The 113,212-nt window shown below is 73.6% G+C and carries 100 protein-coding genes and 3 pseudogenes (2 of these 103 cut by a window edge); 54 read left to right on the top strand and 49 right to left on the bottom strand.

Annotated elements, in window-relative coordinates; all coding sequences use genetic code 11:
- A protein-coding gene (locus B5Y66_RS21410) for an endo alpha-1,4 polygalactosaminidase (RefSeq protein WP_245807276.1) crosses the window boundary here: on the top strand, positions 1-446 show its 3' portion. It extends 424 nt beyond the left edge of the window; 446 of the gene's 870 nt are visible here — the last part of the coding sequence; its start codon lies beyond the left edge, outside the window; it ends in the stop codon at positions 444-446.
- 19 nt (positions 447-465) lie between these two features.
- Here B5Y66_RS21410 and B5Y66_RS23305 read toward each other — a convergent pair.
- Positions 466-756, bottom strand: a pseudogene (locus tag B5Y66_RS23305) (MarR family transcriptional regulator); the annotation flags it as partial.
- 43 nt (positions 757-799) lie between these two features.
- On the opposite strand from B5Y66_RS23305, the gene B5Y66_RS21400 reads away from it, so the two are divergent.
- A complete protein-coding gene (locus tag B5Y66_RS21400) occupies positions 800-3,157 on the top strand; it encodes a hypothetical protein (RefSeq protein WP_176168955.1) in 2,358 nt (785 codons plus the stop codon).
- 18 nt (positions 3,158-3,175) lie between these two features.
- On the opposite strand, the gene hrpA is transcribed toward B5Y66_RS21400, so the two are convergent.
- The 3 genes from hrpA to B5Y66_RS21385 all read right to left on the bottom strand — a co-directional run bounded on the left by hrpA (position 3,176) and on the right by B5Y66_RS21385 (position 8,805).
- Positions 3,176-7,675, bottom strand: coding sequence for an ATP-dependent RNA helicase HrpA (gene hrpA, locus B5Y66_RS21395; RefSeq protein ID WP_079576635.1), 4,500 nt, complete (start codon positions 7,673-7,675; stop codon positions 3,176-3,178).
- 14 nt (positions 7,676-7,689) lie between these two features.
- Positions 7,690-8,289 carry a VanZ family protein gene (locus tag B5Y66_RS21390; protein ID WP_079576634.1) on the bottom strand — a complete coding sequence of 200 codons (600 nt, stop codon included), beginning with the start codon at positions 8,287-8,289 and terminating at the stop codon, positions 7,690-7,692.
- A 69-nt stretch (positions 8,290-8,358) separates the two neighbouring features.
- Positions 8,359-8,805 (bottom strand): winged helix-turn-helix transcriptional regulator, encoded by a 447-nt coding sequence (locus B5Y66_RS21385; RefSeq protein WP_079576633.1) that lies wholly within the window; start codon positions 8,803-8,805, stop codon positions 8,359-8,361.
- A 139-nt stretch (positions 8,806-8,944) separates the two neighbouring features.
- Between B5Y66_RS21385 and B5Y66_RS21380 the strand changes: the two genes are divergently transcribed.
- A complete protein-coding gene (locus tag B5Y66_RS21380; RefSeq protein WP_079576632.1) occupies positions 8,945-9,862 on the top strand; it encodes an alcohol dehydrogenase catalytic domain-containing protein in 918 nt (305 codons plus the stop codon).
- Entirely contained in the window at positions 9,862-10,245 is a 384-nt protein-coding gene (locus B5Y66_RS21375) for a DUF4267 domain-containing protein (RefSeq protein WP_176168954.1), read from the top strand. The genes B5Y66_RS21380 and B5Y66_RS21375 overlap by 1 nt, the downstream gene beginning before the upstream one ends.
- Before the next feature lie 28 nt (positions 10,246-10,273).
- Here B5Y66_RS21375 and B5Y66_RS21370 read toward each other — a convergent pair whose 3' ends face one another.
- On the bottom strand, positions 10,274-11,209 hold the full coding sequence (locus B5Y66_RS21370; protein WP_079576630.1) for an aldo/keto reductase: 936 nt from the start codon (positions 11,207-11,209) through the stop codon (positions 10,274-10,276).
- A gap of 53 nt (positions 11,210-11,262) precedes the next feature.
- Positions 11,263-12,123: an aldo/keto reductase gene (locus B5Y66_RS21365; protein WP_079576629.1), complete on the bottom strand. Its 861-nt coding sequence runs from the start codon at positions 12,121-12,123 to the stop codon at positions 11,263-11,265.
- Between the two features lie 112 nt (positions 12,124-12,235).
- On the opposite strand from B5Y66_RS21365, the gene B5Y66_RS21360 reads away from it, so the two are divergent.
- From B5Y66_RS21360 to B5Y66_RS21350, 3 genes are read left to right on the top strand one after another with little or no spacing between them, the layout of a single operon-like run.
- Positions 12,236-13,117, top strand: coding sequence for a LysR family transcriptional regulator (locus B5Y66_RS21360; protein WP_217700867.1), 882 nt, complete (start codon positions 12,236-12,238; stop codon positions 13,115-13,117).
- Positions 13,118-13,157: 40 nt separating this feature from the next.
- Positions 13,158-13,667: a hypothetical protein gene (locus tag B5Y66_RS21355; RefSeq protein ID WP_079576627.1), complete on the top strand. Its 510-nt coding sequence runs from the start codon at positions 13,158-13,160 to the stop codon at positions 13,665-13,667.
- Positions 13,668-13,698: 31 nt separating this feature from the next.
- Positions 13,699-14,640: a D-2-hydroxyacid dehydrogenase family protein gene (locus B5Y66_RS21350; RefSeq protein WP_079576626.1), complete on the top strand. Its 942-nt coding sequence runs from the start codon at positions 13,699-13,701 to the stop codon at positions 14,638-14,640.
- 16 nt (positions 14,641-14,656) lie between these two features.
- Here B5Y66_RS21350 and B5Y66_RS21345 read toward each other — a convergent pair whose 3' ends face one another.
- Complete coding sequence (locus tag B5Y66_RS21345) at positions 14,657-15,076, bottom strand: hypothetical protein (RefSeq protein ID WP_079576625.1); 420 nt, start codon at positions 15,074-15,076, stop codon at positions 14,657-14,659.
- Positions 15,077-15,161: 85 nt separating this feature from the next.
- A complete protein-coding gene (locus B5Y66_RS21340) occupies positions 15,162-16,115 on the bottom strand; it encodes a helix-turn-helix transcriptional regulator (protein ID WP_079576624.1) in 954 nt (317 codons plus the stop codon).
- Positions 16,116-16,249: 134 nt separating this feature from the next.
- On the opposite strand from B5Y66_RS21340, the gene B5Y66_RS21335 reads away from it, so the two are divergent.
- Together B5Y66_RS21335 and B5Y66_RS21330 are read left to right on the top strand one after the other, a co-directional pair.
- Positions 16,250-17,386, top strand: a complete 1,137-nt coding sequence (locus B5Y66_RS21335) for an epoxide hydrolase family protein (RefSeq protein WP_079576623.1) — start codon at positions 16,250-16,252, stop codon at positions 17,384-17,386.
- A gap of 104 nt (positions 17,387-17,490) precedes the next feature.
- A complete protein-coding gene (locus B5Y66_RS21330) occupies positions 17,491-18,339 on the top strand; it encodes a siderophore-interacting protein (RefSeq protein ID WP_079576622.1) in 849 nt (282 codons plus the stop codon).
- 16 nt (positions 18,340-18,355) lie between these two features.
- Here the strand turns inward: B5Y66_RS21330 and B5Y66_RS21325 are convergent, their stop codons facing one another.
- Complete coding sequence (locus B5Y66_RS21325) at positions 18,356-18,784, bottom strand: MerR family transcriptional regulator (protein WP_245807275.1); 429 nt, start codon at positions 18,782-18,784, stop codon at positions 18,356-18,358.
- Between the two features lie 44 nt (positions 18,785-18,828).
- Here B5Y66_RS21325 and B5Y66_RS21320 point away from each other — a divergent pair, with 44 nt between their 5' ends.
- Positions 18,829-19,710, top strand: coding sequence for an aldo/keto reductase (locus tag B5Y66_RS21320; protein WP_079576621.1), 882 nt, complete (start codon positions 18,829-18,831; stop codon positions 19,708-19,710).
- 26 nt (positions 19,711-19,736) lie between these two features.
- On the opposite strand, the gene B5Y66_RS21315 is transcribed toward B5Y66_RS21320, so the two are convergent.
- A complete protein-coding gene (locus B5Y66_RS21315) occupies positions 19,737-20,213 on the bottom strand; it encodes a hypothetical protein (protein WP_079576620.1) in 477 nt (158 codons plus the stop codon).
- A 116-nt stretch (positions 20,214-20,329) separates the two neighbouring features.
- Here B5Y66_RS21315 and B5Y66_RS21310 point away from each other — a divergent pair, with 116 nt between their 5' ends.
- Positions 20,330-21,607 carry an amidohydrolase gene (locus tag B5Y66_RS21310; RefSeq protein ID WP_079576619.1) on the top strand — a complete coding sequence of 426 codons (1,278 nt, stop codon included), beginning with the start codon at positions 20,330-20,332 and terminating at the stop codon, positions 21,605-21,607.
- Between the two features lie 21 nt (positions 21,608-21,628).
- Here the strand turns inward: B5Y66_RS21310 and B5Y66_RS21305 are convergent, their stop codons facing one another.
- On the bottom strand, positions 21,629-22,387 hold the full coding sequence (locus B5Y66_RS21305) for an IclR family transcriptional regulator (protein ID WP_079576618.1): 759 nt from the start codon (positions 22,385-22,387) through the stop codon (positions 21,629-21,631).
- Between the two features lie 126 nt (positions 22,388-22,513).
- Here B5Y66_RS21305 and hutH point away from each other — a divergent pair, with 126 nt between their 5' ends.
- Genes hutH through hutI form a run of 3 tightly spaced genes read left to right on the top strand, consistent with a single transcriptional unit; the run spans position 22,514 to position 27,201 of the window.
- Entirely contained in the window at positions 22,514-24,160 is a 1,647-nt protein-coding gene (hutH, locus tag B5Y66_RS21300) for a histidine ammonia-lyase (protein WP_079576617.1), read from the top strand.
- A 22-nt stretch (positions 24,161-24,182) separates the two neighbouring features.
- On the top strand, positions 24,183-25,886 hold the full coding sequence (gene hutU / locus B5Y66_RS21295; RefSeq protein WP_079576616.1) for a urocanate hydratase: 1,704 nt from the start codon (positions 24,183-24,185) through the stop codon (positions 25,884-25,886).
- A gap of 1 nt (position 25,887) precedes the next feature.
- Positions 25,888-27,201, top strand: a complete 1,314-nt coding sequence (hutI, locus tag B5Y66_RS21290; protein ID WP_245807274.1) for an imidazolonepropionase — start codon at positions 25,888-25,890, stop codon at positions 27,199-27,201.
- Here hutI and B5Y66_RS23300 read toward each other — a convergent pair.
- Positions 27,202-27,297 (bottom strand): annotated as a pseudogene (locus B5Y66_RS23300) (DDE-type integrase/transposase/recombinase); the annotation flags it as partial. It lies immediately after the preceding gene.
- A 578-nt stretch (positions 27,298-27,875) separates the two neighbouring features.
- Here B5Y66_RS23300 and B5Y66_RS21285 point away from each other — a divergent pair.
- Positions 27,876-28,568 (top strand): hypothetical protein, encoded by a 693-nt coding sequence (locus tag B5Y66_RS21285; RefSeq protein ID WP_079576615.1) that lies wholly within the window; start codon positions 27,876-27,878, stop codon positions 28,566-28,568.
- Positions 28,569-28,803: 235 nt separating this feature from the next.
- The gene (locus B5Y66_RS22395) at positions 28,804-29,400 is read left to right on the top strand and encodes a hypothetical protein (protein ID WP_139821028.1); all 597 of its coding nucleotides are present in this window, start codon (positions 28,804-28,806) and stop codon (positions 29,398-29,400) included.
- 199 nt (positions 29,401-29,599) lie between these two features.
- Here the strand turns inward: B5Y66_RS22395 and B5Y66_RS21280 are convergent, their stop codons facing one another.
- Together B5Y66_RS21280 and B5Y66_RS21275 are read right to left on the bottom strand one after the other, a co-directional pair.
- A complete protein-coding gene (locus B5Y66_RS21280) occupies positions 29,600-29,785 on the bottom strand; it encodes a DUF6531 domain-containing protein (protein WP_079576614.1) in 186 nt (61 codons plus the stop codon).
- Positions 29,786-30,392: 607 nt separating this feature from the next.
- Positions 30,393-31,361 carry an arginase family protein gene (locus tag B5Y66_RS21275; protein ID WP_079576613.1) on the bottom strand — a complete coding sequence of 323 codons (969 nt, stop codon included), beginning with the start codon at positions 31,359-31,361 and terminating at the stop codon, positions 30,393-30,395.
- Between the two features lie 447 nt (positions 31,362-31,808).
- On the opposite strand from B5Y66_RS21275, the gene B5Y66_RS21270 reads away from it, so the two are divergent.
- Positions 31,809-33,272: a dicarboxylate/amino acid:cation symporter gene (locus B5Y66_RS21270; RefSeq protein WP_079576612.1), complete on the top strand. Its 1,464-nt coding sequence runs from the start codon at positions 31,809-31,811 to the stop codon at positions 33,270-33,272.
- A gap of 11 nt (positions 33,273-33,283) precedes the next feature.
- On the opposite strand, the gene B5Y66_RS21265 is transcribed toward B5Y66_RS21270, so the two are convergent.
- The 3 genes from B5Y66_RS21265 to B5Y66_RS21255 are packed head-to-tail and all read right to left on the bottom strand — an operon-like array spanning position 33,284 to position 34,757.
- Positions 33,284-33,757, bottom strand: a complete 474-nt coding sequence (locus B5Y66_RS21265) for an Lrp/AsnC family transcriptional regulator (protein WP_245807273.1) — start codon at positions 33,755-33,757, stop codon at positions 33,284-33,286.
- Positions 33,754-34,248: a hypothetical protein gene (locus B5Y66_RS21260; RefSeq protein ID WP_079576611.1), complete on the bottom strand. Its 495-nt coding sequence runs from the start codon at positions 34,246-34,248 to the stop codon at positions 33,754-33,756. The genes B5Y66_RS21265 and B5Y66_RS21260 overlap by 4 nt, the downstream gene beginning before the upstream one ends.
- The gene (locus B5Y66_RS21255) at positions 34,245-34,757 is read right to left on the bottom strand and encodes a hypothetical protein (RefSeq protein ID WP_079576610.1); all 513 of its coding nucleotides are present in this window, start codon (positions 34,755-34,757) and stop codon (positions 34,245-34,247) included. Before B5Y66_RS21255 ends, B5Y66_RS21260 begins: the two co-directional genes overlap by 4 nt.
- A gap of 123 nt (positions 34,758-34,880) precedes the next feature.
- On the opposite strand from B5Y66_RS21255, the gene dapA reads away from it, so the two are divergent.
- Positions 34,881-35,885, top strand: a complete 1,005-nt coding sequence (dapA, locus tag B5Y66_RS21250; protein ID WP_079576609.1) for a 4-hydroxy-tetrahydrodipicolinate synthase — start codon at positions 34,881-34,883, stop codon at positions 35,883-35,885.
- A 23-nt stretch (positions 35,886-35,908) separates the two neighbouring features.
- On the opposite strand, the gene B5Y66_RS21245 is transcribed toward dapA, so the two are convergent.
- The 6 genes from B5Y66_RS21245 to B5Y66_RS21220 are packed head-to-tail and all read right to left on the bottom strand — an operon-like array spanning position 35,909 to position 43,744.
- A complete protein-coding gene (locus tag B5Y66_RS21245) occupies positions 35,909-36,637 on the bottom strand; it encodes a response regulator (RefSeq protein ID WP_079576608.1) in 729 nt (242 codons plus the stop codon).
- Entirely contained in the window at positions 36,634-39,156 is a 2,523-nt protein-coding gene (locus B5Y66_RS21240; RefSeq protein WP_079576607.1) for an ATP-binding protein, read from the bottom strand. Before B5Y66_RS21240 ends, B5Y66_RS21245 begins: the two co-directional genes overlap by 4 nt.
- Positions 39,157-39,158: 2 nt before the next feature.
- On the bottom strand, positions 39,159-39,773 hold the full coding sequence (kdpC, locus tag B5Y66_RS21235) for a K(+)-transporting ATPase subunit C (protein ID WP_079576606.1): 615 nt from the start codon (positions 39,771-39,773) through the stop codon (positions 39,159-39,161).
- A gap of 49 nt (positions 39,774-39,822) precedes the next feature.
- Complete coding sequence (gene kdpB, locus B5Y66_RS21230; RefSeq protein ID WP_079576605.1) at positions 39,823-41,976, bottom strand: potassium-transporting ATPase subunit KdpB; 2,154 nt, start codon at positions 41,974-41,976, stop codon at positions 39,823-39,825.
- Between the two features lie 5 nt (positions 41,977-41,981).
- Positions 41,982-43,655 (bottom strand): potassium-transporting ATPase subunit KdpA, encoded by a 1,674-nt coding sequence (gene kdpA, locus B5Y66_RS21225; protein ID WP_079576604.1) that lies wholly within the window; start codon positions 43,653-43,655, stop codon positions 41,982-41,984.
- Positions 43,655-43,744 carry a potassium-transporting ATPase subunit F gene (locus B5Y66_RS21220; RefSeq protein ID WP_079576603.1) on the bottom strand — a complete coding sequence of 30 codons (90 nt, stop codon included), beginning with the start codon at positions 43,742-43,744 and terminating at the stop codon, positions 43,655-43,657. The genes kdpA and B5Y66_RS21220 overlap by 1 nt, the downstream gene beginning before the upstream one ends.
- Positions 43,745-44,033: 289 nt before the next feature.
- Between B5Y66_RS21220 and B5Y66_RS21215 the strand changes: the two genes are divergently transcribed.
- Together B5Y66_RS21215 and B5Y66_RS21210 are read left to right on the top strand one after the other, a co-directional pair.
- The gene (locus tag B5Y66_RS21215; RefSeq protein ID WP_079576602.1) at positions 44,034-44,789 is read left to right on the top strand and encodes a DUF4118 domain-containing protein; all 756 of its coding nucleotides are present in this window, start codon (positions 44,034-44,036) and stop codon (positions 44,787-44,789) included.
- A 56-nt stretch (positions 44,790-44,845) separates the two neighbouring features.
- Positions 44,846-45,589 carry a class I SAM-dependent methyltransferase gene (locus B5Y66_RS21210; RefSeq protein ID WP_079576601.1) on the top strand — a complete coding sequence of 248 codons (744 nt, stop codon included), beginning with the start codon at positions 44,846-44,848 and terminating at the stop codon, positions 45,587-45,589.
- 9 nt (positions 45,590-45,598) lie between these two features.
- On the opposite strand, the gene B5Y66_RS21205 is transcribed toward B5Y66_RS21210, so the two are convergent.
- Positions 45,599-46,795, bottom strand: coding sequence for an FAD-dependent monooxygenase (locus B5Y66_RS21205; RefSeq protein ID WP_079576600.1), 1,197 nt, complete (start codon positions 46,793-46,795; stop codon positions 45,599-45,601).
- 112 nt (positions 46,796-46,907) lie between these two features.
- On the opposite strand from B5Y66_RS21205, the gene B5Y66_RS21200 reads away from it, so the two are divergent.
- Entirely contained in the window at positions 46,908-47,630 is a 723-nt protein-coding gene (locus tag B5Y66_RS21200; protein ID WP_079576599.1) for a TetR/AcrR family transcriptional regulator, read from the top strand.
- A gap of 16 nt (positions 47,631-47,646) precedes the next feature.
- Here B5Y66_RS21200 and B5Y66_RS21195 read toward each other — a convergent pair whose 3' ends face one another.
- From B5Y66_RS21195 to B5Y66_RS21185, 3 genes are all read right to left on the bottom strand, one after another.
- On the bottom strand, positions 47,647-48,192 hold the full coding sequence (locus tag B5Y66_RS21195) for a DUF4822 domain-containing protein (protein WP_079576598.1): 546 nt from the start codon (positions 48,190-48,192) through the stop codon (positions 47,647-47,649).
- 124 nt (positions 48,193-48,316) lie between these two features.
- The gene (locus B5Y66_RS21190; protein WP_245807272.1) at positions 48,317-50,080 is read right to left on the bottom strand and encodes a 5-oxoprolinase subunit B/C family protein; all 1,764 of its coding nucleotides are present in this window, start codon (positions 50,078-50,080) and stop codon (positions 48,317-48,319) included.
- Positions 50,077-50,853 (bottom strand): LamB/YcsF family protein, encoded by a 777-nt coding sequence (locus B5Y66_RS21185; protein ID WP_079576597.1) that lies wholly within the window; start codon positions 50,851-50,853, stop codon positions 50,077-50,079. Before B5Y66_RS21185 ends, B5Y66_RS21190 begins: the two co-directional genes overlap by 4 nt.
- 236 nt (positions 50,854-51,089) lie before the next feature.
- On the opposite strand from B5Y66_RS21185, the gene B5Y66_RS21180 reads away from it, so the two are divergent.
- From B5Y66_RS21180 to B5Y66_RS21150, 7 genes and pseudogenes are all read left to right on the top strand, one after another.
- Positions 51,090-53,348 carry a PASTA domain-containing protein gene (locus B5Y66_RS21180; protein WP_139821025.1) on the top strand — a complete coding sequence of 753 codons (2,259 nt, stop codon included), beginning with the start codon at positions 51,090-51,092 and terminating at the stop codon, positions 53,346-53,348.
- A 7-nt stretch (positions 53,349-53,355) separates the two neighbouring features.
- Positions 53,356-53,850, top strand: a pseudogene (locus B5Y66_RS21175) (aminoacyl-tRNA deacylase); the annotation flags it as partial.
- A gap of 187 nt (positions 53,851-54,037) precedes the next feature.
- Positions 54,038-54,406 carry an STAS domain-containing protein gene (locus B5Y66_RS21170; protein WP_079576594.1) on the top strand — a complete coding sequence of 123 codons (369 nt, stop codon included), beginning with the start codon at positions 54,038-54,040 and terminating at the stop codon, positions 54,404-54,406.
- Positions 54,407-54,409: 3 nt separating this feature from the next.
- A complete protein-coding gene (locus B5Y66_RS21165; RefSeq protein ID WP_079576593.1) occupies positions 54,410-55,606 on the top strand; it encodes a winged helix DNA-binding domain-containing protein in 1,197 nt (398 codons plus the stop codon).
- A gap of 113 nt (positions 55,607-55,719) precedes the next feature.
- The gene (locus B5Y66_RS21160; RefSeq protein ID WP_079576592.1) at positions 55,720-57,003 is read left to right on the top strand and encodes an FAD-binding protein; all 1,284 of its coding nucleotides are present in this window, start codon (positions 55,720-55,722) and stop codon (positions 57,001-57,003) included.
- A gap of 105 nt (positions 57,004-57,108) precedes the next feature.
- The gene (locus tag B5Y66_RS21155; RefSeq protein WP_079576591.1) at positions 57,109-58,695 is read left to right on the top strand and encodes a sodium-dependent transporter; all 1,587 of its coding nucleotides are present in this window, start codon (positions 57,109-57,111) and stop codon (positions 58,693-58,695) included.
- The gene (locus B5Y66_RS21150) at positions 58,692-58,859 is read left to right on the top strand and encodes a methionine/alanine import family NSS transporter small subunit (protein WP_079576590.1); all 168 of its coding nucleotides are present in this window, start codon (positions 58,692-58,694) and stop codon (positions 58,857-58,859) included. Before B5Y66_RS21155 ends, B5Y66_RS21150 begins: the two co-directional genes overlap by 4 nt.
- A 10-nt stretch (positions 58,860-58,869) precedes the next feature.
- Here the strand turns inward: B5Y66_RS21150 and B5Y66_RS21145 are convergent, their stop codons facing one another.
- Together B5Y66_RS21145 and B5Y66_RS21140 are read right to left on the bottom strand one after the other, a co-directional pair.
- The gene (locus B5Y66_RS21145; RefSeq protein WP_079576589.1) at positions 58,870-59,292 is read right to left on the bottom strand and encodes a phage holin family protein; all 423 of its coding nucleotides are present in this window, start codon (positions 59,290-59,292) and stop codon (positions 58,870-58,872) included.
- Positions 59,293-59,348: 56 nt separating this feature from the next.
- On the bottom strand, positions 59,349-60,224 hold the full coding sequence (locus B5Y66_RS21140; RefSeq protein ID WP_079576588.1) for an EamA family transporter: 876 nt from the start codon (positions 60,222-60,224) through the stop codon (positions 59,349-59,351).
- Positions 60,225-60,415: 191 nt separating this feature from the next.
- On the opposite strand from B5Y66_RS21140, the gene B5Y66_RS21135 reads away from it, so the two are divergent.
- The 3 genes from B5Y66_RS21135 to B5Y66_RS21125 are packed head-to-tail and all read left to right on the top strand — an operon-like array spanning position 60,416 to position 63,155.
- The gene (locus B5Y66_RS21135; RefSeq protein ID WP_079576587.1) at positions 60,416-61,345 is read left to right on the top strand and encodes an ABC transporter substrate-binding protein; all 930 of its coding nucleotides are present in this window, start codon (positions 60,416-60,418) and stop codon (positions 61,343-61,345) included.
- Positions 61,346-61,350: 5 nt separating this feature from the next.
- On the top strand, positions 61,351-62,322 hold the full coding sequence (locus B5Y66_RS21130; RefSeq protein WP_079576586.1) for an amino acid ABC transporter permease: 972 nt from the start codon (positions 61,351-61,353) through the stop codon (positions 62,320-62,322).
- Complete coding sequence (locus tag B5Y66_RS21125; RefSeq protein WP_079576585.1) at positions 62,319-63,155, top strand: amino acid ABC transporter ATP-binding protein; 837 nt, start codon at positions 62,319-62,321, stop codon at positions 63,153-63,155. The genes B5Y66_RS21130 and B5Y66_RS21125 overlap by 4 nt, the downstream gene beginning before the upstream one ends.
- 15 nt (positions 63,156-63,170) lie before the next feature.
- On the opposite strand, the gene B5Y66_RS21120 is transcribed toward B5Y66_RS21125, so the two are convergent.
- Entirely contained in the window at positions 63,171-63,599 is a 429-nt protein-coding gene (locus B5Y66_RS21120; RefSeq protein WP_079576584.1) for a hypothetical protein, read from the bottom strand.
- Positions 63,600-63,626: 27 nt separating this feature from the next.
- On the bottom strand, positions 63,627-64,370 hold the full coding sequence (locus B5Y66_RS22630; protein WP_079576583.1) for a hypothetical protein: 744 nt from the start codon (positions 64,368-64,370) through the stop codon (positions 63,627-63,629).
- Between the two features lie 119 nt (positions 64,371-64,489).
- On the opposite strand from B5Y66_RS22630, the gene B5Y66_RS21110 reads away from it, so the two are divergent.
- Entirely contained in the window at positions 64,490-65,026 is a 537-nt protein-coding gene (locus tag B5Y66_RS21110) for an RNA polymerase sigma factor (RefSeq protein ID WP_079576582.1), read from the top strand.
- A complete protein-coding gene (locus B5Y66_RS21105; protein ID WP_079576581.1) occupies positions 65,023-65,808 on the top strand; it encodes a hypothetical protein in 786 nt (261 codons plus the stop codon). Before B5Y66_RS21110 ends, B5Y66_RS21105 begins: the two co-directional genes overlap by 4 nt.
- 4 nt (positions 65,809-65,812) lie before the next feature.
- Here the strand turns inward: B5Y66_RS21105 and B5Y66_RS21100 are convergent, their stop codons facing one another.
- The 3 genes from B5Y66_RS21100 to B5Y66_RS21090 all read right to left on the bottom strand — a co-directional run bounded on the left by B5Y66_RS21100 (position 65,813) and on the right by B5Y66_RS21090 (position 68,785).
- Positions 65,813-66,826, bottom strand: a complete 1,014-nt coding sequence (locus tag B5Y66_RS21100; RefSeq protein ID WP_079576580.1) for an excalibur calcium-binding domain-containing protein — start codon at positions 66,824-66,826, stop codon at positions 65,813-65,815.
- 115 nt (positions 66,827-66,941) lie between these two features.
- Positions 66,942-68,132: an MFS transporter gene (locus tag B5Y66_RS21095; protein WP_217700866.1), complete on the bottom strand. Its 1,191-nt coding sequence runs from the start codon at positions 68,130-68,132 to the stop codon at positions 66,942-66,944.
- Positions 68,129-68,785 carry a GntR family transcriptional regulator gene (locus tag B5Y66_RS21090; protein WP_176168953.1) on the bottom strand — a complete coding sequence of 219 codons (657 nt, stop codon included), beginning with the start codon at positions 68,783-68,785 and terminating at the stop codon, positions 68,129-68,131. Before B5Y66_RS21090 ends, B5Y66_RS21095 begins: the two co-directional genes overlap by 4 nt.
- 145 nt (positions 68,786-68,930) lie before the next feature.
- Between B5Y66_RS21090 and B5Y66_RS21085 the strand changes: the two genes are divergently transcribed.
- Positions 68,931-72,671 carry a TM0106 family RecB-like putative nuclease gene (locus B5Y66_RS21085; protein WP_079576577.1) on the top strand — a complete coding sequence of 1,247 codons (3,741 nt, stop codon included), beginning with the start codon at positions 68,931-68,933 and terminating at the stop codon, positions 72,669-72,671.
- A 28-nt stretch (positions 72,672-72,699) separates the two neighbouring features.
- Here the strand turns inward: B5Y66_RS21085 and B5Y66_RS21080 are convergent, their stop codons facing one another.
- Complete coding sequence (locus B5Y66_RS21080; RefSeq protein ID WP_079576576.1) at positions 72,700-73,911, bottom strand: ROK family transcriptional regulator; 1,212 nt, start codon at positions 73,909-73,911, stop codon at positions 72,700-72,702.
- Between the two features lie 162 nt (positions 73,912-74,073).
- Here B5Y66_RS21080 and B5Y66_RS21075 point away from each other — a divergent pair, with 162 nt between their 5' ends.
- The 5 genes from B5Y66_RS21075 to B5Y66_RS21055 are packed head-to-tail and all read left to right on the top strand — an operon-like array spanning position 74,074 to position 79,417.
- The gene (locus B5Y66_RS21075) at positions 74,074-75,072 is read left to right on the top strand and encodes a carbohydrate ABC transporter permease (RefSeq protein ID WP_079576575.1); all 999 of its coding nucleotides are present in this window, start codon (positions 74,074-74,076) and stop codon (positions 75,070-75,072) included.
- Positions 75,072-75,992 carry a carbohydrate ABC transporter permease gene (locus tag B5Y66_RS21070; RefSeq protein ID WP_079576574.1) on the top strand — a complete coding sequence of 307 codons (921 nt, stop codon included), beginning with the start codon at positions 75,072-75,074 and terminating at the stop codon, positions 75,990-75,992. Before B5Y66_RS21075 ends, B5Y66_RS21070 begins: the two co-directional genes overlap by 1 nt.
- Positions 75,989-77,362, top strand: a complete 1,374-nt coding sequence (locus tag B5Y66_RS21065) for an extracellular solute-binding protein (protein WP_079576573.1) — start codon at positions 75,989-75,991, stop codon at positions 77,360-77,362. The genes B5Y66_RS21070 and B5Y66_RS21065 overlap by 4 nt, the downstream gene beginning before the upstream one ends.
- A 37-nt stretch (positions 77,363-77,399) precedes the next feature.
- Positions 77,400-78,374, top strand: a complete 975-nt coding sequence (locus B5Y66_RS21060; RefSeq protein ID WP_079576572.1) for a Gfo/Idh/MocA family protein — start codon at positions 77,400-77,402, stop codon at positions 78,372-78,374.
- Between the two features lie 35 nt (positions 78,375-78,409).
- Entirely contained in the window at positions 78,410-79,417 is a 1,008-nt protein-coding gene (locus B5Y66_RS21055; RefSeq protein ID WP_079576571.1) for a Gfo/Idh/MocA family protein, read from the top strand.
- Positions 79,418-79,568: 151 nt separating this feature from the next.
- Here B5Y66_RS21055 and B5Y66_RS21050 read toward each other — a convergent pair whose 3' ends face one another.
- Both B5Y66_RS21050 and cspE read right to left on the bottom strand, forming a co-directional pair.
- A complete protein-coding gene (locus tag B5Y66_RS21050) occupies positions 79,569-80,357 on the bottom strand; it encodes a hypothetical protein (RefSeq protein WP_079576570.1) in 789 nt (262 codons plus the stop codon).
- Positions 80,358-80,477: 120 nt separating this feature from the next.
- On the bottom strand, positions 80,478-80,681 hold the full coding sequence (gene cspE / locus B5Y66_RS21045; RefSeq protein WP_079576569.1) for a transcription antiterminator/RNA stability regulator CspE: 204 nt from the start codon (positions 80,679-80,681) through the stop codon (positions 80,478-80,480).
- A gap of 281 nt (positions 80,682-80,962) precedes the next feature.
- Between cspE and B5Y66_RS21040 the strand changes: the two genes are divergently transcribed.
- From B5Y66_RS21040 to B5Y66_RS22380, 3 genes are all read left to right on the top strand, one after another.
- Positions 80,963-81,817 carry an aldo/keto reductase gene (locus B5Y66_RS21040; RefSeq protein WP_079576568.1) on the top strand — a complete coding sequence of 285 codons (855 nt, stop codon included), beginning with the start codon at positions 80,963-80,965 and terminating at the stop codon, positions 81,815-81,817.
- 161 nt (positions 81,818-81,978) lie between these two features.
- On the top strand, positions 81,979-83,268 hold the full coding sequence (locus B5Y66_RS21035) for an ABC transporter substrate-binding protein (RefSeq protein ID WP_079576567.1): 1,290 nt from the start codon (positions 81,979-81,981) through the stop codon (positions 83,266-83,268).
- 1,007 nt (positions 83,269-84,275) lie between these two features.
- Positions 84,276-84,473: a DUF559 domain-containing protein gene (locus B5Y66_RS22380; RefSeq protein WP_139821024.1), complete on the top strand. Its 198-nt coding sequence runs from the start codon at positions 84,276-84,278 to the stop codon at positions 84,471-84,473.
- Positions 84,474-84,625: 152 nt separating this feature from the next.
- Here B5Y66_RS22380 and B5Y66_RS21025 read toward each other — a convergent pair whose 3' ends face one another.
- The 4 genes from B5Y66_RS21025 to B5Y66_RS21010 are packed head-to-tail and all read right to left on the bottom strand — an operon-like array spanning position 84,626 to position 88,970.
- A complete protein-coding gene (locus B5Y66_RS21025) occupies positions 84,626-85,411 on the bottom strand; it encodes an ABC transporter ATP-binding protein (RefSeq protein WP_139821023.1) in 786 nt (261 codons plus the stop codon).
- On the bottom strand, positions 85,408-86,406 hold the full coding sequence (locus B5Y66_RS21020) for an ABC transporter ATP-binding protein (protein ID WP_079576565.1): 999 nt from the start codon (positions 86,404-86,406) through the stop codon (positions 85,408-85,410). The genes B5Y66_RS21025 and B5Y66_RS21020 overlap by 4 nt, the downstream gene beginning before the upstream one ends.
- A gap of 1 nt (position 86,407) precedes the next feature.
- The gene (locus tag B5Y66_RS21015) at positions 86,408-87,409 is read right to left on the bottom strand and encodes a branched-chain amino acid ABC transporter permease (protein ID WP_079576564.1); all 1,002 of its coding nucleotides are present in this window, start codon (positions 87,407-87,409) and stop codon (positions 86,408-86,410) included.
- A gap of 13 nt (positions 87,410-87,422) precedes the next feature.
- Positions 87,423-88,970, bottom strand: a complete 1,548-nt coding sequence (locus B5Y66_RS21010) for a branched-chain amino acid ABC transporter permease (RefSeq protein WP_079576563.1) — start codon at positions 88,968-88,970, stop codon at positions 87,423-87,425.
- A 223-nt stretch (positions 88,971-89,193) separates the two neighbouring features.
- Between B5Y66_RS21010 and B5Y66_RS21005 the strand changes: the two genes are divergently transcribed.
- From B5Y66_RS21005 to B5Y66_RS20980, 6 genes are all read left to right on the top strand, one after another.
- Positions 89,194-91,485 carry a S9 family peptidase gene (locus B5Y66_RS21005; RefSeq protein WP_245807271.1) on the top strand — a complete coding sequence of 764 codons (2,292 nt, stop codon included), beginning with the start codon at positions 89,194-89,196 and terminating at the stop codon, positions 91,483-91,485.
- Between the two features lie 150 nt (positions 91,486-91,635).
- Entirely contained in the window at positions 91,636-92,658 is a 1,023-nt protein-coding gene (locus B5Y66_RS21000) for a 3-oxoacyl-ACP synthase III (RefSeq protein WP_079576562.1), read from the top strand.
- A complete protein-coding gene (locus B5Y66_RS20995; protein ID WP_079576561.1) occupies positions 92,655-95,519 on the top strand; it encodes an alpha/beta fold hydrolase in 2,865 nt (954 codons plus the stop codon). Before B5Y66_RS21000 ends, B5Y66_RS20995 begins: the two co-directional genes overlap by 4 nt.
- Positions 95,516-96,532 (top strand): NAD-dependent epimerase/dehydratase family protein, encoded by a 1,017-nt coding sequence (locus tag B5Y66_RS20990; RefSeq protein ID WP_079576684.1) that lies wholly within the window; start codon positions 95,516-95,518, stop codon positions 96,530-96,532. The genes B5Y66_RS20995 and B5Y66_RS20990 overlap by 4 nt, the downstream gene beginning before the upstream one ends.
- Before the next feature lie 80 nt (positions 96,533-96,612).
- Positions 96,613-97,893 carry an inorganic phosphate transporter gene (locus B5Y66_RS20985; protein ID WP_079576560.1) on the top strand — a complete coding sequence of 427 codons (1,281 nt, stop codon included), beginning with the start codon at positions 96,613-96,615 and terminating at the stop codon, positions 97,891-97,893.
- Positions 97,890-98,186 (top strand): hypothetical protein, encoded by a 297-nt coding sequence (locus B5Y66_RS20980; protein WP_079576559.1) that lies wholly within the window; start codon positions 97,890-97,892, stop codon positions 98,184-98,186. The genes B5Y66_RS20985 and B5Y66_RS20980 overlap by 4 nt, the downstream gene beginning before the upstream one ends.
- Positions 98,187-98,282: 96 nt before the next feature.
- Here B5Y66_RS20980 and B5Y66_RS20975 read toward each other — a convergent pair whose 3' ends face one another.
- From B5Y66_RS20975 to B5Y66_RS20965, 3 genes are read right to left on the bottom strand one after another with little or no spacing between them, the layout of a single operon-like run.
- Positions 98,283-99,584, bottom strand: coding sequence for a glycoside hydrolase family 3 N-terminal domain-containing protein (locus B5Y66_RS20975; RefSeq protein WP_245807269.1), 1,302 nt, complete (start codon positions 99,582-99,584; stop codon positions 98,283-98,285).
- Positions 99,581-100,045, bottom strand: coding sequence for an SRPBCC family protein (locus B5Y66_RS20970; protein WP_079576558.1), 465 nt, complete (start codon positions 100,043-100,045; stop codon positions 99,581-99,583). The genes B5Y66_RS20975 and B5Y66_RS20970 overlap by 4 nt, the downstream gene beginning before the upstream one ends.
- A gap of 40 nt (positions 100,046-100,085) precedes the next feature.
- Entirely contained in the window at positions 100,086-100,991 is a 906-nt protein-coding gene (locus B5Y66_RS20965; RefSeq protein WP_079576557.1) for a winged helix-turn-helix transcriptional regulator, read from the bottom strand.
- Positions 100,992-101,128: 137 nt separating this feature from the next.
- Here B5Y66_RS20965 and B5Y66_RS20960 point away from each other — a divergent pair, with 137 nt between their 5' ends.
- Positions 101,129-102,397 carry an MFS transporter gene (locus tag B5Y66_RS20960; RefSeq protein ID WP_079576556.1) on the top strand — a complete coding sequence of 423 codons (1,269 nt, stop codon included), beginning with the start codon at positions 101,129-101,131 and terminating at the stop codon, positions 102,395-102,397.
- 12 nt (positions 102,398-102,409) lie between these two features.
- Here the strand turns inward: B5Y66_RS20960 and B5Y66_RS20955 are convergent, their stop codons facing one another.
- Both B5Y66_RS20955 and B5Y66_RS20950 read right to left on the bottom strand, forming a co-directional pair.
- The gene (locus B5Y66_RS20955; protein WP_079576555.1) at positions 102,410-103,555 is read right to left on the bottom strand and encodes a threonine aldolase family protein; all 1,146 of its coding nucleotides are present in this window, start codon (positions 103,553-103,555) and stop codon (positions 102,410-102,412) included.
- Between the two features lie 19 nt (positions 103,556-103,574).
- Complete coding sequence (locus B5Y66_RS20950; protein WP_245807268.1) at positions 103,575-104,648, bottom strand: LacI family DNA-binding transcriptional regulator; 1,074 nt, start codon at positions 104,646-104,648, stop codon at positions 103,575-103,577.
- A 124-nt stretch (positions 104,649-104,772) separates the two neighbouring features.
- On the opposite strand from B5Y66_RS20950, the gene B5Y66_RS20945 reads away from it, so the two are divergent.
- Both B5Y66_RS20945 and B5Y66_RS20940 read left to right on the top strand, forming a co-directional pair.
- Entirely contained in the window at positions 104,773-105,930 is a 1,158-nt protein-coding gene (locus B5Y66_RS20945; protein WP_079576553.1) for a Gfo/Idh/MocA family protein, read from the top strand.
- Positions 105,927-107,000, top strand: a complete 1,074-nt coding sequence (locus B5Y66_RS20940) for a Gfo/Idh/MocA family protein (RefSeq protein WP_079576552.1) — start codon at positions 105,927-105,929, stop codon at positions 106,998-107,000. Before B5Y66_RS20945 ends, B5Y66_RS20940 begins: the two co-directional genes overlap by 4 nt.
- A 102-nt stretch (positions 107,001-107,102) precedes the next feature.
- On the opposite strand, the gene B5Y66_RS20935 is transcribed toward B5Y66_RS20940, so the two are convergent.
- Positions 107,103-108,233 (bottom strand): ScyD/ScyE family protein, encoded by a 1,131-nt coding sequence (locus B5Y66_RS20935; RefSeq protein WP_079576551.1) that lies wholly within the window; start codon positions 108,231-108,233, stop codon positions 107,103-107,105.
- A gap of 314 nt (positions 108,234-108,547) precedes the next feature.
- Positions 108,548-109,840 carry an endonuclease/exonuclease/phosphatase family protein gene (locus B5Y66_RS20930; protein WP_079576550.1) on the bottom strand — a complete coding sequence of 431 codons (1,293 nt, stop codon included), beginning with the start codon at positions 109,838-109,840 and terminating at the stop codon, positions 108,548-108,550.
- Between the two features lie 111 nt (positions 109,841-109,951).
- On the opposite strand from B5Y66_RS20930, the gene B5Y66_RS20925 reads away from it, so the two are divergent.
- Positions 109,952-110,830: a VOC family protein gene (locus B5Y66_RS20925; protein WP_079576549.1), complete on the top strand. Its 879-nt coding sequence runs from the start codon at positions 109,952-109,954 to the stop codon at positions 110,828-110,830.
- 25 nt (positions 110,831-110,855) lie between these two features.
- Here the strand turns inward: B5Y66_RS20925 and B5Y66_RS20920 are convergent, their stop codons facing one another.
- Positions 110,856-111,635 (bottom strand): class I SAM-dependent methyltransferase, encoded by a 780-nt coding sequence (locus B5Y66_RS20920; protein WP_217700865.1) that lies wholly within the window; start codon positions 111,633-111,635, stop codon positions 110,856-110,858.
- 221 nt (positions 111,636-111,856) lie between these two features.
- Here B5Y66_RS20920 and B5Y66_RS20915 point away from each other — a divergent pair, with 221 nt between their 5' ends.
- Positions 111,857-112,378: a histidine kinase gene (locus B5Y66_RS20915; protein ID WP_079576548.1), complete on the top strand. Its 522-nt coding sequence runs from the start codon at positions 111,857-111,859 to the stop codon at positions 112,376-112,378.
- A 79-nt stretch (positions 112,379-112,457) separates the two neighbouring features.
- Positions 112,458-113,212: the 5' portion of a DUF4097 family beta strand repeat-containing protein gene (locus B5Y66_RS20910; protein ID WP_079576547.1), read on the top strand. Its footprint extends 85 nt past the window's final position; 755 of the gene's 840 nt are visible here — the first part of the coding sequence; its start codon is at positions 112,458-112,460; its stop codon lies off the right edge, out of view.

The raw sequence follows: 113,212 nt of genomic DNA, 5'->3' as shown, positions 1-113,212 counted from the left end.
TCGAGGTGCTAGGCCCGGTCGTGGAGGGGTGTGCGGACGCCGGCTTCGACGCCGTGGAGCTCGACAACCTCGACACGTGGACGCGGTTCGACGCGATCGACGAGGCGGGCGCGCACGCCCTCGCCCGCGCATACGTGGACCTGGCCCACGGGTCCGGGCTCGCCGTCGCGCAGAAGAACGCCGCCGAGATCACGCAGGTCGCGCACGACGACCTCGGCTTCGACCTCGCCGTCACCGAGGAGTGCGCCGCCTGGTCCGAGTGCGCCGCCTACACCGACGTGTACGGCGACCACGTGCTGCAGATCGAGTACCCGGACGCCCTCGACGAGGCGGGCCTGACCTTCGACGACGTGTGTGCCCTCGACGACCGCGCGCCCCTGACGATCCTGCGCGACCGGGACCTCGTCGCCGCCGGCGAGGACGGGTACGTCTACGAGGCGTGCTGACGTCGCGGCTGCGACGGTCGTGGGAGCTCGGCACGCGGACGATCAGGCCGCGCTTCTCGAGCCGGTCCAGCCGGCCCGTCATCGTCCCCGTCGTCATCAGCAGGGCGCGGGCGAGGCTGGTGGGGGAGAGGCGGAGCGGCTCGCTCGCTGCTGACCGAGAAGCAGGAGGCGCCGACCCGCGCCACCGCCTCGGGCGCAGCTCTCCAGGGTCTTCCAGAAGCCGTTGACCTGGCGCTATGCTCCCGCTCGGCGAGCGTGCGGCATCGCTCTCGGACGTCGCTGTCCGGGTTCCGTCGGAGGCTGGGAGCACGATGCAGCAACGCGGCGTGGCGCGCGGGCGCCTGACGAGAATGATGCGGACGCTGCGTCCGGTGTGGGTCGGCGCGGCCGCCCTGGCGGTCGGGACGGCCGGGCTCGGCCCCGCGGCAGCCACCACGGGTGAGGCGGACCTGCCCGCGCCGTCCGTGCTGTCGGTGAACGGCGAGGAGTGCGGCGCCGAGCCGCTGGTCACGACGCTCTCGAGCGAGTCGTATTACACGGTCCGGCTCGACTTCGCGTTCGACGACGCCGAGGTGACGACCGCACGCGTCGAGGTGGTCGAGCAGGACGGCGACGTCCGGATGAACGCCACGCAGGTCGAGGTGCGCGACGGGCGGGGCCGCGTCGGCCTCGCCCGCGGTCTCTACGGGATCGTGGAGGGTGAGCGGTACACGTACCGGGTGCGCGCCGTGACGTCGGAAGGACCGTCAGGCCAGCCCGTGGAGTGTGCCTTCTCCTTGCGCATCGGGCCTCGCTGGCCCGACGTCGTCCCGGTCCTGGGCCAGGAGGCGCTCTACCCGCTGTCCACGGGCGGCGGCGGTGTGGGGATCCCCGGTGCGTTCGTGGCCGTGCCTCGGGTGCCGGGAGACGCGGTCGCCTTCGAGTACGGCTTCACCGACGTGGACGGCACCCTGCCGACCGAGCTGACGCGGATCCAGGCGGGTGCCGACGGTGCGGCCGAGATCCCCGTCGTGCCGACGGCACCGGGAACGCACTTCCTCATGGTGGTGGGCGTCGATGCCGACGACGTGCGAGGGGCCTGGGAGACACGGAGGTTCCAGGTCACCGCGGGCAGCGCGGTCAGGCCAGCACCCGCGATGACCCTCACGGAGCCCGCGGACACCTTGCCGGCGGACGGTCGAGTCCCCGTCGACATCAGTCTCTCGGCCGACCTCGAACGTGGGGACGGGGAACCTTTCCCGATGGGCGAGGCGGTCGTCCGGTCGTCGGCCGGGGCCGAGCTCGCGCGCACCACGTTCGACGCGACATCGGAGCGCGTGCTGCTCGACGAGGCGGCCCTCGGGACGGGATTCCGCGAGCTGCAGGTGGAGTACCGGCAGTTCGCCGGGGCCACCCCGGTCGTCACGACCGCGCGCATCTGCGGCGGGTCGTGCTCGTTCAGTGGCGGCAAGGTCTCCGTCGCCTCCGAGTCCGGCAGCAAGGTCACCCTGGCCACCGACCTGACGGCCAAGGTGTCCGGGTTCTCGCCCGCGCCGGCGTCGTACACGTACCAGTGGCTGCGGGACGGCAAGGACCTCAAGGGAGCGACGAAGAAGGACTACCTGAGCGTCCCGACCGACCAGGGGCACAGACTCGCTGTGAAGGTCACTGCTCGCGGTGAGCGGATGACCGCGCGCTCCGTGACCTCGTCATCCGTTCTGGTGGGAGACCGGGACGAGATGCACGCCAACTACGGCGTGAAGTTCACCAAGTTCGGCTGGCAGAGCCGGTTCAGCTACCAGAACTTCTCCGACGGCCAGACCGCCGGGAACGCCGGCGGGGGGTACACGGTCGAGATGCTGTCGGCCTCGCCGGGCTCCCGTGCGTACTCGACGAGCACCGGACCCACCGAGAGCTCCGCGATGTGGTTCGAGATGCAGGGCTACGTCCAGGGCCGCGGCTGGTCGGGGCAGAAGTCCCAGAAGACGGACTGGGTGTACTACGTCGGCAGCATCGGCGAGAAGCGCAGGCTCGAGGCGATCCGGATCGACACGGCAGGGCCGGTCTCGCCGTATTACGACGTGTTCTACCGGGTGTACGTCCCCGGTCGCGGCTGGCTGGGCTGGGCGACGAACGGCGGCACGTCGGGCACGATCGGCTACGGCAGCCGCATCGAGGCGGTGCAGATCAAGGTGCTGCGGCACGGGAAGAAGCCCTCGGCGTCCGGGTCGGGCAACGCGCCGTCCTACTCGCGGTCGACGCAGAAGCAGGTGCGCGTCGAGCCGTTCACGCAGCCGTCGAAGACGTGGTGGTCAGCCGCGGGCGGCGGCACGACAGCCGGCTGGGCGAGGACGGTGGGCGCGCCGAGGCGGCTCAACGCCGTCCGCGTCGACGTCGACGGCCGCTACTCCGGCGGCGTGCAGGTCTCCGCGAAGGTCAAGGGCGACGGGTGGCGGGCGTACGTGGGCAACGACCGGACGGCAGGGGCGACCCGCCTCGACCGACCGACGTCGGCCTACCGCATGCGACTCACCGGGGGCATGGCGACGCACTACCGCGTCTACTACCGCACCTACGTCCAGGGCGTGGGCTGGCTCGGGTGGGCGCACGACGGCGCCGCGTCCGGCACGGCGTCGTACGCCAAGCGGCCGACGGCGGTCCAGGTGCTCCTGGTGCCGAAGGGCGAGGCCGCGCCGCGCAGCGGCTACGGGAGGTCCGCCTACCGGCGCTGACGCGGGGTCAGGGCAGGGTCACCAGCCGTTCGGGCTGAGCACCTTGCGGATCCGCTTCTCGCTGACGGCGCCGTCGGTGCCGAGCTGCTGCGCGAACAGCGACACGCGCAGCTCCTCGATCAGCCAGCGCACGTCGGCGAGCTCCGCCGCCCGGGCCGGGTCGGCGGGACCGGCGGCGTAGGCGGCGCGGGCCTTGTCGTAGGCCTCGGTGACGTCGTGCACGCGCCAGGCGAGCTCGGCGTCGCGGGCGGGGCTGGTCTGCGCCTTCTCCAGCCGGTACGACGCGGCGCGCAGGTAGCGCACCAGGTGCGGCACACGCCGCGGGGGCGTCTGGGCGGCGAAGCCGTCGTGGATCAGCCCGGCCACGTGGTCGCGGATGTCCTGCAGCGTGTTGAGCAGGGCGAGAGACGACGACGAGCGCACCTCGCCCTCGACGGTGCGCCAGGCGGCCAGGGCGGCGACGACGTGCCCGACGACCCGGTGCACCTCGTCCTCCAGGTGCCGGCGGACGAACTCGCGCGCCGCCGCGTACGCCTGCGCGTCACGGATCTGCACGACATCCGGGCCGCCCGTCGGGGTGCCCGGCGCCTTGTCGGCGTCGGGGCTGGTCAGCGCGATGACGGCGGCGAGCTGCAGGTCGGCGACCAGCGCCTCGGTGTTGCGGTACGGCGCGGCCGCGAGCGTCAGGGACTGCTTCGACGTCCACCGCGACGTGATGCGCCCCTGCTGCAGCGCGGTCTCCGACAGCAGCAGCCGCCGCACCCCGCGGGCGTGCGCGGCGTCCCGGCCGCTGGCGTCCGCGAGCACGCGCAGCGCCACCGTGGGCTTCCGCTTCGCGTCCTCCTCCTCGACCAGCGCCGGGTAGCCCTTGACGACCACACCGCCGCCCAGGTCGGTGGAGACCGCGTCCGGCAGCCGGCCGTCGGGCAGGCCCTCCGGCCACGTCGTGAGCGCGGTCTGTTCCGGCACGACGGAGCTCGCGCCGGGGGCGGGCGGGGCCGGCGCGGAGGGCGGCGTCGGCCGACCCGGCGCAGGCGCGGCCGGGGCGGGGGTTCCCGCCGAGCGTCGCGCCTCCTCGAGCGCGAGGCCGACGGCGCCCTTCACGGCCGCGCGGACGGCTGCCTCGGCCTGCGCCGCGAGGCGCCGCTGCAGGGACAGCAGGTCCTTGGACTCGTCGAGCGGTGCCGGGGTGGCCGCGCGCGGCTTGCGCTTGCGGCTCCGGTCGGAGCGCCGGGTGGTCTCGACAGGCTCGACCGTCGAGGTCCCCTCGACACGGAACGTCATGCGCAGGTGCGCGGGCAGCCGCTCGACGCGCTCGGCGTCCCACACGTCGTCGGGGATGACGACGTCGCGCAGGGCGCGCACCGCGCGCGTGAACGCGACGTGGAACGGCTCGGCCATGTCGCCGGCGCGGGTCATGTCCTCCCACGACGGCGTGTTCTCCCGCAGCCAGCCGGCGACGGCGCGGCCGACGTCCGGCGCGGGCACGAGCTGCACGCGCACGGCCTTGGGCAGCGACTTGATGGTCGCGACGCACAGCTCGTCGAGCAGGCCGGGCACCATCCAGTCGAAGCCCGCGGGGGCGACCCGGTTGAGGATCGACAGCGGGACGTGCACGGTGACGCCGTCGGCCGCGGCGCCCGGCTGGAACTGGTACGTCAGGGGCAGCGTGACCTCGCCCTGCGTCCAGGTCTCCGGGAACTCGGAGGTGTCGACGGCGCCGGTGTCGACGAGCTGGTCGAGCGTGAACGTCAGCAGGTCCGGGGCCTCGCGCTGCGCCGTCCTCCACCAGCGGTCGAAGTGGGCGGCGCTGACGACGTCGTCGGGCACGCGCTCGTCGTAGAAGGCGAAGAGGTCGTCCTCGGACGCGACGAGGCCGCGCTGCCGCGAGCGCGCCTCGAGCTCCTCGGCCTCGGCGAGCAGGCGCCGGTTCTCGGCGAAGAACGTGTGGTGGGTGGTCCACTGCCCCTCGACGAGCGCGTGCCGCACGAACATCTCGCGCGCCGCCTCGGGGTCCACCTTCGCGTAGAGCACGGGGCGGTCGGCCACGATCGGCACGCCGTACAGCAGCACCTTCTCCGTGGCCATCGCCGCGCCCTGCTTGGTGGACCAGTGCGGGTCGGAGTAGGTGTGCTTGGCCAGGGACCCGGCCAGCTCCTCTGCCCACTCGGGCTTGATCCGGGCGACGTCGCGCGCCCACAGGCGGGACGTCTCGACGAGCTCGCCGGCCATGATCCACTCCGGCGGCTTCTTGCTCAGCGGCGAGCCGGGGAAGATCGCGAACCGGGCGCCGCGCGCGCCCACGTACTCGTTGCGGGCGCGCTTGGCGGCCTGGCGCAGCGCGCGGGCGCGGGCCTCGCCGCGCAGGTGCGCCACCGACGACGCCTTGATCTCGCCCGTGTCCTGCATGCCGATCTGGCTCAGCAGCCCGGCCAGCAGCGACCGGTGGATGGTGTCGTCGTCCCACTGGTGGCGCAGGTCCACGGAGTTGTCAGAGCCAGGTGGCGCTATACCCTCACGTGGCTCTGACAACTCGGGGGTGCGGGGCTTGAACGACATGTCGATGCCGAGCGGCTTGGCCATCTCGCGCAGCTGCGCCACGACGTCCTGCCACTCGCGGATGCGCAGGAAGTTGAGGTACTCCGCCTTGCACAGGCGGCGGAACGCGGACGAGCCCATCTCGTGCTGCTGGCCGCGCACGTACTCCCACAGGTTCAGCGCCGTGAGGAAGTCCGACTTCTGGTCGGTGAACCGGGCGTGCAGCTGGTCCGCCTGCGCGCGGGTCTCGGCGGGGCGCTCGCGCGGGTCCTGGATGGACAGCAGCGCCGCGATGATCGCGACCTCGCGCGCGACGCCGCGCTTCGCGCCCTCGATGATCATGCGCGCCAGTCGCGGGTCCATCGGGAGCTGGGCGAGCGTGCGGCCGACGTCGGTGAGCCGCGTCGCGCCGTCCTTCGTCTCCAGCGCGCCCAGCTCGGACAGCAGCTGCACGCCGTCGCGCACGGCCCGCGTGTCCGGGGGCTCGACGAACGGGAAGCGGGACACGTCGTCGGGGGTCTTCACGACGCCGACGGAGATCATCTGCAGCAGCACGGACGCGAGCGACGTGCGCAGGATCTCCGGCTCGGTGAACTCCGGCCGCGCCTCGAAGTCGTCCTGCGAGTAGAGCCGGATCGCGACGCCGTCGGCCACGCGCCCCGACCGCCCGGAGCGCTGGTTGGCGCTCGCCTGGCTGATCGGCTCGATCGGCAGCCGCTGCACCTTGGTCGCCTTGGAGTAGCGCGAGATGCGGGCCGTGCCCGGGTCGACGACGTAGTGGATGCCCGGCACCGTCAGCGACGTCTCCGCGACATTGGTCGACAGCACGATCCGCCGACCCGGGTGGGACTGGAACACGCGGTGCTGCTCGGCCGCCGACAGCCGCGAGTACAGCGGCAGGATCTCGACGTGGTCGGGGCGCTTGGCGTCCCGCACGCGGTCCTTGAGGTGCCCCTCCAGCGCGTCGGCGGCGTCGTGGATCTCCCGCTCGCCGGACAGGAACACGAGGATGTCGCCGGAGCCCTCGCGCATCAGCTCGTCGCAGGCCTCGACGATGCCCGTGACCAGGTCCTTCTCCTCGCCCTTCTTCTTCGCGGGGGCGGCGGGGTCGGTGTCCGGGGACAGCGGGCGCCAGCGGATCTCGACCGGGTACGTGCGGCCGGTCACCTCGACGACGGGCGCGTGGTCGGGGAGCACGTCGACGACGGCCTCGGGCGCGCCGCCCACCTCGGCGAGGTGCGACGGCGAGAAGTGCGCGGCGAATCGCTCGGAGTCGATGGTCGCGGAGGTGATGATCACCTTGAGGTCCGGCCGGCGGGGCAGCAGCCGCGACAGGTAGCCGAGCAGGAAGTCGATGTTGAGCGACCGCTCGTGCGCCTCGTCGATGACGATCGTGTCGTAGGCGAGCAGGTCCGGGTCCCGCTGGATCTGGGCCAGCAGGATGCCGTCGGTCATGACCTTGACCAGCGTCTCCGACGACGACGTGTCGGTGAACCGCACCTGGTAGCCGACGACGCCGCCCAGCTCGGTGCCCAGCTCCTCCGCGACGCGCTCCGCGACGCTGCGGGCCGCGATGCGCCGGGGCTGCGTGTGCCCGATCTGGCCCTTCCGGCCGCGGCCGAGCTCGAGCAGGATCTTCGGCAGCTGGGTCGTCTTGCCCGAGCCCGTCTCGCCCGCGACGACGACGACCTGGTGGTCGCGGATCGCGGCGGCGATGTCCTCCCGGCGCGCCGAGACCGGCAGCTGCTCGGGGTAGACGATCGGCGGCACCTCGACGGCGGCGCGCAGCGCGGCGGCCTTCTCCAGCTGCTCGCGGCTGACCCGGCGGGGCCCGGAGCGCCGCACGGCGCCGCGCTTCCCGTCGCCGTTCGCGCGCCCCTGACCGGCGCCCTCACCTCGCCCGCGGCCCCGGCGGCGGGGACGACGCGCACCGCCGTCGTCCGACGACGACTGCGGTGCGGGGCTGGGCTCGGTGCTCACGACGTCCCATTCTCTCAACCTCGGCAAGGTGATTCGTGCCCGGCCGCCGCATCGTCCGGACAGCCGACCACGACGTCGCCCGGAGGGGGTCCGGTGAGGCGCACCGGCGAGGCGACGAAGAGCCCCGCCGCGAGCAGGGCGAGCGTCGTCCCGGCGGCGCACCACCGGGTCATGACCGCGGCCGTCCGGGCCCGGAACGTGCGGCGTGCGAGCGCGACGACGCCGAGCCCGGCCAGGCCGCCGGCGGTGTTGACGACGACGTCGGTGACGTCCGAGCTCCCGACCGCCAGCACGTACTGCGCGACCTCGAGGAGCGCGCTCGCGCCCGCGAGGGTGCCGGCGACCTTCCACCACGGCCACGCCGGGACGAGGAGCCCGAGGTAGACGCCGAAGGGCAGGAAGATCACGAGGTTCAGGACGAGCTCGACGGGCTCGCTCGCGCCGGAGCCCCCGGCGGCGACGAAGGGCACCAGCTTGATGACGCGGCTGCCGGGATCGCCGATCGCGGGCGTGCCGAGCTTCCACAGGACGAGCCAGGTGACCAGGGCGAGGTACGTCGTGAACAGCAGGGGCAGGCCGAGGCGCGGGCGCGGCGCAGGGGCGGGAGCGGTCATCGCCCCAGCCCACACGTCGTCATGTTGCGGGAGCGTATGCGGAACGCGCGACGGCGTTCGCCGGGACGACTACCCCACGTCCGACTGCTGCCGCCGGTCGTGGTCGTCGCGATGGGTGAGGACCTCGTCCATGTGCCCCTCCGCCCACGCCTTGATGTCCCGCATGACGCCCTGCAGGGAGACGCCGAGATCCGTCAGCTCGTACGTGACGGTCACGGGAACCGTCGCGGTGACGGACCGGGTCAGCATCCCGTCGCGCTCCAGCGAGCGCAGGGTCTGGGTGAGCATCTTCTGGCTCACGCCGGAGATCTGCCGGGCGAGCTCGGAGTAGCGCATCGGCCGCCGCCCCTGCGCGGGCCCCGAGCCGGGGCCGTCGCCGCCCAGCGCGGCGAGCACGAGCGCGACCCACTTGTCGGAGATCCGGGCGAGGAGCTGGCGGCTCGGGCACACGTCGAGGAACGCGTCGTACTCCCGCTTCGCGACGGCGCGCTGCTGCGTGGCGGTCATGGTCGGCATGGGCTCTCCCGTCGGCTGGTGACTTACGCACCTCAAGGTGCCTACTTCCCGATCGGAAGCGGCTTGTCCATGGTGGTGGTGAGTCGGCACCTGTGCAACACCCACGCACCACCCAGCACCGACGAAGGAGCACTGAGCCATGAACCAGCAGACATCGCGCCGCGCCGTGGTCCGCACGCCGCACGGACCGGAGTCGATCGAGATCCTCGACGTGCCCGTCCCGGAGCCCGGGCAGGGGCAGGTGCGGGTCAAGGTCGCCGCCGCGGCGATCAACCCCGTCGACCTCGACGTCACGGGCGGCGGTCTCCACCGCCTCGGCCTGGTGACCCAGCCCGAGCACACCGGGCTCGGCTCGGACTTCTCGGGAGTCGTGGAGGCGGCGGGCGACGACGTCGAGCTGACGGTCGGCACCCGGGTGGCCGGCTTCGTCGGCGGCTTCGACCGTGATCACGGTGCGCACGCCGACCACGTCGTGGTCGACGCCGCCGACGTCGCCGTGCTGCCCGACGGGATGTGCCCCAACGTCGCGGCGAGCCTGCCCCTGCCCCTCACGACCGCCGCCCAGCTGCTGGAGGTGCTCGGCGCCGTGCCGGCGGAGGGGCGCCGCCTCCTGGTGACGGGGGCGGCCGGCGGGGTGGGGGCAGCGGTCGCGGTCCTCGCCGCGGAGCGGGGCTGGGAGGTGACCGGTCTGGCGCGCCCCGGCGACGAGGCGTTCGTCCACGGGCTCGGCGTCGGCTTCACCGCCGCGCCCCGGGCCGGGTGGGACGTGGTCGCCGACGCCGCGGCGATGCAGGACGAGGCGGTGTCGCTCGTCCGTGCCGGCGGGAAGTTCGTCGGCGTGAAGCCAGGCCTCGAACCTGCCGCGGAGCGCGGCATCGCGGTCGACGTCGTCGTCAGTCGTCCGGACGGGCGGCTGCTCGCGAGGCTGCTCGACCGTGTGGTCGACGGGGCCGTCCCCGTCAGGATCCACGCGACCCTCCCGCTCGCGGAGGTCGTCAGCGCCTACCAGCTGCTGGCCAAGGGCGGCGTCCGCGGCCGGGTCCTGGTGCTCCCGTGATGACCACCGTCTCCACCGTCGCCACCGTGGTCGCCGGGCTGATCGCCGCGGCCGTCGTGGTCATGGGCGCGAGCTTCGTCCGGGCGCCGGGCATCGCCGCCGACTTCGGCATCCCCGGCACACCGGTCGAGGATCACGCCTTCCGGTCCTGGGCGCAGGTCAAGGGCAACCGCGACATCGGCGCCGGGCTCCTCCTGCTCGTGGTGCTGGTCGGCGGCTCGCCGCAGCTGCTCGGCGCGGCCATGGTCGCGGCCGCCATCATGCCGGTCTGCGACGCCGTGACCGTGGCCCGCGCCGGAGGCCCCCGGGCCGCCGTCTACGGGGTGCACGCCGCGACGGCGGCCGTCATGGTCCTGGTCGGTCTGGTGCTGCTCGTCTCCTGACCTGGCCGCACGGTGCTGCGCGGCCGGGTCAGGGCACGCGGTACCCCGCGGCGCGGAACAGCTCGTACCACTCGGCCCGCGTGAGCGGGAGGTCCGAGCCCTGCGCCGCGCCCGCGACGCGCTCCGGCGTCGTCGTGCCGAGCACCACCTGCATGCCCGCCGGGTGGCGCGTGATCCAGGCGACGGCGACCGCGATGGGCGGCACGTCGTACTTCGCCGCGAGGCGGTCGATCACCGCGTTGAGCGCGGGGTAGTCGTCCGAGCCGAGGAACACGCCGGTGAAGAACCCGGCCTGGAACGGCGACCAGGCCTGCACGGTGATGTCGTGCAGGCGGCAGTAGTCGAGGATCCCGCCGCCGTCGAGGGTGAGCGACTGGTCCTCGCCGGCCATGTTGGCCGCGACGCCCTGCGCCACGATCGGGGCGTGCGTGATCGACAGCTGCAGCTGGTTCGCCACGATCGGCTGGCGCACCGACCGCTTCAGCAGCTCGATCTGGCCGGGGGTGTGGTTGGAGACGCCGAAGGCGCGCACCTTGCCCGACGACTCGAGGTGGTCGAACGCGCGCGCCACCTCGTCCGGCTCGACGAGCGCGTCCGGGCGGTGCAGCAGGAGCACGTCGAGGTGGTCGGTGCCCAGCGCGGTGAGCGACCCCTCGACCGACTCGACCAGGTGCTCGTACGAGAAGTCGAAGTACGGGCCCTCGCGCACGATGCCGGCCTTGGACTGGATGGTGAGCTGCTCGCGCTCGGACGGCGTCAGCCGCATGGCCTCGGCGAAGCGGCGCTCGCAGCCGTGCAGGTCCTCGCCGTAGACGTCCGCGTGGTCGACGAAGTCGATGCCCGCGTCGCGGGCGGTGCGCACGAGCTCGCGGACGGCGTCGTCGTCCATCTGCTGGATGCGCATGAGGCCGAGCACGACGTTGGGGACCTGGCGGCCGGTGGGGCCCAGGGGGACTGTTCGCATGGATCCTCCTCGATCGGGGGAGAGATGGGGTCGGTGGTGGTGCGCGACCGGGCTCAGGAGCCGGACAGCTCGGCGAGCTCGTCGGCGGACAGGACGAGGTCGACGGCCCGCGCCGAGTCCTCGATGCTCGCCGGTCGCGACGCCCCCGGGATGGGGACGACGACGGGCGCGAGCGCGAGCTCCCACGCGAGCGTGACCTGCTGCGGGCTGACGCCGTGGCGCTCGGCGACGCGGCCGAACGCGGCGTGCGCGGTGCCGACCTCGCCGGCCCGGCGGATGCCGCCGAGCGGCGACCAGGGCAGGAACGCGACACCGAGGGACGCGCAGTGCTCGAGCTCGACGAGGCTGGAGCGGTACGCGGGCGAGAACTGGTTCTGCACGGACGCGAGCCGACCGTCGAGCACCTCGTTCGCCTCGTCGATCTGGGCGGTGCTCGCGTTCGAGATGCCGGCCTGGACGATGACGCCCTCGTCGAGCAGCTCGGCCAACGCGCCGACCGACTCGGCGTAGGGGACGGCGGGGTCCGGGCGGTGGAACTGGTACAGCCCGATCGCCTCGACGCCGAGGCGCCGGGCGGACTCCCGGGCGGCCTGCTTGAGGTGCTCGGGGCGCCCGTCCTGGGTCCACGACCCGTCGCCGGGGCGCAGGTGGCCGCCCTTGGTCGCGACCAGGACGGCGGACGCGTCGCCGCCCCAGGAGCGCAGCGCACGCGCGATGAGCTCCTCGTTGTGGCCGACCTCGCCGGCGTGCAGGTGGTAGGCGTCGGCGGTGTCGACGAGGGTGACCCCCGCGTCGAGCGCCGCGTGGACGGTGGCGATCGAGCGGGCCTCGTCCGGGCGGCCCTCGATGGACATCGGCATGCCGCCGAGCCCGATCGCGCTGACGGTCCGGGTTCCGATCGTGCGAGCTTTCACGGCTCTCCTTGTGTCGTCGGTGCCTCCGACGATAGGAAGACCTGGGTTGATGAGTCCAACAACTGGACGTCATAGGTTTCAGCAACGGGAGCGATCAATGGAGCTGCGGCAGATGGAATACCTCGTCGCGGTGGCGGAGGAGGGCCACTTCACGCGGGCGGCATCCCTCTGCGGCGTCACGCAGTCCGGCCTGTCCGCCGCGATCCGTAACCTCGAGCGCGAGCTCGGCGCCGACCTGTTCCTGCGCACTACGCGGCAGGTCGGGCTCACCGACGCCGGGCGGGCACTGCTGCCGTTCGCGCGGCGGATGCTCGCCCAGGCGGCAGCGGGCCGCGACGCCGTCGTGCGCGCGAGCCACCAGCTCTCCGGGCGCCTGCGGCTCGGGGCCGAGCAGTGCCTCGGCGTGGTCGACGTCGCGCCGCTGCTCGAGCGGTTCCGGCTGCGCTACCCGCTCGTGGACGTCCAGTTCACCCAGGCGGGCTCGCGCGAGCTCACCGCCCAGGTGCGTGCGGGCGGTCTCGACGTCGCGTTCGTCGCCGCCACCGAGCACCTCGGCGCGCTGCGCCGCCTCGAGCTCGGCCGCCGCCCGGTCGTCCTGCTCACGCACGCGACCGACCCGCTCGCCACGGCGCCAGCGGTCGCCTGGGAGGACCTCGTCGACCGGGACTTCGTCGACTTCCGCGAGCAGTGGGCCATCCGGCGGCTCGCCGACGACGCGTTCGCCGCCCGGCACCTCGAGCGCCGGGTGCGGATGAGCGTGGACGACGTCCACACGCTGCTCGACTTCGTGCAGCGCGGCCTCGGCATCGCGGTCGTGCCACAGCACGTCGCGGCCAAGCCGCAGGCCGCCGGGCTGGCCGTGCTGGAGCTCCCCGCGCAGGGCGCGCCGGAGTGGGTGGTCGCCGCGATCGCGTCGCCGACGGCCGAGCCCACCGCGGCCCGCCTGCTCGAGCTCGTGGGGGAGGCCAACCTGGCCGTGGCGCAGCCGGCCTGACCCGGTGCAACGGCGGGCCTGTTGGATCTACGCTGCGCCCATGGGGCCGATCGCACCGTCGACGAGTGCCCGGGCCGATTTCGCACTGGTCCCGGCGTTCATACCCGGGACGGGGGACACGAAGGGGAGCAACAGCGAGGCTCGTCATTTCCTCGACATTCAGGTCGATGGCCGCAGCCTGCGCGAGCTCGTTCCGGATGCGATCGAGACCGTGACCAGCTTGTGCGTGGAGTGGGACCCGGAGGAGGTGTCCCGGGCCGCTCGCGCGCTGACGGGCGCCGAGCACTCGGCCGAGCCCGGCCTCGAGTCGAGCGAGGTCCCCCTCCTGATCTGCCCGGCGTGCGGAGACCTCGACTGCGGCGCGGTGGTAGCGCGCGTGGAGGTGGATGCCGACACGGTGACGTGGCGCGGTCTCCGCTGGGTCGGGGCGGGCGCGCGGTCACCGGACGACGAGATCGACGACTTCGGGTCCCCCCTGACGTTCGAGCGCGGTGCCTACGAGCGGACACTCGGTGACGCCGTCCGCCGCGTCGCCGATCTCGCCCAGTAACCTGGCGTCCGCCGTTCCGAGGAGGATCACCGTGCGCGTCGCCGTCCTGGACGACTACCAGCGGGTCGCCCACCGCTTCGCCGACTGGGCAGGGCTGGGGGCCGAGGTCGACTTCCTCGACCACCCCCTGCACGACGACGACGCCGTGGTCGCGGCGCTGGCCGGGTACGACGTCGTGGTCGCGATGCGGGAGCGGACACCGTTCACCGACGCGCGGCTGGCGCGGCTGCCCGACCTGCGGCTGCTGGTGACGACCGGGCGGCAGAACGCGTCGATCGACCTGGACGCCGCCCGGGCGCACGGCGTCGTGGTGTGCGGCACGGACTCGCCGGCGAACGCGACCCCCGAGCTGACCTGGGCGCTGATTCTCGCGCTGCTCCGGCACGTGCCCGCCGAGGACCGGGCGATGCGCGACGGCGGCTGGCAGCACACGGTCGGCGGCGACCTGGAAGGCCGTCGGCTGGGCGTCGTCGGGCTCGGCCGCCTCGGCGCGAAGGTGGCACGGATCGGGCTCGCGTTCGGGATGGACGTCGTCGCGTGGAGCCAGCGCCTGGACCCGGCGCCGGCCGCCGAGGCCGGCGTGCGCGCCGTCGCGAAGGACGAGCTCTTCGCGACGTCCGACGTCGTGACCGTGCACTACAAGCTGAGCGACCGCAGCCGCGGCCTCGTCGCCGCCGAGGACCTGGCGCGGATGAAGCCCACGGCGCTGCTCGTCAACACGTCGCGCGGCCCCCTCGTCGACACGGAGGCCCTGCTCGCCGCGCTGCACGACGGCCGTATCGGCGGGGCCGGGCTCGACGTGTACGACGTCGAGCCGCTGCCCGCCGACCACCCGCTGCGCTCCGCGCCGCGCACCGTGCTCACCCCGCACCTCGGCTACGTCACCGAGGCGACGTACCGGACCTTCTACGGCCAGGCCGTCGAGGACGTCGCCGCGTGGGCGGCGGGGGCGCCGCTGCGTGTGCTGACGTAGCGGGCGCCGGCGTGCGTCAGACCGACATCCCGTACCCGTCGAACGACGAGGACGTCGAGAACGCCGCGAACAAGCCGCCGAACACCGCGAGCACGACGAACAGGACGTACAGCACCGAGATCGCCGTGAAAGCGATCGACAGCCACAGCCCCCACTTGCCGAGCACGTTCGGATAGCCCACCTTCTTCGACTCCGAGAGGGCCATCGCGGAGACGACGATCCCGGCAGGGGCGATGACGAACGCGAGGACGAAGCCGACGATGCCCATCGTCTTGCCGGGCGGCTCCGGCGCGTAGGCGGGGTAGGTGTAACCGGGCACCGGATACGGGGCCTGGGAGTAGCCCTGCGGCGGGTAGCCGGGCTGCGGGTAGCCCTGCGGGGTCTGCTGCGGGCTGGGCTGCTGGTACGGCTCGCCGGCCGGGTACTGGTCGCTCACGGGGATAGTGCACCACCGCTGGTTGAGCTTGTCGAAACCCTGTCACGGGTGTCGACGAGCTCAACCAGCGGGGGTCTCCACCTGCTCAGCCCGCAGGGGCTGCGCGGGCGTAGCGCGCCGCCAGCACGCGGAACTGCTCGACGAGCTCGGGCGGCTCGGTGACGTGGAAGTCGAGGCCGAGCAGGCCGATCCAGACCGCGACGACCTGGGCGCTGTCACCGCCGGTGACGAGCACGCAGCGCCCGTCGGGGAGCGGCTGCACCGTGCCGACCGCGGGGTTGATGCGGCCCAGCACCTCCTGCGCCGTCGCCTCGACCACGACGCGGGCGTGGAACGCCCACCCCGTCCGCGCGACCTCCTGCACGACGAACGTCGTGAGGTCGCCGGGGAAGTCGACCGGGGTGAAGCGCCGCCCGCCGGGCGTGCGCAGCCGCAGCCAGTCGACGCGGTAGGGCGCCCAGGTGCCGGAGGCCGGGTCGCGGGCGACGAGGAACCAACGCTGCTGCCACGCCACCAGGTGGTGCGGTTCGAGCTCGAGGGGCTGGCCCCGATAGAAGCAGCGCAGGCCCTGGTGGTCGCGGATCGCGGCGGCCAGCGCCGTGAGCTCCTCCGGGTCGACCTCGGGTTCCTCGGTGTACGGCCCGGTGTTGGCAGGCCCGGACGTCGAGGCCGTCCGCAGGGCCGAGACCTGGCGCCGCAGGCGGTCGGGCAGCACCTGCTCGAGCTTGGTGAGCGCCGACTGCCCCGCCTCCTCGAAGCCCGCGGTGCCGGTCGCGGCACGCAGGCCGACGGCGACGGCGACGGCCTCGGCGTCGTCGAGCAGCAGCGGGGGCAGCCGGGCGCCGGCGCCGAGCCGGTAGCGGCCGCCCGGACCGCGCACGGCGTCGACCGGGTAGCCGAGCTCGCGCAGCCGCGCGACGTCGTTGCGGACGGTGCGGTCGGTGACCCCGAGGCGCGCGGCGAGCTCGGCGCCGGGCCAGTCCGGGCGCGACTGGAGCAGCCCGAGCAGGGCGAGGAGTCGCGCGGACGTGGAGCCCATCGGGGCCTCCCGGAGGTCGTCGAGAACTGGTCCGAACCCGTCGAGAATAACGGAAAGAACCGTTCCGGAACCGCCCCTAGGGTGGGGTTCAGGAGCTGGGGAGAACGCCCGGCTCACGACCTCGGGAGCACGCCATGACCTCGACGAAGACCTCCGCCGTCCTCGAGCTCCGCCCCTTCTCCGTGCACGTGCCGCAGGCCGACCTGGACGACCTGCAGCAGCGCCTCGAGCGCACCCGCTTCGCGCCTGCCGCCCCCGGCGACTCGTGGGAGTACGGCACCCCCGAGTCGTACCTGCGCGACATGGTCGAGCGCTGGAAGGGCTTCGGCTGGCGCACGGTCGAGGGCCGGCTGAACGCCTACCCCGGCTACCTCGCCGAGATCGAGGGGCAGCCGATCCACTTCCTGCACGTGCGCTCGCCGCACGCCGACGCGACGCCGCTGCTGCTCGCGCACACCTATCCCGGGTCGATCCTCGACTTCCTCGACATGATCGACCCGCTGGTCGACCCCGTGGCCCACGGCGGCCGGGCGGAGGACGCCTTCGACGTCGTCGTCCCGTCCATGCCCGGGTTCGGCTTCTCGACGCCGGTCGTGGGCGGGGACTGGACCATGGCGCGCGTCGCGCGGGCCTACGACGCCCTCATGCGGGGGCTCGGCTACGAGACCTACGGCATCCACGGCAGCGACGGCGGGGCGATGGTCTCGCGCGAGCTCGCGATCCTCGACCCCGAGGGCTTCCTCGGGGCCCACGTGCTGCAGCTCTTCTCGTTCCCGTCCGGTGCCGAGGGGGAGATGGACGGGTTCAGCGAGAAGGAGTACGCGGCGCTCGGCCACCTGCAGTGGTTCCAGTCCGTCGGGGCGTACAACGTCATGAACGCGTCGCGTCCCCAGACGATGGCCGCGGGCCTCGCGGACTCGCCCGTCGCGACGTTGGCGTACCACGAGCTGTTCGAGAGCTTCGGCAACGGTACGGCGCTGGTCTCGCCCGAGCAGGTGCTGGCGCAGGCCACGCTCTACTGGCTGACCAACTCCTACGCCACGGCCGCCCGCTACCACTACGCGGAGCAGCGTTCCGGCGCCGAGCCGGTCGTCTGCACCGGACGGATCGGCGTGGCCGTCTTCAAGGACGACTTCCAGACGATCCGCGCCTTCGCCGAGCGGGACAACGCGCGCATCGAGCACTGGTCGGAGTTCCCGCGCGGCGGCCACTACGCCGCGCTGGAGGTGCCGGACGACGTCGTCGCCGACCTGCGGGTCTTCTTCGGCTGAGGGGTTCGGCTCGTCAGTTCGGCAGGGAGCGGATCTGTTCGGCAGGGAATGATGCCGAACAGATCCGCTCCTTGCCGAACTGATCGGCGTGGTGGAATCGACGGGTGTTCGACCGACCCCGCACCCGCCTCGACCTGGTCCCCCGACGCGCGCGTGTGCACGCCGTGCACGAGCTGGGCGACACGCTGCGCCGCACGACGTTCCGCGACGTCGACGGCGCGGACCCCGCCGCCCCCACGTCGCTCGCCGCGCTGCGGGCGCCCGGGCCGGAGGACCACGTCAAGGTCTTCCTGCCCGACCCGGGCACCGGCGAGCTGCACGCCCCGACCCTCGCCGCGGACGGCGGGCTGCAGCGCCCGACCGGCGTCGTGTCCATCTCGCGCGATTACACGGTCCGCGCCACGCGCGTGGTGGATGGCGCCGCCGAGGTCGACGTCGACTGGGTGCTGCACGGCGACGAGGGCCCGGCGTCCGCGTGGGCGGCGCGGGCGGTGGAGGGCGACGAGATCGTGCTGGCGGGGCCGCGCGGCAGCGTCGGCATCCCCGCGGGGATCGGCCGGCTCACGCTCGTCGGCGACGAGACCGGCCTGCCCGCCCTGGCACGCTGGGTCGAGGCCGTCGGCCGCGACCTGCCGGTGACGGCGATCGTCGAGATCGGCGACGACGTCGACGAGGCCCACGTCGAGGACGAGCTGGACGGCGCGACGGTCGAGATCCTCTACCGCACCGACGGCCCCGGCCAGCTCGCGGAGGCCGTGCGCTCCCTCGGCGGGCTCGAGCACGACGAGCTGTTCGTCGGGCTCGGGGAGGCCGGCGACCTCGTGCCGGTGCGCCGCTACCTGCGCCGCGAGCTCGGCCTGCCCGCCGAGCAGGTGGCGGTCTCCGGGTACTGGCGGCGTGGCGTGGTCAACCTCGACCACCACCTGCCGCTGGACCCGGGCGACCCGGACTGACAGGACTCCCGTCGCCTCAGGGGTGGGCGCGCCTCGACAACAGGAGCGCGGGGTCACGTCCGACCGGCACCTCCTGCGACGGCCTCGCGGGCGTCGTGTGCTCGGCCATGCGCGCGAGGCGGACCCGGTGCTCCGTCAGCTGGGCCAACCGGGCGTCGAGCCGTTCCAGCTCCTGCTGCAGCAGGGGGTCGAGGCATGGCTCGACGTCGCCGGGCCCGCCACAGGCGCAGCCGAGGACCTGTGCGATGACGGCGGTCGACAGCCCCGCGTCGAGGAGGCGGCGGATCCTCGTCACGCGTTCCACGTCGCTGGGCGCGTAGAGCCGCTGCGACGTGGCGGAACGGGTCGGGGACAGCAGCCCCTGCTCCTCGTAGTAGCGCAGCAGGCGTGCGCTGGCGCCCGTCGCGCGCGCGACGTCCCCGATCCGCAGTGTGTGCTCGGTCACGTCTGCTTGACCCTCCCATGCGTGTGAGCCCCGACGATCGAACCATGACCACGCAGAGCACCGTTCTCACCGACCGCACCACGTATCCCCTGGGCGGCGACCTTGCCGTGCGTCGCCTCGGCCTGGGGACCATGCGCCATGCCGACGGCCCGACCGTCCGGCGGGGCGTGACCGCCCCGGTCTGGGAGCCTCCCACGGACCGCGCCGAGCTGCTCGAGGTGATCCGTACCGCGGTCGGTTCCGGTGTGGACCTCGTCGACACGGCGGACGCGTACGCGCTCGGCGCAGGGGAGGAGCTCGTGGCCGAGGCGCTCTCCACCGTCGACCGGCCCGTGGTGGTTGCGACGAAGGTCGGGGTGCTGCGCCCGCGCCCCGACGCCTGGGTGCCCCTCGGCCATCCCGACTACCTGCGCCAGCAGGTCGAGCTCAGCCTTCGCCGGCTCCGCCGGGAGACGATCGACCTGCTCTACCTGCACCGGGTCGACGAGAACTTCCCGATCGCCGACCAGGTCGGCGCCCTCGCGGAGGCGGTCGCAGAGGGCAAGGTCCGGCACCTCGGGCTCTCCGACGTCTCGGTCGCGCAGCTCGACGCGGCGCGTGCGGTGGCGCCGATCGCCGCGGTGCAGAACCACTACAGCTACGCGACCCGTGGGCACGACGCGGTCGTCGACCGGACGCAGGAGCTCGGGATCGCCTTCGTGCCCTTCTTCCCGGTCTCGTTCGACCCGGCGGCCCGTCCGGAGCTCGGGGCCGTGGCGCACGCACGGGGCGTGACGCCGCAGCAGGTCGCGCTCGCCTGGCTGCTGCAGCGGTCGCCGAACGTCATCCCGATCCCGGGGACCACGTCGCTGCGGCACCTTGCGCAGAACATGGCGGCCGCGGACCTCGTCCTGACCGACGGCGAGATGGCGCAGCTCGCAGGGTAGGGACCGCTCTGCGGCGGCGACCCGGGTCAGGCGGCGGCGCTCTCCGTCTCCCCGCGCAGGGCGTCGATCTGCTCCTGCAGCGTGGACAGCAGGTCGGCGACCTTGTCGGCGCCGTTCTGCCGCGCCTCGTCGGTGACGTGCTTGACCTCGGCGGACGCCGCCTCGAGAGCCACCTGGGCGTCCTCGAGCGCGACGACCGCGCCGTCCTCGGACTGCTCGGCCCGGGCGAGCGCGTCGCGCGCCTCGTCGGTCGCTGCCTGTGCGGAGGCCATCGCGTTCGTGACGTCGGCGCGCAGGTCGGCGGGGATGCCGGTCACCTGCTGCTCGATGCGCTGCAGGTCGTCGTCGATGGCCTCGGCCTGGCTCTGCGCGTCGGCGATGAACTGTTCGACGTCGGCGGGGGCGGAACACGCGCCGAGCATCATGGCGAGGGCGAGAAGGCTCGCCGCGGCGAGACGGGTCGTCGTCTTGCCCTTCGAAGTGCTCGTCGTCGCTGACGTCATGGCCACGATTCTGCACTGCCGACCTGAACATTCCCTTATAGGCGCGTGGAGATCTTGCACACAGACCGCCTCCCGCTGCCCAGGACGCGCGCTTCGCGCGGCGGCAGGATGACGCCATGAGCGCGCTGACGACGAACGAGCTGACCGTCATCTACACCGACCTGCACGCCCACCCGGAGCTCGGGTTCGCCGAGCACCGCACGGCCGGGATCGTCGCCGAGCGGCTGCGCGGCTGGGGCTACGAGGTGCACGAGGGCATCGGCGGGACCGGCGTGGTCGGGGTGCTCGCGAACGGTGCGGGGCCGCGCGTCCTCCTGCGCGCCGACATGGACGGGCTGCCCGTCGCCGAGCGCACCGGGCTGCCGTACGCGTCCACCGACACCGCCACCACGCCGGAGGGGCGCGAGTCCGGCACCATGCACGCGTGCGGTCACGACGTGCACGTCACCTGCCTGCTCGGCGCGGCGGCCGCGCTCGCTGGGCGTCGCGACACCTGGTCGGGGACGCTCGCCGTCCTCTTCCAGCCCGCCGAGGAGGTCGGCGAGGGGGCGCGCCGGATGGTCGCCGACGGCCTGTACGACCGCATCGGCGTGGTGCCCGACGTCGTGCTGGGGCAGCACGTGATGCCGCTGCCGGTCGGCGTGGTCAGCCTGACGCCCGGGACGGCGATGGCCGCGGCGGACTCGCTGCGCATCACGCTGCACGGGACCGGCGGGCACGGGTCGAGCCCGGAGGCGACCGTCGACCCGGTCGTCATGGCCGCGGCCACGGTGCTGCGGCTGCAGGGCATCGTGTCGCGGGAGGTCGGCGCGACCGAGTCGGCCGTCGTCACCGTGGGCTCCGTCCAGGCCGGGACGCAGTCGAACGTCATCCCCGACCGGGCCGAGCTGCTGGTCAACGTGCGCACCTTCGACGCCGGCGTCCGCGAGCGCGTGCTCGCCGCCATCCACCGCATCGTCGACGCCGAGGCCGCGGCGTCCGGCGCGCCGCAGCCGCCGGAATACGCGTCGGTCGCCACGTTCAACCTCACCACCAACGACGGCGAGGCGTCCGCCCGCACCCGCGCGGCTCTCGAGCGGGTGCTGGAGACGGAGCGGCCGCGCGTCGAGGCCGCGGGCGGACGGCCGCAGGTCGTGAGCCTGCCGCCCCTGCCCGGCTCCGAGGACGTGGGCGACCTCGCGACGGCGGCCGGCGCACCGCTCGTCTACTGGTTCCTCGGCGGTTTCGACGCCGCGCTGTTCGAGGGCTTCGACCCCGCCGCCGCGACGGGGATGGGTGGGCTTCCGGACGGCGTCGCCCCCAACCACTCGCCGTTCTTCGCGCCCGTCCCCGAGCCGACCCTCGACCTCGGCGTCGCGACCCTCGTCGCCGCCGCCCAGGAGTGGCTGGACTGACCGGCGCCGTCGTCGCGGCGGTCAGCGGGCGCCCAGCCGACGGCTGATCTCGGCCGCCGCCCGGCCCGCCGCGACGGCGAGCTCGTCGCGGCGCGCGTCGTCGACGTCGTCGGACCAGAACGTCAGGGCGACGCCGGCCACGGGATGGCCCGTGTGGTCCAGCGCGGCGTGCGCGACGGACGCGAGGCCGGTCGTGACCTCGCCGTCCTCGGTCGCGTGGCCGCGGTGACGGGTGTCGCGCAGCACCTGGCGCAGGTCGCGCAGCGTGCGGGGCCCGATGCCGGTGCGGTCCGCGAGCGCCGCCGCCGAGGGGAACAGGGCCCGCACCTGCGCGGCCGGCAGCAGGGCGAGCACCGCGCGGCCGCTGGCCGTGAGGTGGCTGGGCAGGCGGACGTCGACGTCGGTCACGAGGCTGGGCCGGTGCGGCGCGCGCTGCTCCACCAGGTACAGCACCTCGCGGCCGTGCAGGACGGCGAGGTGCGCGCTCTCGCCCGTCGTCTCCACGAGGCGAGCGACGACCGGCCGGGCGAGCCGCGCGAGCGGCGCCTGCCGCGCGTACGCCGAGCCGAGCGACAGCGCCGCCGTCCCGAGCCCGTACCGGTGCTCCTCCGGCAGGCGGGTCACGAACCCCTCGTCGACCAGCACGGACAGCAGGTGGTAGACGGTGGACCGCGGCAGGCCCAGGTGCTGCGCGACCGCCGCCGCGGGGACGGGGCCCGCCTGCGCGGCCAGGAACGTCAGCACCCGGAGCGTGCTGCGCGCCGCGGGGACGTCCGCCATCGTGCGCCCTCCTCGAACTACCTCGGCGAGAACGGAACTACCTCGGCGGCCCCGGTGTCTGGGATCCCAGACTGAACCTCGCCGCACCCCGTGTCCAGGCCGCGCCGAAAGGTGTGTGCTGACGGGATGACCGTCACCACCACCTCTCGCGCCGTCGTCGAGATCAGCGGCGATCCCCTGACCGTCGACGCCGTCGTCGCGGTCGCCCGCCACGGCGCGCAGGTGCACCTCACCGACCGCGCGCTGGCGGGGATGGCCGCGAGCCGCGCCGTCGTCGAGGACCTCGCCGACGACGCCCGCCCGCACTACGGCGTCTCCACCGGCTTCGGCGCGCTGGCCCGCCGCCACATCCCCACCGAGAAGCGGGCGCGGCTGCAGCTCGGTCTGGTGCGCTCGCACGCCGCGGGCAGCGGCCCCGAGGTCGAGCGGGAGGTGGTGCGCGCCCTGCAGCTGCTGCGGCTCGCCACGCTCGCCACCGGCCGCACGGGCGCGCGGCCCGTGGTCGCCGAGACGTACGCGGCGATGCTCAACGCGCAGATCACGCCGGTCGTGCACGAGTACGGGTCGCTCGGCTGCTCCGGCGACCTCGCGCCGCTGGCGCACGTGGCGCTCGCCGCGCTCGGCGAGGGCCCGGTGCGGGTCCCGGCAGGCCCCGGCGCCGGCGAGCTCGTCGACGCCGCCGAGGCGCTCGCGGCCGCAGGGATCGCGCCGCTGGAGCTGCGGGAGAAGGAGGGGCTCGCCCTCATCAACGGCACCGACGGCATGCTCGGCATGCTGTGCCTCGCCCTCGACGACCTGCACCGCCTGCTCACGACGGCGGACGTCGCGGCGGCCTCCAGCGTCGAGGCCCTGCTCGGCTCGGACGCCCCGTTCGCGGCGGACCTGGTCGGCATGCGGCCGCACCCGGGGCAGGCGGCGTCGGCCGCGAACCTGCGGACGCTGCTCGCGGGGTCGCCGGTCGTGGCGAGCCACCGGACGTTCGACGCCGACGGGCGGCCCGAGTGCACCCGCGTCCAGGACGCGTACTCGCTGCGCTGCGCGCCGCAGGTGCACGGCGCCGCACGGGACACCGCCGAGCACGCGGCGACGGTCGCCGGGCGCGAGCTCGCGTCGGCGATCGACAACCCCGTCGTCACCGTCGACGGCCGGGTGGAGTCGAACGGCAACTTCCACGGCGCGCCCGTCGCGTACGTGCTGGACTTCCTCGCCGTCGCGGTGGCCGACGTCGCGTCGATGAGCGAGCGTCGCACCGACCGGTTCCTCGACGTCGCGCGCAACGAGGGGCTGCCCGCGTTCCTCGCCGACGACCCGGGCGTCGACTCCGGCCTGATGATCGCCCAGTACACCGCCGCCGGGATCGTCTCGGAGCTCAAGCGGCTGGCCGCCCCGGCGAGCGTCGACTCCATCCCGTCGTCCGCGATGCAGGAGGACCACGTCTCCATGGGCTGGGCCGCGGCGCGCAAGCTGCGCCGGTCGCTCGACGGGCTCGGCCGCGTGCTCGCCGTCGAGCTCATGACCGCCGCCCGAGCCCTCGACCTCCGCCTCGCCGACCTGTCAGAGGCAGGTGGGGGTATGGCACGACCTGGCTCTGACAACTCGCCGGCGGTGGCGGCCGCGGCCGGCACCGGCGCCGTGCACGCGCTGCTGCGCACCGCCGTCGCCGGCCCCGGGCCGGACCGGTTCCTCGCCCCCGAGATCGACGCCGTGACGCGGCTCGTCGCCGACGGCGAGGTCGTCGCCGCCGCGAGCGCTGCCGTCGGCCCGCTCCACTGACCCCTCGCTGAAGGAGACGCAGATGTCCCACGATCTCGGCACCCCCGTCCCCGTCCGCGCCCCGCGCGGCACGACGCTCACCGCCCGCAGCTGGCAGACCGAGGCGCCGCTGCGGATGCTGATGAACAACCTCGACCCGGAGGTGGCGGAGCGCCCCGACGACCTCGTCGTCTACGGCGGCACCGGCCGCGCCGCGCGCGACTGGCCGAGCTATCACGCCATCGTCCGCACCCTCACGACGCTCGCCGACGACGAGACGCTGCTGGTGCAGTCGGGCAAGCCGGTGGGCGTGCTACGCACGCACGAGTGGGCGCCGCGGGTGCTGATCGCCAACAGCAACCTCGTGGGGGACTGGGCGACGTGGCCCGAGTTCCGTCGCCTCGAGGCGCAGGGCCTCACGATGTACGGGCAGATGACGGCCGGCTCGTGGATCTACATCGGCGCGCAGGGGATCCTCCAGGGCACGTACGAGACGCTCGCCGCGGTGGCGGCCAAGCGGTTCGGGGGGACGCTGGCCGGGACCCTCACCCTGACCGGCGGGTGCGGCGGCATGGGAGGCGCGCAGCCGCTCGCGGTCACGCTCAACGGCGGCGTGTGCCTGGTGGTCGACGTCGACCGGTCGCGCCTGGAGCGGCGCGTGCGCGAGCGCTACCTCGACGAGGTCGCGGACTCCCTCGACGACGCCGTCCGGCGGGTCGAGTCAGCGCGCACCGAGAAGCGCGCGCTGTCCGTCGGCGTCGTCGGCAACAGCGCGTCGGTGGTGCCCGAGCTGCTGCGCCGCGGCGTCGCCGTCGACGTCGTCACCGACCAGACGTCGGCGCACGATCCGCTGTCGTACCTGCCCGTCGGAGTCTCCGTCGAGGAGTGGCACGACTACGCCGCCGCCAAGCCGGAGGAGTTCACCGACCGGGCGCGCGAGTCGATGGCCCGGCACGTGGAGGGCATGGTCGGCTTCCTCGACGCGGGCGCCGAGGTGTTCGACTACGGCAACTCGATCCGCGACGAGGCGCGCCGCGGCGGCTTCGACCGCGCCTTCGACTTCCCGGGCTTCGTCCCCGCGTACATCCGGCCGCTGTTCGCCCGCGGCAAGGGGCCGTTCCGCTGGGCCGCGCTGTCCGGCGACCCGCGCGACATCGCCGCCACCGACAAGGCGGTGCTCGACCTGTTCCCCGACGACGACCACCTGCACCGCTGGATCCGCGCCGCCCAGGAGCGCGTCGCGTTCCAGGGGCTGCCCGCCCGCATCTGCTGGCTCGGGCACGGCGAGCGGGACCGCGCCGGGCTGGCGTTCAACGACCTCGTCGCCTCCGGGGAGGTGAGCGCGCCCGTCGTCATCGGCCGCGACCACCTCGACGCCGGCTCCGTCGCCTCCCCGTACCGGGAGACGGAGGGCATGGCCGACGGCTCCGACGCCATCGCGGACTGGCCGCTGCTCAACGCGCTCACCGCCGCGTCGTCGGGCGCCACCTGGGTGTCGCTGCACCACGGCGGCGGCGTCGGGATGGGGCGGTCGATCCACGCCGGGCAGGTGTCCGTCGCGGACGGCACCGACCTGGCGGCGCAGAAGCTGGCGCGCGTGCTGTCCAACGACCCGGGTCTCGGCGTCCTGCGGCACGTCGACGCCGGGTACGACGACGCCGCGGCCGCCGCCGCGCGGGGCGGGCTGCGCGTGCCCATGCTGGAGGCGGACCGTCCCGACGTTCCCGGACCCGAGCGAGAGGCGTGACGTGCGCGAGGTGGAGCACCCCGGCGGGTCGCACCCGGCGACCCTGATCCTCGGGATCGGCGAGCTCACGACCAACGCGCCCGAGGCGCTCGGCGTCGACCCGGTGGACCCTTCGACAGGCTCAGGTGAGTCCGACCCGACCGGGCTGATCCGAGACGCCGCGCTGCTGCTCGACGGCGGCCGGGTGGTGTGGGCGGGCCCCGAGCGTGCCGCGGCCGCCGGCGTCGAGGAGACGCTGGGTCGCGCGCCGGACCGCGTCGTCGGGGTGGAGGGGCGCGCGGTCGTGCCCGGCTTCGTCGACTCGCACTCCCATCTCGTGTTCGCCGGCGACCGGTCGGCGGAGTTCGAGGCACGCATGGCCGGCCGCCCGTACGCGGCGGGCGGCATCCGCACCACCGTCGCGGCCACGCGCGCGACGTCCGACGACGAGCTCCGCGCGAACCTGCGCCGGCACGTGGACCAGGCGCTGGCGCAGGGCACCACGACGCTCGAGACCAAGAGCGGCTACGGGCTGTCGGTGGCCGATGAAGAGCGGTCCGTGCGACTCGCGGCGGAGGTCACCGACGAGGTGACGTTCCTCGGCGCGCACGTGGTGCCGCCGGAGTTCGCGGGCAGGGCCGGGGGTGCCGACGACTACGTCGACCTCGTCGTCGGCGACATGCTCGCCGCCTGCGCCCCGCACGCCCGCTGGGTGGACGTGTTCTGCGAGACCGACGCGTTCACGCCCGAGCAGTCGCGCCGGGTGCTGGCGGCGGGCGCCGCCGCCGGGCTGGGCGTGCGGGTGCACGCGAACCAACTCGGCCCGGGGGAGGGCGTGCGCCTCGCGGTCGACCTCGGCGCCGCCGCCGTCGACCACTGCACCCACCTGTCCGACGACGACGTCGCGGCGCTCGCGGGCTCCTGGGCGGGTTCGGACGGGGACGCGCAGGGGACGGTCGCCACGCTGCTGCCCGGCGTCGAGTTCTCCACGCGGCAGCCCTACCCCGACGCCCGCCGCCTGCTCGACGCGGGCGCCGTCGTCGCCCTCGCCAGCGACTGCAACCCGGGATCCAGCTACACGAGCTCCATGCCGCTCATGGTGGCGCTCGCCGTCCGCGAGATGGGGATGACCGTCGCCGAGGCCGTCTGGGCCGCGACGGCTGGCGGGGCACGCGCGCTGCGCCGCGACGACGTCGGCCACCTCGCCCCCGGCGCCCGCGCCGACGTCGTCGTGCTCGACGCGCCGTCCCGCACCCACCTCGCCTACCGCCCCGGCGTCCCCCTCGTGCACGCCGTGTGGCACGGCGGCCGGGAGGTCGTGCACCCCGCGAGGTAGTCGCGAGTAGGCGTCGATGATGAAGCACACGTAGGCCACGCCGGCCCAGGTCGGCACGTAGGTCAGGTCGGTGACCCACACCTGGTTCGGACCCGTGCAGCAGTCCCGGGTGGTGCGTTGGTGGGTTGAGACCGCCGTCATTTCTGACGCGGCTACCCGACCTCGAGCACGGGTCATCAGGCTGCGGGCCTTGTGTGGGAGTTCTACGACCTCAGCGGCGCTACACATCACACGGGGCCGTTCTGAAACAGCCCTAGATGAACTCTGTAGGCGAGCGCTGCAGCGACCCACTCTGGCCACCGGGACGGCGACCGAAGGACGTCGCAAATCACCCGCTCCTTGCGGGGCGTGTCGCTCACCGGGGCAGCGCTATCCGGCTACGCTGCCGCCCTCATTGAGTGAAAGCAGGAGGCGAGCGGCAGACCAGCCAAGTATCGGCCGGCAGAGCTTGGTGCCGGCCGGCTTCCCGGTCCGTGATTCGCGCACCGCGCGGGGACTAAGTGGCGGGGAAGTCGATGCATTCGGACCAAGCCTGCCTTTTTGTGCGCAGAAGCGACAACGGTTGAAATCCAAGACGTGCGCAAAGTTGACAACATGACAGCACGGTGCTTGTATCCCGCTGCGGCCGCCTCGTGGAAGGCAGTCGTTCGCATCCAAGGACGGACTCTGCGTACATGAAGATTCGAAGCATGGCAGCGATTGCTGCCATTGTGAGCGGTTCACTCCTCGCGGCCTCCTCGGCCAGTGCCGAGGTGCTTCCACCAGTCAACTCGGACACTCCCATCGAAGCCCCCGCCGACGACGGCACGAACGGGGCATTTGACGTGCCCGGGGAAGAGACCACCACGCTCCTCGAACCGTTTGCGGAGACGGTATGTGACCCGAGCAGCACTTGGTACAAGGTCACGTCGAGCACCAAGAGCGGCAAGGTGACTGCGTGGGGCCTGCATGTGAAGAACGACTCAACATCCGAGACGTTCACTTTCTCCTCCGACACCACGTCGACCTTCACGGCATCGACGACCCTGTCGGGTTCCGGGTCCGCGTCGGTGGGACTGGCGAAGATCGCCGACGTCACTCTCGGGACATCCGCGGAGGCTGGGCTGGAAGGTCAGGTGGCTACAAAGTCGTCCACCTCCCGCAAGGTCACTTTCAAGACCAAGGGCAAGTGGGTGATCTGGAGCGGGGTCTACACCGGCAGTGGCACGACGGGCTACTATAAGTGCGCCAGCAACGGCCAGTCGAGCAGCCGCATCGGTTATACCACGGGCAAGACGTTCAATAAGGCTAGGATTACAGGCCTGACGAACTGTGCCAACTCGGTCTCCAACCGCGTCGAGGTCGACGCAAAGCGGAAGTGCGGCTGACGATCTGACGGTGCGTGCGACCTACTTCGGGTCGCACGCACCCTCTCGACGAGAATGGAGCAAGGTGCACAGGATGCATCGGTGGGTAACGAGCATTTCACTCGTCATTTTATCGCTCACTATGAGCGCCTGCGAGGCGAGTGTGAACCCGACGTTTCCGGATGAGAGCAGTCCATCTAATGGTTCCTCAGGAAGCTCCGCATGCACTCAAACTCTGGACTATCCGGAACTGCCGGTGTGGGAGCTCAACGACCGACTTCCGGTCGACAACGTCGATGTTGCCTACGTACAGGAAGAACTTGCCGTCGAGCTAGACGATCAAGCGTCTTGCTTGAGCTCCCTTCCCGAGCCGGTTGCTGACGAGTGCACTCTGGTTGACTTACCGGTTGAGGAAGGCCGAGGAATCGTGCTGTGGCGGCCGGCCGAGCAGGTTTCGGACGCGATGTTCGCAGAGGGCGCGAAACGAAGCGTGTATGAGGACGTGACCGGGAGGACGAAGGACGGGGGTACGTTCCGTTATAGAATGAACGCTTGGTCATTTGGCGACGAAGAGGAAGCGAAACACTCCACGATCTTCGACGCGATCACGGCCTGCGGTGCGTCGACGGAGAGGGTTGGCGGGGCTGACTATTCAATCCTGGAGAAGGATGGGGAGATATACCTTCTGGCGTATCACAATGCCGGAAATGTCTACCTTGTCGAAACCAGGATCGGCCGCGACGACAACAACAAACCAGAGACTATCCGCGATACGCCCACTGGTGTTCTCCCATCGGAAGCGTTTGAAGTAATTGCTGATTGGTGGGCACATAACGCCACGCCAGCGCTTTAGCGGACGCACGGGCGCTTTCACCGGGGCTCCGAGGTGTCATGCGAGTGTCACTGATCGCAATCGCGGCACATGCGCGTTTCTGGCCGCATTGCATGATTGTGTTGCGACGCCTGGCGGTCACGATACCGCCAAGAAGCGGTCGCGCTTCTGGGGAATGCCCTCCGGGGCGGGGGGTTCTTCGCGCAAACCGGCACTCGGATCAAGCTCGCAAGGGATCGATCTCCAGCCCCACGTCCTGCCCGACGCTCATCGACCAGGCGGTCCCGAAGGCGTCCTCGCGAGACGACAGCCCGTTGTAGAAGCGGTCGAACGCCAATTCGATCCCGGGACCGTTCAGCGCCAGGTCCGCACCGCGCACCACGAGGTTGCCGTTGCCCAGGTCCATCGGACCCGGGGCGCAACAATCCGTGGTCCAATGCGGTGCCGCGGTTGCCGCCGTCCTGGTGTGCCTCGCTTCCCCGCAGCCCTGGCTTCTCGTGCCCGCCATGTTCGGTGCTGGGGTAGCCGTCGCTCCGAGCTCCGTCTTGAAGTCTGCGCTGCTCGACGTCGTCGGCGGTGAGGCGGCGGTCGCGCGTAGCTATTCGCTTCTCGTGGCCGCGGGGCTGGTCGCGGCCGCGACCGGCAACGCTCTCGCCGGGCTGCTCGTAGAGTCCACGGGCGCCAACGGGCTGTTGCCGTGCCCGGTACTAGCCCTCGTGCTCGCCGCTGTATGGACAGCATCTCGGCGGCGCGCACTCCACGCTCAACCGCCCGTGCCTCGCCGCTGAGGGAGCGTGACTCGTCCTGGGGTGGTTTCGAAACTCTCAGAACCCGATTCTGGCGTGCCTCGAAATCGGTCAGTTCTGAGACGCGGTGTCGGTTCGCCTAGTGCGAGGCGAGGCGAGGCGAGGCGAGGCGAGGCGAGGCGCGGCTCTGCGACGAACGACTCCCTTGCTTCCGGTGGGAGGGTTGGGTGGCGATCTCGCGGCCGCCTGGAAGCCGATAGCGGTTCGTTACCTCGGCCGGAGGGCGAGTGCGGAGAGCACCTCCAGGACGCAGAGGGCGGCGAGGCGGACGGTGCGGCCGTCGGGGGCGTCGGCGGTGGCGTCCACCTCCGCGATGTCGACGGAACGGACGCGCTCGTCGCGCGCCACCTCGCGCACCAGCGCGCGCAGCTCCCAGGCGGCGAGGCCGCCGGGCACGCTGGCTGGGCAGCCGGGGGCGACGGAGCGGTCGCAGACGTCGACGTCGACGTCCAGGTGCACCGGCCCGCCCGCGACGCCGGCGACCTCCAGCGCCTCACGGACGACGTCGCCCAGGGCGCCCGGGCCTCGTCGTCGGACCTCGTCGAGCGTCACGACCGTGATGCCGAGGTCGCGCGCGCGACGCGCGTAGGCGGCCGAGTTGGCGAAGTCCGCGATGCCGACCTGCACGATCCGCGCCGGGTCCAGGCCCGCCTCGATCAGCCGCCGCACGGGGGAGCCGTTGGAGACGCCGTCGCGCAGGTCGTAATGCGCGTCGAACGTGACCAGCCCGGCCGTCGGGAGGTCGTCGCCCCACGCGCCGAGGGCGACCGGCACGGTGAGCGCGTTGTCGCCGCCGAGCGCGACGACGGCGCGGGCGCCGTGCCCGCCGGCGCCGTGCCCGTCGCCAGCCAGCGCGGTGGCGACGGCGGCGCGGGCGCGGGCCTCGCCGTCGGGGCCGTCCGGATCGGCGACGTCGCCGTGGTCGACGACGGTCAGCTCGCCCAGGTCGACCGGCGTGCCGTCGGCTCCGCGGACCAGCGCGGGGCTGTAGCGGCGCAGCGTCTCGCGCACGGCCGCGGGGGTCGCGTGCGCGCCCGTCGTCGACAGCGACGTGCGCCAGGTGGGGACGCCGATCAGGGCCAGGTCGACGGGTACGTCGACAGGGGCGTCGGCGGGCGTGGGCCAGTCTCCGGCGCGGGGCCAGAGCGGGTCGTGGGGCAGGGGAGCGGAGGTCACCCGCCGACCGTACGACCACGATGAGGTGCCTCACACACCCTGGGCACCACCTGGGCATCGTGGTGACCCGCTGCTAGGGTGCTGGATTCGTGGGTTCGATACCCATGATCGATCACGTCGATCATTCGATCACCTGGTCCCCCGATCCCGAACCTGTATGGAGCACCCGTGGCTGTCAGCGCCGCCCCCGTGAGGCACCTCCTCACCGCGCGCCTCGACGTCGACTTCCGTCGCGTCGCCAGCGCGCTGTGTCGCTGACCCCTCGCTGACCGTCGTCGACGCCGACGACGCAGCACCAGGACGCCGCCACGGGCGGCCCGGCGCCCACGCGCCGGCGCCCGCTCCGCGCCGCGTCACCGCACCCCGTACACCCCCTGATCACCCGGACGGCGCGTCGCCGTCGTCCACACCCGGCGCCCTCGAGCGCCTGAGGCGAAAGGTTCCTCCGTGTCCTCCGCAACCAAGATCCCCGGCGCGCAGCCGCGCGCCCGCAAGGGTCTGCGCTTCCCGTCGTTCTCCGTCCAGATCCTGCTGGGCCTGGCCCTGGGCGTGCTGCTCGGCTGGCTCGCGCTCTCGCTCGGCCCGCAGGCCGACGGCGAGACGCCCAACGGCCTGACGACGACCCTCGACACCATCGGGTCGTCGTTCGTCACGCTGCTCAAGGCGATCGTGCCGCCGCTGATCTTCACGGCGATCGTCGCGTCGATCGCGAACCTGCGCTCCGTCACCAACGCCGCCCGGCTGGCCGGCCAGACGCTGCTCTGGTTCGCCATCACCGCCGCGATCTCGGTGGCGATCGGCATCGGCCTGGGCCTGGTGTTCCAGCCCGGCCACAACACGACGCTCACCACGGCGGAGGCTGCGGAGCCGTCCAGCACCGGCACCTGGCTGGACTTCCTCAACGGCCTCATCCCGACGAACGTCCTCGGCCTGGGCGCCTCGACGTCGGTCGAGGCCGGGGCCGACGGCGCGCTGAGCGCCGAGACCGGCATCAGCTTCAACGTGCTGCAGATCCTCGTCGTCGCGCTGGTGATCGGCATCGCCGCGCTGAAGTCGGGCGCCAAGGCCGACCCGTTCCTCGCGTTCAACAAGTCGGCGCTCGCCATCGTGCAGAAGGTGCTGTGGTGGATCATCCGCCTGGCCCCGCTGGGCACGATGGGCCTCATCGGCAACGCCGTCGCCACCTACGGCTGGGAGTCGCTGCGCTCGCTCGCCTCGTTCTCCGTGGCGATCTACGTGGGTCTCGCGCTCGTCCTGTTCGTCGTCTACCCGGTGCTGCTGAAGGCCAACGGCCTCGGCGTCGTCGCCTGGTTCAAGGGCGCATGGCCGGCGATCCAGCTCGCGTTCGTCTCCCGCTCGTCGGTCGGCACGATGCCCGTGACGCAGCGCGTCACCGAGCGCAACCTCGGCGTGCCGAGCGAGTACGCGTCGTTCGCCGTGCCGCTGGGATCGACGACGAAGATGGACGGTTGCGCCTCGATCTACCCGGCGATCTCCGCGATCTTCGTGGCGCAGATCTTCGGCATCGACCTGTCGCTGACGGACTACCTGCTCATCGCGTTCGTGTCCGTCGTGGGCTCCGCGGCGACCGCCGGCCTCACCGGCGCGATGGTCATGCTGACCCTCACGCTGTCCACCCTCGGCCTGCCGCTGGCGGGTGTGGGCCTGCTGCTCGCCGTCGACCCGATCCTCGACATGGGCCGCACGGCGGTGAACGTCGCCGGCCAGACCCTGGTCCCGACGATCGTCGCCAAGCGCGAGGGCATCCTCGACCTCGAGCAGTACCGCGCCGCCTCGTCGGAGCACCTGTTCGACGAGGACGAGGCGGCGGAGGACCGGGCCGCGCAGGGCGGCGCGACGCCCGACGAGGTCGCGCCGGCCGAGCGGGAGCCGGTGCCCGCCCACGCCTGACGGCGCCGGCGTCAGACCACCAGGCCGCGGTCGTCGACCGGGGTGGCCAGCACGAGCGCGGAGCTCAGGCGGGCCACCCCGGGCAGCGCTCGCAGGCACCCGTCGTGGAGCCGGTGGAAGGCTTCGAGGTCGGCCGCGACCACCCGCAGCAGGTAGTCCGGGTCGCCCAGCAGCCGCTGGGCGGCCCGGACCTCGCCGACCCGGTCCACCGCGGCCTCGAACCTCCCGACGGCGCCGGGGTCGGTGGCGGCCATCGTCACGAAGACGACCGCCTCGACCTCCAGGCCCAGGGCGCGGGGATCGAGCCGGGCACGGTAGCCGCGGATCGCCCCGGACCGCTCCAGCGCACGCAGTCGTCGGTGGCACGTCGAGACCGTGAGCTCGGTGCGCGTGGACAGCTCGTACACCGTCAGGCGCCCGTCCGCCTGGATCTCGGCCAGGATCCGCCGGTCGGCGGGGTCCACGCCCACGGCCGCGCGCGTCACCGCTGCACGTCCGACGGCTGGACGAGCCCCGTGCACGGGATCGCGAGGACGTCGCCCCGGCGCAGGTCGCGCGGCAACCAGGCGGCGGGCCCGCCACGGCCGGGCGCGGGGTGCACGGTGAACCGGCGCGGCGGCTCCTGCGACGCGCGACCCACGAGCCGCGCCCGCTCGACGAGGGCCGTGCACCGGTCGAGGTCGGCGTCGAGCCAGGCCTGCCGCGCCTCCTCCGCGAGGCGCGGGACGGAGTCCTCCACGCGCGCGAGGACGACGCACCGCACGGGCGCGTCGCCCCAGAAGCGGTCGACGCGGGTCACGTCCGCCCCGACCGGGACGTAGACGCGCGGGGTCGCGTAGTGCTCGGCGAGGCGCGCCAGGCTCGTGCGGTCGACGAGGACGTCGTCCGGGGTGAGCTCCGCGCCCTCCGGCCAGGCCTCGAGCTCGGCACGGCGCGCGGCCCGACGTGCGGACAGCGCGGTGTGCAGCAGGCTCATCGCGTGCCTCGCAGGGTGCAGGCCCCAGGGCCGAGGACGTCGCGCCGCGCGGTGGGGGCGGCGCACGGGACGGCGAGCAGGTCGCCGGCGCGGAGATCACCGGGCAGCACGACCGGCTCGTCGGCGTCGTCGCCGCACCAGACGGGGACGACGGCCGCCGTCGACGCCCGCCCGAGGAGCCGCAGCTCCGACCAGACCGGCCGCACCGCGGCCGCGGGCCGGGCGTCCAGGGTGACCCGCAACCCGCCGTCCGCGCACCGCGCCACCGCCGTCACCGTCGTCACGACGACCGCCGCGAGCCCGGGCGTCACCGTGCGACGGGTGCGCACCGTCCAGGCGGCGGCGCTGTGGACGCACGGGGTGCCGCACAGCCGTGCGAGCTGGTGCAGGGACACCCCGCCGACGAGCACGTCGGTGGTCGTGGCCGCGGTGCACGTGGGCCACAGGTGCCGGGCCAGCGGGTCGGGCAGGCTCCGGCGGAGCGTGGGGAGCAGCGTCGTGAGGGTCATGCCCTCCGGTCTACTGCCGCGCCGGGCGGCGGGGACCGGCCCTCACGGAACGCATGCGGGGACGGCCGGGATCCTCACGCCGGGCACGCGGCCGGCGCGCCGCGCGGAACCTACGGTGCTGACATGCCTCCTGAGACACCCGCGCGGGACCTCCTGCCGGTCCTCGCTCCGGCCCCGCTGGGCCGCCTGCTCGTCGCCGCCGTCACCCCGTTCCGCACGGACGGCACGGTCGACGTCGCGGGCTTCGAACGGCACCTCGACGGGCTCGCGCGCGACGGCGCCGACGGCGTCGTGGTCGGCGGCACGACGGGGGAGGGGACGACGCTCACGGACGACGAACGCATCGACCTCGTCGCCTGCGCGGTCGACGTCGTGGGCGGCCGCGCGGCCGTCGTCGCGGCCTCCGGCAGCGCGGACACCGCGCACTCCGTGGTGCTGTCGCAGGCCGCCGAGGAGGCGGGGGCGGACGCGCTCATGGTCGTCACGCCCTACTACTGCTGCCCCACGCAGGCGGGGCTGCTGGCGCACCTGTGGACCGTGGCGGACGCCACCGACCTGCCCGTGCTGCTGTACGACGTGCCGCGGCGCACCGGCTCGACGCTGGCCGAGGCGACGCTGGCGCGCGCCGCGCAGCACCCCAACGTCGTCGCGATCAAGGAGGCGGGCGGGGACCTCGACCGCCTCGGGCGGGTCGCCGGCGACACCGGCCTCGCCTGCTACGCCGGTGACGACCCGACGGCGCTGCCCGCCCTCGCCGCGGGCGCCGTCGGGCTGGTGGGCGTCGCCGCGAACGTGGCGGCGTCGTCCTACCGCCGGCTGCTCGACGCCGCGGCGGCGGGTGACCTGGCGGACGCCGTGGCGGCCCACCGCGACCTGCGGCCGCTGGCCCGCGCGCTGAGCGCCCACGTCCCGCAGGCCGTCGCGACGAAGGCCGTGCTGCACGCGCTGGGCCGGATCGACGGGCCACGGGTGCGCCTGCCCCTCGTGGGGCCCGAGCCGGAGGAGGCGGCGGCGATCGTCGCCGACCTCGCCGCCGTCCCGCCGGCGGTCGACCCGGCGCTCGCCCGGGTGGCGCTGGTCCCCGGCGCGCTGGCCGGGGGCGCGCTGCAGGCGCACCGCCCCACGTGACCGGCGCCGGGGAGGTGCCGGCGCTACGCCTCGTGCGCGGTCTCGCGTGCGGGCTCCACCGGCCCGCCGTCGGGGTCGAACCGGTAGCCCATCCCCGCCTCGGTGATGAGGTAGCGCGGCACGGCGGGGTCGGGCTCCAGCTTCCGGCGCAGCTGCGCGACGTACAGGCGCAGGTACCCGGTGTCGCTGACGTGCTCGGAGCCCCAGATCTCGGTGAGGAGCGTCTGGCGGGTCACGAGCTTGCCGGGGTTGCGGACCAGCCGCTCGAGCATCTGCCACTCCGTCGGCGTGAGGCGGACGTGCTCGGTCTCCCCGCCCCGCGTGCGGGTGACGCTGTGGGCGGAGAGGTCGACCGTGACGTCGCCGAGCTGCACCACGGGGTCGGAGTCCTCGTGCGCCACGCGGCGGGTGAGGGCGCGGATCCGGGCCAGCAGCTCCTCGATGGAGAAGGGCTTCGTGACGTAGTCGTCGGCGCCGGCGTCCAGGGCCTCGACCTTGTCCGCCGCGCCGCTGCGCCCCGACACGACGAGGATCGGGGCCTCCGACCAGCCGCGGATGGCGTGGATGACGTCGATGCCCTCCAGCTCGGGCATGCCCAGGTCGATCATGAAGACGTCGGGCCGGTGGTCGACGGCCCGCGTGATCGCCTGCGTCCCGGTGGTGGCGGTGACGATCTCGTACCCCTGCGCCGTCAAGGTGATCCGCAGGGCGCGCAGGATCTGGGGGTCGTCGTCGGCGATGAGGATCTTCATGGCGCGGTGGTCTCCGGTCGGTCGGGCTGGTCGGGTGCGGTCGACGGCGCGGCGGCGGGCAGCGCGACGACCATGGTGAGGCCGCCGCCCGGGGTGTCCTCGGGGACGAGCGTCCCACCCATCCCCTCGACGAACCCCTTCGACAGCGCCAGCCCGAGCCCGAGCCCGGTCGTGTTGTCGGTGTCGCCGAGGCGCTGGAACGGGACGAACACGTCCTCGCGCCGGTCGGTGGGGATGCCGGGACCGTGGTCGACCACACGGATCTCGACCGTGCCGGCGAACGTGCTGGTGGTGAGGCGGACCCGGCGCCCCGCGGGCGAGTGCCGGGTCGCGTTGGCGAGCAGGTTCACGACGACCCGCTGCAGCAGCACCGGGTCGGCCAGCACGAGCGGGACGGTGAGGTCGAGGTCGAGCTCCACCTGCCCGGGGCCGAGGTGCAGCTCGTCGAGCGCGGGCAGGATGACGTCGGCCGCGTCGACCGGGGACCGGGACACCCCGAGCACCCCGGCCTCAAGGCGGCTCACGTCCAGCAGGTCGGTGATGAGGGTGGACAGGGACGTGAGGCTCTCGTCCGCCGTCTCCAGGAGCTCGGCGCGGTCGGCCGCGGACAGGGTGCCGGGGTCGGTCCGCAGGCCGCTCACGGAGGCCGCGGCCGCGGACAGCGGGCGGCGCAGGTCGTGGCTGAGCGCCGACAGGAGGGCGCTGCGCACCCGGTCCGACTCCGCGAGCTGGTCGACCTCGCTGGCGACCTCCGCGAGGTCGTTGTGCTCCAGCGCCGCCTGGAGCTGAGCCGCGATGACGCGCAGGAGGCGGCGCTCGGAGGCCTCGAGGTCGGCGCCGTAGAGCTCCAGCGCGGCGCGGCCGTCGACGTCGATCGTCGTGCGGGCCGCGCCCTCGGGCACCTCGCCGTCGGAGGCCAGCACCGCCCCGTCGGAGACGAGGCGCGCCCCGGCGAGGCCGAACGCCTCGCGCGCCCGGTGCACCAGCGCCTGCACCGCGTCCTGGCCGCGCAGCACGCTGCCCGCGACCGTGGCGAGGACCTCGGACTCCGCCGCCGCCCGCCGCGCGGCGCGGGTGGTCCGGGCCGCCTGGTCGACCACGACGCTCACGAGGATCGCGATCACCACGTAGAGGACGAGGGCCACGATGTGGAGCGGCTCGCCCACGGTGATGGTGTGGTAGGGCGCGATGAAGAAGTAGTCGAGGGTGACCCCGGAGAGCACCGCGGCGTAGACGGCGGGCCACGCGCCGCCCACCAGCGCCACCACGACCACCAGCAGCTGGTAGGCGAGGACGTCGGAGATGATCGACTCCTCGGTGCGGAACGTCACGAGCACCCACGTCAGCAGCGGGCCGCCGACCAGCGCGAGGACGAACCCGATGACGCGGCGCTTCATCGTCAGGGCGCCGCCGAGGCGCGGCAGGCGGGAGCGGCCCCCCGCGGCGGCGTGGTTGACGATGTGGACGTCGATGTTGCCGGCCTCGCGGGTCACGGTCGCGCCGATCCCCGGGCCGCTCAGCGCGGCCGACAGGCGGCTGCGCCGCGAGACGCCGATGACCAGCTGGGTCGCGTTGACCCCCTTGGCGAACTCCACCAGCGCCGTCGGGATGTCGTCGCCCACCACCTGGTGGTAGGTGCCGCCGAGCTGCTCGACGAGCAGCCGTTGCTGCGCCAGGGCGCCCGGGGTGGCGCCGCGCAGGCCGTCCTGGCTCGTGACGTGCACGGCGAGAAGGTCGCCGCCGGCGGACCGCGCCGCGATCCGCGCCCCGCGCCGGAGCAGCGTCTCGCCCTCGGGGCCACCGGTGAGCGTGACGACGACCCGCTCGCGGGCCTCCCACGTCGAGTCGATCCCGTGCTCGGTGCGGTAGTGCTGCAGGGCGGCGTCCACCTCGTCGGCCAGCCACAGCAGGGCCAGCTCGCGCAGCGCCGTGAGGTTGCCGAGGCGGAAGTAGTTCGACAGGGCCGCGTCCACCCGCTCGGCCGGGTAGACGACGCCGGAGGAGAGCCGGTCGCGCAGCGCCTGCGGTGCGAGGTCCACGACCTCGATCTGGTCGGCGGCGCGCAGCACCGCGTCGGGGATGGTCTCCCGCTGAGTGACGCCCGTGATCTTCTCGACCACGTCGTTGAGCGACTCGATGTGCTGGATGTTCACGGTCGACAGGACGTCGATCCCGGCGTCGAGGAGCCGGTCGACGTCCTCCCAGCGCTTGTGGTGCGCCAGGCCCGGGGCGTTGGTGTGCGCCAGCTCGTCGACGAGCGCGACGTCCGGCCGGCGGGCCAGCACCGCGTCGAGGTCGAGGTCGTCGAGCTCCACGCCCCGGTGCGTCACCGCGACCCGTGGCACCACCTCCAGCCCGCGCGCCATGGCGGCGGTCGCGGCGCGGCCGTGCGTCTCCACGACCGCGACCACGACGTCCTTGCCGGCGTCGCGCAGGTGCTTGCCCTCCTCGAGCATCGCGTAGGTCTTGCCCACGCCGGGCGCCGCCCCGAGGAGGACACGCAGCCGACCACGACCCATGCTCACCTCCCGAGCTCGTCCAGGGCGACGTTGAGCTCCAGCACGTTGACGACCGGCTCGCCGAGGTACCCCAGGGTCCGACCCTCAGTGTGCCTCGCGACCTGGGCCTCGACCTCGTCCACGGGCAGGTGGCGGGCCGCCGCGACGCGGGCGACCTGCAGCTCGGCGTACGCCGGGCTCACGTGGGGGTCGAGCCCGGAGCCCGACGCGGTGACGGCGTCGGCGGGGACGTCCCCGGGCGCGACCCCCTCCCGCTCGGCGATCGCGGCCTTCCGCTCCGCGATCGAGGCGACGAGGTCGGGGTTCTCCGGGCCCAGGTTCGACCCGGACGACGCCGCGCCGTCCCACCCGTCCCCGGCGGCGGACGGGCGGGGCTGGAAGTACTGCGGCAGGGCGGCGCCGTCGGCGTCGGTGAAGCCCTGGCCGAGCAGCGCCGACCCGACCACCTGGCCCCCGCCGTCCCGCACGAGCGAGCCGTCGGCCTGCGCCGGCAGGACGAGCTGCCCGATGCCCGTGACCAGCAGCGTGTAGCCCACGCCCAGGACGAGGGTGAGTGCGACCATCGCCCGCACGGCGACCCAGAGGGTCCGTCCCGTGCTGCGTGTCGTGGCGTTCATGTGCGGTGTCTCCTTGTTGTCCGGTCGGTCGTTCCTGGTGGGGCCCCGGTCAGTACCCGGGGATGAGGCGCACGACCAGGTCGATGAGCCAGATGCCGACGAACGGCGCGACGATGCCGCCGAGCCCGTAGACGAGCAGGTTGCGCCCGAGGATCTTGGACGCGTCGAGGGGCCGGTACCGCACGCCGCGCAGGGCGAGCGGGATGAGCACGACGATGACGAGCGCGTTGAAGACGATCGCCGAGACCACCGCCGAGGACGGCGAGCTCAGGCCCATGATGTTGAGGGCCTCGAGCCCCGGGAACACGCCCATGAACATCGCGGGGATGATCGCGAAGTACTTGGCGATGTCGTTCGCGATCGAGAAGGTCGTGAGCGCGCCGCGGGTGATCAGCAGCTGCTTGCCGATGCGGACCACGTCGATGAGCTTGGTCGGGTCGGAGTCGAGGTCGACCATGTTGCCGGCCTCCTTCGCGGCCGACGTGCCCGAGTTCATCGCGACGCCCACGTCCGCCTGCGCCAGCGCGGGGGCGTCGTTGGTGCCGTCCCCCGTCATCGCGACGAGGTTGCCGCCCTCCTGCTCGCGCCGGATGAGCTCCAGCTTGTCCTCGGGGGTCGCCTCGGCGAGGAAGTCGTCCACGCCGGCCTCGGCGGCGATGGCCTTCGCCGTCAGCGGGTTGTCGCCGGTGATCATCACCGTGCGGATGCCCATGGCCCGCAGCTCGGCGAAGCGGTCGGCGATGCCCTCCTTGACGACGTCCTTGAGGTGCACGAGCCCGAGCACGCGACCCGGCTCGCCCGGGGTCCGGACGGCGACGACGAGCGGGGTGCCGCCCGACTGCGCGATCCGTTCGACCGCGGCGGCGACCTCCGCGGCCGCGGTGCCCACCGCGCGGGCGCCGCCCTCCTCCAGCCAGGCCATGACGGCCGACCCGGCGCCCTTGCGGATCTGGGTCCCGTCGGGCTCGTCCAGGCCGGACATCCGGGTCTGCGCCGTGAAGGGCACGATCTCGCCGGGGGCGCGGGTCCCCACGTCGACGCCCGCCTTGTGGGCGAGGGCGACGATCGACGCGCCCTCCGGCGTCGGGTCCGCCAGCGACGACAGGGCCGCCGCCCGCACGAGGTCGCGGGCGTCGACGCCGGTGATCGGCACGAACTCGCTCGCCTGCCGGTTGCCGTAGGTGATGGTGCCCGTCTTGTCGAGGAGCAGGGTCGTGACGTCGCCCGCGGCCTCGACGGCGCGGCCGGACATGGCCAGCACGTTGCGCTGCACCAGCCGGTCCATCCCGGCGATGCCGATGGCCGAGAGCAGCGCGCCGATCGTCGTGGGGATCAGGCACACGAGGAGGGCGATCAGCACCGCCACGCTCACCGGGCTCGCCGCGTAGGACGCGATGGGGTTGAGGGTGAGCGCGACGACGACGAACACGATCGACAGCGAGGCCAGCAGGATGTTGAGCGCGATCTCGTTCGGGGTCTTCTGCCGGCTGGCGCCCTCGACGAGGGCGATCATCCGGTCCACGAACGTCTCGCCGGGCCTCGAGGAGATGCGCACGACGATCCGGTCGGACAGCACCCGCGTGCCGCCGGTCACCGCGGACCGGTCGCCGCCGGACTCGCGGATCACCGGGGCGGACTCGCCCGTGATCGCCGACTCGTCGACCGAGGCGATGCCCCAGACGATCTCGCCGTCACCGGGCACCGGGTCGCCGGCCTCGACCACGACGACGTCGCCGAGCTGCAGGTCCGCGGACGAGACGTCGTCGGTGCGGGCGTCCTGCGCGCCCGGGTCGGCGGCGTCGTCGTAGGACGCGACCCGGTGCGCGACGGTCGCCGTCCGGGTCTGGCGGAGGGTGTCCGCCTGCGCCTTGCCGCGGCCCTCCGCGACCGACTCGGCGAGGTTCGCGAACACGACCGTGAGCCACAGGAACACGGCGATCACGGCGGTGAAGGAGGCCGGGACGGCGGTGCCGCCCGACTCGGTGGGGCCGCCCAGGAACGGCTCTGCGACGGCGAGCACGGTGGCCAGCGCGGCGCCCACCCAGACGATGAACATCACGGGGTTGTGCCACATCTGGCGCGGGTCGAGCTTGCGGAAGGCGCCCGGCAGGGCGGCGCGCACCTGGGACCAGGTGAAGATCCCTCCCGGCGTCCGGGCGGACGCCGACGAGGTGCGGGACGGGGTGTCGATCACGGTGGTCATGGGGGTTACACGAGCCCTTCCGCCAGGGGACCCAGCGCGAGAACGGGGAAGTACGTCAGTGCGGTGAGGACGAGGACGACGCCGACGAGCAGCCCGACGAACTGCGGGCGGTGGGTGGGGAGCGTCCCCGAGGTGGCGGGCACCTTGTCCTGGCGGGCCAGGGACCCGGCCAGCGCGAGGACCAGCACGATGGGGACGAAGCGCCCCAGCAGGATCGCGACGCCGAGCGCCGTGTTCATCCAGGGGGTGTTCGCCGTCAGGCCGGCGAAGGCCGAGCCGTTGTTGTTGGCCGCGGAGGTGAAGGCGTAGAGGACCTCGGACATGCCGTGCACGCCCGGGTTCCAGATCGACGTCGAGGTCACGCTCTCGCGGACCGCGGGGATCGCGAAGCTCAGCGCCGTCCCGGCGAGCACCAGGGTGGGCGTCACCAGGATGTAGAGGCTCGCCAGCTTGATCTCGCGGGGGCCGATCTTCTTGCCGAGGTACTCGGGCGTGCGGCCCACGAGCAGGCCCGCGATGAAGACGGCGATGACCGCCATCACGAGCATCCCGTAGAGCCCCGAGCCGACGCCGCCTGGCGCGACCTCCCCGAGCATCATGTTGAGCATCGGGACCATCCCGCCGAGCGCGGTGTACGAGTCGTGCATCGAGTTCACCGCACCGGTCGACGTCGTCGTGCTCGTCGTCGCGAAGAGCGTGGAGCCGACGATGCCGAAGCGCGCCTCCTTGCCCTCCATGGCGCCGCCCGCGAGCTGGGGAGCCGTGCCGTGCCCGGCGGACTCCAGCAGGGTGAGGGCGGTGTACGACGCCACGAAGAGGACGCCCATCGCGGCGAGGATCGCGTACCCCTGCCGGTGGTCGCCCACCATCCGCCCGAACGTGCGGGGGAGCGAGAACGGGATGACGAGCATCAGGAGGACCTCGAGGACGTTGGTCCAGGCCGTCGGGTTCTCGAAGGGGTGGGCGGAGTTCGCGTTGAAGAACCCGCCGCCGTTGGTGCCGAGGAGCTTGATGACCTCCTGCGAGGCGACCGGGCCGCCGGGGATGCTCTGCGCGCCGCCGGCCACCGTGGTCACGTCGGTGAAGCCGTCGAAGTTCTGCACGACCCCGCCGACGATCAGCACCAGGGCGCCCACGACCGAGATCGGCAGCAGGATGCGGAAGCAGCCGCGCACCAGGTCGACCCAGAAGTTCCCGATCGTGCTCGTCCGGCGGTGGGCGAAGCCCCGCACCAGCGCCACGGCCACAGCCATGCCGACCGCGGCGGAGACGAAGTTCTGCACCGCGAGCCCGGCGAGCTGCACCGTGTAGCCGAGGGTCAGCTCGGGCGAGTACGACTGCCAGTTGGTGTTGCCCACGAACGACGCCGCCGTGTTGAACGACAGGTCCGCCGAGGGGGCGGGCAGCCCGAGCGAGTAGGGCAGCCACTGCTGCGTGCGCTGCAGCGCGTAGACGAGCAGGAGCCCGACGGCCGAGAAGGTCAGCACGCCGCGCAGGTAGGCCTGCCACGTCTGCCCCGACCGCGGGTCGACGCCCAGGACCCGGTAGAGGCCCCGTTCGACGCGCCAGTCGCGGGGCGTCGTGTAGACGCCGGCCATGTAGTCGCCGAACGATCGGTAGACCGCGGCGAGGACGAGAGCGACGGTCGCGAGCGCGGCGACCGCCCACACCCAGCCCATCAGAACCGCTCCGGCTTCACGAGGGCCACCACGAGGTAGACCAGCGCGGCCACGCCGAGGGCCGCGGCGAGGAGCTCGAGGACGATCACAGCTTCTCCACCGCCTTCGCCACACCAGCGACCAGCGCGAACAGGGCGATCACGCCCAGCACGTAGACGACGTCAAGCACCAGCACGTCCCCACTTCGAGTTCGACGGCCGCCGGACGGCGGGCCGGGCACCCTTCTCAGGCGCCGACGTCGATGCAACACCCGGCGGGAGGCCGCGAAGCCCGTTCTTACGGGATCCATACGGCGCCCGGGCGCACCCTGACGGAAGCCATACGGGTGCGCCCCTCGGCCTGTTGACACCGGGTCGACGCCGGGCGGTTCATGGAGGTGTGAGAACGACGACGCGGGGGTCGGTCCTGGTGCCGTGGGCGGCGCTGCTGGTGCCGCTGGCGGCGTGCGCGGTGCTCGCCGCGTTCCGCGACAGCGTCGCCAACACGAACGCGGCCCTGGGGCTCGTCCTCGTCGTCGTCGCGTTCGCGGCGACCGGCCGCCGCCTGGCCGGCGTCCTCGCCGCGCTGTCGTGCGGTGTCTGGTTCGACTTCTTCCTCACCGAGCCCTATCAGCGCCTGACCATCGACGACCCGGCCGACGTGGAGACGGCGGTGCTCCTGCTCGTCGTCGGGGTCGCGGTCACCGAGATCGCGCTGTGGGGCCGCCGCCAGCAGGCGCGGGCGAGCGAGCGCGCGGGATATCTCGGCGGCATCGTCACCGCGGCCCGCACCGTGGCCGACGGGGTGTCGACGGACGGCCTCGTCGGCGCGGTCGAGCGGCAGATCGTCGAGGTGCTGGGGATCGACGCCTGCCGCTTCGACCCGGGCACGGCCCCGAGCCCTCCGGCCCGGCCGCGCCTGCACGGCGACGGCACCGTGACCCGTGACGGGCGCCCGGTGGACGTGGAGCGCGACGGGCTGCCCGTGGACGACGTGACCGAGCTGCTGGTCGAGCACGGCGGGGTGGTGCACGGCCGGTACCTGCTCACCTCCTCGACGCGGGTCTGCCGGCCGGACCTGGACCGCCGGCTGGTCGCCGCCACCCTCGCCGGGCAGGTGGGCGCAGCCTTGACCGGTCCGCGGCCGACCACCTGAGGCGCCCGGCCCGGAATTCCGTGGGGTGGTCGCCGCCGCCGTGCCAGGGTGACCGCATGGACGCTGTCGACGACGACACCAGGGCCGCGTGGGCCATCGCCTCGCGCAAGTACACCGACGAGTACGACGCGCTCCTGGAGGAGGCCCGCACGGTCGAGCTGCTGCCCGTGGAGGTCGAGGCGCTGAGGCCGGTCGTCCAGGGCGCGGACGTCGTGCACCCGATGAGCGGCCACGGCCTGGACGACCTCGCCCTGGCGCGGCTGGGCGCGCGCTCCGTGCACGGCCTGGACTACAGCGAGGCGCCCGTGGCGAGTGCGCAGCGCCGGGCCGACGAGCTCGGCCTGCCCTGCCGGTACACGCGCGCGACGATGCCCGACAGCGGGCTCGACGACGCGTGCGCCGACCTCGTCTACACCGGCAAGGGCGCGCTCATCTGGGTGCCCGACCTCGACGCGTTCCTCGCCGAGGTGCGCCGGCTGCTGCGGCCGGGCGGGCGGTTCTACGTCTACGAGGCGCACCCGCTGGTGCCGCTGTGGGCGTGGGACGCCGACGAGATCCGCGTGCGCCCGGACCGCGGGTACTTCGAGCGGTCGCACGTCAACGACACGTTCCCGGGAAATGGTGCGGTGGAGCGGCAGCACACGCTCGCCGAGCTCGTCATGGCGTGCCTGGCCTCGGGGTTCGAGCTGGAGCACCTCGAGGAGCACCCCGACCAGTTCTGGCTCCCCGCCGGCATCGACGCCGCCGCCTGGGACGGGCGGGTGCCGAACGCGTTCAGCCTGCTCGCCCGCCTGCCCTGAGGGCGCCCGTCACCGCAGGTCGTAGGCCGGGATCGCGTCGTCGGTCGCGAAGGTGTCCGTCATCCACAGCATCGAGCGGTACGCCCACCGGTTCGCGAAGCTCCAGTCCCGCACCCGGATCCGCGCCGCCGACGGCGGGGCCAGGAACGGGCCGGCGTTGCCCGACCGGGCGACCTTGGTGAGCTTGCGCATCCGCCGGTCGTATGTCGCGAACGCGGCCTCGTGGTCGCCGCGCGCGGCGACCAGCTCGCCGGCGAGGGCGTAGGCGGCGACCAGCGCGAGCCCGGTACCGAAGCCGCCGAGGGTGTTGGCGTGGCCGGCGTCGCCCACCAGGGCGAACCGCCCGCGCGTGAACGACGTCATCCGGGTGCGGGCCAGGACGTCGAGGGAGAAGTCGTCGGCCCGGCGGACGGCGTCGAGAGCGGCGGGCACCCGCCAGCCGGCGCCGGCGAACGCGGCCTCGAGGAGCGCGCGCTGCGACGCGACGTCGTGCCGGTCGTAGCCCGGGCCCTGAGCCCGCGTCCCCGGCGTGCGGAAGACGAACAGGCTCGGCGCCTTCTGCCCGCCGAGCAGCGCGAGCCGGCCGGGCTCGGTGTACCCGTAGGCGACGCCGCGGCCGTCGGGGCGCCGGGTCTCGAGGTCGTCGAGCGGGGCGCTGGCGCCGGCCACGGCGTAGCAGTACCCGAGGTCCCGCACGAACCGGTCCTCCGGGCCGAACGCGAGCCGTCGCACGGCGGAGTGCACGCCGTCGGCACCGATGACGAGGTCGAACCGCTCGGTGGGCCGGTGCGCGAAGGCGACGTGCACGCCGTCGGTCGTCTCGGTGAGGCCCACGATCTCGTCGCCGAACAGGTACTGCGCGTCGGCGGCGCTGTGCTCGTGCAGGATCGCGGCGAGGTCGCCCCGCAGGATCTCGACGTCCCCGCCGATGAACTCGCCGGGGATCACCGCGCGGACGTGGTCCTCGGCGTCGACGAGGCGCCAGTCCGTCCGGGGCGTCTGCCGGGCGAGGACGTCGTCGAGCACGCCCATGCGCGTCAGCACGTCGTGGTGGGTGCGCCCCTTGAAGTCGACGGCCTGGCCGCCGGGACGGGGCGCGGGCGCCTTCTCGACGACGGTGACGTCGAACCCGTTGCGGCCGAGCCAGCGGGCGAGGGCGGGCCCGGCGATGCTCGCGCCGGAGACGAGGATCTTCGTGGTGGTCATGGTGTGCTCCCGTTGTCTAATTGCGTCCTGGAGACACAGTAAACAACCGCATACGATGGACGCAATACCAATCCGGCACGAGGGCCCGGCACCGACCGGGGCAGGGGGAGCGATGGGCGCGGAGCGGCGGGACACGGGCGCGAAGGGCGGCGACGACGTCGTCGCGCTGCTGTGGCGGGGAGCGACGCCGGTGCGCCGTGGTCCCCGGCCGCGCTTCAGCATCGACGGCATCGTGACCGCGGCGACCACGATCGCCGACGCCCGCGGGCTCGACGCGGTGACGATGCAGAGCGTCGCCGAGAGTCTCGGCACCACCAAGATGGCGCTCTACCGCTACGTGCCCGGCCGGGTCGAGCTGGACGCGCTGATGCTCGACACGGCGCTGGGGACACCGCCGCCCGCGGCGGCGGGGTCCCCCTGGCATGTCGCGCTCACGGACTGGGCACGCAGCGTCCACGCGCGGGCCCTCGCGCGCCCCTGGTCCGTGGAGCTCGCGCAGCGCCCGCACGTGCCCGGCCCGGTGGAGCTCGCCTGGTTCGAGTCGGGCCTCGCGGCGCTCGCCGGCCTCCCCCTCACCGGTGCGGAGAAGCTCGACACGCTCGCACTCCTCGTCGGGCACGTGATGTCCCTCGTGCGCCAGCAGCCCGCCGGGGCGTCCCCGGAGGCGGACCTCGCCGCGCGGCTCGCGCCGGTCCTCGCCGAGCGCGCGGGCGAGTACCCGCACTCCCTGGCGGCCTTCACCGGGGCGTCGTCCGGTGCCCGGGACGACGCCCTGCGGTTCGGCGTCGCACGGGTGGTCGCCGGCGTCGCCGCGCTCGCCGACGAGCGCGGCTGACCGGCGCGGGGTCGGCTCAGGAGGCCGCCGGCTCCTCGTGGTCCGTGGGGGTGTGGACGATGTCGACGTACGCCTCGGTGTCCTCCGGGTCGGGGAACACCCGGTAGGTGAACTCCTCGTCGGTCAGCGTGACGATGTCGGAGTCGCGCTCGAACAGCACCTCGCCGGCGTCGTCCTTCGCGACGATGTGGCGGGTGGTGCCGTCCTCGGTGACCGTCCAGTCGCCCTGCATCTTGGGGCCGTCGTCCAGGTCGTACATCGTGAACGTGCCGTCGGCGGCGAAGTAGGCCCAGCCGACGAAGTCGCGGACGTCCTCGTCGTCGAGCGCGACCTCCTCGCCCGACGCGTCGGTGGCGCCGGTGGTCTCCCATGCGGTCGACGCGAGCACGTCGGACGGCGTCCGCGTCGCGGCCTCCTCCGCCCCCGCAGCCTCCTGGGACGCCGTGCTGCCGGGCCCTGCCGCGGCGTCGGCCTCGCCCGTGCCGCACGCGGTGAGCGTCCCGAGCGCGATCAGCGCCGAGACGGCGATCGTGACGGGCCTCGTCGACGTCGTGAGCTTCATGCCGGTGTCCTTCCCTCGTGGCCGCTGGCGGCCGCGGTGTCCGCGTTCCTGCGGCATCGGTTCGTCCGGACCATCGTCTTTCCGGGCACCGGCCGCGGACATCGCCTGGCGGGCTCGACGGAGGTCAGCCGAACGGATGATGCGGCCGGCCGGGCGGTGCCGGCGCGAACCGCAGCAGCGCGCCCGGCGGCAGCTGGCCCAGCAGCCACGTGTGCGACGAGGGCACCGCGCCGACCACCGGGTAGCCGCCCGTGAGCGGGTGGTCGACGCCGAACAGCACCGGGAGACCGTCCGGGGGCACCTGCAGGGCGCCGGTCACGCAGCCCTCGCTGGGCAGCTCGCGCCCGCGGGCCGCGTCCGTGCGGTCCAGCGGTCGGGGGCCGGCCAGCCGCAGCCCCACGCGGTCGGAACGGTCGGTCACCCGCCATTCCTGGCCCGCGAGCAGGGCGACGGCGTCGGGCGTGAACCAGTCGTCGTGCGGGCCGAGCACGACGGGGAGCGTCGTGACCTTGCCGGGCGCGGGCAGGGCCGCCGGGTCCGGCGCGCCGACGTCGTCCGTCGCCACCGCCTGGGTGCCGTGCGCGGGCGTCCGACCCCGTCGGGCGTCGAGGACAGGTCCGCGCGTCCTGTCACGGCCCAGGACGACGCCCGGGGAGAGGGCGGCGGGGCCCAGGTGGGCGAGGGCGTCGGTCGCGCGCGAGCCGAGCGCCGGCGGCACGTCCAGGCCGCCGCGGACGGCGACGTAGGTGCGCCACCCGCGGGCGGGGGCGCCGAGCTCGAGCTCGTCGCCGTCGCGCAGCCGGAACGGGCGGGCGCGGGGCGCGTGCCGGGCGTCGTCCGGGTCGCCGCCCGTGCGGACGACGGCGGGCCCGTCCGCGCCGGCCAGCGCGACGACGACGTCGCCGCGGGCGCGCAGCCGCAGGCCGCCGCCCGCGGCCTCGATCGCGGCGGTGCCCGCGGGGTTGCCCACGCCCCGGTTCGCGGCGCGCAGGCTGCGCGGGTCCGCGGCACCGGAGGCGGCCACCCCGAGGTGCGCGAGGCCCGGCCGGCCGAGGTCCTGCACCAGTGCCTGGAGCCCGGGTGTCACGACCTCCAGACCGGTGGCGGACGTCGTCGGCGCGGCAGCTCCGGCTCGCGTCGGCAGTTCGGACTGCCGTTCCGAGCCTGAGCTGCCGCGGTGAGAAGCCCCGGTACCCCGGGCAGACTCGCGCACGGCCGTGAACCGCACCCGGTTGCCGGGGGCCCAGGGCGTGGGCGGCTCGCGGTCGGGGTCCCACGTGACGACGTCCGTACGCCCGACCAGCTGCCACCCTCCCGGGCTGGCCCGCGGGTAGACGCCGGAGTACGGGCCGGCCAGCGCCACGGAGCCCGCGGGCACCCGGGTGCGCGGCGACTCCCGACGCGGCACCACCAGCCCGTCGTCGTCGCCCGTGAGGTACGCGAACCCCGGAGCGAAGCCGACGAACCCCACCACCCACGACGCCGCGGTGTGCCGCCGCACCACCTCCTGCGGGCTCCAGCCGAGCAGGCGGGCGACGTCGGCCAGGTCCTCGCCGTCGTACACGGTGGGGATCTCGACGAGCCTGTCGAGGTCGCTGGTCGACCCTGCGTCGTCCTGAGCCTGACGAAGGGTCGAGAGCCGGGGCTCGACAGGCTCGGCAGGCAAGACCCGCGAGCGCAGGACGACGGCCAGCCGCTCCGGCGCGACGCGCCACGGGTCGAACGGGACCAGCAGCGTCCGCGCCCCGGGCACCGGCTGCCCGACGCCGGGCACGGGGTCGGCGCGCAGCGACGCGTGCAGCGCGAGCGCCGCGGCGAGGTCGTCCAGCTCGACCAGCAGGGCGTCGTCGCGGGCGGGCAGCACGCGCACGGACATGCGCGCCGTCACGCGCTCGCGGACGCCGGCGCGAACGGGGCCAGCGCGACGCCCGCGGCGAGGAAGGCCTCGCGGACGCGGCGGGCCATCGCGACGGCGCCGGGGGAGTCGCCGTGCACGCACACGGAGTCGGCCCGCACGGCCACCACGGTGCCGTCGACGGCCTCCACCACACCCTCGGTGACGAGCCGCAGCATGCGGTGGGCGACGACGTCGGGGTCGTGCAGGACGGCGCCCGGCTCGCCGCGGGGCACCAGGGTGCCGGCGGGCGTGTACGCGCGGTCGGCGAACGCCTCCGCGGCCGTGCGGAGGCCGGCGGCCTCGCCGGCGGCGAGGGACAGGGTGCCGGGCAGGCCGAGCAGCACGAGGGACGGGTCGACGGCCGCGACGGCGGTGGCGACGGCGGTGGCCACGCGCTCGTCCACGGCGGCCGCGTTGTACAGCGCGCCGTGCGGCTTCACGTAGGTGACGCGGGTGCCCGCGGCCGCGGTGAGTGCCTGGAGCGCGCCGATCTGGTAGATCACGTCGGCGACCAGCTCGGGGGTCGGGACGACGATGTCGCGCCGTCCGAACCCGGCCAGGTCCCGGTACCCGACGTGCGCCCCGACGGCCACCCCGCGGGCGGCCGCCGTCCGTACCGTGCGGTGGATCGACACCGGGTCGCCGGCATGGAAGCCGCACGCCACGTTGGCCGACGACACGACGCCGAGCATCGCCTCGTCGTCGCCCAGGGTCCAGCGGCCGAAGCCCTCGCCGAGGTCGCTGTTGAGGTCGACGGTGGTCATGCCGTCCAGTCTGCCCGGGTATGGCGGCCGACGGGCGCGACGTAGCGGTCCGCCGGCCGGGCGACGCCGGGATGTGGAGGGGATGAGCGCCGAGTGAACTCTCGTCGCAGGGGTGGCACGAGCGCCGCGCGTGCCGCACAGTGAAGGAACGGTCCTGTCGCCCGTGTCACACGACGACCCCGGGGTGTGGCAGGATCCGAGCGCCTGAGCAGTGCCGATGGGGGAGGTTCGTCGTCGTGAGGTCTCCGAAGGACACCGGCCGAGGCGGGCGTGCCGGCAGGGTGCTCGCGACGGCGACGGCGTCCTGCGTCCTCGCGGCGGGCTTCCTCGCGGCCCCGGTCGCCGGGCTCCCGTGGAACACCGCCGGCCTGCAGACCCTCGCCGCCGACCAGCACACCCCCGACCTGGGCGCCGGGAGCCGCGTGGGCGAGGGCGTCTCCGTCGGCGTGGTCGGCACGTCGACGTCGACCGGCCCGACGACGGTCCGGGAGGTGCTGGGCGTCCTCGAGCGCGCGGAGCTCGTCGCCCAGGACGCCGGCCGGAAGGTGACGCCGGAGGCGGAGCAGGCCGCCGCCGAGCTGGGCATGCTGCTCAGCACCTACCTGGCGCAGCAGGCCGCGACGGCGTCCGACCGCCCCTTCGCGGCGGTGGACTTCGACGTCCCCGCGCCCGTCGCGCCGGCGCCGGACGAGGCGATCCCCGACCAGACCACCCCCGACGACGTGCCGGCGGTGGTGCCCGTCTCGCGGGACGTCGCCATCGGCCCCGCGGACGACCCCGCGACCGAGCGGCCGGACGACGTGCGCCTGCCCGACGCTGCGGAACCCGACGCCGCGCAGCCCGAGGCCGCACAGCCCGAGGCGGAGGGCGGGCACGAAGGCGACCCGGTGACGTTCGACGACGTCGTCGTCGCCGCGACCCGGCTGGCCACGCTGCTCGACCCGGCGACCACCACGCTCGAGGCGGGCATCTTGCCCGCGGGGGCGGACGGGACGGTCGCCGCCCGCGCCACGCTGACGGCGGGCCTGCTCGAGGTGGTGGACCGGTACGGCAGGAGCACGGCAGGCTTCGCCAACGGGCGTATCCCGACGTCGGCGCTGTGCCCGCTCGACTTCGCGCCCGGCCACATGCTGCGCTGCGACGCGGCCCAACAGCTCTCGGCCCTCAGCAAGGAGTATGAGAAGGCGTTCGGGGTGCCGATCCCGATGACCGACTCGTACCGCACGCTGGAGTCGCAGATCCGGCTCAAGGCCACGAAGGGCTGGCTCGCGGCGACGCCGGGCACGTCGAACCACGGCTGGGGCCTCGCCGTCGACCTGGGTCTGCCGATCTCCACCGGCACGTCCGCCGAGTACACGTGGATGCGGGTGCACGCACCGGACTACGGGTGGGACAACCCCTCGTGGGCGTGGCTGACGGGCTCCAAGCCGGAGCCGTGGCACTTCGAGTTCTTCGCCGCCGGGCCTATCCCCGACCGGGCGTGGTCGGCGGACGACGTCGCGTCGGACGGCGGCAGCTCGACCGTCGGCTCCGAGCGTTCCGACAAGGAAGACAAGGGCGACAAGGCGAAGGGCGGCGCCGACGAGGGGCCGGCGAAGAAGGCCGGCGCGACGTCGGGCACCGACCAGAGCCCGGGGACGAAGGGCTCGGGCAAGGACACCGGCGACGAGCCCGGGAGGACCGCGCAGGCCAAGGTCACCGTGCCGGACGTCGCCGGCCAGTCCGTCGCCGCGGCGACGAAGAAGCTCGAGGGGCTCGGGCTCGAGGTGTCGACGCAGAAGCAGGCGGACGCGAAGGCGGCCGCGGGCACGGTGCTGTCGACCGAGGGCGCAGGCACGAAGGTGAAGAAGGGGTCGACCGTCACGCTCGTCGTCTCGAGCGGCCCGGCGGAGCAGGCCAAGGTCACCGTGCCGGACGTCGCCGGCCAGTCCGTCGCCGCGGCGACGAAGAAGCTCGAGGGGCTCGGGCTCGAGGTGTCGACGCAGAAGCAGGCGGACGCGAAGGCGGCCGCGGGCACGGTGCTGTCGACCGAGGGCGCAGGCACGAAGGTGAAGAAGGGGTCGACCGTCACGCTCGTCGTCTCGAGCGGCCCGGAGCAGGTGACGGTCCCGGACGTCACCGGGTGGACCGTCGGCGACGCCAGGGCGGAGCTCGAGGCCCGCGGGTTCGCGGTGGTCATGGACCCGGCGGACGGCGTCCAGGACGGTGACCTCGTCGTGAGGACGGAGGGCGCGGGCACGGCGGTGCCGAAGGGCTCGACCGTCGTCCTCTCCTGGGGTGCGGCGGAACCGGTCCCGGACGTCGCGGGCTGGACCGTGGCCGACGCCACGGCGGAGCTCGAGGCGCACGGGTTCGAGGTGAGCACCGATCCCGCCGAGGGCGTCGAGGACGAGGACGTGGTCGTCGAGACCACGGAGACGGGCACGGTGCTGAAGGGCTCGACGATCACCCTCGTCGTGTCCCGCGAGAGCGCGTCGAAGGATCCGGACGCGTGAGCGCGCAGTGACCGCCCCGGCACCCACCGAGGAGACCCCGGGCGAGCGGCGGACGCGCGAGGCGCTGGAGGCCTCGGGCCTCGCGTTCGAGATCGTCCGGCACGGCCCGGTGCGCTCGCTCGCGGAGGCGGCCCGCGCCCGCGGGGTCTTGCCGGCGCAGGTGGTCAAGACGATCGTGGTGCGCCGCGGGGAGGGTGACTTCCTGTTCGTCCTCGTGCCGGGGGACCGGACGATCGCGTGGCCGCGGCTGCGCGCGCTGCTCGGCGTGTCGCGGCTGTCGATGCCCGACAAGGAGGTGGCGCGCGACGTCACCGGGTACGAGCGCGGCACGATCACGCCGTTCGGCTCGCTCACGGCCTGGCCGGTGGTGGCCGACTCGCGGATCCCGGACGCGGGCCGGGTGTCCGTCGGGGGCGGCGGGCACGGCGTCTCCGCGACGGTCGACGGCGCGGACCTCGCGCGCGTCCTCGACGCCCGGGTCGCGGACATCACCGACCTGGACGACCCTGGACCGGCGGGCACTGCCCGCGCGACGCCGGCCGGTCCGACGTCGACCCGCGAGAATGGACGGACGCTGGACGAATCCGCCTGACGGGGGAACACTCGACGCGGGCCGTTCGCTGTACGGAGAGGACGCAGACGGCGTCCCCAGGCCGCACGGCCCCACGCACGGGAGCATCACGACCACCATGGACCACGACAGCAGCAGCGACCCCGGGCCCAACTCGGGTATCGCGTCCCGTACCACCGAAGAGGCGACCGTCCTCACCCTGTGGGGCGAGGTCGACGCGGCGCTGCGCGAGGCAGCGAGCGACGCCATGGCCGCGCTCGCGGGGCGGGGCACGGCGCACCCCATCGTCCTGGACACCCGGGACGTCACGTTCATCGACTCCTCCGGGGTCGCGTTCATCCTGCAGGTGTACATGCTGGGTCAGGAGACCGGCACGTCCGTGAGCCTGTACCAGCCGTCCGAGGCGGTCGCGGAGGTGCTGGAGATGGTCGGCATGGGCGGCCGCATCCCCCTGGCGGAGGCCGAGCCCGCCGGCCGGGCCGGCTGACGGTTGGCCGACCAGGCGGCGCTCGACCCCACCGTCGCGCGGGCCGCGCGCCTCACGGCCACGGGCCTGCGCGGGCCGCGCCTGCCCGACGCGCCCGCGGTCGTCGACGCGCTCCTCGCGGTGCAGGGGCAGGAGCTGCAGCCGGCGCTGTGGGGGCTGTCGCGGCGCGTCGCGCCGTCGTCCCGCCCGGGCCGCGCCGCGGTGAACGCGGCCCTCGCCGACGGTCGGCTGCTGCGCACCCACGTGCTGCGCCCCACCTGGCACCTGGTGCGGCCGCGGGACGCGCGCTGGCTGCTCGAGCTCACCGCGCCCCGCATCACGAGGCTGATGGCGTCGACGGAGAAGTCGTGGGACCTCGGCGACCTCGGCCCGGGGACCGACGCCGTCGCCGCCGCCGTCGCGGACGGGCCGCGCACGCGCGCGCAGATCAGGGACGAGCTGGTCGCCCGCGGCGTGCTCGACCCCGCCGCGCCGGGCCTCGCGTTCACCCAGATGCTCATGCACGCCGAGCTGCAGCGGCTCGTGATCAGCGGGGCCCCGCCGGACGGCAAGGAGCTCCAGCACCAGTCGTACGCGGCGTTCGACGACCGCGTCCCCGCCGGCTACGGCCCGCTCGGCGAGCGGTTCGACGCCGCGGGCGCCGTCCTGGAGCTGTGGCGCCGCTACCTGCCGGGGCGGGCGTTCGCGACCGTGAACGACCTGCGTCAGTGGAGCGGCCTCACCGCCCGCGACCTCAGGCCGGCCCTCGACGCCCTGATCGACGCGGGCGAGGTCGTCCAGGTGCCCGGTGCGGGCGGTCTCGACGGGCTGACGCCGGTCGCGACGGCCGCCACGGCCGCACGCTGGCTCGACGACGGCGCCGCCGGGCCCGAGGACCTGACGTCCGAGGACCCGGCGCGCGACGACGTGCCGCGCGCCGGGTCCGAGGTCGACCTGCTGCAGGCGTACGACGAGCTGCTGATGTCGTACCGCGAGACCCGCCACGTGGTGCTGGACCCGACCCTTCCGCCGCCGGACCGCGCCGGGGCGTACGTGCACACGGTGGCGGTGGACGGCGTCGTCGCCGCGCGCTGGCGCTGGCCGGCGCCGTCGCCCCGGGGCGCCGTCGTGGACGTGCAGTGGCTGCGCGACCCGTCGCCGGCCGAGCAGGGCGCGCTGGACGTCGCAGTGGCCGACCTCGACGCGTACCTCGCCGGCTGAGCGCGTCGAACCTCCTCGCTGGTCGAGCTTGTCGAAACCGGGCCCGTGGTCTCGGCAGGCTCGACCGACGGACCTGGCGACCAGCGACCCCCGAGTGATGGCAGGGTGGTCCCGTGCATCGCAACTGGGCCGGGAACCTCACGTACTCCGCACGCTCCATCGTGCGCCCCGCGTCGCTGGAGGAGCTCGCCGACGTCCTCACGGGCGGCGGCCAGGTGCGCGCGCTCGGGTCGCGCCACTCGTTCAACGACGTCGCGGACACCGACGGCGTGCACGTCCAGGTGGACGGGCTCGACGACGGCCGCCCCGCGGTGGAGCCGCTGACCCCGGACGACGGCGGCGCGGAGGGCGAGGTCGTGTCGGTCAACGCGGGGCTGCGCTACGGCGAGGTGTCCCGCGCGCTGCACGCGACCGGCCGGGCGCTCGGCAACCTGGCCTCCCTGCCGCACATCTCCGTGGCCGGTGCGGTGGCCACCGCCACCCACGGCTCCGGTGACACGAACCAGAGCCTCGCGAGCGCGGTCGAGGGCCTGGAGATCATGACGCCGGGCGGCGAGCTGCGCCGCATCACGCGCGCGAGCGACCCCGACGTCTTCCCCGGCACGGTCGTGTCGCTCGGGGCGCTGGGCGTCGTGACGCGCGTCGAGCTGCGCACCGTGCCCGCGTACGTGGTGCGGCAGGACGTCGCCGCCGACGTCCCGTGGGACACGTTCCTCGCGAGCTTCGACGCGATCACCTCCGCGGCGTACTCGGTGAGCGCCTTCACGAGCTGGGACGAGCCGGCGGTGCGGCACGTGTGGTTCAAGTCCCTGGCCCGCGCCGACCGCCCGGAGGTGCGCGGCCTCGCGCCCGAGTTCCTGCGCTGGTCGGACGTGCCGGTGCACCCGCTGCCGGGCGTCGACCCGTCGGCGACGACCGAGCAGCTGGGCGTGGACGGGCCGTGGCACGAGCGGCTGAGCCACTTCCGCCTGGAGTTCACGCCGTCGGCCGGCGACGAGGTGCAGTCGGAGTACCTGCTGCCGCGCCGCAACGCCGTCGCCGCGATCGAGGCGATGCGCGCGCTCGGTCCCCAGGTCGCGCCGCTGCTGCAGACCAGCGAGATCCGCACCGTCGCCGCGGACGACCTGTGGCTCAGCCCCTTCGACGAGCCGTCGGTGGGGTTCCACTTCACGTGGCTGCCGCGCGAGGAGGACGTGCGGGCCGTGCTGCCCGCCGTCGAGCAGGCGCTGGTCCCGCTCGGAGCGCGCCCGCACTGGGGCAAGGTCAGCACGCTCGACGCGACGACGACGGCGGCGCTGTTCCCCCGGTTCGACGACTTCCGGCGCCTCGCCGCCCGCTTCGACCCGGAGGGCCGTCTGCACGGCGGGCTCGTGGGTCGCCTCCTCGCCGCCGGGTGAGCCGGTCGAGACCGGGTCTCGACGGGCTCGCCCTCGGCGCGTGAGGCACCATCGTTCGTGAGACACGTTTGACGCGACGCCCCTCACCGTGGAGGTTCGACGCCTGTGAGCACCACGACCACTGACACGAGCCCGCCCCGGGAGCAGTTCACCGGGCAGGTCGGCTTCATCCTGTCCGCGATCGGCTCCGCCGTGGGGCTGGGCAACATCTGGCGGTTCCCCGGGGTCGCGTACGAGAACGGCGGCGGCGCCTTCCTGGTGCCCTACGTGATCGCGCTGCTGACCGCGGGCATCCCGATCCTCTTCCTCGACTACGCCCTGGGCCACCGCTTCCGCGGGGGCCCGCCCACCGTGTTCCGCCGCGTCAAGAAGTGGCTGGAGACCCTGGGCTGGTTCCAGGTGATGATCTGCTTCGTCATCGCGATCTACTACGCGGCGATCATCGGCTGGGCGCTGAGCTTCTTCGTCTACTCCTTCACGCTGAAGTGGGGCGACGACACGGCCGGCTTCTTCACCGGCGACTACCTGCAGCTGTCCGACGTCGCGAACGGCGGGTCGTGGTTCACGCTCGACTTCGTGCCGGCGGTGCTGATCCCGCTGCTGCTGGTGTGGGTCGCGACCATCGCCGTCCTGGTGGGCGGCGTCGCCAAGGGCATCGAGAAGGCGAACGTCATCTTCCTGCCGCTGCTGGTCATCGCGTTCTCCGTCCTGGTGGTGCGCGCGATCTTCCTGGACGGCGCCACCGACGGGCTCAACGCCCTGTTCACGCCCGACTGGTCGGCGCTGGGCGACATGAACGTGTGGATCGCCGCCTACGGCCAGATCTTCTTCTCGCTCTCGGTCGCGTTCGGCATCATGATCACGTACTCGTCGTACCGGAAGCGCCGCGCGAACCTCACGTCGCCGGGTCTCGTGGTGGCGTTCTCCAACTCGGGCTTCGAGATGCTGGCCGGCATCGGCGTGTTCGCCGCCCTCGGCTTCCTCGCGCACGAGCAGGGCGTCGCCGTCGCGGACCTCGAGGGCATCACGGGGCCGATCCTGTCCTTCGTGACGTTCCCCGCCGTGGTCTCGCAGATGCCGGCCGGCCCGCTGTTCGGCGCCCTGTTCTTCGGGTCGCTCGCGATGGCCGGGTTCACGTCGCTCATCTCGATCCTGCAGGTCGTGTCGGCGGGCTTCCAGGAGAAGTTCGGCCTCACGCGCCGGAAGGCGGTGCTGTGGATCGGGGCCGTCGCGGCCGTGCTGTCCGTGGTCGGCTTCTCGACGACGACGGGACTCATCGCCCTGGACACGATCGACAACTGGTCCAACAACGTCGGCATCGTGGCGTCCGCCGTGCTCATGTGCGTGTTCCTCGTCTGGCTGCTGCGCACCAGCCCCGAGCTGCGCTACCACCTCAACGCCGTCTCGACGGTGCAGGTGGGCCGCTGGTGGTACGTGTGCGTCGGCGTGGTCGTGCCGGCGGTGCTCGCGTACATGCTCGTCTCGCGCATCGTCGACCTGGTGCAGAACGGGTACGAGGGCTACGACGAGACGTACCTGCTGTACGCCGGCTGGGGCACGCTGGTGGTGCTCGTCGTCGGGGCCGTCCTGCTGACGCTGCCGCGCTGGCGCCGCAGCCCGGACGACTTCGTCGCCTGGCCGTACTTCCCGCCGGTCACGGCATCGACGACGACGAAGGGAGCGGCCCGATGAACGGCTCCGCGATCCTGCTCATGGTGCTTTCTCTGACCGTCGTGTGGGGCGGGCTCCTGGTGAGCATCCTCGCCCTGCGCGCCCGCCCGGAGCGCGCCGACTTCCCCGAGGGCGGCCTCGGCGACCACCGCGAGGACGACGCCATCACCGAGCGCGACACCTGACACCCACGCGCTACTCGTCCCGGTTCTCGCGGACCTTCTCCACGCCCTCCTTGAGCAGCCAGAGCGGCAGGAGGAACGCGGCGATCATGCCCAGCAGCCACACGACGACCGGTCCGATGATCCAGCCGGCCGCACCGCCGACGTCGAGTCCGTCCGTGAGGAGCACGGCGACGAGCAGCGCGACGAACGTGGACACCAGACCCACGGCACCGGTGAGCATCGGCGCGTTGTTGCGCGCGATCTTGGCGAGGAACGGCGAGATGATCGCCTGTGCCAGCGCGAAGACCACGATGGCGAGGATGAAGCCCAGCGGCTCCGACCAGTTGATGGAGAACGTCTCCAGGTCGAAGGCCGCGAAGATCCACGCCGTGAGCAGCACGCCCACCGCCGCCGCGAGCAGGAAGACCGCCATCCGGAGCAGGAACCTGATCATGCTGGGAGCGTAGGGCCGTGCCGTGCGCCCGGCATGTCGTGGCGGCTCGTCGCCCGTCAGGCGGGGACCGACAGGAGGCCGATCCCCGCCATCACGACGAGCGACCCGAGGATCTTCACGGCCGGCCGCGGCTCCTGGAACAGCCACCATGCCAGCACCGTGCCGATGACGATGCTCGATTCCCGGGCCGGCGCGACGAGCGCCACCGGGGCGGTCTGCATCGCGACCAGCACGAGGATGTAGCCCAGCGGCGACAGCACGGCGACGAGCGCGATCTCCCGCGCGTGCCGGCGGGCCATGGCGCCGGCCTCCGCCCGTCGCCCGCGGTCCCGCAGGACCGGCGTCAGCGTGACCGACTGCCACACCGCGTTGAACGCGAAGTACGCCACGGGGTGCAGGCCCAGCGAGGTGACGGCGAAGGCGTCCCACAGGGTGTAGGCGGCGATCGTCGCGCCGGTGGCGGCGCCCCAGCGGACGCCGGCGAGCCCGCGGGACGGGTCGACGTCCGAGGCGCCGGAGCTCGCGACCACGGCCACGCCGGCGACGACGACGAGCCCGCCGACCACGTGGACGGCGTCCGCGTGCTCGCCGAGCACGAGCAGCGCCACCGCCATGGTCAGCAGCGGGCCGGTGCCCCGGGCCGTGGGGTAGACGATCCCCAGGTCGGCGCGGGCGTAGCCGGTGTTGAGCGCGATGCCGTAGAGGTTGTGCAGCACCCCCGAGACGGCCGCGGCGCCGATCAGGGGACCCAGGTCGGGCCAGCCGTCGCGCGCGAGGACCACGAGGCCGACGGGGAGCCACAGCACCGCCGAGGCCGTGCTGTAGAGCCACACGAACACCCGGGAGCTGCCGACCACCCGTTTGGCGGCGACGTTCCACACCGCGTGCAGCACGGCCGCCGCGAGCACGAGGGCGAGCGCGGTGGAGGACACCGGCCGACCGTACCGGGTGCCCGGGGCGGCGGTCGGAGGCCCCGCGTGGCGAACGGGCACCCGTGGGGGTACGCCGAAGGGAGGCGGCCGCGGCGGCTCCCGACCCGGCTCGGCCACCAGCCGGTTTGGAGGATAATTCCTTGGGCTGCATACTCATGCATCGACCCCTCGCACGATCTTCGGAGCCCACCATGCGCACCCGTCACGCCCTCGCGGCGACCGTCGTCACCTCGGCCGTCGCCGCCCTCGCCCTCACCGGCTGCACCACGGCCTCCCAGGACGCCGGTTCGACGCCGGGCGCGTCCGGCGGGAGCACCGCGGCCGCCGTCGACCTCGACGCCATCCAGAAGGACGACGCCGTCGCCGCGCTCGTCCCCGCGGCGGTCGCCGAGGACGGCAAGCTCAGCATCGGCTCGAACCTCGAGTACGCGCCGGTGGAGTTCGTCGACGCCGACGGGACGACGCCGGTCGGCCTCGACATCGACATCGCCACGGCCCTGGCCAAGACGATGGGCCTGGAGCTCGAGGTGAACAACGCGGGCTTCGACTCGATCATCCCGGCCATCGGCAGCAAGTACGAGGCCGGCTTCTCCGCGTTCTCCGTCACGCCCGAGCGGCTGAAGGAGGTCAACATGGTCGGCTACTTCACCGCGGGCTCCCAGTTCGCGGTCGCGAAGGGCAACCCCGAGGACGTCTCGCCCGACGACCTGTGCGGCGTCACCGTCGGCGTGCAGACGGGCACCATCCAGCAGGACGAGCTCGCCGCCGCCAGCAAGGAGTGCACGGACGGGGGCAAGGACGCCGTCGACGTGCTGCCCTACGACTCGCAGTCCGACGTCACCACCAACCTCGCCGGCGGCAAGCTGCAGGCCATGTACGCCGACTCGCCGATCATCGCCTACGCCGTCGAGCAGACCGGCGGCTCGGTGGAGGCCCTCGGCGAGATCACCGACGCCGCGCCGTACGGCGCCGTCGTCGCGAAGGACGACACCGAGCTCGCGAAGGCGGTCCAGGCCGGGCTGCAGAAGCTCATGGACGACGGCGTGCTCGCCCAGGTCGCCGACGCCTGGGGCTCCGGAGCGGCCGTGCTCGACACGGCCGAGCTGAACCCGGCAGGCTGACCCGCATGGAAGACCGCCCGTCCGGCCAGCTGCCGGAGCCCCTGCACGCCCGGCCGGTACCCCGGCCGGGCAGGTGGGTGTCGGCCGTCGTCGTCCTCGTCCTCGTGGCGATGGCCGTCAACGCGCTCGTCACCAACCCCAACTTCCGCTGGGACACCGTCTGGCTGTACCTGCGCGACGTCGTCGTCGTGCGGGGCGTGGGCTGGACGCTCGTGCTCACGTTCGGCTCGATGGCGCTCGCCATCGTGCTGGCCGTGATGCTGGCGGTGATGCGGCGAAGCGACAACCCGGTGATGCGCGGGGTGTCGTGGTTCTGGATCTGGTTCTTCCGCGGCACCCCGATCTACACGCAGCTCGTGTTCTGGGGCCTGCTGTCGGTGCTGTACCCGCGCCTGTCCCTCGGCATCCCGTTCGGGCCGGAGTTCTGGACCTTCACCACGCAGGACGTCATCACCGCGTTCTGGGCGGCGCTGCTCGGCCTCGCGCTCAACGAGTCCGCCTACCTCGCCGAGATCGTCCGCGCCGGCCTGTCGTCCGTCGACCCGGGTCAGGCCGAGGCGGCCAAGGCGCTGGGCATGAAGGACGGCAAGATCCTGCGCCGCATCGTGCTGCCGCAGGCGATGCGCGTCATCGTGCCCCCCACGGGCAACGAGACCATCTCCATGCTCAAGACGACCTCGCTGGTGCTCGCCGTGCCGTTCACGCTCGAGCTCACCTACGCCACCAACGCGATTGGCAACCGCATCTTCCAGCCCATCCCGCTGCTTATCGTGGCGGCGCTCTGGTACCTGCTCATCACGTCGGTCCTCATGATCGGCCAGCACTACCTGGAGCGGTACTACGGTCGCGGGTTCGACGGCGGCCGCACCGGCGGCGGCCGAGGGCCGCGCGGCGGACGGCGCAAGCCGCGCAAGCAGGACCTCATCGGCGCGTCCGGCACCACCAAGGACGACCCCTTCCTGGAGGTGACCCCATGAGCGGTTCTTCGCCGGTCGAGCCGGTCGAGACCACGCCCGCCGCCCTTCGACAGGCTCAGGAACCGATGGTCCAGGCCCGTGACGTGCACAAGGTGTTCGGCCGCGGCCACGACGCCGTGCACGTGCTCAAGGGCGTCGACCTCGACGTCGCCCGCGGCTCGGTCACCGTCGTGCTGGGGCCGTCGGGCTCCGGCAAGTCCACGCTGCTGCGCTGCGTCAACGAGCTCGAGGAGATCACCGCCGGGTCCATCCACGTGGACGGTGACCTCATGGGCTACCGCCGCGACGACAAGGGCGTGCTGCACCGCCTGCACCCCAAGGTGATCGCGAAGCAGCGCTCGCGCATCGGGATGGTCTTCCAGCGCTTCCACCTGTTCCCGCACAAGACGGCGCTGGAGAACGTCATGGAGGCGCCCGTGCAGGTGCGCGGGCTCACCAAGGGCGAGGCGCGGCGGCGCGCCCTCGAGCTGCTGGACCGGGTGGGGCTCGCCGAGCGGGCCGAGTTCTACCCGGCGCAGCTCTCCGGCGGCCAGCAGCAGCGCGTCGCCATCGCGCGGGCGCTCGCCATGGACCCGGAGCTCATGCTGTTCGACGAGCCCACCTCCGCGCTCGACCCCGAGCTCGTGGGCGAGGTGCTCGCCGTCATGCAGGACCTGGCCCGGTCGGGCATGACGATGATCGTCGTGACGCACGAGATCGGCTTCGCCCGCGAGGTCGCCGACCACGTCGTCTTCATGGACGACGGCACGATCGTCGAGGAGGGGCGCCCCGCCGACGTGCTGGACAACCCGTCCGAGCCGCGGCTGCAGGACTTCCTCGCCCACGTGCTCTGACGGGCCCCCGCGCCGTCAGGCGGCCCGCGCCCCGGTGGGCGGCCCCGGCACGGCCGGGTGCGGCGCGCGGGCCACGGCGACGAGCCAGACGGCGAGGGCGGCCGCCGCGGCGAGCGCCCACCCGCCGACGACCTGGCGGGAGAGGACGCGGCACGCCTGTCGGGCGGCGAGCGCGACCGCCTCGTCCGTCATGTCGAGGCTGTCGTCGAGGAGACCCGCCGCCGCCGACCCCGACATGCACGTGGTCCCGTCGACCACGACGGGGGACAGCACCGACCACCAGCCGACGCCGAGGACGGCGAACGCCAGCACCGTGACGGCGACCAGACCGCCACCGACGTGCCGCCGTCGGCGGACGGCGACGACGATCGTGGTGACGGGCACTGCGACGAGCGCCACCGTCCACACGACGAAGACCGCCACGCCGGCCTGGTCGCTCGTCATCGGGCGCCTCTCGTCGTCGGGCGGGCGTCAGAGCGTCGCGCAGGCGCCGCCCCAGTCGGTGTGGCCGAAGGTGACCTTCTTCCAGATGTGCGCGGAGTAGCCGCCGGCCGTCGTGCGCGTCTTGGAGATCGTGCGGGTGTCCCCGCTCCTCCAGGTGCCGTCGGCGCCGGTGAGCCACGTGGTGCCGGTGGGGCAGCCGTCGGCGCCCGACGAGATCCGGTAGATCCGCAGGAAGCCGGTCACGGAGCCCGACCCGCGGTACTGCCACGACGCGTAGATGCGCCCGCTGCCCTTGGTGAGGCACATGGTGCCCGGCCCGGACGTCGCCTCGCACTGGTTGCCCGAGGGGAGGCTGAGCGTCGAGGTGCCCGACGTCGCCGCCCGCGCGGCCTGGGCCGGGGCGTCGCCGCACTCCTCCAGCAGGTCCACGCGGTGCGTGGCCAGGTCCGCCGGCGCACCCATCGCGCGGTTGTAGTCGGCGTCGACCTCCGCGGAGATCGTGACGTCCTTCAGGATGCAGCCGCGGGCCTTCGCGTCGGCGGCCCAGTCGGTGGCCTCGGCGTCGGCGCGCTCCTGCGCGGCCCACGCCTCCCACTCGCTCGCGGGGCTGCCGGGGGCGGGCACCCCGGGCAGGTTCTCGGTCGCGGGGGCGATCGACGTGTCGTCGGCCGCCTGCGAGCTGGTCGCCGCGCCGAGGACGAGGCCCAGCGCGAGCAGGATGGCGCCCAGACCTGCGGCGGCGTTCCCGTGGACGGTCCTGCCTCGGCTCATGTCACTCCTCATGGGGGCTCCGGCGTGCTGCTGGGGCGTCGTCGTCGACTCCTCGCGGTGACTACGGTGTAGCACCCGGGGGGTTGGCGGCAACTCCTGTGTGAGGACAGAAGGGTTTCATGGTGGAGGATGTTCGCGCCCGCGAGCTGCTGACGCAGATGTGGGTGGAGCAGCACGAGGCGGTCACGAGGTTCGTGGCCCGCCGGGTCGCGCCCGCCCTCGTGGACGACGTCGTCTCCGAGACGTTCCTCGTGGCCTGGCGCCGGCTCGACGCGGTCCCGGAGGACGCCAAGCCGTGGTTGCTGGGCGTCGCCCGGAACGTGCTGGCCACCCACCTGCGCACGCACGGGCGGTGGCGGGCGCTCGGTGTCCGGCTCGAGCGGGAGCCGTTGCCGGGCACGGAGGGCCCCGACGACGTCGCCGCCGACCGGGCCGACCTGCGCCGCGCCTGGGAGATGCTCTCCGACGCCGACCGCGAGGTCATCGCGCTCGTCGCCTGGGACGGCCTCACGACGGTGGAGGGCGCGCGCGTCCTCGGCGTGCGGCCGTCCACCTTCTCCGTCCGCCTGACCCGGGCCCGCAAGCGGCTGCTGGCCTACTCCGGTCTGCCGTCCGAGACGGCCTCCGTGCTCCGCAAGCTCCAGGAGGCGCGATGAAGTCCCCCATGATGCTCGGGATCGCCGCGCTCGACCCGGCACGCGACCTGAAGGCGCCCGGCCGCCCCGACGACGACGCGCTGGCCGCCATCCTGGGCTCGTCGCGTGCAGCCATCCCGATCCGTCGTTCCCCGCGCCGCGCGGTCCTGGCGGGCGCCGCGGCGGCGGCCGTCGTGGCCGTGGCGACGGTCGCGACCGTGACCTCGCTCGGCACGCCGACGGCGTTCGCGGGGTGGAGCGCAGTTCCTACGGTCCTCTCCGACGAGGAGATGACGGCGCGCGCCGCGTCGTGCGAGACGTCCGCGCACACGATCACCGACGGTGCCGACGGCCCGCAGGTCGAGGACGTGCCGATCGGCCCCGTCCTCGCCGAGGAGCGGGGCGAGTACACCTACGTGCTGCTCACCGGCGACGGCGCGGTGGGGGAGTGCCTGGTCGTCGCGCAGGCGTCCGGCGCGACGGAGGTCGTCACGGGCGACACGGTGCTGGGCGCGCCGCCCGCCGCGCCCGGCCCGCGCGACGTGACGACGCTCCAGGCGGGGACGGCCTCGTGGTCGCAGGGCGCCACGGGCGACGGCGCGCTCACCTCCGCGTTCGGGCGCGCCGGGGCCGAGGTCGCCGCCGTCGAGCTGACACTCACCTCCGGCGAGCGTGTCGAGGCCACCGTGCACGACGGCTGGTGGGCGGTCTGGGCGCCGGGGGAGGCGTCGCTGCGCACCACTGCGGAGCTCCGCTTCACCGACGGCGCGACCGCGGACGCGGAGGTCGCGGTCGACCGGTGAGCCGTTACTCGCCGGCCTCGCAGGCGATGCCGTTGCCGTTGGCGTCGAGCGCGCCCCGGTAGGCGGGCTGCCCGTTCTGGATGGGCGCGGCGCCGGCGGCGCGGGCGGCGTTGCAGTCCAGGAAGAACCAGGCCGGGTCCTGCTGCTGTTGCTGCTGCTGTTCCTCCTGCTGCTGCTGCTGTTGCGTCTGCTGGTCCTGGAACGCCTTCTGCTGGCTCGCGAGCTCGGCCTCCTTGGCCTCCGCCGCCTTCTCGCGCTCCTTGAGCGCCTGCTCGCGCTTCTGGACGTCGGCCTTCTGCGCGGCGAGGTCCTCCTGCGCCTGCTGGGCCTCGACCTTCAGCTGCTGGGCCGTGGCCTCCTTGCGGCCGGCGTCCACGAGGTCCTGCGCCGCGTCGGAGCTGCGCATCATCGAGATGGTGACGCCCAGGATGCAGCCGAGCGCGAGGCAGGCGGCGGCGACTCCGGCGATGAGCGGGCCGCCCCGCCCGCCGCGTCCGCGCGCGCCGGAGCGGGTCCGGGTGCCGGTGGTCTCGGCGGCCGCGTCGGCGGCGAGGCGCTCCGCGCGGCGGCCGCTGCTGGTGCGGATGCGGTCGCCGACGGTGCGCAGCGCCGCCGAGACGGTCGACACCGCGCCGCGGTCGTCGGCCTGGGCAAGGTGGCCGCCCGCGGGTCCGGGGGCCGGGATCGCGGCCGGCGGCGGGGGCGGGGGCGTGGTGACGGTCGCGACGGGCGCGCCGAACGTGGCCGTCGGCGCGGACGGGGGCAGCGGCGGCATGGCCGTGACGGTGGTCGCGGCCGCCGGGGCGGGGGCCACGGCCGCCGCCCGGACGGGCGCCATCACCGTCGTCGCCTCGACCGGCGACTCCGGCCGGGCCCGTCGCGGGGCGGTCGTGTCGTCGACCCAGTAGTCCCAGCCCTGCGGCGCCGGCGGCCACGCAGGGTCGGGTACCCACCCCGCGTCGGGCCGGAAGCCCGGGGGTACCTGCCACCCCGGGGGCGGGTTGAAACGCACAGCCATGACACTCCTCCGTCGTCGAGCGGCACCCACTATGGCGGAAACCGGTCGATCCGGTCCATGTCCGTCCTGCCCCCGGACGGGGCCGGACGCCGTGACGTGCTCCCCGGGGCGGGGGTCAGGAGCCCGGCAGGTGCTTGCGGTAGTGCGCGACGACGATGCCCGTGGACACCGCGCCGAGCCCCACGAGGACGGCGAAGAGCTGCGACGTCGTGAACGGCGGGGTGATGGCCGCCATGATCGCGGGCGTGAGGAACCCGGCGTAGGCGACGGCGTAGAAGACGCCCGTGAGGCCGGCGAGATGGCGCGGGCCGGCGATGCGCTGCACCTCGAGCAGCCCCGACGACAGGCCGATCCCCATGCCCGCGCCGCCCACGACGGCGGCGCCCACGCCCCACCAGAGGGAGCCCGTCGCGACGACCAGCCCGACGCAGGCCACCGCGAGGGTCAGCGCCCCGGCGGCGACGGCCAGCCCGCGTGCGGAGTCGACGGCGTCGAGCCGCTTGGCGGCGGGCTGCACCACGGCGGCCACCCCGAGCGCGACCACGGTGAGCAGCGTCGCGTACGCCACGCCGAGGCCCTGCGTCTGCTCGCGCAGCAGCACGGGGGCGTAACCGTAGGTGAGCGCCGCGACCACGAAGATCCACGGCGCGACGACTGCGACGACACGCGTGAACCGGCGGTGGCCCGCGGGCGGCACCTGCAGCCCGCGCCACCAGGGCCCGGTCGCGCCGCCGAGCGCGCGCGTCTCCGGCGTCCGCAGCACGACCAGGAGGAACGGCGCCGTCACGACCAGGTGCACGGCGAACGGCAGCACCTCCGGCCACGGCCCCCACTGTGCGAGCGCGCCCGCGACGAGGGCGCCGAGACCGGACCCGAGGGTGAACGCCAGGGACGCGCGCCGCGCCCCGGACCCGGCGTCCGCCTCCCGGTCGTAGGGGATCTGCGAGAGCTCCTTGATCCAGCTCGTCCCGACCGACGTCGCCGTCCCCACGGTGATCCCCGCGAGCAGCCGTCCCACGTAGATGGGCACGGGGCCGAGGACGCCGAGCGCCAGCACCGCGCTGGCGGCCATGCCGCACACCGTCCCGACGAGCATCACGGGACGGCGCCCGTACCGGTCGGACAGCGTCCCGGCGACGAGCAGCGCGGGCGCGAGGCCGAGCACGTAGACGCCGAGGAACGCGTTGACCGTCGCGTCGCCGTAGCCCTGCACCTGCTCGTACATGAGCAGCACCGGGGTGAACTGGTTGCCGGCCCACGACGAGACGAACAGCGCCGCGAATGCGCCGAGCCAGGGGCGCCTCACAGGATGCCCCGGTGGCGCCGGACGTGCTCGTGCACGAGGTCGCACAGGGCGTCCGCGTCGCCGTCCTCGACGGCGGCGAGCATCGCCTCGTGGTCGGCCAGGGACGAGGCGACCTGCTCGGCCCCGACGTGCAGCAGCTGGGCGCGCAGCCGGTGCTGCTTGTCGCGCAGCAGGTCGTAGAGCTGGACGGCGGTCTGGTTGCGCGCCGCCGCCACGAGCAGGGCGTGGAACTCGCCGTCCGCCCGGACGAAGGCGTCGACGTCGCCGGCCGCGGCCGCCGCCCGCTGCGCCTCGACGTTGGCGTGCAGCGGGCCGAGGACGGCGGTCGCCGGGGCGCCGTGCGCCAGCGCCCGCCGGGCGGTGGACAGCTCGATGGCCTCGCGCATCTCGAGCACGTCGCGCGCCTCGTCGGGTGCCATGGGCAGGACGGCGGCGCCGCGGCGGGGCGCGACGGCGAGCAGCCGCTCGGCGTCGAGGCGCAGGAACGCCTCGTGCACGGGGGTGCGGCTGATGCCGAGCTCCGCCGCGACGTCGCCCTCCGACAGGAGCCGGCCGCCGGGGACCTCGCCCGAGAGGATCTTCGCCTTGGTGTGCTGGTACGCGCGCTCGGCGGCGCTGAGGGGCGGCGCGGAGGAGGCGGAGGGCTCTGTCACCCGAGGCAACCTACGCTTGCATCCAACTTGCATGCAAGACGACGGAAGACGGGCCCGCTGGTGGAGCCTGTCGAAACCCAGGGCCGTGCTTTCGACAGGCTCGACCACCGGAGAGCGTGTCGGTCGCCGCTGGTAGACCGGGGGCATGTTCCTCCTCGACGCACCCGGCACCGCCTCCCAGCCCATGGGCGAGCCCGCGGTGGTGCACTCCGTGAGCGACCTGGTCGTCGCCGCCGAGTGCGAGTTCCGGCTCCTGCGCAGGCTCGACGAGCTGCTCGGCCGCGTGCCGCGCCGGGAGCGCGCGGCCGACGCCATGCTCGAGCGCACCGCCGCGCTGGGCGACGCGCACGAGCGCCGGGTGCTGGACGAGTACGTGGCCCGCTTCGGACGGTCCACCGGCGGGCCGGGCGGCGTGGTCGAGGTCGAGCCCGCGGCGCGGCCCGCCCGGGAGGCGCTGGAGGCGGCGCACGGCGCGACCCTGGCGGCGATCGAGGCGGGCGCCGACGTCGTGGCGCAGGCCTCCTTCTTCGACGGCGAGCTCCACGGGCGCGCCGACTTCCTCGTGCGCGACCCGCTCGGGGACCCCGACGTCGGCCCCGGCCGCCCCGGCGGGCACGCGGGCCCCGCGCTGCCGCGGTACGCGGTGCTCGACACCAAGCTCGCCCGCCGGGCCAAGGTCACGGCGCTGCTCCAGCTCGCGGCGTACGCGGACCAGCTCGCCGCCGCGCACGTCGACCCGACGGACGCCGTGCACCTGGTGCTCGGCACGCGTGTCACCAGCTCCCACAGGCTCGCGGAGCTGCTGCCCGTGCTCCAGCAGCGCCGCGCCCGGCTCCGGGAGGTCGTCGCCGCCCACCGGGCCGACGACGGCTCGCTCGCGTGGGGCGACGAGCGGTTCACCGCCTGCGGTCGGTGCGAGTCGTGCGCCGAGCAGGCGGCGGCCCACCGCGACGTGCTGCTGGTGGGCGGGGTGTACGAGGCCCAGCGCGCGCGCCTGGTCGCGGGCGGCATCACGACGATCGACGCGCTCGCGGCCGCCGAGGAGCCGCCGCAGGGGATGCCCGCCCGGAGCTTCGAGCGGGTGCGCGAGCAGGCGCGGCTGCAGCTCGGCACCAGCGCCGGCGACGGCGAGGTCGCCTACGACGACCACGGCGAGCCCGCCGTCATCCGCTGGTCGCTGCCCGACACGTCGGCCGTGCACCGGCTGCCGCCGCCCAGCCCCGGCGACGTCTTCTTCGACTTCGAGGGCGACCCGCTGTGGTCCGACCCGCAGGGGGAGCAGTGGGGCCAGCAGACCGGGCTGGACTACCTCTTCGGCTTGGTCGAGCGGCCCGACGCCGCGGGGGAGGCGCCGCCGTTCCGGGCTTTCTGGGCCCACGACCTGGCGCAGGAGCGGCAGGCGCTGATCGACTTCGTGGACTACCTCGCCGAGCGCCGACGGCGGTACCCGGACCTGCACGTCTACCACTACGCGTCGTACGAGCGGGTGCACCTGCTGTCCATCGCCGCCCGCCACGGGGTCTACGAGGAGGAGGTGGACCAGCTGTTGCGCGACGGCGTGCTGGTGGACCTCTACGCCGTCGTGCGGTCGTCGCTGCGGATCTCGGACCGCTCGAAGTCGATCAAGAAGCTCGAGCCGCTCTACATGGGCGACGAGCTGCGCTCGGGTGTCACCACCGCGGCGGCGTCCATCGTCGCGTACGCCGAGTACACGGCCCTGCGCGACGGCGGGCGCACCGACGAGGCGGACGCACTGCTGCGCGACATCGCGGACTACAACCGGTACGACTGCCTCTCCACCCTGCGACTGCTCGACTGGCTCCGCGGCGCGGCCGACGTCGTCGATGCCCGCGCGTCGACGGTCGAGCCGGTCGAGGCCCGGTTCCGACAAGCTCGACCGTCGGGTCCGTCGGTCGAGCCTGTCGAGACCACCCCCGCCGAGGAGACGCCCCGGCAGGCGGCGGCCCGCGAGGCCCGTGAGCGGCGGCTGGCGCTGGAGGCCGAGGTCCGCGAGCGGGTCGGCGAGGACCGCGGCTCCCGCGACGACGAGGCCCAGGCGCTCGCGATGATCGGCGCATCTCTCGGGTACTGGCGCCGCGAGAGCAAGCCGTTCTGGCACGAGCACTACTCGCGGCTCGAGCTGCCGACGGACGAGTGGCAGGGCCGCCGCAACACGTTCCACGTGGAACGTGCGTCGGTGCTCCAGGACTGGGCCGTGGAGGACGGGCGTCGCGCACCGGCACGCGTGCTGGAGCTGGTCGGGCGGCTGTCCGAGGGCTCCGAGCTCGCCGTCGGGGCCGTGCCGTTCGTCCTCTACGACGACCCTGCGCCCGACGCGGTGACCGTGCCCGCGAATGCGGTGCGCGGCTTCCACGGCGGCGCGACGATCGTCGACGCGGTGCGCCGGGAGACGGAGACGGGCGAGCGGGACGTGCTGCTGCTGCGTGAGCAGGTGCGTGTCGGCGCGGAGACCTTCGCCGACCTGCCGATGGCTCTCACCCCGTCCAGCGGGCCGCGCGCGGACCCGCAGGAGCAGGCGCTCGAGGAGGTGGCGCGGCAGGCGCTGGCGGCCTGGGACGCCGACCGCGCGCTGCCGGACGGCCCCGCCGCCGACCTGCTGCGCCGACGGCCCCCGCGCCTGGCCGACGGGGGCCCGCTGCCCGACGTCGTCGGCGACGACTTCACCGCCGCGGTCCTGGCGGCGACGCGCGACCTCGACCGCTCGTACCTCGCGGTGCAGGGGCCGCCCGGCACCGGCAAGACCCACGTCGGCTCGCACGTCATCGCCGAGCTGGTGGCCGAGGGGTGGCGCGTCGGCGTCGTCGCGCAGTCGCACGCCGCGGTCGAGAACATGCTGCGCGCCGTCGTCGAGAAGGCGGGGGTCCCCGCCGACCGGGTCGCCAGGAAGAAGCAGGCCGACGCCCCGTCGCCCACCGCCCTGTGCGCGGAGCTGTCGGGAGACGACCTGGCCGAGTTCTCGCGCCGCGGCCCCGGCGTCGTCGGCGGCACGGCCTGGGACTTCGCCCACCCGGGACGGTGGCCCGAGGAGGACCTCGACCTGCTGGTGGTGGACGAGGCGGGGCAGTTCTCGCTCGCCGCCACCGTCGCGGTGGCGCGGTCGGCGCGGCGCCTGCTGCTGCTCGGCGACCCGCAGCAGCTGCCGCAGGTCAGCCGGGGCCGGCATCCCGAGCCGGTGGACCGGTCGGCGCTCGGCTGGCTCGCGGACGGCCGCGACGTGCTGCCGCCGGGGCTGGGCTACTTCCTGGCGCGGTCGTGGCGCATGCATCCCGCCCTGTGCGAGGCGGTGTCGCAGCTCGCGTACGAGGGGCGGCTGCAGGCCCACGACACCGCCGCCGGGCGGCGGCTCGAAGGCGTGGCTCCCGGGGTGCACCACGTGCCCGTGCGCCACCAGGGGCGCGGGGTCGCCTCGCCCGAGGAGGCGCAGGAGGTGGTGCGGCAGGCGTCCGACGTCGTCGGCCGGGCGTGGACGCCGGGGGCCGGGCACACCCCGCGGCCGCTCGAGCCGGGCGACGTCGTCGTGCTCGCCGCCTACAACGCCCAGGTGTGGGCCGTGCGCCGCGCGCTCGATGCCGCCGGCCTGGGCGGCGTGCGCGTGGGCACCGTCGACCGGTTCCAGGGCACCGAAGCGCCCGTCGCGATCGTCACCCTGGCTGCGTCGTCGCCGCACGACGTGCCGCGCGGCACCGGCTTCCTGCTCTCCCGGCACCGGATCAACGTGGCGGTCTCACGTGGGCAGTGGTGCGCGATCGTCGTACGGTCGCCGGAGCTGACCGACTATCTGCCGCACACGCCCGAAGGGCTGGGTCGGCTCGGGGCGTTCCTCGGGCTGTGCGAGCGGGCGGCCGGCGGTACCGACCTGGCGTGAGGCGGGCGCCGGCCGAGGCCGCGCGTCGTCAGGTGGTGGCGGGGGAGAGCTTCCGCTCGAGGAAGAGCGTGGCGGCGCCGATGGCCCCGACGTCGTCCCCGAAGGTCGACGAGGCCACGGAGACCTCGTGCGAGCCGCCCCGTGAGCGCCGTGCACCCCGCGCCACCTGGGGTGTGGCGTGCTCGGCCAGATACCCCCAGTAGGGGCCGCCGATGACGACGCGGTGCGGATCGTGGATGCTGATCAGCGTGCGCGCGGCCTCACCCAGTGCCGTCCCATACTCCTCGATCAGGCGCCGGGCGACGTCGTCGCCGCCGCGCGCCCGCTGCTGCACCAGGTCGAGTGCCGTCGTCGTGCGGGCGTGCGACTCCACCGGCACACCGGCCCGCCGCACCTTCTCCAGGAAGCGGTCCATGTCCGTGTAGAGCATGAGGCACGACATGCGGCCGCAGGCGCACCTGGTGTCGTCCATGCCCGTCGGGAGATGGCCGATCTCTCCCGCCTGGACGGTGCTGCCGCGGTGGATGGTGCCGTCGCCCGCCACGGCCGATCCCACGCCGGCGCCGACGTACAGGTAGAGGACCGTCTCCTGCGCGGCGAACCGGCCCGGCCAGCACTCGGCCGTGAGCGCGGCGTTGGTGTCCTTGTCGAGGACGGCGGGCAGCCCCGTCCGTTCCCGGATCAGATCGAGCAGCGGCACGCCACGCCACCCGGGCAGCCACGGGGGATCGAGCATCCTTCCGTGCGCGGCGTCGATGCCCCCGGGCACCGCGACGCCGATCCCCTGGATCCCGCTGTGCACCTGCTCGTCCTGCCCGTCCGGCACGGCGGCACCGAGCTCGTGGAGCATCTCGTCCAGGGCCGCACCGATGCGCTCCACGTCGGCGGCCGGGTCTTGGCAGGGCGGCGCGAGGAACCGCTTCAGGATCGGGCGGGCGAGCATGTCGACCACGGTGACCGTGATGTGCGCGGGGTCCAGATGGGCCCCGGCGGCGAGCATCGCGCGGGGTTCGACCCGCATCGACAGCGCGGGCTTGCCGGGTCGGTTCGTGTGCACCGGTGCCGCACGAACCAGCCCGCGCTCGATCAGCCGCCGTGTGATCTGCGAGACCGCCTGGCGCGAGAGGCCGCAGCGTTCCATCAGGCTCGACTGGTCGACCCCCTCCGGAGACACCCGGATCGCCCGCAGCACGACGAGCTCGTTCCGAGCCCCCACCTGCGGCATCGTCGTCGCACGCATCGCTCTCCTTCCGCCGGCCCCATCATGCCTCTTTGAATATATCCATTGGTGTGAGTAATGTTCGCCGCGTCGGACACAGTGGTCCACGTCACCCTCTCGGTGCTGCGGTCCGCGTCCATGACACGACGGACGACGTTCCGTCGCCGTACCGAAGGGAGAGCGATGACTGCGACCGGACTGACGGCCAGGGCCCCCTCTGGGGCAGCACCACCAGACGAGGTGGAGAAGGACGCGACCGCCAGTCCACCGCAGCGCCGCCGTCATCGGCTCTCGCGGTCGGACCGGCGCGACCTGGCCCTCGGGCTGAAGTACATCTCGCCCTGGCTCATCGGGATCCTGGTCTTCGTCGTCTACCCGGTCGGCTACTCGATCTACCTCAGCTTCACCCGCTACTCCGGCATGGGTGCCCCGACCTGGGTGGGGGTGGGGAACTACGTCACCGCGTTCGCCGACCCGCTGGTCGGCAAGGCGGCGGGGAACACGCTGTTCTTCGCCCTCATCGCCGTGCCGCTCGGGCTCGTCGTCGCGCTCACGCTCGCGCTCGCGATGAACCAGAACGTCCGCGAGGTCGCGTGGTACCGCACGATCTTCTACGCCCCGTCGTTGATCCCCGCGTTCGCGATGTCGTTCATCTTCATCGTGTTCCTGAACCCGCAGTTCGGGGCGTTCAACCAGGTGCTGAACCTCTTCGGCGAGTCCAACGTGAACCTGTTGGGCGACCCGACCGGGGTCAAGATCGCCATCATCCTGATGGCCCAGCTCGGCGCGGGGAACGCGGCCCTGATCTTCCTCGCCGGGCTGCGCAACGTCCCCAGGACCGTCTACGAGGCGGCGCGCGTGGACGGCGCCGGCCCGATGCGCCAGTTCCTGTCGATCACGCTGCCGCTGCTCACCCCGGTGCTCCTGTTCAACCTGATCACCGGCGTCTCCGGCGCCCTCCAGGTCTTCACCGAGGCGTACATCGTCACCAACGGCACCGGCGACCCCGACGCGGGCGCGCTGTTCTACATGATGTACCTCTACAAGAACGCCTTCGGATTCGCGGAGCTCGGATATGCCTCCGCCCTGGCGGTGCTGCTGTTCCTGGCCGGCCTCGCCATGGCCCTGCTGATCTTCTGGTGCTCGCGCCGGTTCGTGAACTACGACGTGGAGGCCTCCTGATGAGCACGACGGTCCGTACGGAATCTCCCAGGAGGCAGGCCCCTTCCCGTTCCGCGGACGCCGATCAGCTGAACCGGCGGGCCGACGGGACGCGCCGCCCGTGGTACTCCACGCTGATCGCGCGCACGGTGATGGTGGTGCTGTCGGTCCTCTTCCTGCTGCCGCTGTACTGGATGATCATCTCGTCGCTGAAGTCGGACGAGGAGCTCGCGAAGTTCCCGCCGACGTTCATCCCCGAGTCCTGGCAGTTCAGCAACTTCGTCGACGCCGTGACGGCGATGCCGTTCCTGCACTTCTTCATGAACTCCGCGATCATCACGATCTCGGTCGTGCTCTTCTCGGTGATCTCGAACTTCATCGTCGCGTACGGCTTCGCCTGCCTGAAGTGGCCGGGTCGGGACCTCATGTTCTACCTGGTGATCGCGACGCTCTTCCTGCCGTTCCCGGTGACGCTCATCCCCATGTTCGACATGTGGGCCCGTCTCGGGCTCGTCAACACCATGTTCCCGCTGATCATCCCGGCGATGTTCGGCTCGGCGTTCTACGTGTTCCTGCTGCGGCAGTTCCTCCTGCAGATCCCCAAGGACATGCTCGACGCGGCCCGGATCGACGGCGCCCGGGAGTGGACCATCCTGTGGCGCCTGGTGTTCCCCACGGCCAAGCCCGCGCTGACGACCGTCGCCATCTTCGCGGCCGTCGCGTCGTGGAACGACTTCATGGGCCCGCTGATCTATCTGCAGGACGAGAGCGTGCAGACCCTCGCGATCGGCCTGCAGTCGTTCCGCTCCGTGCACGCGCAGGACGTCTCGTTCAACCAGCTGATGGCGGCGTCGTTCCTGGTCATCCTCCCCTTGCTGGTCCTCTTCTTCGTGTTCCAGCGCTACTTCATCCGGGGCATCACCATCGGAGGCTTCAAGTGATCACACGCCGCACCTTCTTGAGCGCCGCCGCGGCGTCCGCCGCCGCCCTCTCCCTCGGGGCGTGCGCGCCCCGCGCGTCCTCGAGCGACGCCGTCATCCGCTACTGGGGGATGGGCGCCGCTGACGCGGACAAGGACCTCAAGGTCATCGGGGCCTTCAACGCCACGAAGGCCGGCTCCGGCATCACGCTCGACGTCAACCAGGTGCCCAGCAACGGCGTCGCGGACATGAGCCAGATCATCACCGCCGTCCGTGGCGGCACCGCCCCGGACGTCTGGCAGATGGACCGGTTCAACGCCGTCCAGAACGCCTCCATCGGGCTGCTCGAGCCGATCGGCGGCCTCATCGAGAAGTACGAGGACAGCTCCGTCGACGAGTTCACCCGGCAGTGGGTGCAGTTCGCCGTCGACGAGCTCACGTACGACGGGCAGCTGTACGGGCTGCCGATCAACACGGACGCCCGCGGGATCATGTACAACGAGAACCTCCTGCGCCAGGCGGGCATCGACCTCGACATGTTCGACCCGGAGCAGCACGTGCTCACCTGGGACGAGATCCGCGAGGTCAGCCGCAAGCTCACCACGACCGACTCCCGCGGCAACTTCGAGACCCTGGGGTTCGTCCCCTGGGACGGCGAGGGCTGGCCGTACACCTGGGCCTTCGGGCTCGGCGCGCAGCTCTACTCGAACGAGACCGCGGCGGTCACGCTGGACTCCCCGCAGTGGCGGTCCGTGTTCGAGCTGTACGCGGACTGGGCCGAGGAGTTCCCCTACGCCAAGGCCGACGCCTTCTTCGCGACGTACCAGCCGCCGAACTCCCCGCCCAGCCAGACCGCCGTCTTCAGCGAGCGGCTGGCGATGGCCACCACCGGCCCGTTCTCCATCCGCAGCAACGAGAAGTACGCCCCGAAGCTGCCGCTGAAGTTCACCTGGCTGCCGGTCGGCGCGGAGGGCGACGACACCTACTCGTGGTCCGGCGGCGCCTCCCTGGTGGTGCCGAAGGGCGCCAAGATGACGCGCAACCTCTGGGAGTTCATGAAGTTCTACACGGGGTACGAGGGCCAGAGCATCCTGCAGCCGCTGCTCGGCGACCTGCCGACCAACCTGAAGACCATCCAGGCCGGTCACTACAACCCCAAGGCCGAGCTGTTCCGGCAGATGCTGCCGACCTCGACGTCGCGGCCGCCGCTGCCCGTGGGCTCCGTGGCCTGGGACACGCTCCAGCGCTCCCGGAGCTCGGTGATCATCGGCTCGGCGACGCCGGAGCAGGTCATCGCCAACAACCAGCTGAGCGTCGCCCCCAAGATGGCGCTCTTCGAGGGGTACCAGATGCCCGCGACGTACGGGCAGAACAGCGTGATCCCGAGCTGATCCGCACCCGACACACCCACTGAAGGAGCAGAACCTGATGACCACACCCCTGCGGATCGCCGTGCTCAGCGCATGGCACGTGCACGCCGAGGAGTACGGGCGTGCCGCCGTCGACCACCCCGACACCGAGCTCGTCGCGGTCTGGGACGACGACGCCGAGCGGGGCCGCGAGCTCGCCGCGCGGCTCGGCGTCGAGGCGACCACCGACCTCGACGCGCTGCTGGCGCGCGAGGACCTCGACGGCGTGACCGTCACCGCCGCCACCAGCGACCACCTCGAGGTGATCGGCAAGGCCGTCGCCGCCGGCAAGCACGTCTTCACCGAGAAGCTGCTCGCCCCGACCGTCGCGGAGTGCGACAAGCTCATCGACGCCGCCCGGGACGCGGGCGTGCGGCTGACCGTCTCCCTGCCGCGGCTCACGCACGGCTACACGCTGGCCCTGCGCGAGATCCTCGACGCCGGGACCCTCGGCCGGCTCACCTACTCGCGCGTCCGGCTGGCCCACGACGGCTCCACCCGCGACTGGCTGCCCGCACGGTTCTACGACGCCTCCGAGGCGCTCGGCGGCGCCTTCTCCGACCTCGGGGCGCACCCCGTCTACCTCACCCAGCTGATCCTGGGCGACGAGTTCACGTCCGTGCGCCCGACGTACACCGACCAGACCGGTCGCGGCGTCGAGGACAACGCCTCGGTCACCGTCGCCACGCCCGACGGCGCGATCGGCGTCGTCGAGACCGGCTTCGTCACGCCGGCGAGCCCGTTCTCGATCGAGGTCCACGGCACCGAGGGCTCCGTGCTGTACGGCTTCGAGACCGACGACGCGGGCGGCGCCGTGATGCGCCTGACCACCGGCGCAGGCTCGTCCCGCGTGGACCTGCCCGCCGACCAGCCGATCCTCTTCGCCCAGTGGGCGGACTCGATCCGGGCGGGCGTCGCCCTCGAGGACACCCTCCCGCGGGCCAGGTCGCTGACCGCTCTCGTCGACGCCGCGAACGCGGCCGCGCAGCGCTGACCCGGCCCACTCCCCACCACAGAACGGAGCCCACCATGACCGTGACACCTCCCGTCCGCATCGGCCTGATCGGCGCCGGCGGCATCGCGGGCGCGCACCTCGCCGGCTACGCCACGATCCCCGACCGCGTGCAGGTCACCGCGATCGCCGACGCGGTGCCCGAGACCCTCGCCCGGCGCGCCGAGGAGACCGGTGCCCGCGCCTACGCCGACTTCACCGACCTGGTGAACGACCCGGAGGTCGACGCCGTCGACATCTGCCTGCCGCACCACCTGCACAAGACGGCGATCGTCGCCGCCGCGAAGGCGGGCAAGCACATCCTCTGCGAGAAGCCCCTGTGCCTGACCGCCGACGAGGCGGCCGAGGTGCGCGCCGCCGTCGAGGCCGCCGGCGTCACCCTGATGTGCGCGCACAACCAGCTGTTCATGCCCGCCGTGGCCCGGGCCAAGGAGATCCTCGACTCCGGCGTGCTCGGCGACGTGTACGAGGTGCGCACCACGGACTCGTTCCACAACGACTTCGACCCCGAGAACATGGGCTGGCGCGCCCACGCCGCGACCAGCGGCGGCGGCGAGTTCATCGACACCGGCTACCACCCGACCTACCTGCTGATGCACCTCGCGGGCGCGCGCCCCGTCAAGGCGTTCGCGATGATGTCGACCCACCGCCTGACGTTCATGGAGGGCGAGGACTCCGCCCAGGTGCTCGTGCGCTTCGACAACGGCAGCGTCGGTCAGCTGGTCACGTCGTGGGCCTACGACGCCGCGCCCGGCACCGACCGGTTCAGCGTCGTCGGCGAGAAGGGGTCGCTCAGCTCGGACGGCACGACGCTGCGGGTCAAGCTGCGGGGCCAGGACGAGCAGGTCTTCGAGCACGAGGCCGTCAACACCTTCGCGGCCGAGATCGCGGACTTCGTCGACTGCCTCGAGACCGGCCGCCGGCCGTTGAACACCGAGGCCGAGGGGATCTCCGTGCTCGGCATCATCCTCGCCGCGTACGAGAGCGCGCGCACCGGTGAGGCGGTCGACGTTCTCGGCGTCTGACGACGCCGCTGCCCGTGCCCGGCGCGGGGCACGAGAGACCTCCGGGTCGGGCGGGTGCGTCGAGCACCCGCCCGACCCGGAGGTCTCTCGCTAGGTCACCGACCGATGGCGCTGTGTCGCCAGCCGCGGTCGGCGGACGGCGCCAGGATCCTTAGAACCCGCCGAAGTCGCCGCCGCCGAAGTCGCCACCGAAGTCACCGAAACCGCCCGCGTCGCCCCCGGTGTCGCTGCCGTACCCCGGGTCGGCGCCCGCCGCCTCGGTGTACCCGGCGTCCCCGCCGGCGTCGGCGCCCGGCTCTCCGCCGGCGTCCCCGCCGTCGGCCCCGGCCTCGGAGCCGGCGTCGGAACCGCCGTCGCCGGCGAAGTCCTGCGACGGGTCGCCGAACGCGGGGCCGAAGATGGCGTTCGCGACGGCGGAGCCGATGACGACGCCCGCCACGGTGCCGAGCATGCTCCCCCCGACCATCGACCCGAAGCCCGGGCCCCGTGCCCCGGAGCCGTACCCGCCCTGGCCGCGGAACGACTGCTCCAGGGTGCCGGGGTTGCGCATCTCGGCGCGGGTGGCCATGCGGGCGAGGGACTGCGGGTCGTCGGAGGTCGCGCGCTCGGACGCGGGCAGCCCGGAGCCGAGGTCGTCGAGCACGCGGCGCCGCTGCTCAGGCGTCAGCCGGGCGAAGGCCTCGGCGTGCGCCTGCTCGACGGCGTCCGGCGGGGCGGTGCGCAGCAGGTAGCGGTATCGCTCGACCGCGACGTCGTCGGGGTCGCGGTGCGCCGCCGGGACGCCCGCGCGGCCAGCGGGCTGCTGGTCGGGGTGCGGCGCGTAGCCGTGCTTGCCGGGCGCCTCACCGGCGCGCGTGCGCCCGCCGTCGGGCCGCCCGGGCACACCGTGGTAGGAGCGCTCGTCGGGTGTTCTGCCGAGGAGTCGGTCGAGGAATCCCATGACGGTCCAACGATCGCCGGGGAGCCCGCGTTCCCGAGAAAGGCGACGGCCCGCACCCCGACGAACGGGGTGCGGGCCGTGCTGCTCACGCGACCGGCGTCAGCCGGCCGTGCGGTGAGATCAGAGCGGGCGGACGTTCTCCGCCTGCGGGCCCTTCGGGCCCTGCGTCACGTCGAACTCGACGCGCTGCTCCTCGTCCAGGGACCGGTAGCCCTGGGACTGGATGGCGGAGAAGTGGACGAACACGTCGGCCGAGCCGTCCTCGGGGGCGATGAAGCCGTAGCCCTTCTCGCTGTTGAACCACTTCACGGTTCCGGTGGCCATGCTTGCTCCTTCAAGAGGTGTCGACGACCTCGACCGTCGAGATCGCGCATCACGGTGAATCGTCGTCAACTCTTGAAACCAAGGTCCGCCGGGTGACCGCGCCGTTCCTTCCGGCGCGACCGCCGTGGCGCAGACGGAGGACCGTCCGGTACGAGCGAGGCACTGCAACGGGCACAACGGTACGCGAGCGCGACCACGCGCACCAGTGTTCATGCCCGCCCTGTCCACAGGCTGGTCAGGGCGGTGGGCGTGCCGGTGGGCAGGACCGATAGAAAGGAACCATGACCACCACTCCCGTCCCTTCCTTGTCCCTGCCCGGCGGCGTCGAGATCCCCCAGGTCGGGCTCGGCGTCTTCCAGGTGCCCGACGACGGCACGCAGGCCAACGTCGAGCAGGCGCTCGAGCTCGGCTACCGGCACGTCGACACGGCCGCGGCCTACTACAACGAGGCGGGCGTCGGCGCCGCGCTGCGCGCGTCCGGCCTGCCCCGCGAGGACGTCTTCGTGACCACCAAGCTGCGCAACGGCGACCAGGGGTTCGAGCAGGCGCTGCGCGCCTTCGACGACTCACGCCGCGCGCTCGGCGTCGACCAGGTGGACCTGTACCTGATCCACTGGCCGGTGCCGGGCAAGGACCTGTACGTCGAGACGTGGCGCGCGTTCGAGAAGCTGCTCGCCGAGGGGGCCGTGCGGGCCATCGGCGTGTCGAACTTCCTGGTGGAGCACCTCGACCGGCTCGTCGCGGAGACCGACGTCGTGCCCGCCGTGAACCAGATGGAGGTGCACCCCACCTTCCAGCAGGTGGAGGTGCAGCAGCGCTGCCGCGAGCTCGGCATCGCCGTCGAGGCCTACTCGCCGCTCGGCCGCGGGGGCGACCTCGACGCGCCGGCCGTGGTCGCGGCGGCGGTCGACCTGGGCGTCACCCCGGCACAGGTCGTGCTGCGCTGGGCCCTGCAGCAGGGTCGCGTCGTCATCCCCAAGTCGCTGTCCGCCGAGCGGCAGGCCAGCAACCTGGACGTCTTCTCCTTCGCGCTGTCGCCCCAGCAGGTGGCGTCGATCGACGCCCTCGAAGCAGGGGTCGAGGGGCGCACGGGGGCCGATCCGGCCACCGCTTCCTTCACGCAGTTCCGGGACTGACGGGGGCCGCCGGAGGCCCGAGTGTGACGCAGGTAACAGGTTCGTCACGATCTGCCGGGAGTGACCCGCGCGACACGTCGGCGACATACAGTCTCGCTACGTTCAGCGGCACTGAATGCGGTGTTGAGCCGCGAATGTCCTACCTCCAAAAGGGGAACAGCATGATCCGACGCACCACGGCCGCCAAGGGCTTGGCCCTTGCGGCAGTTCTCAGCCTGGGCCTCACGGCGTGCGCCTCGTCCGACGACGGAAGCGGCGACAGCACCGAGGGCGGTGGCGGCTCGTCCGAGCCGCTGAAGATCGGCACGATCCTGCCGGTCACCGGCACGCTCGCCTTCCTCGGCCCGCCCGAGATCGCCGGCGTCGGCCTGGCGATCGACGACATCAACGCCGCCGGCGGAGTCCTCGGCAACGACGTGACCGTCGAGTGGGGCGACTCCGGCGACAGCACCGACCTCTCGGTGGCGAGCAGCACGGCGACGGACCTCATCGGCAAGGGCGTTTCCGTGGCGATCGGCGCGGCGTCGTCGGCCGTGTCCCTCGGTGTCGTCGACCAGTTCGCCGAGGCCAGCGTCATGCAGATCTCGCCCGCGAACACGGCGGCGGACCTGTCGGGGTACGGAGAGTTCTTCGCCCGCACCGCACCGCCGGACACCGTCCAGGGGCCGGCGCACGCCGACCTCATCATGGGCGACGGGCACTGCAAGGTGGGCTTCCTCGTGCAGAACGAGGCCTACGGCAACGGCCTGCGCGACTACATCCAGGAGGCCCTCGAGGCCGGCGGCTGCGAGGCGGTCTACGGCGGCAACGGCGAGGGTCACGAGTTCGCACCGGGCGAGACCAACTTCGGCGCCCAGGTGACCGACCTGCTCGCGCAGAAGCCCGACGCGATCTCGATCGTCGCGTTCGAGGAGACCACCGCGATCGTCAACGAGCTCGTGTCGCAGGGCTGGGACTTCAACGGCACCACGTACTTCGTCGACGGGAACCTCTCCAACTACGGCGAGGACTTCGACCCGGGCACCCTCGAGGGGGTGCAGGGCACGCTGCCCGGCGCGCAGGCGGACGAGGCCTTCCGTGACCAGCTCACGACCTGGTACTCCGAGAACGAGAGCGGCGAGCTCGAGGACTTCTCCTACTCCGCCGAGTCGTACGACGCCACGGTCCTCGCCGCGCTGGCCGCGGTGAAGGGCGAGGCGACGGACGGCGCGACCATCTCGCAGAACATCCGCGCCGTCTCCGGCGCAGAGGGTGGCACCGAGGTGAAGACCTTCGAGGAGGGCGTCAAGGCGCTCGAGGCGGGCGACGAGATCCACTACGTCGGCAAGTCCGGCATCGGGCCGCTCAACGAGTCGAACGACCCGACGTCCGCCTTCATCGGCATCTACAAGTACGGCGCCGACAACACCTACACCTTCGAGCGTCAGATCGAGGGCAAGATCGAGGAGTGACCCTCCCGGTCGGTCGCGACCCGTCGTGACCAGCCCGCCCGAAGCGGACGGCGGCCCGTGTGCTCACCCGAGCACACGGGCCGCCGTCGTCGTGCCGAGGTGGTCCGGACCGCGCCGAGGTAGTTCGCAGCGCCGCGAGGTAGTTCAAAGCGCCGCGAGGTAGTTCAGGTGCCGGCGAAGTAGTCCGGACCTCGCCGAGGTAGTTCGAGGACGGCGCCGCGAATTCCTGAGCCTCGGAGCCTGCCCCCAGTCGGGCTCCTCCACAGATGCCGGATCCGCAGGGTGTATCGGCACGATCAGCGCGAGACGGTCGTCCCATGAGAGAAGCTGCACATCTCCCCGCGATCCGGCGCATCGCCAGGATCCTCGACACGATGAACACGCCCGGCTCGCCGTTGCGTGGGATGCGGTCGGCCGACGCCGCGCACCCGCCTCTCGTGCCGGACGCGCTCGAGCTCGCCCTCGGCGGCGGCGACGTCGCCATCCGGCCCCTCTCACGAGGACGCGATCCTCGGGTTGGTGCGCGAGGTGGCCGAAGGCACAGGGGCGCCGCTGTGGTTCAGTCACGAGACCGCCGCGGTGCTGCATGGTGCATGGACGTACCGAACCCCGCAGCTCGTGCACGTGATGCGCGAGTGGAACCCCCACGTGGACGAGGAGAACGAGCCGCTGGTGCGACGTCATCACACGCCGATGCCGCAGCAGGATCGGGCGGACGTCCGCGGTGTACCCGTGACGTCCCTCGCGCGAACTCTCGTCGATGCATCCGCACGCTTCCGCGTGACGGCGCGCTCGTCGCGTGCGACTCGCTGTTCCGGCTCGGCGCGGACCCGGAGGAGGTCTCGCGTCTGGTGTCCGCGTCTCGCGGCAAGAGGGGTGTCGTGCAGGCGCGGGAGATCCTTGACCTGTCCGACCCGCGCTCGGCCTCGCCGGGGGAGACAGTGACCAGGCTCGCAGCCGCGGACGTGGGCCTCCCACGGGCAGAGTGCCAGCTCGAGGTGGCGACCGTGCGCGGCACCTACTACGTCGACCTCGGCTGGGAAGGCGTCCGACTCGCGGTGGAGTTCGACGGCGCGGTCAAGTACGACGATGATCCCGAGGCGGTGCGTCAGACCGAGTCCGCTCGACAGGAGGCGCTCGAGGCTGCCGGATGGACCGTCGTCGCGCGTACCTTGCCGCGCGACGTCGTGCTCTGCTCGGCCTGACGGCGTGAGCCGCGACCGACTCACCCCACGACGACGGCGACCGCTCTGGTGAGCGGCCGCCGTCGTTCTGCGCCCCTGCCCTCTCCCGCCGAACTACCTCGCCGGGAGTTCAACTACCTCGCGGGGGCTCGGACTACCTCGGCGGAAAGGTGCTACTTCGTGTCCTCCGCGAGGGAGCCGAGGTACAGCGAGATGACCTTCGGGTCGGACTGCAGCTCGCGTCCGGTGCCGGTGTACGCGTCCTTGCCCTGGTCGAGCACGTAGCCGCGGTCGCAGATCTGCAGGCAGCGGCGGGCGTTCTGCTCCACCATGACGACGGACACGCCGGCCTTGTTGATCATGCGGGTCCGCAGGAACGTCTCGTCCTGCCGGACGGGGGACAGGCCGGCGGACGGCTCGTCCAGGAGCAGCACGGACGGGTTCATCATGAGCGCGCGGGCCATGGCGACCATCTGCCGCTCGCCGCCGGACATGGCGCCCGCCCGCTGGTTGCGTCGCTCGTGCAGCACGGGGAACAGGTCGCCGATGAAGGACCAGCGCTCGTCGAACACCTTGGGCCGCAGGTACACGCCCATGCGCATGTTCTCCTCGACCGACAGCGACGGGAAGACGTTGTTGGTCTGCGGCACGAAGCCGACGCCCCGCGCCACGAGGGAGTTGGCCTTCATGCCGGTGATGTCTTCGCCGCCGAGGGTGACCGTGCCGGAATGGATCTTCACCAGACCGAACAGGGCCTTGAGCAGCGTGGACTTGCCGGCGCCGTTGGGGCCGATGATGCCGACCAGCTCCCCCTTGCCCACCTCGATGGAGCAGCCGTCGAGGATGTGCACGCCGGGGATGTACCCGGCGACGATATGGTCGGCCCGCAGCAGGACCTCCTTGCCCTCGGGGACGCCGCCGGGGTGTGTCGGGGTCGTCAGGGTCGAGGTGTCGCTCATCGCTTCTCCTCCTCGGCCTCGAGGCGGGCCAGGATCTCGGGATCGAGCAGGGAGTCGTCGCCCAGGTCGGTGTCGTGGTGGGCGCCGAGGTAGGCGTCGACCACGGCCTGGTCCTGCATGACCGAGGCCGGCGGCCCTTCGGCCACGATCCGGCCCTCCGCCATCACCACCACCCAGTCGGAGATGTGGCGCACGGCGTGCATGTCGTGCTCGACGAACAGCACGGTCATGCCCTCGTCGCGCAGCGCCTGCACGTGCCCCAGCAGGGACTGCACGAGGGCCGGGTTCACGCCCGCCATCGGCTCGTCGAGCATGATCATCGTCGGGTCGGTCATGAGGGCGCGCGCCATCTCGAGCAGCTTGCGCTGCCCGCCCGACAGCGACCCGGCGAAGTCGTCGGCCTTGGCGTCGAGCTTGAAGCGGGCGAGGAGCTCCATCGCCTTCTCGGTGGCGGCCCGCTCCTGCGCCCGCCACGTGAAGGGCAGCCACGACAGCCAGAACCGCTCGCCCGGGTTGTTCCGGGCGGCGAGCAGCATGTTCTGCAGCACGGTCAGGCGCGACAGCGCCTTGGTGAGCTGGAACGTGCGGACCATGCCCGCCTGGGCGACGCGCGCGCCGCTCTTGCCGGCGAGCGAGTTCCCCTCGAAGCTCCAGCGCCCGCTCTGCGGGGTGTCGAAGCCGGTGAGCAGGTTGAAGAACGTCGTCTTCCCTGCGCCGTTGGGGCCGATGAGCGCGGTGATGGCGCCGCGCTGCACCTCGAGGTGGGTCACGTCGACCGCCGTCATGCCGCCGAAGCGGCGCACGACGTCGTCGGCCACGAGGATGGCGTCGGGCTTGGGTGCCCCGACGACGGGCTCGACCTGCGCAAGGTCGTCGCGGGCCTCCGTCGCGACGGCGGAGGTGGGGGCGACGGCGGCCGCCGCGGCGGCGTCGACGACGGACTCGGGCTGCGGGCCTGCGTCGGCGGGCTGCCCGGCGGAGGTCCCTTCGGACATGTCAGCGGACATTGAAGGCCAGCTCCTTCTTGTTCCCGAGGATGCCCTGCGGCCTGAAGATCACCAGGAGCATGAGGGTGATCCCTACCAGCATGCCGCCGATCTGCTCCACGTTGGTGGTGCTGATGATCTCCCCGACCCCGGTGTTCTCGGACAGGGCGCGCATCCCGGTGCGCATGAACATGTAGGCGCCGAAGAAGATCATCGCGCCGAGCACCGGACCGAAGACGGTCGCGGCCCCGCCGAGCAGCAGCACGGTCCAGACGAAGAACGTCATGGTGCGGCCCATCGCGTCGGGGGCGATGGTGATCGGCAGCACGTAGAGGACGCCGCCGAGGGCGCCGAGCATGCCGCCCAGCGCCAGCGACTGCAGCTTGTACGAGTACACGTTCTTGCCGAGCGCCCGCACGGCGTCCTCGTCCTCGCGGATGCCCTTGAGGACGCGGCCCCACGGGCTGCGGGTGATGAGGAAGACGAACAACAGGGCCAGGGCGACGACGCCCCACGCGAAGAGACGCGTCCACCAGGAGTCGGACCCGGTGTTGATGTACTCGAGCGGCCCGATGGCGGTGCGGCCGTCGGGCAGGGGCGACAGGTCCTGGAAGGTGCCCTTGTAGTTGCGGCCCTGGAGGCCGGAGGCGCCGCCGGTCCACTCCTGCAGCCACGTCGACCGGCCGATCCACCGGATGATCTCGGCGGCGGAGATGGTGACGATCGCCAGGTAGTCGCCGCGCAGCTGTAGCGTCGGGATCCCGAGGACCAGCGCGAACAGCAGCCCCGCGACCAGGGCGACGAGCACCGCGAGGAAGAACGGTGCGCCGGCGATGGTCGCGATGCCGAAGCCGTACGCGCCGAGCAGCATGAAGCCGGCCTGGCCCATGTTGAGCAGGCCCGTGTACCCGAAGTGCAGGTTGAGGCCGATCGCCGCGATGGCGTACGCCGCCGTCGTCGGGGCGATGAGCTCGGCGAGCGACTGGGTGAGGATTCTGAGGAACTCGTCCATGGTCGGTCTCCCTTCAGCCGATCCGCTCGCGGCGGCCCAGGATGCCCTGCGGCCTGATCAGGAGCACGAGGATGAGGATCACGAGCGCCGACGCGTACCGCAGGTCGCTCTGGATCACGAGGTTGGACAGCTCGACGACGAGGCCGATGAGGATCGACCCGACGAGGGCGCCGAAGGCGGTGCCGAGCCCGCCGAGGGTCACGGCCGCGAACATGAGCAGCAGCAGCTGCACGCCGAGCTGCCAGTTGAACGACCCGAACGAGATGCCCCACATGAGGCCCGCCAGCGCGGCGAACGCGGTGGCGAGGATCCACACGACGCGGACCACCTTGTCGGGGTCGATGCCGGTGGCCGAGGCCAGCGCCGGGTTGTCGGACACGGCGCGGGTGGCCCGTCCCAGCCGGGTGCGGGTGAGGAAGAGCGCGAAGCCGATCAGGCACACCAGCGCGACCGCCATCGAGATCCACGACGTGGTGCTGAGAGTGATCCCGAGCAGCGTCAGCGGCCGCGGGTTGGCCGACAGGATGCGCTCCGACCCGCCGCCGATGAGCAGCTGGATCACGTACTGCAGCGTGATCGACAACCCGATCGAGACGATCATCAGCTGCATCACGGGGGTGCCTCGGCGACGCAGCGGCCGCCAGATGGCGGCGTCCTGCGCGACGCCTGTGAGGGCGCACACCGCGATGGTCAGCAGGCCGCCGACCCAGATCGACATGCCCATCTGGTTGATGGCGATGAAGCCGAGGGCGGCGCCGAGGGCGAACTGCTCGCCGTGGGCGAAGTTCGACATCCCGGTGGTGCCGAAGACGAGGTTGAGCCCGATGGACGCGAGGGCGAGCAGCAGGCCGAAGCGGATGCCGGAGCCGAACTGCTGCCACACCTGGCCCCAGGAGAACGCCCGCTCGGAGGCGTCGCCCTCCGGCGCCGTCCCCACGGCGTCGCCCTCGGTGGTGGTGCCGGCCCCGCTGTCGGTGGCGTCGTCGCCCGGGGCGGTGGTCGTGGCCTCGCCGGTGGGGCTCTCGGTGGCCGCGGCCTCGCCGCCGACGCGGAACGCGGCGCGTCCCGTGCCGCCGGTCTGGGCGGGCACCTGGAGCTCCGTGGGCGCACCCGGCGGCAGCTGCTCGTCCGCGGGCAGCGACGCCGGGTCGAGAGTGAGGGTGTAGCGACCGACCTCGGTCACCGCGACCGACACGGGAGCGTCCGCCGTGGTGGTGACGGTCTCCTCGAAGCCGCCGGGCCCGGTGATGGTCACCTCGGCGTCGGCGATGCGGTCGCCCGCGTCGTTCATGACGACGACGGCGACGCACGCCGTGGAGTCGTCGGGCTTGCAGTCTGTCGCGACGTCCGTCGCGACCCGACCGGCGGTGCCGGTGGCAGTGCTGAGAGCGGTGCTGGTGCTGGTGCTGGTGACGGCGCTGTGGGTGTGCGCCGCCGTCGTGTCCGCCCCCGGGGTCGCCTGCGCTGGTGGCGAGGCGAGCACCGCGGGTGCGAGGGCGATCGCGAGCGCTGCCACCGTGCGGCGCAGCGCGATCCCCCTGTTCGGTCGGTCCGTCGTCATCGGCCGGGTCCTCCGTAGGTCGGTGTCGTTCCCCGGGCGAGCCCGGGTCCACCCGCTCGCCCCGTCGATGCAGGGACACTAAAGGCCCCATGTATCCGCGGAGTTTCGCGAGCGTGCCGCGAGTGTAGCGAGCCCGGTGTGACGCAGATGACAGATCTAGGTCACAGTCGTGCATCGCGCGGGCGGAATTCTGCCCCCGCCCGCGCGGACCTAGGCTGGCCGGGTGCCCGACGACCTGACCGCTCCCGCAGAACCCGCCGCCGTCCCCGACCAGGCCCTCGACCAGGCCGCGCCTGAGCAGGCACCTGAGCAGGCACCTGAGCAGGCCCCCGAGCTCGCTCCCGTCGCGGAGCGCCGCCCGACCGTCCGCTCGCACCACGGCGACGACGTCGTCGACGACTACGAGTGGCTGCGCGACAAGGACTCGCCCGAGGTGCTGGCACACCTGACGGCGGAGAACGCGTGGACGCAGGCGCAGCTGGCGCACCTGGCGCCGCTGCGGCAGGCCGTCTTCGACGAGATCAAGGGGCGCACGCTCGAGTCCGACCTGTCGGTGCCGGTGCGGATGGGCAGCTCCTGGTACTACACCCGCACCGAGGAGGGGCGGCAGTACCCGCTGCACGCCCGGGTGCCCGCCGCGGGGGAGTGGACGCCGCCGCGGATCGAGGCGGGCACGGTGCCGGCCGGCGAGCAGGTGCTGCTCGACCAGAACGTCGCGGCCGACGGCCACGACTTCTTCTCGCTCGGCTCGTTCGACGTGTCCGAGGACGGCGCGCGGCTCGCGTACGCGGTCGACACCACGGGCGACGAGCGGTTCACGCTGCGCGTGCGCGACATCGCGTCGGGCGAGGACCTGCCCGACGTCGTCGAGGACACCTTCCCTGGCGCCGTCCTGACCCCCGACGGCCGGTACGTCCTCTACCCGACGGTCGACGACGCCTGGCGCCCGTACCGGATCTGGCGGCACGAGATCGGCACGCCGGCCTCGGACGACGTGCTGGTGCTGGAGGAGCCCGACGAGCGGTTCTGGGTGGGTGTGGGTCTCACGCGCTCGCGCCGCTACCTGGTGATCGAGGCCGGGTCCAAGACGACCAGCGAGGTGCGCCTCCTGGAGGCCGACGACCCGACGGGCGACTTCCGCGTCGTCTGGGAGCGCCGCGACGACGTCGAGTACACGGTGGAGCACGCCGTGCTGGGCGGCGAGGACGGCGCCGACCGCGACACGCTGCTCGTGCTGCACAACGACGGCGCGGAGAACTTCACGCTCGTCGCCACGGACGTCCCCGCGCGGGCCGCGGACGGCGCCGCGCCGCTCGACGCCGTCCCGCTCGACCCGGCCGCGGCACGGGTCGTCGTGCCGCACGACGCGGACGTGCGCCTCGAGGGCGTGGACGCGTTCGCCCACCACGTGGTGCTGAGCCTGCGGCGCGAGGCGCTGCCGCGCATCGCCGTCGTCGACCTGGCGCGCACGAGCGCGGACCAGCCGTGGACGGCGCGGGAGATCGACGTCGACGAGCCGCTGTTCTCCGTGGCCCTCGACGCGAACCCCACGTGGGAGCAGCCGCTGCTGCGGGTGCAGCACACGTCGTTCGTCACGCCGGCCACGGTGGTGGACGTCGACCTCGCCACCGGTGAGCGGCACGTGCGCAAGCAGCAGCCCGTGCTCGGCGGGTACGACGCGGCCGACTACGTGCAGCACCGGGAGTGGGCGACGGCCGAGGACGGCACGCGGGTGCCGATCAGCCTGGTCTGGCGGCGCGACGCGGTGACCCTCGACGGGTCGGGCACGCGCGCCGAGCCCGCCCCGCTGCTGCTGTACTCGTACGGCGCGTACGAGACGAGCATCGACCCCTACTTCTCCGTGCCGCGCCTGAGCCTGCTGGACCGCGGCGTCGTGTTCGCCGTCGCGCACGTCCGCGGCGGGGGCGAGCTGGGCCGCCGCTGGTACGACGACGGCAAGCTCGCGGCCAAGGAGCACACCTTCACCGACCTCGTCGCGTGCGGGCGCCACCTCGTGGCGACGGGCTGGACGGCGCCCGAGCGGATGGTGGCCGACGGCGCCAGCGCGGGCGGGCTCACCGTGGGCGCGGCGCTGAACCTCGCCCCCGATCTGTTCGTGGGCGTGCTCGCCGGCGTGCCGTTCGTCGACGCGCTCACCTCGATGCTCGACCCGACGCTGCCGCTCACCGTCGTCGAGTGGGACGAGTGGGGCGACCCCCTGCACGACGCCGCGGCGTACGCCCGCATGAAGGCGTACACGCCGTACGAGAACGTGCCCGACGACGCGTCGTCGTACCCGCGCGTCCTGGCGACCACCTCGCTGCACGACACCCGCGTGCTCTATGTGGAGCCCGCCAAGTGGGTCGCGCGCCTGCGGGCCGCCGGGGCGCCGGCGCTGCTGAAGATCGAGATGTCCGCAGGTCACGGCGGTGTCTCCGGACGGTACGCCCGCTGGGAGGAGATCGCGTTCGAGCATGCGTGGACCCTCGACGTGCTCGGGGCCGCGCGCGGGTGAGATCCTGCGTGGCCGATCCCACATCGCGTCGTTGGAACGGCGTGCTCGCCCCGGACGTCGTAACGTCGCGGGGCCGGGGTCGTGCGCCCCGCCTCATTCGTCGCTGAGCCGGCACCGTGCGGCACGCACGACCGGCCGTCTGGAGCTCGTGTGTCAGGAAACGCCACCACCAGGTTCACAGGGGTCTCGCTGCTGTCCGTGACCAGCAGGCTCCCGGCCGGGGTGCGCACCTCCGCCGCGGTGCAGCAGCGGCTCGCCCCGGCGCTGCGCCGCCTGCGGCTGCCGACCACGCTGCTGGAGCGCGTCGCCGGCGTGCGCGAGCGGCGCGCCTGGACCGCCGACGAGGACGTGGACGACGCGACGGTCGCCGCCGGGCGCGAGGCGCTCCGGGTCGCGGGCGTCGAGGCCGCCGACGTCGGTCTGCTCATCAACACCTCCGTGACGCGCCGGCACCTCGAGCCGTCCGTCGCGGTGCGGCTGCACCACGGGCTCGGGCTGCCGTCGTCGGCCGTGAACTTCGACGTCGCCAACGCCTGCCTGGGCTTCATCAACGGCATGAGCCTGGCGGCGACGATGATCGAGTCCGGCCAGGTCCGGTATGCCGTCGTCGTCGACGGGGAGGACGCCGACGTCATCCACGACCGCACCATCGACCGACTGCTGCGCGAGGACCGCCGCCGCGACGACTTCATGCAGGAGTTCGCGTCCCTCACGCTCGGCTCCGGCTCCGCCGCCGCGGTGCTGGGCCGGACGGACGAGCACCCCGAGGGCCACCGCGTGCTCGGCGGCGTCACGCGCGCCGCGACGAAGTTCCACGACCTGTGCGTCGGCAGCACCGAAGGCATGTTCACCGACGCGAAGGCGCTGCTCGACGGCGGGCTCGAGCTCGTCGTCGACGCCTGGAAGGACGCCGTCGCCGACTGGGACTGGGCCCGGATGGACCGGTATGTCACCCACCAGGTGTCGCGCGTGCACACCCAGGCCATCGTCGAGGCCGTCGGGCTGGACCGGTCCAAGGTGCCCACCACCTACGAGCGGCTGGGGAACGTGGGCCCGGCGTCCGTGCCGATCACGCTGGTGGAGCAGCAGGACTCGCTCGACCCGGGCGACCGGGTGCTGCTCATGGGCGTCGGCTCGGGCATCAACACCGCGATGCTGGAGCTCGCCTGGTGACGGGACCGACCGCCCCCGCGAGCACCGCGACCTCCCCGAGCACGACCGTCCCCCGCCCCGCCGACACCGTGCCCCCGGGCCTGCCCGGCCTCGACCCGCGGTACAGCCACGTGCTCACCGACGCGCGCGGCGCGTCGTGGCACTACCTCGACAACGGCCCCGAGCTCGCCGCCCGCCTCGGGCCCGACGCCGAGCCCGTGGGCACCGCGCTCGCGGTGCACGGCAACCCCACCTGGTCGTACCTGTGGCGGAAGCTCGTCACCGACGCGGTCGACTCGGCCCGGCGCGGCGGGCCGGCGTGGCGCGTCGTCGCCGTCGACCAGCTCGAGATGGGCCTCTCGCAGCGGACCGGCGAGCACCGCCCGCTCGCTCGCCGGGTCGCCGACCTGGGCGCGTTCACCGACGCGCTGGGGCTGACCGGGCCGGTCGTGACGCTCGGCCACGACTGGGGCGGCGTCGTCTCCCTCGGCTGGGCCGTCGACCACCCCGACCTCCTCGCGGGCGTCGCGCTGCTGAACACCGCCGTGCACCAGCCCGACGACGCGCCCCTCCCGGCGCCGCTGCGCCTCGCCCTCGCCGGCCCCGTGCACCGCCTGGGCACGCGCACCACCCGCGCCTTCCTCGAGACCACCCTCGCGCTGGCCCGCCCGCGCCTGCCCCACGACGTCGCGCAGGCGTACCGGCTGCCGTACCTCACCGCCGGCGAGCGCGACGGCATCGAGGGCTTCGTCGCCGACATCCCCGTGGACGGCGCCCATCGCAGCTCGCCAGAGCTGGACCGCATCGCCACCGGGGTCGCCGGGCTGAAGGTCCCCGCCGTGCTGCTGTGGGGCCCGCACGACCCGATCTTCTCCGACCGGTATCTCGACGACCTCACCCGCCGGCTGCCGCACGCGCACGTGCACCGATTCGCGGACGCTGGCCACCTGATCGCCGAGGACGCCGACTGGACTCCTGCTGTTCTCGGGTGGCTCGGGTCTGGGTCGCTGTCGGCGGAGGGGTCGGGAAGCTCGGGCACGGATGCGTTCACGGGCCCCAGGGGGCCCTCCGCTTCGGGTCTGACATCCGTGCCCGAGCTTCCCGACCCCACCGCCTCGTGGACCTCCTCGCCGTCCGCGCGACTCAGGGACTCGGAGGTCGCCTCGTCGCTCGTGCCTGTCGAGACCACGGACCCGGTACTGGCCGGATCGGTCGGCGGCGGGGGGCCGTTCGTGCCGTTGTGGGCCCGGCTGGACGGGCGGGCCGACGACGACGCGCCGGCCGTGCTGGACATGACGACCGACGGCGCGGACGGGCGGCCCTTCACCGTGAGCTGGCGGGCGCTGGACCGGCAGGTGCGGCGCATCGCGGCAGGGCTGTACGGGATCGGGGTGCGGCGGGGTGACCGGGTGTCGCTGCTGGTGGAGCCGGGGCCCACGCTGACCGCGCTCGTGTACGCGTGCCTGCGGATCGGCGCGGTCGTCGTGGTGGCCGACGCCGGGCTGGGCGTGCGGGGCCTGACGCGGGCGCAGCGGGGGGCGTGGCCGCGGTTCGTGGTGGCGCAGCGCAAGGGCCTCGCCGCCGCGCGGGCGCTCGGCTGGCCCGGGGTGCGCATCTCGGCCGAGCCGCTCGCCCCGGCGGTGCTCCGGGCACTCGGAGTGACGCACGAGCTCGTCGACGTCGCGCGCGCCGGCGAGGGACGGCCGCTGCCGCCGGAGCCCGGCCCGCACGACGAGGCCGCCGTGCTGTTCACGTCGGGCTCGACGGGGCCGGCCAAGGGCGTCGTCTACCGGCACGCCGAGCTGTCCGCGCTCCGCGACGCGCTCGCGGCGCACTTCGACGTCGGCCCGGACACCGGCCTGGTCACGGGCTTCGCGCCGTTCGCGCTGCTCGGCCCGGCCCTCGGCACGCGGTCGGTGACGCCGCGCATGGACGTGTCGTCCCCGCGGACCCTCACCGCCCGGGCGGTCGCCGACGCCGTGCGGGCGTCCGACGCGCGGATCGTGTTCCTCTCGCCCGCGGCGATCCTCAACGTCGTCGCGACGGCGGACGCGCTGGACGGCGGGGACCGCGCCGCCCTCGCGCGGGTGCGCACCTTCCTCTCGACCGGCGCGCCGATCTCCGCCGAGCTGCTCGGCTCGGCCGCCGAGCTGATGCCCGCCGCGACCCCGCACACGCCGTACGGGATGACGGAGTGCCTGCTCGTCACCGACATCACGCTCGACGGCATCCGCGACGCCGCCACGGCGCCCGACGACGGCGTCTGCGTGGGCCGGCCCGTCGGCGGGGGCGAGGTGCTGGTCAGCGCCCTCGACGACGACGGCGCCGCGACCGGGGCGCCGTCCGCCGCGCCCGGCGTCCTCGGCGAGGTGCTGGTGCGCGCCGGGCACCTCAAGGAGCGCTACGACCGGCTGTGGCTCACCGACCTGGCCGCCGAGCGCGACACCCCGATGGGCCGCTGGCACCGCACCGGCGACGTCGGGCACCTGGACGACCAGGGCCGCCTGTGGATCGAGGGCCGCCTCGCGCACGTGCTCCGCACGGCCGACGGGCCGCTGGCGCCGGTGGGGCCGGAGCAGCACGTGGAGCGGGTGCCGCAGGTGCGCCGGGCCGCGGTGGTCGGCGTCGGTCCCGCGGGGGTGCAGCAGGCCGTCGCCGTCGTCGAGACCGTCGGCGATGCCGCCGGCCGAGCGCGCCGCCCCGGACTCGCGCCCGACGACCTCGCGACCGCGGTGCGCGCCGCGTCGCCGGTGCGGCTGGCGGCCGTGCTGGTGGCGGGGCGCATGCCGACCGACGTGCGCCACAACTCCAAGATCGACCGCGCGCGCCTGGCGACATGGGCGGACCGGGTCCTCGCGGGCGGCCGGATGGGCGCGCCGTGACGGTCCTCGTGACCGGCGCGTCCGGGCTGCTCGGTGGCGCGGTGGCGCGCGCCCTGGTGGCCCGCGGGGCCGACGTGCGCACCCTGCAGCGCCGCCCCTCCAGCGTCGACGGCGCGACGGACGTGTTCGGCTCCGTCACCGACCCGGACGTCGTCGCGCGCGCCGTGCGCGGGGTCGACGGCGTGGTGCACCTCGCCGCGAAGGTCTCGTTGGCGGGGTCGCCGGCTCAGTTCCACCAGGTGAACGTGGACGGCACACGGGTCCTGCTGGACGCGGGCGAGCGAGCGGGCGTGCGCCGCTTCGTCCAGGTGTCGTCCCCGTCCGTCGCGCACCTGGGCACCTCGCTCGTCGGCGTCCCGGCCACCCCCGCCGACCCGGGACGCGCCCGTGGCGACTACGCGCGGACCAAGGCCGCCGCGGAGCTGCTGGCGCTGGGGCGCGACGGCGGCGGGGCCGACGGCGCCGGTCGAGCCGGCGGGCCGCGCGTGGTGGCCGTCCGGCCGCACATCGTCTGGGGGCCGGGCGACACGCAGCTCGTGGAGCGCGTCGTCGACCGCGCCGCCCGGGGGCGGCTGCCGCTGCTGGGCCACGGGGCCGCGCTCATCGACACCCTGTACGTGGACAACGCGGCCGACGGCATCCTCGCGGCCCTCGACCGGCTGGACGACGCCCCCGACGTCGTCGGCGGCCGCGCGTACGTGCTGACCAACGGCGAGCCGCGCACCGTGGCCGACCTCCTGTCCGGCATGTGTCGCGCGGCGGGGGTGCGCGCGCCGGCGTGGCGGGTGCCCGCGGGTCTGGCGCGGTCGGCCGGCGGCCTCGTCGAGACCCTGTGGCGGGTGCGCCCCGGCGCCGACGAGCCGCCGATGACGCGCTTCCTCGCCGAGCAGCTGTCCACCGCGCACTGGTTCGACCAGCGCGCCACCCGCCGCGACCTCGGCTGGCTCCCGGCCGTCAGCGTGGACGAGGGGATGGCCCGCCTCGCGGCGCACTACGCGACACGCCGCCGCTAGATGAACAGCAGGTGAACAGTCCCGGAACAGTTCACCGAACGACCCCCTGACGGTCGATCAGGCCCTTCTCGCCCCCCACGATGGATCCCGTGACCGAGACGCTTCTGCTCGCGCTCGTCGTCGTGACGGCCCTCGCGTTCGACTTCACGAACGGGTTCCACGACACGGGCAACGCGATGGCCACCTCCATCGCCACCCGAGCCCTCAAGCCCCGGACCGCCGTCGCGCTGTCCGCCGTCCTCAACCTCGTCGGCGCCTTCCTCTCCCTCGCCGTCGCCGCCACGATCGCCAAGGGCATCGTCGACGCCGGGGTGATCACCCTGCCCGTCGTGCTCGCCGGCCTGGTCGGCGGGATCGTCTGGAACCTCATCACCTGGCTGTTCGGCATCCCGTCCAGCTCCTCGCACGCCCTCGTGGGCGGCATGGTGGGCGCCGTGCTCGCCGCCGTCGGCACGTCGGGCGTGCTGTGGGACGGCGTGATCGCCAAGGTGCTGGTGCCCGCCCTCATCGCCCCCGTGGTCGCCATCGCGGTGGCCGGCCTGGGCACGTGGCTCGTGGCCCGCCTGACCCGCGGCGTGCCGCAGGACGTGACGAACCGCGGCTTCCGCTGGGGCCAGATCGGCTCCGCGTCGCTCGTCTCCCTGGCTCACGGCACCAACGACGCCCAGAAGTCGATGGGCATCATCCTGCTCGCGCTCATCGCGGGCGGTGCCGTGCCGGCCGACTCCGGCGTCCCGTTCTGGGTCATCCTCAGCTGCGCCCTCGCGATGGCGGTCGGCACCTACCTGGGCGGCTGGCGCGTCATCCGCACCCTCGGCAAGGGGCTCGTCGAGATCGACACCCGCCAGGGCATGGCCGCCGAGACGTCGTCCGCCGCCGTCATCCTGCTGTCCAGCCACTTCGGCTTCTCGCTCTCGACGACGCACGTCGCGACCGGCTCCGTGCTCGGCTCGGGCGTCGGCATGCCGGGCGCCAAGGTGCGCTGGAGCGTCGCGGGCCGCATGTTCGTGGCCTGGATGGTCACGCTCCCCGCGGCCGGCCTGGTCGGCGCGCTGTGCCACTGGCTGGAGTCGTCCATCGGCGGCACCGCCGGCACCATCGCCGTGTTCGTGCTGCTGATCGTCGTCTCCGCGGCGATCTGGATCGCGTCCCGCCGCAAGCCCGTCGACCACACCAACGTCAACGAGGCGTGGGACGAGGAGAAGGGCGCGTCCCTCGAGCCCGTCGCCGCCACGACCGGCGAGGCCGGCGGCGAGCGCGTCGGGCCCGTGCCCGCCGTCGCCACCGCCTCTTCCGTCGCGCCGGCCGTCGGCGCCGTGGGCACCGTCAGCGCCCCGTCGAACCCGAAGGTGGGAGCATGAACGTCATCGAGTGGGGCGCCCTCGGCCAGGTCCTCGTGGCCGGGCTGATCGTGGGCGCCGGCATCCCCGCGCTCTTCGCGCTCGGCCTGCGTCTGCTGGCCGGCACGACGTCGGCCGACGCGCCGACCACGCAGTCGACGCCGGCGAGAGGCGACGCGAACGACGCGTCGTCCCGCGTGGTCGCCATCCCGCGCCCGTCGCCCGCCCGCCTCGCGGGTGCCATCGCCTGCATGGGCGTCGTGGTCGGGGCCATCGCCTTCGGGCTGGTCTTCCTGGTCTCCGGCGGCCACTGAAGGCGACTGACGGCGTCGGCGGGCCAACCGGTCAGCTGAAGCGGGCGGAGATCGCACTACCTCGCGGTGCTTCGGACTACCTCGCGGGGGACTGAACTACTTCGCGAGGGCGGCCTTGGCCGCCAGCACCCGGCGAGCGGAGGTGTCGACCTTCGTCGCGAACGCGGGGTCCTTGCGGGCCTCGGCCACCAGCGCGTCGGCCATCGCGGGCGCGACGGACGGGTCGGCGGACGCGAGCACCAGGTCCACCCCGGCGTCGACGGCGTCCACCGCACGCTCGCCCGGGGGCCAGCCCTGCACCTGGGCGGCCGCCGACAGGTCGTCCGTCATCACGACGCCGTCGAACCCGAGGTCGTCGCGGAGCAGGCCGTCCACGACGACGGGGGAGAACGCCGCGGGGGCGTCCGGGTCGATGCGCTCGTAGACCGCGGTGGACATCATCACGAACCCGGCGCCCGCCTCGATCCCGCGGGCGAAGACGCGCACGGACGGGTCGTCGCGGGTGGTGACGTCGTCGGTCACCTCCGCGTCGGTGTCGGTGTTCGCGGTGACGCGCCCGAGGCCCGGGAAGTGCTTGATGACCGGCTCGACGCCGGCCGCGCGCTGCCCGGCGCTGAACGCGTTCGCGGAGCGCACCACCGACCGTGGCGTGAAGCCGTAGCTCCGGTCGAAGTACCCGATGGGCGGGTTGTCCTTCGCGTCGGCCTCGTCGACCAGGTCCATCACGGGCGCGAGGTTGAGGTTGACGCCCGCGGCGGCGAGTTCGTCGCCCCAACCCCGCGCCCTCTTCTCCAGCGTGCCGGGCTGCCACGTGGCCTGCTCGGTCGCCGCCGGGATGTCGGAGAACCCGGGCCCTCGCAGCACCTGGACCAGCCCGCCCTCCTGGTCCGTGGCGACGAGCAGCGGCGTGCCGTGCGTCGAGCGGCGGGACACGAGGGCGGTGTACCCGTCGACCAGGTCGCGGGTCGCGTCCACCCCGGCGGTGCTGCGGCCGTGCAGGAACACGTTGCCCACGTGCTTGTCGCGGACCGCCTCGGCGCTCACCCCGGCGGGGTCGCTCACCGACACCCCGACCATGAGCAGCTGGCCCACCTTCTGCTCCAGGCTCCAGCCCGCGAGCACGTCGTCAGGGCTCTCGGCGCTGCCGGTGGGCTCCGGGGTCGCGGTCGCCGACGCGGTGGGGGTCGTCGACGGGCCCGGGGACGACGGGCCCGGGGACGGCGAGGACGACGGCGAGCCCTGCGCGGTCGACGACGGGCCGGGCGACGGCTCGCTGCCCGCGCCGGAGCAGGCGGCGAGCAGTGCGGCGGCGGCGAGCCCGGCGGCGGCGGCCGTCGTCCGCCGCCCGAGCCCGACGCCCCGTGGTGTCGACGGTCCCGACCGCCGGGGGGAGGTCACGCGCGACGGGCAGGGGCACCGTCGCGGTGGGCGAGGGTCGCGAGCGCGTCCTGCCAGTGCGCCTGCGAGTTCGTCGCGTGCTGGGCCGTGTCGATGTTCTCCTGCCTCACGGACACGACCGTACCTGTTTCGTCCGGTTCGAGCGTGATGCGAATCTCGTGGTAGTTCTCCGGCACGTCCGCGAGCTCGGCCAGCGGCGAGAAGTGGGTGAAGTGCAGCAGGTGGGGGCGCTCGACGCCGATGACGACACCCTTGTCGGCGAACTGGCGGCCGAAGAAGTGCCCCTCGAACGTGATCGGGCTGCCCGGCCGGAAGTCCGTCTCGATGTTCGCGCCCAGCATCCATCGTGCCCCGGGATGCATGAGCTCGGCCCACACCCGCTCCGGCGGCTGGGTCACGTGGATCGACGCCTCGGCGACGTGCGGGTAGCGGTGCGCAGTCGCGCTGGTGGGGCTGGTCATGGTGGGGGGTTCCTTCCGCCGGCTCCGGTTCGTTCCGACCCTAACGCCGGGCCCTTCCCGCCGCCGTCCCCGACCCGGCCGTCAGGCTCCGCACGAGGTCGAGCGCGTCGTCGACGGACTGCGCGGGGTCGATGACCGGTGCCTGCACGTGCCGCACCGTGCCCTGCGGGTCGACGAGCAGCGTGACGCGCTTGAGGCGGTCGGCACCGCCGGCGCGGAAGACGGGCAGGCGCAGCGCGGACGCGGCGAGCCCGTCCTGGTCCGACGCGAGCAGGTACGGCAGCGCGGCGTGCGCGGCGAACGCGGCCTGCTGCTCGGGGTGCTGCGTGCTCACGCCGAGCACGCGCGCGCCGGCGGCCTCGAGATCGGCGTGGCGGCGCCCGTAGGTGGCGCACTCGAGGGTGCAGCCGCTGGTGCCGGGCACCTCGCCCCAGCGCGGCGGGTACCCGTGGGTGCCGGGCGCGTAGGCGCCGGGGAAGAAGAACAGCGCCGTCCACCGGTCGGGGTCGACGAGCCGCACCGTGGAGCCGTCGTGCGCCGCGAGCGCGACGTCGGGCACCCGCGTGCCCTCGAGCGCGCCCACCCGCGCGAGGTCGCCGTCGCCGAGGGTGCCGCTGAGCTCGCCGTCACCCATGACGAACCGGGTGCCCCACTCCTGGAGCGCGAGCAGCACCGGCAGCAGGCCCTCGCCGCGGTCGGTGAGCCGGTAGTCGTGCCGGGGCGGGCGCTCGGAGTACGGCACCTTCTCCAGCACGCCGTGCTCGACGAGCCCGCCGAGCCGCTCGGTGAGGGCCCGCCGCGAGAGCCCGAGCTCGCGGGCGAAACCCTCGAACCGGGTGACGCCGGCGGCGGCCTCGCGCACGATCAGCAGGCTCTGCCAGTCGCCGACGACACCGAGGGACTGGGCGATACCGCAGTCGCTGTCGGCAAGGTCCTCGCGGCGCATGGGGCACATCCTCTCGCCGGGCCGGGGTGCGCGTCCATCCCGCAGCATGGGGTAAGTTCCAATCTGGAACTTATCAACGACGGCGCCGCACCGTCTGTTCCCGGCGGCAGCCGTCATCATCGCGAGGAGGTGGCCACGTGGCCACGAGCGCACGGCCGTTCTGGACCTACTGGGCGGCGAGCACGACGAGCGGCGTCGGCACCGCCGTGACGACCGTCGCGCTGCCGCTGGCGGCGGTGACCGTCCTCGACGCCGGCCCGGTCGAGACGGGGCTGCTGGCCGCGTCGTCGTACCTCGCCTGGGTGGTGCTCGGGCTGCCGGCCGGCGCGATCGTGCACCGGCTGCCGCTGCGCGCCACCCAGGTCGTGGCCGACCTGGTGCGGGCCGTCGCGGTCCTCGCCGTCCCGCTCGTCTGGTGGCTCGGGGAGCTCACGCTCGCCCACCTGGTGCTGGCGGCGCTCGCGGTCAACGTGGCCGAGGTGTTCTTCTTCACCGCCAACACGACCTTCCTGCCCACCGTGGTGCCGCAGCACGAGCTGACCAGCCGCAACAGCCTGGTCTCCGGCACCCAGGCCGCCACGCAGCTCGGTGGGCCGTCGGTCGCCGGCCTGCTGGTGCAGGCGGTCGGTGCCGTGCCCGCGCTGCTGGTCGACGCCGCGTCGTACGTCGTGTCGGCACTGCTGCTGCGGCGGCTGCCCGAGCGGCGCGAGCCCGCGCTCGGAGACGGGGAGGCCCGGCCGGGCATGGGCGCGATGATCGCCGAGGGCTGGCGGTTCGTGGTGCGGCACCCGGTGATGGCGCCCGCCACCTGGTGGGCCTGCGCCGTCAACCTCGTGTGCGGTGTGCAGGCCGGGCTGTTCGCGCTCTACCTGGTGCGCGACCTCGACGCTCCGCCCGCCATGGTCGGCGTGCTGCTGGCCGCCGACGGTGCGGGCTCCCTGCTCGCGGCCGCGGCCACGCCGTGGCTCGTGCGGCGGTTCGGCTCCGCGCGGGTGCTGCTGTTCGACGGCCTGGTCGGGTTCGCCGGCGCCCTGCTCATCCCGCTGGGCGCCGGCGCTGCCGGCTGGCTCTGCTTCGCCGTCGGCACGATGGTGTTCGGTGCGTCCGTCGTGCCGGGGAGCGTCGTGACGCGCACCTACCGGCAGGTGGCCAGCCCGCCCGCGCTGCTCTCCCGGGTCATGGCCACCGTGCGGTTCGTGTCCTGGAGCATGATCCCGCTCGGGTCGCTGGCCGCCGGGGTCCTTGCCGCGCAGGTGGGCAGCCGGGCGGTGCTGCTCGGGTCGGCGTTCGTGCTGCTGCTCGGCCCCGTGATCGTCGGGCTCAGCCCGGTGCGGCGGCTGCGGGACCTCGAGGACTACGAGGCTCCGGCGGACCTGTCGGTCGAGCCTGTCGGGACCCGGTCCTAGGTTTCGACAGGCTCAACCGGCGAGGGCGTCGGCCGCCGCCGCGACGAACGCGTCGACGGTCTCCGGCGCGGTGTCCCAGGCGCACATGAGCCGCACCTCGACACGGTCGCGCGACTCGCCGTCGGCCCAGTCGTAGAAGCGCGAGACGGCGCGCAGCCGGTCCGCGGCGGCGCGGGGGAGCGTGGCGAAGACAGCGTTCGCCTCGGTGGGCCGGGTGGCCTGGACGGCGTCCCCGCCGAGCGCCTCGAGGCCGGCACGGAGGCGCGCCGCCATCGCGTTCGCGTGCGCCGCGTTGCGGTGCCAGAGCGGACCGCTGGTCGAGCCTGCCGAGATCCCGTCGCCCGGCGTGCCGGGCTCCCCTAGCAGCGCGAGGAGCTGCGCGGAGACGAACCGCGTCTTGGACGCGAGCTGCATCGTCGCCTTGCGCAGGAACGGGACGGCGGCCGACGCCGCCTCCCGCGCGCGGGCGGACGCGGCGTCCGGCGCGTCGTCGGGCCCCAGGACGAGGACGGCCTCGCCGAGCATGCCGCCGTTCTTCGCGGCGCCGAGGGAGACGACGTCGACGCCGGCGTCCGTGGTGAGGGCCCGCAGCGAGCAGCCGAGGGCCGCGGCGGCGTTGGCGAGGCGGGAGCCGTCCACGTGCACGGCCATGCCCAGGTCGTGCGCGACGTGCGTCAGGGCGCGCAGGTCCTCGAGGGGGTACACGGTGCCGAGCTCCGTGGACTGGGTGAGGGACAGCACCGCGGGGTGCGCACGGTGCACGTCGTCGCGCTGCCCTGCCCACCGGGCGACGTCGTCGGGCGTGATCCGGCCGTCCACCGACGGGCAGGCGAGGAGCTTGAGGCCGCCCACCCGCTCGGGCGCGCCGTTCTCGTCGGTGTTGACGTGCGCGACGTCGGAGACCACGACGCCGCCCCACCGCGGCGAGAGCGCGGTGAGCGACACGACGTTGGCGCCCGTGCCGTTGAGCACCGGGAAGGCGAGCGCGCCGGCGCCGAACACCTCGCGCACGCGGAGGTCGAGCCTCGCCGTCCACGGGTCGTCGCCGTACGCGACGGCGTACCCGTCGTTCGCGGCCGCGACCGCGGCGAGCACGTCGGGGTGCGCGGGCGCGTAGTTGTCGGAGGCGAACGGCGGGAGGGTGCGGGGCTCGGTCACGCGCCCCAGGGTACGGGCGTCACCGGGGTGGCCCCGGGGCGGGCCCGGGCGCGACGCCGGGCAGGTCGCCGCTGGACTCGCGCCACACGATGCGGTGGATCGGGCGGCCCGGGCCGGGGCGGGGCTCGCCGCGGATCGCGGCGACCAGGCGGCGCATCACGGCGCGGCCGGCCTCGGGGAAGTCGACGGCGACGGTGGTGAGCGACGGCATCATGAACGCGCCCATCTCGACGTTGTCCCAGCCGGTCACGACGAGGTCGCCGGGCACGGACCAGCCCCGTTCGGCGGCGCCGCGCAGCACCCCGGCGGCCAGGAAGTCGTTGGCCGCGACCACCGCGACGGGCAGCGCGTCCGCGGGGATCTCGGCGACCGCGCGGCGGGCGTCGTCACCGGACCACGAGCCGCCCAGGACGCCGAGGGAGACGACGTCGGGCGTGGCGGGGTCGGCGGCGGCCCGGGCGACCGAGGTGACGTACACGTCGCGCCGCGCGCGGGCCGAGGCGAACTGCTCGGGGCCGGCGACGTGCACGAACCGGCGGTACCCCGCGGCCACCAGCGCCTCGACGAACACCTCGACGGTGCTCGCGTCGGCGAGGTCGCCGAGGGTGCGCATCTGCTCGTCGAACGTCGCCTCCGCCACGACCGGCGTCGCGCCGTCGTCCTGCCCGGCCGGCGCGTCGTCGGACGGCTCCGACAACGCCTCCGGCAGCACCGGCACCAGCGTGAGGATGCCCTCGTACTGGCGGCTCCCCGCGAGGTCGCAGACGCGGGCGGTGCGCTCCTCGACCGTGCCGTCGACGGTGTGGGTCTCCATGACGAACCCCGCGGCCTCGGCCACCTCGCCCGCGCCGGCGAGCAGCCGGAGCTGGTTGTCGAGCGTCGCGCCGGTGACCACGGCCAGCCGCCCCGAGCGCCGGGTGCGCATGGAGCGCGCGGCGAGGTTGGGCCGGTAGCCGATGGACTCGGCCACCCGGAGCACGCGCTCGCGGGTGGCGGCCGCGATGGTGCCGCGCCCCGTGAGGGCGTACGACACGGTGGCCTGGGACACCCCGGCGAGGCGCGCGACGTCGCGGCTGGTGGGTGGGTTCGGCACCGCCACAGTATGTCCTCCCGCGTCGTTCGCCTTGACAGGGCCGCGGCCGTGCAGCCACCCTGATCACCGTCGCATGATACGTATCATGCCGTACCGCCAGCTAGCTCGTTCCATCGGAGGAACCATGCTCACCATCGGGATCGTCGGCACGGGCGGGATCGCCCGGGCGCACATCGACGCCTATCAGCGCTTCGGCACCGAGTGCGAGATCGTCGCGCTGTGCGACCCGGCCCCCGGCCGCGCCGAGGCCCTGCGCGCGGAGCTCGGGCTCGAGGGCGCCCGCGTCTACACCGACGCCGCCGAGATGCTCGCCACGGAACAGCGCCTCGACCTCGTCAGCGTCGCGACGCCGCCGTCCACCCACGCCGCCCTGTCGATCACGGCGCTCGAGGCGGGCGTCGACGTGCTCGTCGAGAAGCCGATGGCGCCCTCGCTGGAGGAGTGCGACGCGATGATCGCGGCCGCCCGCGACAACGGCCGGCTGCTGTCCGTCGTCGCGCAGAACCGCTTCCGCGACGACATCGCCACGCTCAAGGAGGTGCTGGACTCCGGCCTCGCCGGCCCGGTCACGCACGCGCAGGTCAGCTCCGCCTGGTGGCGCGGCACCGAGTACTACGACCTGTGGTGGCGCGGCACCTGGGAGAGCGAGGGCGGCGGCTGCACGCTCAACCACGCCATCCACCATCTCGACATGACGCTGTGGATGCTCGGCTCGCCGAAGGCCGTCACGTCGGTGCTCACCAACGCGGCGCACGAGAACGCCGAGGTCGAGGACCTGTCCGTGAGCGTGCTGCAGTACGACCGGGCGCTGGCCGAGGTGACCGCCTCGGTGGTCAGCCACGGGGAGGAGCAGGCCATCGTCGTGCAGGGCCGCCACGCGCGCGTGTCGCAGCCGTGGAAGGTCGTGGCGGAGACCGCGAACCCCGCCGGGTTCCCGAACCGGGAGGGCGACGCCGAGCGCGTCGCCGCCATCGAGGCCGTGGCCGCCGCGCACCGCCCGTTGACGCACACCGGCCACGCCGGGCAGATCGGCGACATGCTCGACGCGGTGCGCGAGCGCCGGCGTCCCGCCGTCGACGGCGAGGACGGGCGCCGCGCCATCGAGCTGGTCACGGCGATCTACGAGGCCGGCGTCGAGCGCCGCACCGTGGACCTGCCGCTGAGCCCCGACGACCCGTACTACCGCACCGGCACCCTCGTGGAGCGGGCGCCGCACTTCTTCTCCAAGACGGCGTCGGTCGGCGAGCTGCCGGGCGCGATCACGGTGGGGGCGAAGGCATGAGCGCGACGAGCGGCGCCGCGTACGCGCCGAACCCGGTCCCCGCGCCCGTCGTCGAGCCGGGCGAGTTCGTGTTCGCGGCGACGAGCCTCGACCACGGGCACGTGTACGGCATGTGCGAGGGCCTCGCGGGCGCGGGCGGCACCCTCAAGTGGGTGTACGACCCGGACCCGGCCAAGGTCGAGAACATGCGCAAGAAGTTCCCCGACGTGCGGGTGGCGCGCAGCGAGGCCGAGATCCTCGACGACGCCGAGGTGCGCCTCGTCGCCGGCGCCGCGGTGACCTCCGAGCGGGCCCCGCTCGGCCTGCGCGTGATCGAGGCCGGCAAGGACTACTTCACGGACAAGGCACCGCTGACGACGCTCGACCAGCTCGCCGCGGCCCGCGAGGCCACGGCGCGGACCGGCCAGAAGTACGCCGTGTACTACTCCGAGCGCATCCACGTCGAGGCCGCCGTGCTGGCGGAGCAGCTGATCGACCGGGGCGCCATCGGCCGCGTGCTGCAGGTGATGGGGCTGGGCCCGCACCGCCTCGGCACCGGTCGGCCGGACTGGTTCTTCGAGAAGGAGAAGTACGGCGGCATCCTGTGCGACATCGGGAGCCACAACTTCGACCAGATGCTGCACTACGCGGGGGCGAAGGACGCGGAGATCAGCCACGCCGCCATCGCGAACTACCACCACCCGGACCACCCGGAGCTGGACGACTTCGGCGAGGCCGGCATCGTCATGGACAACGGGGCCACCGGGTACGTGCGCGTGGACTGGTTCACGCCGGACGGCCTGAGCACGTGGGGCGACGGCCGCACGGTCATCCTCGGCACCGACGGGTACATCGAGCTGCGCAAGTACGTCAACGTCGGCACCGGCGAGGGCGGCGGGCACGTGTTCCTCGTCGACGGCGAGGGCGAGCACCACCTCGTCGCGAACGGGCAGGTCGGGTTCCCCTACTTCGGGCAGCTCATCCTCGACTGCCTGGAGCGCACCGAGAACGCGATGACGCAGGAGCACGCCTTCAAGGCCGCCGAGCTCAGCGTGCTCGCGCAGCGGCAGGCGCGGGTGCTGACACCCTGACCGACGACGGTCGAGCACGAACCGTGGGTTGAGCCTGTCGAAACCGGGTTTCGACAGGCTCAACCAGCGGGATGTCGACGAGCCTGACCGGCGGGGTCGCTGTCAGTGCCCGTGCGATCTCGGCAGGTCGATCCGCACGAGGTGACCGTCGGGCGGGACGCCCTCGCCGGGCAGCACGTTCGTGGTGGCCAGCAGGTCGCCGTGGTGCCACTCGAGGCCGCCGGGGAGCGGCGCCTCGACCACGGTGCGGTTCCCGTGGTGCGTCACCTTCGAGATCTTGCCGCCGAACATCTCGGCGACGTACACGTCACCCCGCGGCGAGACCGCGAGGTTGGTGGCTCCGGCGAAGCCCTTCGCCACCCGGTGCACCGAGCCCCACCGGGGGTCGATCGTGTAGACCGAGCCGCGTGCTCCGAGGCTCGCGTCCTCCGGGCCGCCCGGCAGCGTGGTCACGTAGAGCTTGCCGCGGGGGCCGACCTCGACGTCCGTCGGCACCGGCTCGAACCAGTAGGTCCGGCCGATCGCGCAGTCCGGGATCCCGTTCGCCGCTGCGGCCTCGGCCGTGACGACAGCGGGCTGTGCGGGCAGCACGGCCACCGTGCGGACCTGGCCGCGCTCGCTCACCGAGACGACGGCGTTCATGCCGGCGTCGGCCACGTACGTGGTGCCGTGCTTCGTCGTGGTGCCGTACGGGTGGGAGTCCTGGATGCCCTTGTACCTGCCGGGCATGTCTTCCGGGAACTGGTCCAGGCAGGACTTCGGGGCGTACCGGAGGCCGTACGTCACGCGGCCGTCGGGGTTGTGGCGGTTCTCGTAGGACCGGAGGTTCGCGAGCGTCCGCACCGCGCCGGCGGGGGCGCCGTTCCGGTCGACCCGCAGCGTCTTGACGGTCGAGTCGACGGGCTCCTGCGGGCCGGCGAGCAGGGTCTCCGTGAAGGTGACGGTGCGGCCGGAGAACGACACGCCGCCCACGTCGGAGCCGCCCGGGCCCGAGTAGAGGACCTGCGTGGAGCCGCCGCGGCCGACGGCCGTGAGCAGGCTCGCGAAGTTCTGCGTGACGAACGTCGTGCCGCGCGGCCCGGCGGCAAGGGTGAGCGGCGACACGAGGCCGTCGGCGAGATCGGTGACGGTCGGTGGGCGGGGTGAGGGCTTGCCGCCGTGGGCGGCGGCGGGGGTCGCGGCGAGCAGCAGCGCCGTCGCTGCTGCGGCCACCGCGGGGATGACGCGTCTCATGGGTGCTCCAGGGTGTCGCCCGGCTCCTGGCGTGGCACGTGGAAGACGCGCCGGCGGACCGGGCTCGGGGACTGCGGGGCCGACGAGGACGTCGACGGTGGCGCGCGCCCGGGGAGGCGGTGCGGTGCGACCGGCTCCGTGCCGGACGGTCACGGCTGTCCTCGGTGAGCACGTCACGCTCGGCGGTGAGCACAGCACTCACCACCCTGCACCCGGTCCGGGAGCGGTCGCCACACGCGAGCCGGGCGGGAGCGGGTGAGAAATCCCGATGGATGCCCAGGTCAGCGGCCTGCGACGGGCGCCGGGGGCGACCGTCAGCGGGTCGCGACGTCCACCCAGACGAGCCGGTGGTCGCTGGAGGGGAACGGGTAGACGCCCGTGAGCCGCGACAGCGGGTCGGCCTGCGTCGGCCAGAACACTCCGCCGTCGCGGACGCGCAGGCCCTTCGACGGCAGCACGTAGTCGGCGCGCAGGTTGCCCGGCGCGGTGTCGGCGAAGTCGGCCGTGTCGAGGGCGGGGTCGCCGCGGTGCGTCGCGTTGGCGCCACCCTGCAGGGCTGCCGCCTCGACGGCGCCGTCGGACGTGGGCTGCGGGTCGGTGATGCGCGGGTGGTCGAGGAGCTGGTCGATCGCCGTGTCGACGGAGTCACCGTCGAGCGGGTCGGCGTTCTGGTCGCCCAGGATCACGAACCGCTCGCCCGGCTTCAGGCCGCCGCGCCGACCGTCGTCGTCGTAGACGTAGCGCGAGGCCTTGCCGGGGGTGACGTAGTCGGCCCAGAACCGGATCTCGTCGTGGTTGCGGCGACCGTTGCGGTCCTCCGGGCCGTCGAACGTGGGCGGCGTCGGGTGCGAGACCAGCACGTGCACCGTCTCGCGGCCCACGCGGACCGGCACGTCCCAGTGCGACTTGCTGGACAGCCGCACGACGTCGAGCTCCTCGGGGGAGAACCAGTCCGCCGGCTCGGGGGTGGCCGGGTCGTCAGGCAGCAGCGCGCCCGGCATGTCCTTCCACAGGAAGTGCTGGAACGTCCGCACGCTCCGGCTGTCGATCGGGTACTTCGAGAGCACGACCATGCCGTACTGGCCCTCGAACTCGCCGAAGCCGAACGCGTCGTTGCCGCCGCCCACCGTGCCGCTGTTGTCGAGGTCGAGCCCGCTGGGGATCCCGGTGTTCGACGGCGCCGTGTACGCGTAGCGGTAGCGCACCGGGTCCGCGCCGCCCTGCGGCACCTCGAGGTAGTTCTCGCGGAACAGGTCCACGCTCTCGTGCGCGGCGTCGTGGTCGAACTCGTTGAGCAGCACCACGTCCGGGTCCGCGCGCTGGATGACCTCCGCGACCGTGCGCGCCTGCGGGTCGTCGCCCGTGGAGAGGTCCGCCTTCAGCTCGCCCTCCGCGGCGCGGTTCAGCGACAGGTTGTATGTCGCCACGCGCAGCGAGCGGTCGGGCCCGTGCCCGCCGTGGTGCCCGCCGTGGTGCCCGCCGTGGTGCCCGCCGTCGCCCCCGTGGGCGCTCGCGGCGACCGGTGCCGCGGTCAGGCCCGCGCCGAGGGCGAGGGTGGCCGCGAGGGCGACGGACGGGCGGCGGACGGCACGACGGCGAACGGTCATGTCGTCACGGTAGGGAGCCGGGAGCGCGCTGGGAAGGGGGTCGGGGCGACCTGTGGATGAACGGTCGGTGCCGACGGGCGAGATGTCGGTGGCGCGGTGCAGCCTGGGGAGATGACGCAGCACACGTACCCGCACGGCGTCCCGAGCTGGATCGACCTGGAGACGACGGAGGTGGACGCCGCCCTCGCTTTCTACGGCGACCTGTTCGGCTGGAGGTTCACCGAGAAGCTGCCGCCCGGCGCGCCAGGACGGTACGTCGTGGCGTCGTGGGACGGCACCGACGCCACGGCGATCGCGGCCGTCGCGACGCCCGACCCGGGGTACGACGGCGAACCCGCGTGGCACACGTACCTCGCGGTGGACGACGTCGAGGCCGCGGCGGCCCGCGTCACGGAGCTGGGCGGCGTGCTGAGCACGCCGCCGCAGCAGGTGGGCCCGCCGGGGCAGGCTGCCGGATGGATGGCGCGGATCGTCGACCCGGAGGGCGCGCCGAGCCGGCTGTGGCAGGCGGGCACGCGGGCGGGGGCGCAGCGCGTCAACGAGCCCGGCACCTGGAACTTCAGCAACCTGCTCACGCCCGACGTCGACGCCGCGCTGCGGTTCTACGGGCCGCTGCTCGGCTGGGAGCGCAGCGACGACCTGGGTGTCGGGATGGCGCGCGTCCCCGGGTACGGCGACCACCTGGCCCGCACCGTGGACTCGAGCATCCACGAGCGGCAGGAGTTCGTGCCCCCGGGATTCTCGGACGTCGTCGCCGGGGTGCTGCCCGCGGACGGGCCTGCGCACTGGTCGGTCGTGTTCGCGGTGGCCGATCGCGACGCCGCCGTCGAGGCGGCCGAGCGGGCCGGCGCCGTCGTGCACGCGACCCAGGACACGGAGTGGACCCGGGAGGCGACCCTCCGGGACCCGTTCGGCGCCGACCTCGTGCTCTCGCAGTTCGCCCCGCCGCCGGAGTTCGTCGCCGCCGAGACCGACGCCGGGAGGTCCTGAGCGCGGGCGACGGCCCGCCCGGACGTCAGGGCCGCCGCGCCTGCACCCACACCACGGGCGTGTCCATGAACGTCGCGCGCCCGACCTCGCGCGCGCCCGTCAGCCCCGCGTCGGTCAGCAGGCGCTGGATCCCGCCGTCGGCGTTGTCCTCGCGGTGCTGGTTCGCCCCGATCTCGTGATGCCCGCCGTGCCGATGCGCCCTGTGCCCGCCGTCGCCGTTCCCGCCGTGCTCGCTCCCGCCGTGCTCGCTCCCGCCGTGTCCCGGCGCGTCGAGGTCGGCGATCGTCACGTGCCCGCCGCGGCGTAGCACCCGCGCGAGCTCGGCCGCGAACCGTCGCTTCTCGTCCATCGGCACGTGGTGCAGGGCGAGGGACGACAGCACGTGGTCGACGCTCGCGTCCGGGGCCGGAAGCCGGTCGGCGAAGCCACGGACGAGGGTGAGGGAGCCGCGCCGCCCGATCCTTCGCCGTCGTGCCTTGCGCGCCGCGCGGCGCAGGGCGGCGCCGTCCGGGTCGAGCCCGGTCACGACGGCGTCCGGCACTGCGCGCAGCACAGTGAGCGCCAGGTTGCCCGTGCCGCACCCGACGTCGAGCACGTGCTGGCCGGGCGCGATCCCGGCGATCTCGACGGTGCGGCGGTGCAGCTGCCCGGCACGCCGCCACCAGCTCTGCACGTCGTACCAAGGCATCTTCCATGCGCTGCTCATGCCGGGCAGGTACGCGCGCTCCGCCTCGTCGGGGTGCACGTCGTCGAACAGGCGCACGCCGTGCGCCGCGCCCTCGGTGCCTCGCGGGGATGTGGTCACGACGCCACGCTAACGCGCCGGAAGGGTGGCGGGAGGGCGACGGTCGCCCAGCCGCGCCGGCAGGTGTCGCGCTGCGGGCAGTGTGCATCCCCCGCGAGCACAGCCCCTGACCTGCGACGACGCCGTCGATTCCGCCGCCGACACCATCCTGCGCCACATTCGACACCAGAAATGACGTCAAAGGTCTTGCGGTGACACCACCGTGGTGTCATAGTGAAGCCATGGACCTCACGAGATACGTCGACGAGCTGCAGCAGCAGCTCGGCACCGCAGCCGCCGCCGGCGGGGACGAGGCGCGGGAGCTGGCCTCCCGCCTGACCGCCCCGCTCGACGCCGCCGCCCGGCTGGTGCTGCTCGAGGCGCTGTCCGACGCGGCGGGGGAGATCTCCGCCGAGCTGGCCCCCGGCTCGGTCGACATCCGGCTCCGTGGCGGCTCGCCCGAGTTCGTCGTCGCGGCACCGGCCCGGTCCGCCGCCCCCGACCCCGCCCCTGCCGCGGAGCCGGTCGCGCTGGCGCTGCCGGTCGTGGAGGCCGAGAGCGGCGCCACCACCCGCACCACCCTGCGTCTGCCGGACCACCTCAAGACGCAGGCCGAGACCGCCGCCGCCCGCGACGGCGTCTCCGTCAACACCTGGCTCGTGCGCGCGGTCGCCACGGCGCTCGAGCAGTCCACCGGGCGCCCGGCCGCGCAGGCCCGTCCGCAGCAGCGCGGCTCCGGCCGCGTCACCGGCTGGGTGCGCTGATCCTTTCGTCGCACGGCCCCGCACCGCACCGCCCTCGTCCCCCCTGACACCACACCGACACCACTGTTGGAGCCCCGTCATGCCCACTTTCCCCGCCCCCCAGCCCGTCCCCGTCCTGATCGACGTGCCCTTCGCGAACGTGCACGTCGTCGCCGGGGAGCGTGACGACGTCGTCGTCACCGTCCTCCCCACCAACGCCAAGTCGGGCAGCGTGCGCGCCGCCGAGTCGGTGCGCGTCGACCGGGACGGCGACGCCGTCTCGATCACGTACCCCGGCTCGTGGAAGCAGTTCGTGCTCCCGTTCGCCGCCGGCACCGCCGACATCACCGTCGAGCTCCCCGAGGGCTCGTCGCTGAGCGGCAAGGCCGGCTCGCTCTACGCCGAGGGCCCGCTCGCCGCCGTCGACATGTCGTTGTCCGCCGGGAACGCCCGCGTGGACGACGTGGAGCGGCTCGACCTCAAGCTCTCCGCCGGCTCGGCGACCGCCGGGCGCGTCACCGGCACCCTCGACGTCAAGGTGAGCGCCGGGTCCGTCTTCGTCGACGAGGTGTCCGGCGACGGCACGATCCGCGCGAGCAACGGCACCACGACCGTCGGCGCCGTCACCGGCGCCCTCGAGGTGCTCGGGGCGCACGGCGACATCGCGGTGAGCCGCGTGCGCGGCACCCTCACCGCGAAGTCGGCCCACGCCAGCATCCGGGTGGGCACCCTCGAGTCCGGCGACGTCACCCTCACGTCCTCCTTCGGGTCGATCGAGGTCGGGGTGCCCGAGGGCACGGCCGCCTACCTCGACGTCTCGTCCGAGAACGGCTCCGTCCGCAACCAGCTGACCCC

Source organism: Krasilnikoviella flava, assembly GCF_900167525.1.
Taxonomy (GTDB): Bacteria; Actinomycetota; Actinomycetes; order Actinomycetales; family Cellulomonadaceae; genus Isoptericola; species Isoptericola flavus.
The sequence above is the reverse complement of the archived record's forward strand: the minus strand, read 5'-3'. Positions and strand labels throughout refer to the sequence as shown.

Coding starts and splice junctions, on each gene's coding strand:
- B5Y66_RS21070 (WP_079576574.1), top strand. CDS start 75,072: ATGAGCACGACGGTCCGTACGGAATCTCCCAGGAGGCAGGCCCCTTCC.
- B5Y66_RS21085 (WP_079576577.1), top strand. CDS start 68,931: ATGTTCCTCCTCGACGCACCCGGCACCGCCTCCCAGCCCATGGGCGAG.
- B5Y66_RS21200 (WP_079576599.1), top strand. CDS start 46,908: ATGGGCGCGGAGCGGCGGGACACGGGCGCGAAGGGCGGCGACGACGTC.
- B5Y66_RS21385 (WP_079576633.1), bottom strand. CDS start 8,805: ATGCCGACCATGACCGCCACGCAGCAGCGCGCCGTCGCGAAGCGGGAG.
- B5Y66_RS21260 (WP_079576611.1), bottom strand. CDS start 34,248: ATGAGCCTGCTGCACACCGCGCTGTCCGCACGTCGGGCCGCGCGCCGT.
- B5Y66_RS21320 (WP_079576621.1), top strand. CDS start 18,829: ATGACCACGCAGAGCACCGTTCTCACCGACCGCACCACGTATCCCCTG.
- B5Y66_RS21340 (WP_079576624.1), bottom strand. CDS start 16,115: ATGGGCTCCACGTCCGCGCGACTCCTCGCCCTGCTCGGGCTGCTCCAG.
- hutU (WP_079576616.1), top strand. CDS start 24,183: ATGTCCCACGATCTCGGCACCCCCGTCCCCGTCCGCGCCCCGCGCGGC.
- cspE (WP_079576569.1), bottom strand. CDS start 80,681: ATGGCCACCGGAACCGTGAAGTGGTTCAACAGCGAGAAGGGCTACGGC.
- B5Y66_RS21110 (WP_079576582.1), top strand. CDS start 64,490: ATGGTGGAGGATGTTCGCGCCCGCGAGCTGCTGACGCAGATGTGGGTG.
- B5Y66_RS20940 (WP_079576552.1), top strand. CDS start 105,927: ATGAGCGCGACGAGCGGCGCCGCGTACGCGCCGAACCCGGTCCCCGCG.
- B5Y66_RS21205 (WP_079576600.1), bottom strand. CDS start 46,795: ATGACCACCACGAAGATCCTCGTCTCCGGCGCGAGCATCGCCGGGCCC.
- dapA (WP_079576609.1), top strand. CDS start 34,881: ATGCCTCCTGAGACACCCGCGCGGGACCTCCTGCCGGTCCTCGCTCCG.
- B5Y66_RS21240 (WP_079576607.1), bottom strand. CDS start 39,156: ATGGGTCGTGGTCGGCTGCGTGTCCTCCTCGGGGCGGCGCCCGGCGTG.
- B5Y66_RS21025 (WP_139821023.1), bottom strand. CDS start 85,411: ATGAGCGACACCTCGACCCTGACGACCCCGACACACCCCGGCGGCGTC.
- B5Y66_RS20935 (WP_079576551.1), bottom strand. CDS start 108,233: ATGAGACGCGTCATCCCCGCGGTGGCCGCAGCAGCGACGGCGCTGCTG.
- B5Y66_RS21120 (WP_079576584.1), bottom strand. CDS start 63,599: ATGACGAGCGACCAGGCCGGCGTGGCGGTCTTCGTCGTGTGGACGGTG.
- B5Y66_RS21075 (WP_079576575.1), top strand. CDS start 74,074: ATGACTGCGACCGGACTGACGGCCAGGGCCCCCTCTGGGGCAGCACCA.
- B5Y66_RS21360 (WP_217700867.1), top strand. CDS start 12,236: ATGGAATACCTCGTCGCGGTGGCGGAGGAGGGCCACTTCACGCGGGCG.
- hutH (WP_079576617.1), top strand. CDS start 22,514: ATGACCGTCACCACCACCTCTCGCGCCGTCGTCGAGATCAGCGGCGAT.
- B5Y66_RS21145 (WP_079576589.1), bottom strand. CDS start 59,292: ATGATCAGGTTCCTGCTCCGGATGGCGGTCTTCCTGCTCGCGGCGGCG.
- B5Y66_RS21050 (WP_079576570.1), bottom strand. CDS start 80,357: ATGGGATTCCTCGACCGACTCCTCGGCAGAACACCCGACGAGCGCTCC.
- B5Y66_RS20970 (WP_079576558.1), bottom strand. CDS start 100,045: ATGACCAGCCCCACCAGCGCGACTGCGCACCGCTACCCGCACGTCGCC.
- B5Y66_RS21370 (WP_079576630.1), bottom strand. CDS start 11,209: ATGCGAACAGTCCCCCTGGGCCCCACCGGCCGCCAGGTCCCCAACGTC.
- kdpB (WP_079576605.1), bottom strand. CDS start 41,976: ATGACCACCGTGATCGACACCCCGTCCCGCACCTCGTCGGCGTCCGCC.
- B5Y66_RS21285 (WP_079576615.1), top strand. CDS start 27,876: ATGAAGATTCGAAGCATGGCAGCGATTGCTGCCATTGTGAGCGGTTCA.
- B5Y66_RS21150 (WP_079576590.1), top strand. CDS start 58,692: ATGAACGGCTCCGCGATCCTGCTCATGGTGCTTTCTCTGACCGTCGTG.
- B5Y66_RS20915 (WP_079576548.1), top strand. CDS start 111,857: ATGGACCTCACGAGATACGTCGACGAGCTGCAGCAGCAGCTCGGCACC.
- B5Y66_RS21400 (WP_176168955.1), top strand. CDS start 800: ATGCGGACGCTGCGTCCGGTGTGGGTCGGCGCGGCCGCCCTGGCGGTC.
- B5Y66_RS20945 (WP_079576553.1), top strand. CDS start 104,773: ATGCTCACCATCGGGATCGTCGGCACGGGCGGGATCGCCCGGGCGCAC.
- B5Y66_RS21015 (WP_079576564.1), bottom strand. CDS start 87,409: ATGGACGAGTTCCTCAGAATCCTCACCCAGTCGCTCGCCGAGCTCATC.
- kdpA (WP_079576604.1), bottom strand. CDS start 43,655: ATGGGCTGGGTGTGGGCGGTCGCCGCGCTCGCGACCGTCGCTCTCGTC.
- B5Y66_RS21355 (WP_079576627.1), top strand. CDS start 13,158: ATGGGGCCGATCGCACCGTCGACGAGTGCCCGGGCCGATTTCGCACTG.
- B5Y66_RS21080 (WP_079576576.1), bottom strand. CDS start 73,911: ATGCGTGCGACGACGATGCCGCAGGTGGGGGCTCGGAACGAGCTCGTC.
- B5Y66_RS21195 (WP_079576598.1), bottom strand. CDS start 48,192: ATGAAGCTCACGACGTCGACGAGGCCCGTCACGATCGCCGTCTCGGCG.
- B5Y66_RS21125 (WP_079576585.1), top strand. CDS start 62,319: ATGAGCGGTTCTTCGCCGGTCGAGCCGGTCGAGACCACGCCCGCCGCC.
- B5Y66_RS21010 (WP_079576563.1), bottom strand. CDS start 88,970: ATGACGACGGACCGACCGAACAGGGGGATCGCGCTGCGCCGCACGGTG.
- B5Y66_RS21255 (WP_079576610.1), bottom strand. CDS start 34,757: ATGACCCTCACGACGCTGCTCCCCACGCTCCGCCGGAGCCTGCCCGAC.
- B5Y66_RS21055 (WP_079576571.1), top strand. CDS start 78,410: ATGACCGTGACACCTCCCGTCCGCATCGGCCTGATCGGCGCCGGCGGC.
- B5Y66_RS21020 (WP_079576565.1), bottom strand. CDS start 86,406: ATGTCCGAAGGGACCTCCGCCGGGCAGCCCGCCGACGCAGGCCCGCAG.
- B5Y66_RS20930 (WP_079576550.1), bottom strand. CDS start 109,840: ATGACCGTTCGCCGTCGTGCCGTCCGCCGCCCGTCCGTCGCCCTCGCG.
- B5Y66_RS20985 (WP_079576560.1), top strand. CDS start 96,613: ATGGATCCCGTGACCGAGACGCTTCTGCTCGCGCTCGTCGTCGTGACG.
- B5Y66_RS21170 (WP_079576594.1), top strand. CDS start 54,038: ATGGACCACGACAGCAGCAGCGACCCCGGGCCCAACTCGGGTATCGCG.
- B5Y66_RS21315 (WP_079576620.1), bottom strand. CDS start 20,213: ATGACGTCAGCGACGACGAGCACTTCGAAGGGCAAGACGACGACCCGT.
- B5Y66_RS21380 (WP_079576632.1), top strand. CDS start 8,945: ATGAACCAGCAGACATCGCGCCGCGCCGTGGTCCGCACGCCGCACGGA.
- B5Y66_RS21185 (WP_079576597.1), bottom strand. CDS start 50,853: ATGACCACCGTCGACCTCAACAGCGACCTCGGCGAGGGCTTCGGCCGC.
- B5Y66_RS21100 (WP_079576580.1), bottom strand. CDS start 66,826: ATGGCTGTGCGTTTCAACCCGCCCCCGGGGTGGCAGGTACCCCCGGGC.
- B5Y66_RS21060 (WP_079576572.1), top strand. CDS start 77,400: ATGACCACACCCCTGCGGATCGCCGTGCTCAGCGCATGGCACGTGCAC.
- B5Y66_RS21280 (WP_079576614.1), bottom strand. CDS start 29,785: ATGGACCTGGGCAACGGCAACCTCGTGGTGCGCGGTGCGGACCTGGCG.
- B5Y66_RS21105 (WP_079576581.1), top strand. CDS start 65,023: ATGAAGTCCCCCATGATGCTCGGGATCGCCGCGCTCGACCCGGCACGC.
- kdpC (WP_079576606.1), bottom strand. CDS start 39,773: ATGAACGCCACGACACGCAGCACGGGACGGACCCTCTGGGTCGCCGTG.
- B5Y66_RS21310 (WP_079576619.1), top strand. CDS start 20,330: ATGAGCGCGCTGACGACGAACGAGCTGACCGTCATCTACACCGACCTG.
- B5Y66_RS21390 (WP_079576634.1), bottom strand. CDS start 8,289: ATGACCGCTCCCGCCCCTGCGCCGCGCCCGCGCCTCGGCCTGCCCCTG.
- B5Y66_RS21135 (WP_079576587.1), top strand. CDS start 60,416: ATGCGCACCCGTCACGCCCTCGCGGCGACCGTCGTCACCTCGGCCGTC.
- B5Y66_RS21375 (WP_176168954.1), top strand. CDS start 9,862: ATGACCACCGTCTCCACCGTCGCCACCGTGGTCGCCGGGCTGATCGCC.
- B5Y66_RS21305 (WP_079576618.1), bottom strand. CDS start 22,387: ATGGCGGACGTCCCCGCGGCGCGCAGCACGCTCCGGGTGCTGACGTTC.
- B5Y66_RS20980 (WP_079576559.1), top strand. CDS start 97,890: ATGAACGTCATCGAGTGGGGCGCCCTCGGCCAGGTCCTCGTGGCCGGG.
- B5Y66_RS21035 (WP_079576567.1), top strand. CDS start 81,979: ATGATCCGACGCACCACGGCCGCCAAGGGCTTGGCCCTTGCGGCAGTT.
- B5Y66_RS21210 (WP_079576601.1), top strand. CDS start 44,846: ATGGACGCTGTCGACGACGACACCAGGGCCGCGTGGGCCATCGCCTCG.
- B5Y66_RS20925 (WP_079576549.1), top strand. CDS start 109,952: ATGACGCAGCACACGTACCCGCACGGCGTCCCGAGCTGGATCGACCTG.
- B5Y66_RS21130 (WP_079576586.1), top strand. CDS start 61,351: ATGGAAGACCGCCCGTCCGGCCAGCTGCCGGAGCCCCTGCACGCCCGG.
- B5Y66_RS22630 (WP_079576583.1), bottom strand. CDS start 64,370: ATGAGCCGAGGCAGGACCGTCCACGGGAACGCCGCCGCAGGTCTGGGC.
- B5Y66_RS21335 (WP_079576623.1), top strand. CDS start 16,250: ATGACCTCGACGAAGACCTCCGCCGTCCTCGAGCTCCGCCCCTTCTCC.
- B5Y66_RS21245 (WP_079576608.1), bottom strand. CDS start 36,637: ATGAAGATCCTCATCGCCGACGACGACCCCCAGATCCTGCGCGCCCTG.
- B5Y66_RS20965 (WP_079576557.1), bottom strand. CDS start 100,991: ATGCGCCGCGAGGACCTTGCCGACAGCGACTGCGGTATCGCCCAGTCC.
- B5Y66_RS21040 (WP_079576568.1), top strand. CDS start 80,963: ATGACCACCACTCCCGTCCCTTCCTTGTCCCTGCCCGGCGGCGTCGAG.